The organism is Microbacterium sp. NPDC064584, assembly GCF_040687315.1.
Lineage (GTDB): Bacteria > Actinomycetota > Actinomycetes > Actinomycetales > Microbacteriaceae > Microbacterium > Microbacterium lacus.
The window spans coordinates 1-113,355 of sequence record NZ_JBFBMZ010000004.1; the positions used below are offsets into that span (position 1 = coordinate 1).

Genomic DNA, 113,355 nt, shown 5'->3' on the forward strand with positions numbered 1-113,355 from the left:
ACTTGGTCGTTCTCACTGACCATCGCACGGTGGCCCCTCACGTCAACGACACGACGCTCAGGGCCGGAAAGTCCACCACCCCACGGGACTCAGGCCCGCGCTGGTTTGCGCGAAGCCCGCGGGCAGCTTTACTGGCGGACTCGCCGCTTGGTATTCGTACTGCTACAAGACGACGAAGGTGCGGCTGTAGCGGGTACCAATATCGGCCGGCCGCTCCTCGGTCACGTTCGTTTCGAGCGTTCGGCTGGGGAGCGGCCGCCCAGATTACGCGAGCTCGGCCTGTCGGGCGGCGACGACGGCCTCGACGCGGGCGAACAGCGGGTGCGACTCATCCAGTCCGGTGACGGATGCCGTCACGGACGCGGCATCCTGCTCCCGCAGAAGCTGCTGCAGCTGCACCGACTGTTCGTCTTCGGCGTCCTCGAACGCGAGGGCCGCCCCCATCGCGGCCAGGAGCGAGTCCACCGACAGGCCGCGTTCGGCCGCTTCGGCCGCCGGTCCGACGAAGCGCTCGTTGCGGCTGAGCTTGCGCAGGGGCTGCCGGCCCACGCGCCAGACGGTGTCCGGCAGAGCGGGGTTCTGGAAGCGACGCAGGATCGTCGCGCGATACGCGGCGAGCTCGGTCGGGTCGAGCCCGTGCTTGGCGACGAGAAGTGCCGAGGTCTCCTCCAGTGTGGCCGCGACGCGGGCGGCGGTGGCTTCGTCGGCGAGCGCGTCGGCAATCGTCTCATCACCGGCGGCGGCCCCGAAGTACGCGGTGGCGGCGTGACCGGTGTTGACCGTGAAGAGTTTCCGCTCGATGTAGGGCGCCAGATCATCGACGAAGTGCGCGCCGGGGATCGTCGGCGGGTCGTCGCCGAACGGATGCCGCTCGATCGCCCATTCGAAGAACGGCTCGACCGTCACATCGATGCCGCCGCCGGCCGGCTGCGCCGGCACGATCCGGTCGACGGCGGTGTTGGCGAACACCGCGCGTCCCGCCAGGGCGTCCCAGGCGTCACCGGCGAGCGCGGCGACCTCGTCGCGCAGCAGGTCGGTCGCATTGATCGCGTTCTCGCAGGCCATGATCTGCAGCGGGGGAGAGGACGGATCGCGCAGAGCGAGCGCCGCGACGACGTGCGGGGCGACGAACTTCAGGATCGTCGGTCCGACCGCGGTGGTCAGCACGTTGGCGCCCGCGATCTCCTCGATCACCTCGTCGGGGTGGGTGGCGCTGTTGATCGCGCGGAAGCCGGTGACGACGGTGTCGCGCGAGTCCTCCCCGACCTCGTGCACGGTGTATTCGGACGCGGCGTTGATCGCGTCCACGAGTGGTGCCGCGACGTCCGAGAAGACGAGCTCGTAGCCGCCCTCGTGCAGCAGAAGTCCGACGAACCCTCGGCCGATGTTGCCCGCACCGAAATGAACGGCCTTCATCACACGCCCGCCGCGGAGACGAGCCGGTAGAGCTCCTCGGGCGTCTGCGCGCGCTTGAGGTTCTCGACCTCGTCCTCGTCGGAGAAGAGGATCGCGATCTGCGAGAGGATCTCGAGGTGCTCGTCGCCCTTGCCGGCGATTCCGATCACGAACGTGACGGGCTCGCCGCCCCAGTCCACGCCGCCGTCGTAGCGGACGACCGAGAGCGCGGAGTCCAGGATCGCGGCCTTCGTCTCGTTCGTCCCGTGCGGGATCGCGAGCTCGTTGCCCATGTAGGTCGAGACGGTCTCCTCGCGCTGCTGCATCGCGTCGAAGTAGGCGCTGGTGACGGCGCCGACCGCCTCGAGGATGTCGGCGGCCTCCTTCATCGCCTCCTCGCGCGTCGCGCTGCCGGAGTGGATGCGGACTTGGCCGAGGCTCAGGACGTCACGGGACATGGTGTTGCCTTTCGTTCGCTTCTGCTTGGTACCGAGTATGCGGGGAAAGCCGCGGGGCCGGGGGCATCACGCCGCCCCGACCCCGCAGCAGTCGATGGGACTAGTTGCCGTGCTGATCCCGCACGAGCTCCACGACCTCGTCGTACCGCGGCGAGTTCATGAAGTTGTCGACCGAGATGTGCACCGCATCCGGAGTCTGCGCCCGGGCACGGTCGGTGAGCTGGTTCTGCGTGATGACCAGGTCGGCCGATCCGTCCAGCGCCGCGATGGCCTTGTTGACCACGGTGACGTCTTCGATGCCGGCCTTCTTGATCTTGTTGCGCAGGACGCTCGCGCCCATGGCCGACGAACCCATGCCCGCGTCGCAGGCGAACACGATGTTCTTGACGGTCTTCGTGGTGAGCACACCGCCGTCGGCGCGGCCACCGGTCTCGGTCTCGGTCTCGAGCTTGTCCAGGGCTTCGTCTGCGTCGCGGATCGCCCGGCGGTCGCGACCGTCCGAGGCGCGCAGCGCGTCCATAGCCGCGGACGTCTTGCCCTTGTTGGCCTCGGTCTGCGCGATCGCCGCGCCGAAGGTGTCGGCTTCTGCGAGCAGGTCGCGCTTGCGCGATGCCCGCAGGATGATGCCCGCAACGATGAAGGTCACCGCCGCAGCGAGGATGACCGAGAGGTAGACGACCAGGAGGTTGCCGATACCACCCGCGGCGGGGCTCACGGCAGCCGCTGTGACCGCGATGATGCTTCCGGGAGCGGCCGGGAACGCGAGGCCGCCGCCGAGGAGCATGTTCGTGGTGACACCCGTCGCGCCACCCGCGATCAGGGCGAGGATCGTCATCGGCTTGGCGAGAGCGTACGGCAAGTAGATCTCGTGGATGCCGCCGAAGAACTGGATGATGATCGCACCGGGAGCCGAGGCCCGAGCCGCGCCGACGCCGAAGAACGTGAACGCCAGGAGCAGTCCCAGACCCGGTCCGGGGTTCGCCTCGATGAGGAACAGGATCGACTTGCCCGTCTCGGTCGCCTGCTCGATGCCGAGCGGGGTGAACACGCCGTGGTTGATGGCGTTGTTCAGGAACAGCACCTTCGCGGGCTCGACGATGATCGACACGAGCGGCAGGAGGCTCAGGCTCACCAGCCACGCGACCGCCCCGCCCAGGACGTCGCTGAACCAGATGATCGCCGGACCGAAGACGAAGAATCCGACGATCGCCAGGATCATGCCGAGGATGCCGGCGGAGAAGTTGTTGACGAGCATCTCGAAGCCGGGCTTGATCTTGCCGTCCCACAGCTTGTCCATCTGCTTGGTGACCCAGGCGGCGAACGGCCCCATGATCATGGCGCCGAGGAACATCGGGATGTTCGTGCCGACGATGACACCCATGGTGGCGATCGTGGCGACGACTCCACCGCGCTCGCCGTAGACCATCCGACCACCGGTGTTGGCGATGAGAAGGGGCAGCAGGTAGGTGATCATGGGGCCGACGAGGCCGACGAACTGGTTGAACGGGTCACCGTTTTCGTCGAGAGCGATCGCCGTCATGGCTCCCGGCCAGTTGATGACGTCGGCGTTGCCGAAGCCGCCGAGGAGCGGGGCGACGGGTTCCCAGCCGCCGAGCCAGCCCACGGCGATGAAGAGCATCGTGATGAAGCCCCAGGCGATGAACGCCGCGATGTTCGGCATGATCATGCCGGAGAGGAACGTGCCGAAGCGCTGGACTCCCACACGCGCCTTGTTGCTGCCCTTCGCGGGCGCAGACGCCGTTGTCATGGCTGTGTCTCCTTCTGTTTCTGTCAGGACTGCACGGCCGCGGGTGCGGCCTGGGTGGTGGCGACGGAGCGAGCCGCCTCCCTGGCGGTGGCCGCACCGTTCGCGGCCAGGGCTGCCTCGGCGATGACTCGGGCATCATCGAGGGAGTATTGGAGCAGGGTCGCCCGCACGTCGGCGAGCGCCGTGGGGGCCATCGAGAGCGAGGTCGCTCCGAGACCGACGAGCACGACCGCCAGGAGCGGGTCCGCGGCGGCCTCGCCGCAGATGCCGACGGGCTTGCCGTGCAGGCGCCCGGCGTCGCCGACCTCGCGGATGAGCCGGAGCACCGCGGGGTGCCACGGGTCCTGGAAGCCCGCGACCGAGCCGAGCAGCCGGTCGGCGGCCAGCGTGTACTGCGTAAGGTCGTTCGTGCCGATCGACGCGAAGTCCGACCCTGCGAGGATCCGGTCGGCCAGCAGCGCAGAGGAGGGCACCTCCACCATGACGCCGGCGGTCTTGATGCCGTAGTCCCGGGCGATCTCGACGAAGTACTCCGCTTCCTCGACCGTGGCCACCATCGGCGCCATGACCCACAGGTCCGCGTCGGTGGCGGCATCCGCCTCGGCCAGCGCGGTCAGCTGCTCGCGCAGGATGTCCTCGCTCGCCTGCAGCGCGCGGATTCCCCGAAGCCCCAGGGCGGGGTTCTCCTCGTGCGCATCGTTGAGGAAGGCGAGGGGCTTGTCGGCACCGGCATCCAGCACGCGCACGACGACCTTCTGACCGGGGAACGCCGCGAGGAGCTTCGTGTAGGCGGCACGCTGCTGCTCGACCGTGGGCGCCTGATTCGAGCTCAGGAACAGGAACTCCGTGCGGAAGAGACCCACGCCCTCCGCGCCGAGTGCGACGGCTTCCTCCGCCCCCTCGGGCTTGCCCAGGTTCGCCAGCAGCGGCACCGCGGTCCCGTCGGCGAGCGCCCCCGGAGTGAGGGGGGCGGATGCCGCCGATGCGCGATCCGCCGCGCGATTGGCCGCGCGCTCGAGTTCCTCGGCGCTCGGGTCGGTCGTGACGACCCCGGCGGCGGCATCCACGATCACCGTCTGCCCATCCACCAGGTCCTTCGCGCCGACCGCGCCGACGATCGCGACGATCGACTTCTCGCGAGCGAGGATCGCGGTGTGCGAGGTGGGACCGCCCTCGGTCGTGATGAGTCCGAGCACCTTGTCGAGGTCGAGCAGAGCGGTGTCCGCCGGAGCGAGGTCCTTCGCGACGAGCACGAACGGGTGCCCGGGGTCGGGGACGCCGGGCGCGGCGACGCCGCGCAGCCGTGCGATGACCCGCTGGGCCACGTCGTCGAGGTCGGCGGCGCGCTCGCCGAGGTACCCGCCCATCGCGGTGAGCATGTCGCGGAAGCTCGCGAACGCGTCGTGCACGGCGAACTCCGCCGTCTTGCCGGCCCCGATGCGGGTGTCGATCTCGCTCTCCAGGGACGGGTCCTCGGCCATCATCGCCTGTGCCTCGAGGACGTCCCGGGCGGCGCCGCCGGCCTGGATGCCACGCTGCTCGAGCTCGCGGGCAACCGCCGCGACAGCCTCACGCACGCGGGCGGTCTCCTCCTCGGTGCCGCGCTCGCTCGGGGTGTCAGCCGGCGCCGGCAGGGGCTCCGCCATGCGCGCGATCGGTCCCTGGGCGACGCCCAATCCGATCCCGACTCCTCTGATCTCCGTCATCTTCACTCCGCATCGTGGTCGGTCGAGAGCAGTTCGCTCAGTTGGTCCAGCGTGTTCTCCGCGTCGTCGCCGTCGGCCGTCAGGGTGATGTAGTCGCCCTGCTCGATCCCGAGGGCGATCACCCCCAGGATGCTGGCGGCGTTCACCGGCGCTCCGGCATCCTTCGCGATCGTGATCGGGATGCCGGCCTCCTTCGCCGCCTGCGCGAAGAGCTTCGCGGGCCGGGCGTGCAGACCATGGGCCGAGCCGATGCGTACCGTGCGGGTCGAGAGCGGCATGTCAGTCCTGTTCCTGTCGGGCGAGGTGGTCGAAGCGGGACGCGAGTGCTTCCTGCACGAGGGCGAGCGTTCGCGTGCCCTCACGATCAGTGAAGATGTCGGACGGCAGCAGCACCACGGCCGTCCCTCGCCGCGCCGCGTCCGCCTCGATCCGCGCGAGCGCGTGAGACAGATGGGGTCCGACGAGGATCACGTCTGCGGCGTCGATGTCCGTCGCGAGAGAGGACTCGGTGCCGGCGAAGGCGGTGTACGACAGCCCCTGGTGCTCAGCCGCTGAGCGCACGCGCTGAGCGACGAATGTGCTCGACGCACCCGCACCGCAGACCACCAGGATCCTCATCGACCCGCCTTTCCGATTGCCATTCTTGTGAAAGCGCTGAGAGCCGACAACCAGTTCTGTTTCCGGAGGGGCGGAAACACGGATGCCCCGGACCAGACGGCCCGGGGCATCCGTGAGCGGTTCTCAGCGGAAGAACGCGTTCGCCCGCGAGGAGAACAGGATCGCGAGTCCGATGATCGCGAGGATGCCGGTGATGATCGCGCTCCAGACGCTCACGCCGATCACGAGCGCCCACACCGCTACGACGAGATTCAGCACGAAGAGGATCGCGAGCAGGATGCGTGCGACGTTGTTGCCGCGGAAAAGCCCGAGGCTCACCGCGATCGTGAGGATGCCGACGATCAGGGCGACCCAGGCGTTGCCGCCGCCCCCGGCGAGCAGGCTGATCACCGCGCCGATGATCTGCACCGCTCCACTGATCCATGCGATGACCGCGACGAGGGTGACGCCTCCGGGTCGTTGTCCTGCCATGTCCTTCTCCTTCTGCGAGGTGTGCCGCATCCGCAGCGGCGCCCTCACGGTACCGCCGAGCCGCCGTTGCCGCCATGGGGGATGTCCGCGTGATTGACTGGCGTGACAGATCGCATCGACGCGCAGAGGACACCGTGACCAGAGCGAGACAGGACCGACTCCTGGGGCTGCTCGTCCGCGACGGTGACTGGCTGACCGCGGCGGCGCTGGCCGACGGTCTCGGGGTGACTCCGCGCAGCATCCGTTCGTACGTGACGGCGATCAACGCGCGCGTGCCCGGGGCGGTCGCAGTCGAGTCCGGGCCCCTCGGCTACCGCGCGGGCCCGGAGGCGCCGGTGGCGCTGCGTGCAGGCGGGGCGACGGATGCCGGCACGCCGCGCGACCGCCTGCACACGCTCGTACGCGCCCTGCTCGACGAGGACGACGGGATCGACGTCTTCGAGACCGCCGACGCGCTGCACGTGAGCCCGGCGACGCTGGACGCCGACCTCGCACGCGTGCGCGGCCTCCTGGGCGGCACGGAGCTGACGCTCGAGCGTTCGGCATCCCGCGCACGTCTCCGCGGCACCGAGATGGCGCAGCGACGCCTGCTCAGCAGGCTCGCCCACGACGAGATGGATGCCGGATCCTTCGACCTGGAGGCGCTCCGGCGCACTCTCGGTGAAGGATCCGTCGGGGCGCACGCGTTCGGCCCGTTCAAGACCGAACTGGTCACCGAGCTCAATGCCCTCGGATACTTCGTGAACGAGTTCGGCATCGCCGACGTCGTCATGCACATCGCGATCGCGGCCGACCGGGTCGCCAGCCACCGCGGCCTGGACGCGGTCGGCGGCGACGCGTCTCCCGCGCAGGCGGAGGTCGCCGCCATCCTGGGTCGGCTCGTCGAGCGTCACGTGGGCGTGCAGCTCGGTGCAGGCGACCTGCAGCACCTGTCCACGATCGTGCTGACCCGCATCGTCGCACCGGGCGCGGCCGCCCCGGCTGACCATGCGCGCGAGCGTCTCGAACCGGAGGTGGAGGCTGCGGTCCGCGAGGTCGTCGAGCAGGCGGCCGCGGAGTTCCTGGTGGACATCGCGCACGAGGACTTCATCCTGCGCCTGGCCCTGCACGTGCAGAACCTCCGCCATCGCGCCCGGGAGCAGGCGTGGTCGCGCAATCCGCTCACCCGGTCGCTCAAATCGACGTACCCGATGATCTTCGAAGTGGCGGTCTTCATCGCCAGCGGGCTGCAGCATCGGCTCGGCATCCCGCTCCTGGACGACGAGATCGCCTACATCGCGATGCATGTCGGTGGACGCCTGGAGCGGAGCCGTCGCGCCGATCAGCTGCTCACCGCGACGATCGTGTGCCCGGGGTACTACGAGCTGCACGAGCTGCTGCGCTCGAGCGTGGACCGCTCGCTCGGCCAGGCGATCGAGGTCGTCGGCGTCGAGACACGTGTGGACCCGGACTGGGCATCGATCGACACCGACCTCGTGCTGACCACGATCGACCCCGCGGTATCCGGGGACCGGTTCGTCCGGATCCAGCCGTTCCTGACGGATGCCGACGTCGACCGCGTGCAGACGGCGGCCGCGCGGATCCGCCGCAGCCGTCGCCTCGCCCGCCTGCGTACCGAGCTCGAGCGGTACTTCGTGCCGGGCGCGTTCGTGCGGGGACTGGATGCGGACGCGGGTGAGGAGGCGGTGATCCGGCGGCTCGGAGCGCCCCTGGTGGCCGAGGGTGTGATCGATGAGGACTACGTCGAGCGCACGATCGAGCGCGAGCGCCTCTCCTCGACAGCCTTCACCGATGCGCTCGCCGTGCCGCACGCGCTCGGGATGACCGCGACCCGCACGGCGATCGCCGTCGGGATCGCCGACCCGTCGATCCCGTGGGGGGAGGGGCGCGTGCAGGTCGTGGCCGTCGTCGCGTTCTCCGAGTCCGACCGCGGCGCGTTCCAGACCGTGTTCGAACAGTTCGTGGAGGTCTTCTCCGAGCGTGACAGCGTCCAGCGGATCGTCCGCCGCGCGACCGATTTCCCCGGCTTCCTCGACGAGCTCGTCGCCGTGATCGACGGCTGAGGCCTCAGCGCGCGAGCCGCGCCTGCAGGCCCAGCCGCACCGCCGGCCACTCGCCCGGCAGGATCGAGAAGACCACGGTGTCCCGAAGAGTGCCGTCCGGACCCAGGCGGTGGTTGCGGAGAACCCCGTCCTGCTTCGCGCCGAGGCGGGCGATCGCCGCACGCGACTGGAGGTTGTGCCAGTGCGTGCGGAACTCCACGGCGATCGCGTCGCAGCGCTCGAACGCATGCCCGAGAAGGAGCAGCTTCGCGGCGGTGTTCACCGCGGTGCGCTGCGCGTCCACGCCGAGCCAGGTGTGCCCGATCTCGACGTGACGGTTGTCCTGGTCGATGTTGCAGAACGTGGTCTCGCCGACGACGACGCCGGTGTCGAGCCGCCGCACCGCCCACGGATTCATGTGGTGCTCGTCGCGCCAGGTGAGTCGCCGGGCGATGTCGGCGGCGACGCCGTCCGCGGTCGGGACCGAGGTGTACCACGCATGCTCCAGGCCCGCGGTCGCGGCCGCGAGCTCCTCGGCGTGCTCCGTACCCAGCGGCTCGAGTCGCACGACCTCGTTCTCGAGGGTGATCGCATCGCGCAGCAGCATGGTCCGCGCCTCAGCCCCGTTCGCTCAGCAGCGCCCGGGCGCCGTCGCTGAGCGTGCTGATCCGCTCGCGGGCATCGTCGGCCGAGTCGCCGCGGACGTCGAGGTAGACCTTGAGCTTGGGCTCCGTGCCGCTCGGACGCACGATCACACGCGACCCGTCCTGCAGCCACAACCGCAGCACGTCGCCGGGCGGCAGGGCGTCGACGCCCTCGAGGAGATCCTCGACGGCATCCACTCGCGTCGTGCCGATCGATTCCGGATGCCGCTCCCGCAGCGACGCCATGATCCGGCCGATGACCGAGAGGTCGTCGACCCGGAGGGAGATCTGGTCGCTCGCGAAGAACCCGAAAGTCCGGTCGAACTCGGCGAGCACGTCGGCGAGGCTCTTCCCGTCGCCCCTCGCGTCGGCGACCAGTCCGAGCATCGCGATCGCGGCCGAGATGCCGTCCTTGTCGCGCACGGTGTCGGGGTTGACGAGGTAGCCGAGCGCCTCCTCGAACCCGAACACGATGCCGGGTGCGCGCGAGATCCACTTGAACCCGGTCAGGGTCGTGTGGAAGGCCAGGCCGTAGTGATCGGCGACGGCCTTCAGACCCGGGGACGACACCAGCGAGCAGGCGAGAGACGCCCCCTCGCCGGCGTCGGCTTCGCGGGCGAGCCGGGCGGCGCGCCAGCCGAGCAGCAGGCCGATCTGGTTGCCGGTGAGGCGACGCCATCCACCGGGCGCGTCCGGATCGGGCAGGGCGACGGCGAGGCGGTCCGCGTCGGGGTCGTTCGCGATCACGAGCTCGGCGCCGACCTCGCGGGCCCGCTCGAACGCGAGGTCCATCGCCCCCGGTTCTTCGGGGTTCGGGAAAGCAACGGTGGGGAATCCACCGTCCGGATGCAGCTGCGCGTCGACGGGGATCGGCGCGGGGTACCCGGCGGTCTCGAGGATCCGCGACAGGGTCTCCCACCCGACGCCGTGCATCGCCGTGTACACCCAGCTCAACCCGTCAGCGCCGGAAGGGGCGGGGGCGACGGCGGCGGTCGCGGCGATGTACGCGTCGAGCACCGACTCCGGCGCGGTCTCGTAACCGAGCGACCGGGGGAGGGCGCCGACATCGCGGGTGTCCGCGATCCGTTGGATGTGCGCGGCGATCTGCGCGTCGGCGGGCGAGACGATCTGCGCACCCTCGTCCGCGCCGCCCAGGTACACCTTGTATCCGTTGTCGTTCGGAGGGTTGTGGCTCGCGGTGACCATCACGCCGGCATCCGCCCCGAGGTGTCGCACCGCGAAGGCCAGCACCGGCGTCGGCAGCAGCCGGGGAAGCAGGATCGCCCGCAGGCCCGCGCCGGCGAACAGCTCGGCGGAGTCGCGCGCGAACACGTCGGAATTGCGGCGCCCGTCATAGCCGATCACGACGGTCGGCACGCGATCCGTCCCGGCGCGCTCGAGGACGAACGCGGCCAGGCCCGCGGCCGCCTGCGCGACCAGAACGCGGTTCATGCGGTTGCTGCCGGCGCCGAGCTCACCGCGGAGTCCTGCCGTGCCGAACGCCAGTCGCCCCGCGAAGCGATCGGCGAGGTCGGCGGATGCCGCCTCCTCGCCCGCGGCGGCACTCGAGATCAGCGCCTCGAGCTCTGCGCGGGTGACCGGGTCGGGGTCCTGCGCGAGCCAGGCGCGAGCGGCGGCGAGGACCCCGTCGTCCGGCCCGTTCACATCGCGCCGATCACTCGCGCCAGCAGTGACGAGATGACCGGGCCGGCGGCCTGCCCGGCCTCCATGACCTCCTGATGGCTGAGCGGGGTGGTCTGGATGCCGGCCGCCATGTTCGTGATGAGCGAGAAGCCCAGGATCTCCATGCCCGACTGCCGTGCGGCGATCGCCTCGAGCGCCGTGGACATCCCGACGATGTGGCCGCCGATCGTCTTCGCCCACTGCACCTCGGCGGGGGTCTCGTACTGCGGACCGGTGAACTGGCAGTAGACGCCCTCGTCCAGGCTCGGGTCGATCGAGCGCGCGAGGTCGCGCAGGCGCATCGAGTACAGATCGGTCAGGTCGATGAACGTGGCGCCCTCGAGCGGGGTCGCGGCGGTGAGATTGATGTGGTCGCTGATGAGCACCGGAGTGCCGGGCTTCCAGTGCGGCTTGATGCCGCCGGCGCCGTTCGTGAGCACCATGGTGCGCGCTCCCGTCGCGGCGGCGGTGCGCACGCTGTGCACGACCCGGCGGGGGCTGCGCGTCTCGTAGTAATGGGTGCGGGCGCCGATGATCAGGACGTTCTTGCCGCGCGGGGTGCGGACGCTGCGGAGTGTCCCGACGTGCCCTTCCAGGGCGGGCTTGCTGAATCCGGTGACCTCGGTCGCCGGGATCGTCGCGACGGTCTCGCCGATGAGCTCCGCCGCACCTCCCCAGCCGCTGCCGAGGGTGAGGGCGATGTCGTGGCGGTCGACTCCGGTGAGGCGCGCGATGTCCGCCGCCGCCTGTGCGGCGATCGCGAACGGGTCTGCGGCGGGGTCGTCGAGCGACGTGGCGAGTGTGTCTGGCATGCACCCACTCTAGGAACGCGCGCGCCCGGGAGCCACCCGCGACGCGGGACGCGGCATCCGATCTCCGCGATGTCGTGGGGGCGGGCCGCTCCTGAAAGGATGGAGGCATGTCTTTGAGCTTCGAGCGCACCCAGAGCGTCGCGATCATCGGCGGAGGGCCTGGCGGATACGAGGCCGCGATCGCCGCCGCCCAACTCGGCGCGGAGGTCACCGTCGTCGAGCGGGCAGGGATCGGCGGCTCGGCCGTCATCACGGACGTGGTGCCGTCGAAGACCCTGATCGCGACGGCCGACGCCGCCGTCGCGATCTCGCAGGCGAGTGATCTCGGCGTGCAGCTGTTCGCCCGCGGTCAGGAGGGGAAGCCGCTCAAGCCGGAGATCGCGATCAACCTGTCCGCCGTCAACAAGCGGCTCCTCTCGCTCGCGCGTCAGCAGTCCGACGACATGCGCGCGTCGCTCGTGGAGGCGGGCGTGCGCATCATCTCCGGTCACGGGCGCCTCGACAGCGACAACGCGGTCGTCGTCTCGACCGGCCCGAAGGGCACCGATTTCGATCGGATCGAGGCGGACACCCTCGTGATCTCGACCGGGTCGTCGCCTCGGATCCTGCCGACCGCCCGCCCCGACGGGGAGCGGATCATGACGTGGACCCAGCTGTACGACATGACCTCGGTACCCGAGCACCTCATCGTGGTCGGCTCGGGTGTGACGGGTGCCGAGTTCGCCTCCGCCTACATGAACCTCGGCGCGAAGGTGACGCTGATCTCGTCGCGCGACCAGGTGCTGCCGGGCGAGGACAAGGACGCGGCCGCGGTGATCGAGAAGGTCTTCAAGCGCGGGGGGATGACCGTGCTGTCGAAATCCCGCGCCGACAAGGTGGAGCGCACGGAGGACGGCGTGATCGCGACGCTGTCCGACGGGCGCACGGTCGAGGGCAGCCACTGTCTGCTCGCTGTCGGGTCGATCCCGAACACCGCGGGACTCGGTCTCGAGGAGGCGGGTGTCCAGATGACGGATTCCGGTCACATCCAGGTGAACCGCGTGGCGCGCACCTCGGTTCCCAACATCTACGCGGCGGGGGACTGCACGACGTTCGTGCCGCTGGCCTCGGTCGCCTCGATGCAGGGACGCACTGCTGTGTTCCATGCGCTCGGCGACGTCGTGATCCCGCTCGAGCGGCGGCGGATCACCTCGAACATCTTCACCGCGCCCGAGATCGCCACGATCGGCTGGTCCGAGCAGGACATCGTCGAGGGTCGGATCGACGGTGTCGTCCACAAGCTCCCCCTCGCGGCGAATCCGCGCGCGAAGATGACCGGCTCGAAGGACGGCTTCGTGAAACTGCTGGCCCGCAAGGGCAGCGGCACCGTGATCGGCGGGGTGATCGTGGCCCCGCGCGCGTCAGAACTGATCTACCCCGTGGCGATCGCGGTCGAGCGCCGCCTCACGGTGGATCAGCTGTCGCGCGTGTTCGCGGTGTACCCGTCGCTGACGGGCAGCATCACGGATGCCGCCCGTGCGATGCACATCGTGGACATCGCGAACGAGGACGGCTGACCCCGCCGCCTCCGCGCATCCCCCGAGACGGTGGGTTCCCTGCCGAGATGGTGGGTTCCCCGCCGAGATGGCGGGAGGGGCACCATCTCGCGAGGAAACCCACCGCCTCGGCGGGGGAGGGCGACCACCTCGCGACGAGCGGGGAGGGGAGCCGTCAGCTGATCGTGAGGAGCTGGTGACCGGCCGACACCGTCGTGCCGGGGGTGGCGTTGATTCCGCCGATCACGCCGTCCTTGTGGGCCTGGATCGGCTGCTCCATCTTCATCGCTTCGAGCACGACGACCAGATCGCCCTTGACGACCTGCTGCCCGTCCTCAACCGCGAGTTTGACGATCGTGGCCTGCATCGGCGAGGTCACCGCGTCTCCGGACGCACCGGCGACCACGCTGGTCGCGTGCGAGCGCCGCGATGGCGGGACGGCCGCCGGGCGGGCGGTCGCGCCGGGCGCTGCGACGATCCGGTCGGGAAGGCTGACCTCCAGGCGCTTGCCCGAGACCTCGACGACGACCGTATGCCGCGCCTCAGCCGGCTTCGGCGATTCCAGCTCGCCGTCCCACGGCGGGATGTCGTTCACGAACTCGGTCTCGATCCAGCGCGTGAACACGCCGAAGTTCCCGTCCTCGGCCGTGAACGCGGGATCGCGCACCACGACTCGGTGGAACGGCAGCACCGTCGGCAGCCCCGCGACCTCGAACTCGTCCAGGGCCCGTCGCGCCCGCTCCAGCGCCTCGGCGCGATCGCGCCCCGTGATGATGATCTTGCCGAGCAGCGAGTCGAACGCCCCGCCGACCGAATCGCCGGCGGTCACGCCTGAATCCAGACGGATGCCGGGCCCGCCGAAGGTCTTGAACACGTGGATCGGTCCCGGCTGGGGGAGGAATCCGCGACCCGGGTCCTCTCCGTTGATGCGGAACTCGATCGAGTGGCCCACGGGAGCGGGGTCGTCGTAGTCCAGGATGCCGCCCTCGGCGATCCGGAACTGCTCGCGGACCAGGTCGATGCCGGTGACCTCCTCCGAGACCGGGTGTTCGACCTGCAGACGCGTGTTGACCTCGAGGAAGGAGATCGTGCCGTCGGCGCCGATCAGGAACTCGCACGTTCCCGCACCGACGTACCCGACCTCGCGGAGGATCGCCTTCGACGCCTCGTACAGGGTCCGGTTCTGCTCGTCGGTCAGGAACGGCGCGGGCGCCTCCTCGACGAGCTTCTGGTGGCGCCGCTGCAGGGAGCAGTCGCGCGTGGAGACGACCACGACGTTGCCGGCGGCATCCGCGAGGCACTGCGTCTCGACGTGGCGCGGCTTGTCGAGGTACTTCTCGACGAAGCACTCGCCGCGACCGAACGCGGTGATCGCCTCGCGGGTCGCCGACTCGAACATCTCGGTGATCTCGTCGTACTCCCGGGCGACCTTGAGGCCACGCCCGCCGCCGCCGTACGCGGCCTTGATCGCGATCGGCAGCCCGAACTCCTGCGCGAAGGCGACGACCTCGTCGGCGCCCGACACGGGTCCCGGAGTGCCGGGAGCCAGCGGCGCGCCGACCTTCTCGGCGACGTGACGCGCCGTCACCTTGTCGCCGAGCGCTTCGATCGCCTCGGGGGTCGGCCCGATCCAGATGAGCCCGGCATCCGTCACGGCGCGCGCGAATGCGGCGTTCTCGGCGAGGAAGCCGTATCCGGGGTGCACGGCGTCGGCACCGGAGCGCCGCGCCACCGAGAGGATCTTCTCGACCGAGAGGTAGGTGTCGGCGCTCGTCGCGCCGTCGAGCGCGTACGACTCGTCGGCGAGCCGGGCGTGCAGGGCGTCGCGGTCTTGGTCGGCGTACACCGCGACCGAGGATTTGCCCGCGTCGCGGGCGGCGCGGATGATGCGGACGGCGATCTCGCCGCGGTTGGCAACAAGAACCTTGGCGATCTGAGGCATGGATGCCAGCCTACCGAGGCGCACAGGCGCTCTTTTGAGTGCCCTCCACAAGAAACACCCGCGATCGTGTGGGGGAGTCTACGAGCGGCACCGAGTAGTTCCTCGGATGTCCGAGGAGTTCAGCCGCGGTTCCACAGTTGCGGCCACGACACGTCGAGCGCATTGGTCAGGCGTCGCAGCGTCGACAGCGACATGCCGACGACGGTCGACGGGTCTCCGTCGATCCGCTCGATGAACGGCCCGCCCAGGCTGTCGACCGTGAACGCGCCGGCGACCTGCAGCGGTTCGCCGGAGGCGACGTAGGCGTCGATCTCGGCATCCGTGATGTCGTCCACGAACGTGACGGATGCCGCCGCCACGGCGTGCGCCTCGTCCCCGACCTCGCCTCCGCGCAGCCGGATCACGCTGTGACCCGAATGCAGGAGTCCGGTCGCTCCCCGCATGCGGTGCCAGCGCCGCGTGGCGACGTCGGGCGTGTAGGGCTTGCCGAGGATCTCGCCGCCGATCTCGAACATCGAGTCGCCGCCGACCACGATCCCGTCGAAGGCCGTATCGGCGGCCGCGAGGCGCGTGGCGACGTCGGCGGCTTTGCGGCGGGCGAGCACGAGGACGTGTTCATCGGCCGGGAGCGTCCGGCCCTCAGCAGCCTCGATCCCGCTGATCACCGCCTCCTCGTCGACGTCCGGCGCCAGCGTGAGCGGTTCGATCCCGGCCTGCCGCATGAGCATGAGTCGGGCAGGGGACGTGGAGGCGAGACAGACCTGCATGCGTTCACGGTAGCCGCGCCGACCCGGCGCTGTGGAATGCTCGACGGGTGGATGCCGGAGACGAACTCGACCTCGATGTGACCAGCGTGGCCCACGGCGGTGTGTTCGTCGGCCGGGTCGAGGGGCGCGTCGTCTTCGTTCCGGATGCGATCCCCGGCGAGCGGGTGCGCGTGCGACTCACCGACGTCGGCAAGAAGTCGTTCTGGCGCGGCGAGGTGCTCGGCGTCCTCGACGCGTCACCGCACCGGCGCCCGCACATCTGGGCGCAGGCCGATGTGACCGTCGCCCCCGACCGGCGCCCGGGCGGTGCGGACTTCGGTCACATCGAGCTCGCGCACCAGCGTTCGCTCAAGCTCGAGGTCCTTCAGGACGCTCTGCGCCGATTCGGCGGCGTCGATGCCGGGGACGTGCGGATCAGCGCGGCCGGCGCCGATGAGACCGCCGATGGCCGCGGGTGGCGCACCCGCATCGGTCTGCATGTGGACGACGCGGGCAACGTCGGCCCGTTCGCGGCGCGCAGTCACACCGTGGTGCCGGTGCGCGACCACCCGCTGGCGACCCCCGAGGTCGAGGCGGCGGCGCTCGCGCTGGGTCAGGGCGCGCCCGGTCGCATCGACCTGGTGCAGCCGGCGGACGGCCGCGTGCGGGTGATCCCGCGACCGGATGCCGGAGCACGGACGCCCCGCGAGGCGCGAGAGGTCGTCGTCGAGCGTGTCGGCACGCGCGAGTTCCGTGTGGACGCCGGCGGGTTCTGGCAGGTGCATCGCTCCGCGGCGGCGACGCTGGACGCCGCGGTCCGCGGAGCGATCAGGGGCGCCGTCGGTGCGCCGGATGCCGAGGGTCGGCACCTCGACCTCTACGGGGGTGTGGGCCTGTTCGCGGCCGTGCTGGGCGAGCTCGGGGCCGCGCACATCACCTCGGTGGAATCGGATGCCCGCGCCACGGAGCACGCGGGGGAGAACCTCGCGGAATGGGTCGGCGCCCGCGCGGAGACCGCGCGGGTCGACCGCTTCGTCACCCGCCTCCTCGCCGACGCCTCCACCCGGGAACGGGAGCGGCTCTCGCGCGGCGTGACGGTGCTGGACCCCCCGCGCTCGGGAGCAGGGCGGTCGGTCGTGCAGGCCGTGGCAGCGCTGCATCCGGCGGCCGTCGTCTACGTCGCGTGCGATCCGGTCGCCCTCGCGCGGGACGTCGCGATCTTCGGTGACGCCGGCTACGAGCTGCGCGCGGTGGAGGCCTTCGACCTGTTCCCCAATTCCCACCACGTCGAGGCTGTCGCGACCCTCGTGCCCGCGGGCTCCGCCGAACCGCGCGGCTAGGCTGAACCCATGACGCGCGTCGCCCTCATCGACGACCACGAATCCGTTCGGCTCGGACTCGAGGCGGCATGTGCGCGTGCCGACAAGGACGTCGTGTTCTCCGGCAGCAGCGTCACCGGCTATCTCGAGTGGCGCGCCTTCAGCGCGGCGCCGCCGGCCGATGTCGTGGTCCTCGACTTGACGCTCGGCGACGGCACCACCGTGACCGAGAACGTCCGCCGTCTGGTCGTCGACGGATCCAGTGTCATCATCCACAGTGTCGCCGACCGCCCGGCCGCCGTCCGAGAGGCGCTCGCGGCAGGCGCTGCGGGTGTCGTGAGCAAGGCGTCGCCGATCGGCGACGTGATCGCCGCGGTCCGCACGGTCGCCAGCGGTGAGCCGTTGAACAACGTCGAGTGGGCGAGCGCGGTCGAGGGCGACCGGGCGTTCGCCGACGCCCAGCTCTCGGCCCGTGAGCGCGACGTGCTCCGTCTGTACGCCGCAGGTCTGCCGCTCAAGGTCGTGGCCGACCGCCTCGGGGTCGCGTACTCGACGGCGAAGGAGAACATCACCCGCGTGCGGGTCAAGTACGTCGAGGTGGGAAGGCCCGCGCCGACGAAGGTCGATCTCCTCCGCCGGGCGATGGAGGACGGGATCCTCTCCGAGCCGAACGACAGCGAGGGCGTCGGTGGTGTCGGAGCCTGAGAGCACGCGCGCGATCCTCGACGACGCGTGGGGGCACATCCCGCACTCGCGCGAGACGACGGCCGGGCTCGGATCGTTCACACGTCTGCGCATCGAGCGCATCCTGTCGCTCGTTGTCGCCCTCGGCGGCCTCGCGCTCGGCGCCCAGGCCTTCCTGAACGCGCTGGGTCCGTACCAGGAGACGCCGCAGTGGCACGTGCCGCTCATGCTGATGACCTTCGTGCCGCTCGGGGCGATGCTGCTCGCGTGCGCGATCGGCCGGGGTGTGCGCCTGTTCGCAGGCATTTTCGCGGTGATCTACCCGATCACTCTCCTGCTCTGGCCGATGGCGACGGCGGGCGGGGATGCCGACCCCTCGGTCGAGCCGTGGATCTGGTACCTGGTCAACGTCGCGACCGTCGCAAGCGTGCTCGCCTTCCCGCTGATCCTGCAGGTCGTCTGGACGGTGATGGTGCCGCTGCTGTTCGGGGCGGTGCGGATGATCCAGGCAGGGTTCGCGCCGGAGTACTGGTACTCCGTGAGCCTGGACGTGTCGTTCGCCCTCATCCTCGGCGGGATGCTCACGACGCTCGGGTGGGTCTTCCGGTCGGTCGCGGCCAACGTCGACGAGACCCGGGCGCGCGCGGTCGAGTCGTATGCGGACGCCGCAGCGGCGGATGCCGCCGAACAGGAACGCGTCGCCGTGGCGGCGCTCATGCACGACAGCGTTCTGGCGGCACTCATCGCCGCGGAGCGCGCGCACACCCCGCGCGAGCGGACCCTGGCCGTCGCGATGGCCCGCGAAGCCCTCACCCGCCTCGCCAACACCGAGCAGGGGTCCGAGGAGGGCAGTGACGAGCCGCGCGACCCGGAGAGCCTCGCGGACGGCATCGAGCGCTCTGCTCTCGAGCTCGGCGTCCGGCTGACGATCGAGCGCGACATCGAGCCGCTCACGCCGGCGATGCCCGGTCGGGTGGCGCGGGCACTCGTGCTCGCGTCCGCTCAGGCGATCGCGAACGCCGCACAGCACGCCGGCGGCGCGGGCCTCGCGGTGAGCGTGCGAGGGCGTGCCCGCCCCGCTCAGACGCTCATCACCGTCCGCGACACCGGTGCCGGATTCGACCTGGAGCGCGTGCCGCAGGACCGGCTCGGCATCCGTGCATCGATCTTCGCCCGCGTCGCGGCGGTCGGCGGCACGAGCGAGATCCAGTCCGACGCGCAGGGCACGACCGTGTGGCTCGAGTGGCGGGAAGGAACATCGTGATCAGCGTTCGCAGGATCATCGTCGGCATCGCCCTCGCCTTCACGGGCTATCTGGCCCTGCGCGGACTCTGGTGGACCGAGCCGCCCGTGCAGCCACTCGTGATCGTGGCGGCGCTCAGCCTCTATCTGGTCACGATCTGGCTCTGCATCTTCTGGGAGCCTCGTCGCGCACAGATCCCCTCGCCCGTCGATGGTCCTCCGACCGGCCTCATCGGCGGTTCGCGGACCCGCCTTCCGCGCTGGGCCGGTGTCATGGCGCTCGCCTCCGCCTTCATCGTCCCGACGGCGATCGCGGTGGCTGTCCGTCCGGAGGATCGCACCGACCCCTTCGCCACGTGGTATCTGGGCGGCATCGGCGTCCTGATGGTCATCGTGATGGTGCGCCGCCGCCCGTGGGTCGCGTGGATCGGCATCGCCGCGCTCGCCGTCGGCTCGATCTACTGGATGGGCCTTGTCAACGCGATGAGTCTCGGGCTCGTCGGGTCGATCGTGTGGGTGGCGGCGACGCAGCTCATGCTGCTGTCGATCGATCGCGCGGCGCGAGACACCGCCCAGCTCGCGCAGCTGCAGCGCGCGGCATCGGCGTGGCAGGCCTCGCAGAGCGGACGTCAGCGGGAGCGCCGGATCCAGGTGCAGCGCGCCCTCGCGGTCGCCGGGCCGGTGCTGACCCGCACGGTGGCCACCGGCGGTGCACTCACCGACGAGGAGCGTACCCAGGCGCATCTGGCCGAGGGTCGCCTGCGCGATGAGATGCGCGGTCCCCGGCTGCTCGACGACGCCGTGCACGCTGAGCTCGAGCGGGCCCGCCGGCGCGGGGCGAGCGTGACCGTGCTCGACGAGGGCGGCTTGGACGGACTCGACGAGGCCGCGCTCGGAGTGATCCGGGCTGAGCTCGCGGAGACGCTGCGTTCGGCACGGTCGGACCGCCTTTACATCCGCACCTCGCCCGATGAGCGCGTCGCCGTGACGGTCGTCGGGCGATCGGCCTCGGGTGAGACGCTCTCGGACGAGGATGCCGTCGACCTCTGGCGCGAGATCGACCACCCGCCCACGCGCTGAGCCGGCGTCGCGGAAAGAGTTTTCGCTCCCCGTCCCGGCGGGGGAGGGGAGCCGGGGCGGGAAGCGAAAGTGGGAGATGGTGGGGGGCGGCGAAGCCGCCTACCCCCCACCGGGCGGACAGTTACCCGAAAACCGTCCGCGTGGCCGAACCTGGGCTGTCACGAATGAGCAGCAGGTCGACCGAACGCATGATGCGTTCCAGCCCTACAAGTATGCGCAGGCCCGCGAGAAGTCGTCTGTAGGTATTTCGGGGGACACGCATACGTGCGAATGGATGCCGGACTCAGCCGAATCTTCCCCAGCCCAGGTCGCGCCGCAGCGGCGCGCGGAGCCCGCGCTGCGACAGTGCCCAGCCCGAACGGGACGACGTGTCATCGGCGGTCGCGCCGGCGGCCTCCTCGGCATAGGCCTCGCTGACGACCGCGACCAGGGCGGCGAGCTCCTCCGGGGTCGGATCGCCCCGCAGGAGCTCGACCCGCATCTGATCGACGGCGTCCTCCTGCTCGCTCACAGCGGGATGTTCCCGTGCTTCTTGGGCGGCAGGCTCGCGCGCTTGCCCCGCAGCGCGCGGAGCGCCTTCGCGACGGCGACGCGGGTCTGCGCCGGCTCGATGATGCCGTCGAGCTCGCCGCGCTCGGCCGCGAGGAACGGGGACGCCACGTCGTACGTGTACTCGTTCGCCAGGCGCGTGCGGACGGCGGCGACGTCCTCTCCGGCGTCCTCGGCCCGCTTGATCTCGCCGCGGTACAGGATGTTCACCGCGCCCTGGCCGCCCATCACCGCGATCTCGGCGGTCGGCCACGCCAGGTTGATGTCGGCGCCGAGCTGCTTGGACCCCATCACGATGTACGCACCGCCGTAGGCCTTGCGGAGGATGACTGTCACGAGCGGCACGGTCGCCTCGGCGTACGCGTACAGCAGCTTGGCACCGCGGCGGATCACGCCTTCCCACTCCTGGTCGGTGCCGGGCAGGTAGCCGGGGACGTCGACGAGAGTCAGGATCGGCACGGAGAACGCATCGCAGAAGCGGACGAAGCGACTGGCCTTCTCGCCCGCCTGGATGTTCAGCGTGCCGGCCATCTGCGAGGGCTGATTCGCGATGATGCCGACCGTGCGTCCCTCCACGCGTCCGAACCCGATGACGATGTTGGGGGCGAAAAGGGGCTGCACCTCGAGGAACTCGCCCGCGTCGACGACGTGACCGATCACCTGATGGATGTCGTAGGGCTGATTCGCGGAATCCGGGACGATCGTGTTGAGCGTGCGGTCGGCATCCGTCGTCTCGAATTCGAACGTGTTCTCGTAGACCGGCAGCTCTGCCATGTTGTTGTCGGGCAGGAAGCCCAGCAGAGTGCGCGCGTAGTCGATCGCGTCCTCTTCGTCCTCCGCGAGGTAGTGCGCGACGCCCGAGCGGGTGTTGTGCGTGTACGCGCCGCCGAGCTCCTCCATGCCGACGTCCTCGCCGGTCACGGTCTTGATGACGTCCGGACCCGTGACGAACATCTGCGAAGTCTTGTCGACCATGATCACGAAGTCCGTGAGTGCCGGCGAGTAGACCGCGCCGCCCGCGGCCGGGCCCATGATGAGCGAGATCTGCGGGATCACTCCGGAGGCCTGGGTGTTCAGGCGGAAGATCTCGCCGTACTTGCCGAGCGCGACGACACCCTCCTGGATGCGCGCGCCGCCGGAATCGAGGATGCCGATGATCGGCATCCCACCGCGCAGGGCGAACTCCATGATCTTGATGATCTTCTCTCCCGCGACCTCGCCGAGGGAGCCGCCGAAGGTCGAGAAGTCCTGCGAGTACACCGCGACGGTGCGCCCGTGGATCGTGCCGACGCCGGTGACCACCGAGTCGCCGTAGGGGCGGGAGCGGTCCATCCCGAACGCCGTGGTGCGGTGGCGGACGTACTCGTCGAATTCGACGAAGCTGCCCGGGTCGACGAGCTGCTCGATCCGCTCGCGTGCGGTGCCCTTGCCTTTCGCGTGCTGCTTGGTCTGCGCGGTCTTCTCGGCGTCGAGAACGGCCTCCTGGAAGCGCGTGCGGAGGTCGGCGATCTTGCCGGCGGTGGTCGAGAGATCGGGCTGTTCGGTCACCCGTCCCACTTTATCGGCGGGGGGCGGATCCGAGTTGGAGACTTCGCACAAGCGGGCGCGCGGCGGGCTGTCGCTAGGGTGACACACATGTCGATTCCTGATGAGGGCTACCCGCTCGCCGCCGCCGTGTCCCCGCGCCTGCAGGTGACCGAGACCACCGACTCGACCAACGCCGATCTGGTGAAGGCCGTCGCGGCCGATCCGGAGCAGTGGCCGCACCTCTCGCTGATCCTGACCACCGATCAGCGCGCGGGTCGCGGACGCCTGGACCGGACGTGGACGGCCCCGCCCGGTACGGCTCTGGCGGTATCCGTGCTCGTGCGGGTCGACGGTCTGCCCGTCGCCGCACGCGGATGGGTTCCGCTCGTGGCCGGTGCGGCGATGACTCGGGCCGTCCGCGACCAGCTGCGCGGGACGCCCCATCGCGTGTCCGTCAAGTGGCCGAACGACGTGCTGCTCAACGGCGGCAAGCTCTCCGGGATCCTCGCCGAGGTCGTCCCGGGTCACCCGGATGCCGTCGTGATCGGCGTCGGCGTGAACACGCGCATGAGCCTCGCTGATCTCCCGGTCGAGACGGCGACCTCGTTCGCCGCCTCCGGTCTCGAGGTCGACGACGACCGCCTCCTTGCCGCGTTCCTGACCGAGCTCGACGCGCAGCTGACGGCGCTGCTCGCGGCGGGGGGAGACGCCGGGGCCGCCGGCGTCGCCGCCGACATCGTCGCGCTGTGCAGCACCGTGGGGTCGGACGTCGATGTCGCGCTTCCCGACGGCAGTCACCTCGTCGGACGCGCCGACGGCATCGATGCCGAGGGGCGCCTCGTGGTCGTCGCGGACGGCGTCCCGACTCCCGTCGCCGCGGGAGACGTCGTCCACGTGCGCTGACTGCGGGCGTGGCAGCCGCCGACGTCGGCGGCGACCCGCACAATGGGAGCATGACCCAGCCGACCACATACGGCGGCCGTCCGCCCATAGTGGTCCCGGGCGCGCCGACACCCGAGCTGCGCATCGCGCGCTTCCGGCGGCACGCCCGGCGCATGATCTGGCCGGCGCTCATCCTCATCGCCGTAGCCGGCGCCGTCGGGTACTACTACGGCAATCTGCCCGCGCCTTTGGAGGACTGGATGCTGCTGACCGCCGCGGCGGTCGTGGTCGTCTTCCTCGTTCTGCTGCCGTTCCTGTCGTGGTGGTCGCACGTCTACACGATCACCACGCGGCGCGTGCTGGAACGATGGGGTGTCTTCGGTGTTCGGCGGCGTGAGCTCAGTCACGTCCGCGGCTACACCGTGCAGGAACGCCGGGGCCTCATCCAGCGGATGTGGGGCGCCGGAACGCTCACGCTGTCCAACGGGGTCGATGAGTCGCTGCGGATGACGAACATCCCGAGCGTCGCGCTCGTGCACGAGGCGCTCGTCGACCAGGTCGAGGTCAACCAGATCCTCGCTCACCGCGACGCGCAGGCGATCCCGCCGATGCCGCCCGCGCCGTCCGCCGCCTGATCCACCGGGTCGAGCAGGGGAGAGAGCCTGCGCGATGATGGGAGGACACAGAGCGACGGAAGGGACGTTCATGGCGCTGCGAGTCGGAGTCGTCGGTGGAGGACAGCTGGCGCGGATGATGATCGCCCCTGCGGTGGAGTTGGGCGTGGAGCTGCGCGTGCTGGCCGAGGAGGAAGGCATGTCGGCCTCGCTCGCCGCGACGGCGGTCGGCGACTACCGCGATGCCGAGACCGTGCTCGCGTTCGCCCGCGACGTGGATGTGGTCACGTTCGACCACGAGCACGTGCCGCAGGACGTGCTCCAGACGCTTGTCGACGCCGGCATCCCCGTGCACCCCGGTCCGCACGCGCTGCGCTTCGCCCAGGACAAGCTGCAGATGCGCGCGCGACTTCAGGAGATCGGGATGCCGCAGCCGGAGTGGGCGGCGGTCACGGGCCGCGAGGAATTGCAGGCGTTCCTCGACGGCCACGGCGGCAGTGCGGTCGTGAAGACCCCCCGCGGCGGATACGACGGCAAGGGCGTGCGCGTCGTCCACACGGCGACGGAGGCCGATGACTGGTTCGCCGCGCTCGCCGAGGACGGCCGTGGTGGCGCGCTGCTGGCGGAGGAGCTGGTCGACTTCTCCCGGGAGCTTGCGCAGCAGATCGCCCGGCGACCGTCGGGCGAGGTGCGCGCGTATCCGGTGGTGGAGACCGTGCAGCGCGACGGAGTCTGCGCAGAGGTCATCGCGCCCGCGCCCCGCTCCAGCGGGCGGATGGCGGACGTCGCCGCCCGCATCGGTATCGGGATCGCGGAAGGACTGGATGTCACCGGAATGCTCGCGGTCGAGCTCTTCGAGACGACCGACGAGCGACTGCTCGTGAACGAGCTGGCGATGCGCCCGCACAACAGCGGGCACTGGAGTCAGGACGGCGGTGTCACGAGCCAGTTCGAACAGCATCTGCGCGCCGTCCTCGACCTGCCGCTCGGCGACCCGGAGCCGCGATCCGAGTGGTCGGTCATGGTGAACATCCTCGGCGGCCCCGCCGAAGGCGCACTGGAGGACCGGTTCGCGACGGCGATGGCGGCTCACCCGATGGCGAAGGTGCACACGTACGGCAAGGCGCCGCGTCCGGGACGCAAAGTGGGGCACGTGAACGTCGCCGGGGAGGACCTGGACGAAGCCGTCTATCAGGCCAGGGCGGCGGCATCCGTCTTCCTGGATTGACCGTCGTATCCGCGCTCCGGCCGCGCCGTTGCGGGGATCTTCCAGGCGGGCGCCCTAGCCTGGATCGGTGACTGACTCGACCGCGCGCGTGCCGCTGCATTCGTCCGACGCGCCGCTGGTCGGCGTCGTGATGGGTTCGGATTCGGACTGGCGCGTCATGAGCGACGCGTCGCAGCTGCTCACCGACTTCGGCGTCCCGCACGAGGTCGAGGTGGTCTCGGCCCACCGGACGCCCGACAAGCTCCTCCGCTACGGTCGCGAGGCGCGTGCGCGAGGCCTCCGCGCGATCATCGCGGGCGCGGGCGGCGCGGCTCATCTTCCGGGCATGCTCGCATCGGTCACGGCGCTGCCGGTCATCGGCGTCCCCGTGCAGCTGGCGACCCTCGACGGCCTGGACTCCCTCCTGAGCATCGTGCAGATGCCGGCCGGCATCCCGGTCGCGACCGTCTCGATCAACGGCGCGAAGAACGCAGGTCTGCTCGCCGTCCGCATTCTCGGGTCGGCGGATGCCGCGCTCGGCGACCGGGTCGAGCACTTTGCGCGAGACCTCGAGCAGCAGGTGGAGGAGAAGAACCGCCGCCTCAAGGAGTCGCTGTGAGCGTCGCGAGTCCGCCGCGGCCGGCATCCGTCCGCAACGTCTCGTCGAAGGTCGTCGAAGACCGGCCGATGCGGTACCCCGACACGTCGTCGCGCGAGGTGATGACGCGTCGAGGCTGGTGGCTCGTCCTGCTGAACTTCCTCGTTCCCGGTTCGGCGCAGGCCGTCGCCGGCAATCGGCGCCTCGGCAAGATCGGGCTCGGCGCGACGCTGGGGCTCTGGATCGCCGTGATCCTCGGCGGGCTCGGACTGCTGCTGTGGCGGCAGGGCACCGTGAGCATCATCACCGGCGCGTGGCTACCGGACTGGCTCGGGCTCCTGCGCGCCGGACCCCTCACGATCATCCAGATCGCGCTGCTCGCGTACGCGGTGCTCTGGATCGTGCTCACGGTCGACACCCTGCGTCTGGTCCGACTGGTCAAGACGGGCACGATCGCCCGGTTCGGCATCCTGCTCCTGGCCGTCGTCCTCCTGGTCACGGGCACCGGAAGCGCGGTGTACGCCTCGCAGATCGCCGGCACGACCCGTGACACGCTCGGCGCGATCTTCGGCGCGAGCGGACCCTCGGTGCCGCCGAGCGACGGCTACTACAACATCCTGTTGCTCGGCGCCGACAGCGGCGAAGGCCGCGACTCGATGCGGTTCGACAGCATCTCGGTCGTCTCGGTGAACGCCGAGACCGGTGCGACCACGATCACCGGCATCCCGCGCGACATGCCGAACGTGCCGTTCTCGGCGGGCCCGATGCAGGACAAGTATCCGAACGGCCACACCGGCTTCGCGAACGCGACGTGCGGGTGGGGGAGCGGCATCAATCAGCTCCGCACCGAGGTGGAGGTCTGCCAGGACGGCAACGCCCTCTATCCCGACGCGAAGGCCAACGGCTCCGAGCCGGGAATCGAAGCCACGAAGGACGCCGCGGAGGGCATCCTCGGGATCGAGATCCCCTACTACGTCTTCGTCGACATGCACGGCTTCGCCTCGCTCGTCGACGCGCTCGGCGGCGTCGACATCAACGTCGTCGAGCGACTGCCGAAGGGCGGCCCGCCCGAGGGCGTCGACCCGAACGACGTGGACAGCTGGGCGATCGGCTGGATCGAACCCGGACAGCAGCACATGGACGGCGACACCGCGCAGTGGTACGCCCGGTCCAGGTACACCACGAGCGACTTCGACCGCATGAAGCGCCAACGCGAACTGCAGGAGGCGATCCTCGCGCAGTTCACCCCCGACGTCGTGCTCACCCGCTTCAGCGATGTCGCGGCCGCCGGGCAGGATCTGATCCAGACCGACCTGCCGCAGTCGCTGCTGCCGTTCCTGGCAGAGCTCGCGCTCAAGGCCAAGGAGCAGCCGGTCACGACGATCGAGCTCACGCCCGAGGGCGGCATCGACGAATACGACCCCGACTTCGCCTACATCCAGCAGCTCGTGCAGCAGACGCTGCACCCGCCGACGCCCACGCCGACCCCTGAAGGCTGAACCCCATGACCGCCACACTCCGGGTCATGCTCGACCAGCTCGTCGCGCCCACCGATCCCGATCTCGAAACGGCGTCTCGCGAGCTGGCGACCGCCCTGATCGACCGCGCTCCCTCCGGCTGCGTGGTCGCGGGTATCGCACCCTCCGGCTCTCCCGCCGTGGAGATCCCCGGGCTGGCCGACGTGCGCAGGACACCGCTCGCTCGTCGGGAGCTCGCCGGTGCGCTGCAGCTCGGCGTCGCGAGCGGTATCGGCGGCGGCATGATCCACTCGCCGACGCTTTTCGCACCGCTGGTGAAGCACGATCGCGTGCACGACCACGACCAGACCGTCGTCTCGATCTGGGATCTCGGGCCGTGGGAGACCCCGGGCGAGTATCCGAAGGCGAGCGTGGCGTGGCAGAAGGCGATGCTGAAGCGCGCGGTCAAGCACGCGGATGCCGTCGTCGTGCCGACCCACGCGATGGCGGTGCGCCTGGGCGAGATCGCGAAGCTCGGTGAGCGCATCCGCGTGATCGCGGGAGCCGCCCCCGAAGGATTCGCCGTGCCGCGCGACGAAGTGGGGCGCCGGCGCGAGCTCGACCTGCCCGACGGCTTCGTGCTGCTCTCCGGGCATCACGGCGAGTCCCTCGGCGTCGGCCTCTCGGCTGTCGGCCGGTGCGGCGTCGACCTCCCGGTCGTCGTGATCGGCGCCGCCGAGGGCGAGGAACCGGCGATCGCGGATCAGGCTTCGGCCGCGGGCATCCCCGAACGGAGCCTGCACGTGCGCGGCGCGCTCGCCGAGCCCGATCGTGCCGCCGTCTTCGGCGGTGCCGTCGCCCTGGTCGTCGCCGATCAGCGGTTCGCGCTGCCCTGGCGTGTGCTCGAGGCCCTGGCGCTCGGGGTGCCCGTGGTGGCGGCATCCTCACCCGTGAACGACGAGGTCATCGTCGACGGGGGAGCCGTGGTGGATGCCGATCCGGAGGCGCTCGGCGCAGCCCTGGCGGACGCGCTCGGGTCGACAGCGGCGGCTTCACGACTCGGGGTCCTCGCCGCTGATCGCGGGCGCGCGTTCTCGTGGCTGGGAGCCGCCGATCGCGTGTGGCAGCTGCACGCGGAGCTGTAGGCACGCACTTCAGGACCTACCACGGCGAAGCCTTCGGGGTGATGCACCCGGTGGGTCGACGGCTCGGGTGTTCGCACGAATGCGTCAGTGGCCGCGTGTGCTTTCGGCGCCGATCTCGTCGCGAATGGTGTCGACGATCCGCTGGGCCGCTCCGGGCGGACCGAAGAGATGCTGAGCGTTCCTGCGTTGCGTGGGGGCCAGCCAGTCCGCCCCCGCCGCGAGCTCCTGCGCGACCTGACGGACGCCATCGACGTCGTTCACGCGGTGGACACCGCTGACGATCCTCTCGCCGATCGTGTTGAAGGCGATGTGATCGCGTCGTTCGAGAAAGATCGTCGGCACTTCCAGGATCTGGGATTCCGTGATCATGCTCGGTCCGTCGGTCACCAGCAGATCGGCCGCCGCAAGGAGCGGGGCGTAGGGTTCGCGAGTGTAGGCCGCATTCGGCAGCGACTCCCACGCGCTCAGCCACTCTCGGAACTCCGCGTCCGACAGGGAGCTCTCCGGTCGGCGTATCGTGCCGCGCAGATGCGGATGGTGCGTGAAGACGAACTCCACGTCCGTCTCCTCTGTCGCCCACGCCAGCATCTCGTCTCGAACCTGTGGAAAGACGCCGAAGTCGTTCCAGCCCTCAAGTATCGAATGGTGCGCCGACCACAACACGCGCCGTCGACGGGTCAGACCGTCGCCGATAGGCCACGCGGGCGTCGCCTGCCGCACCGCGTCCGCCTTCGGGTGACCCGAGGCGCGGAACTGGCGGGCGCCGGTGATCGAGTCGTGGCGTGCGACCTCGAGAACGTCCTCGTTCGCGCAGAAGACGAGCCAGGCGGCGCGGTGAAACGGCTGGTCCACTGCCGTGTCGACGGGCGGGTTTCCCAGTCGGACATTGTGCGTGGGGTTCACGGTCTCGTAGGGGATGAGAGCGAGCCGCGTCCACGACAGTCGCTCGGCCGAGAACGCCTCGTCGATGTCTGCATCCCACTGGCTCTGCCGAAAGACGACATCGGGGTCGAGGGAGAGGAGTAGCTCTTCGGCAGCGGCGGTGTCCTGATTGCGCACCCGCAAGTGCCCCAGGCCTCGCTCATCGAGGAATCGGTGTACACGACCTTCGCCGCGGGAGCCGGAACGGCCTGCGTAGTGATGCGGGATGCTCACGACGATGGGATCGAAATCAGGTGCATCCCTCATGATGGCGATGACCTCACCGATGGAATCCCACGCGTCCACGTTGTGAACCAGGAACGCAACGCGAACCTGCTCGCGTTGCAGTGTGCCGCGGCGTGCCGCGCGGCCGGCGACGCTGTGAACACGGCCTATTTCCGTGCGCAGTTCCGCGGCGAGCTCGGCCGCACGTACAGCCTCCTCGCGGAGAAAGGCTGTTTCGGCCCGCAGTTGCGCAGCCTCTTCGCGGATCGCGACGACGCCGTCACTCATTTCGCGTATTCGGGCGACGAAGTTTCGAGCCTTCGTTGCCGGATTCCAACGACTCATCCTTCGAGGCTATCTGCCCGGCGACGGCACAGATTTCTCAGAACTCGGCCTTTCTACGGTGGGTCTCGCGTAGATCTGCCGGTCCTGTGCCGTCACCCGGTCCGGTGAACGATGATTTCGTTCGTCGACGACGCGATGTCGTGCGATGCAGGCGCTGAGCGTGTCGGTGGCGGTTGAAGACGAGCCACGAGGTGCAGGCGGTCGTAACGACTCGGACTCATGTTTCATGCCCCGCTTTGGCATACCGGATGCTTGCGCCTATCCTTTCGTACGGGGAATTGATCGGGAATACACAGGGGAATCCCGGTCAGCGCGATTCGCGCACCCCATGGGGGCTGACGGTCGAGCACAGAGCCGAAAGCATGAACAGCTTTGGGGGCTGCCATGGCGCGATCAACCGTATTTCGACAGGCGTTCGCGCGAACTGCGGTCGCGATTGCGACGATCGCTGCGCTCACGGCGACCGTGAGTCCTGCCAGCGCGTACGTCGCCGACGGAACGGTCTCACTGGCGACGACGCCCAGTCCCACGCCTACGGACACTGCCGTGCCCGACGCGCCGGCGACGCCGACCGAGAGTCCGACACCCACGGACACGCCGACGCCCACGGCTACGCCGACGCCGACGGTCACTCCGACCCCGACCGACAGCCCGACGCCGACGCCCACGCCGACCCTCAGCCCGACCGCGACGCCGACGCCCACTCCGACGTGGCAGCCGCCGGCGCCCGTGTCGAACAACCTGCCCACGCTTGACATCACGCTGCCCGACCCGGCCCAGAGCCTCTCGTGGGTCAACACGAACAAGGAAAACCGGGCGGTGGCGACGCTCAGCCTGACGGATCCGACTGGCGCGTACTCGATCGCACCTCAAACGGGCGGGGAGCTGAAGGGGCGCGGAAACTACACCTGGACGCTCGCCAAGAAGCCGTATCAGATCAAATTCCCGGCTTCCACCGATGTGCTGGGAATGGGATCGGCGAAGACCTGGATTCTGCTTGCGAACCACGCCGACGCTTCGCTCATGCGCAACAAGCTCGCGTTCGACTTGGCCGATGCGATCGGACTCCCGTTCTCTCCCGCTTCTCGATGGGTGGACGTTCGCGTGAACGGCGTGTACCTGGGGAACTACCTGATGGCCGAGAAGGTCGAGGTCAAGAAGAACCGCGCCGACCTGTCCAGCCCTCAGGCCGTCCTGGCGGAGCTCGACAACAACTACGGCGTCGCCGAGGACTATTACTTCCGCACCGGCACCACGCGGACCATCTTCACGCTGAAGGACGCGAAGTCCGGCGTGGACGATCTCCCTGACGGCGTGGCTGCGAACACGCCCGGTTATCTGTCGGCGGACACCCAGGCGGGGTGGGACGACATGAAGGCCAGCCTGAATGCGCTCGATGCCGCGCTGCACTCGCCCAGTCCTGACTGGAATCGCATCTCCTCGCTGATCGACGTCGACTCCTTCGTGAAGTACTACTTCGTGTTCGAGGCGACCGAGAACCCCGAGATCGTGGCGTCCAGCGTGTACTTCTACAAGAACGGCCCGTCGGACAAGATCCATGCCGGCCCGGTATGGGACTTCGACAGCGGTCTGTTCAATTACGACAAGAGCGAGCATCTCGGCGCCGATCCGCTGTCGGACTATGTCAAGAACGGCGCGACGCTGCGCACTCCCACCCGCTCGACTCCGAGCAATCCCTGGTTCCAGGACATCTTCCGCAACCCCGCATTCATTCAGCGCGCGAACGAGCTGTGGGCGGGCGGCATCGGCGCGGCGGTCAACGCGCTGCCCAGCCGAATCGACGGCTACTCCGCGGCCGTCTCCACTTCGGCCGGCAACAACTTCGCGTTGTGGAAGATCCTCGGAAAGCCCACGCTGCTCATCGCCGGCGAGGGGAAGACCTACGCCTCGACGTATGCCGGAGAGGTGTCGTACCTGCGAACGAAGGTCGCCGCGCGGGCGGCCTTCCTGAACCGGGAGTACGGGGTCGTCCCGTCTCTGAGGTACCGGGCGTATATCCAGAACGTCGGATGGGACTGGTACTACGGATCGGGACAGATCGTCGGAACATATGGGAAGTCGCTTCGTCTCGAGGCCCTCTCGCTCGCCATATCGAACACGGCGGGGCAATCCGGCGGAATCGAGGCGATGAGCCACGTGCAGAACGTGGGGTGGAGCGGGTGGACCTCGACGAGCAGCATCGGGACGACGGGGAAGTCGTTGCGGTTGGAGGCCATACGGTTCCGGCTCACAGGAGCCTTGGCCAATCTCTATGACATCCAGTACAGGGCGCACGTACAGAACGTCGGATGGCAGGCGTGGGTCTCCAACAGTGCGACGGCGGGGACAATCGGTCAGAGCCTTCGAGTAGAGGCCCTTCAGGTTCGCCTCGTCCTCAAGAGCGGCGCGACGCCCACGCCGACCGCGACGCCGACGCCGACCGCGACGCCGACCGCGACGCCCACGCCGACGGCGACGCCCACGCCGACGGCGACGCCGACCCCGACGCCGACCCCGACGGGGACCCCCACCTCCTCGTACAGCGCCCACGTCGCGACGATCGGGTGGATGCCGACGGTGAAGGACGGAGCCACCGCGGGCACGATCGGCAAGGCGCTGCGGGTCGAGGCTCTCCGACTCCAGGTGGGCGACAGCGTACACACCGGCGGTATCTCGTGGCGCGGTCAGGTGCAGAACATCGGATGGCAGCCGTGGACCGCTTCGGGATCGATCGGCACCACCGGCAAAGGCCTGCGACTCGAGGCTTTCGAGATCAAGCTGACCGGTGAGCTGGCGGCTCTGTACACCGTGCGGTATCGAGCTCACGTACAGAACATCGGCTGGCAGGCTTGGAAGACCGACGGACAGACAGCGGGGACCGTCGGACAGTCCCTCCGTGTCGAAGCCGTACAGATCGTGCTGGTGCCGAAGACATGAGGTGGTCCCGCGCCGCAGCGGTCATCGGCGTCGCCGTCCTGGCGCTCACGGTGGTCGGCTGCACTGATGAGCCATCGACCTCCGTCGCCGGGCCGGCCTCTGCCGAGCCGCTGCCGACGGTGACCACGGATAGTGGCGGCGACGCGGAATTCGCGATCATCACCGACTTCGGAAATTGCGACGAGGGCGAGCGTGAGGTCGCCGACATGGTGGCCGCGTGGAATCCCGAGATCGTCGCCACTGCAGGTGACAACACGCAGGGGACGACCGACTGCGTCCCCTTCGTGCAGTCCGTGGGCGATTACTACTCGATGTTCCTCGCCGGACCGGACGGTCCAGCCTTCTTCCCCGTTCCGGGTAACCACGACTACGAGAATGAAGGGGCGGGGGAAGCCGCCTACCTGGATTACTTCGCGTACCTGGGATCGTTCGGAGACAATCCGCTCTGGTACGAGGTGTCGGTGGGCAACGTGAATCTCTTCATGCTCGACAGCGAGCTTGCCGCCGAGCAGCTCGCGGAACAACGCGAGTGGCTGCAGTCGGCACTCACAGCGTCGCGATCAGAATCGGAGAGCTCCTGGAACGTCGTCGTCTTCCACCGGCCCCCCTTCACCTCGGGGCCCCACGAGCCCAACCTCCAGATGCGACCTGATGCCGGATGGGACTACGAGGGCTGGGGTGCTGATCTTGTCGTGAGTGGTCATCAGCACGTCTACGAAGACCTGGAGATCGACGGCTTCCCGTACCTGGTCGCCGGAGTCGGAGCGAGTGACCTGGTGCGATCCTGTCCCGAAGCGTTGACCGACGGCAGCAATGGATGCACGGAGGGATACGGTGCCCTCCTCGTGACGGCCACGGATCAGACGCTCACGCTCGATTACCGCTCGCCGGATGGTGGCCAGGGCACATCGCTGCGTTCGCTCGAGCTGTCCCGGAACGGTTGAGACGCCCGGCGTCCTCTTCGGCGTAACCCGCCTCGCGCGACCTCGCTCGTCTCGACAGGCCTGACACGCTACCCGCGCATCATGGCGACGGCTTCCTTCGAGTCTCCGTCGAAGGCGACCTCTCCGCCCTTGAGGAGGATGCCTCGACTGCAGAGGTCGGAGACCATGTTGAGGTCGTGTGACACGACGACGAGGGTCTTCCCGGACGCATGCAGTTCACGGATCCTCGCCAGGCACTTGCGCTGAAACGGCTCATCGCCGACGGAGAGGATCTCGTCGATGAGGAGTACATCCACTTCCGTGTGGATCGCCACCGAGAACGCCAGGCGGAGGAACATTCCCGACGAGTAATGCTTGACCTCTGTGTCGATGAATTTCTCGATCTCGCTGAAGGCGACGATGTCGTCGAACCGCGCTTCGATCTCCTTCTTGCTCATCCCCAGGATCGCCGCGTTCAGGAAGATGTTCTCCCTTCCGGACAGGTCCGGATGGAATCCCGCGCCGACCTCGATGAGCCCGGCGACCCGTCCTCGCGTCAGGACCCGTCCTCTGTCCGGCGTCAGCACTCCGGAGATGAGCTTCAACATCGTCGACTTGCCCGACCCGTTGAAGCCCAGAAGCGCGACCGCCTCGCCCTCCTCGATCGTGAACGACGCTCCATCCAGCGCGTGGAAGTCGGTCGTCAGGGGCTTGCGGCGGATGGCCGCGACGAATGTCTCCTTGATCGAGTGCGTGTGGCGGAGCTTGAAGTCCTTGTGGACGTCGTCCACGACGATGCTCGGAACGGAACTGTCAGAGATCCTGGGCAAAACGACCCTCCAGACGGCGGAAGACGGACTGACCGATCACCAGCAGCACGAGCGAGAGCAGAAGTGCAATGACCGAGAAGAGAGCGAGGTCCGGGAGCAGCTGCGCGTCGCCGGGGTCGAGCGGGAACCATATCCCGTAGTGGAACAGCTCGACGGCGGGCGTGAGCGGGTTGAGGCGGTACAGCACGAAGAGCCAGTCCGGGACGGCGCCCGCGACCATCTCCCATTGGTACATGACCGGTGAGGCCCACACCGCCATCATGACGATGATCTCCACGAAGCTCTGAGCATCACGGAAGGTCACATTGATGGCACCGAAGAGCAGTCCGAGTCCTGTGGCCAGCACGGAGACGATCAGAAGCGCCAGGAGGATCGCGCCGACCTGCACAAGGGACGGTACCCAGCCGAAGAAGAGCGCGATGACGATCACAACGATGATCTGGGGGATCGTGTTGACCGCAGCGATCAGCATGCTGGCGACGGGGAACATCTCCCGAGGCAGATAGATCTTCTTGATCAGCGCGGCGTTGTCCACGAGCGAACGAGTGCCGTTGGAGAAGGCCTCGTTGAAGAACGTCACGACGGTGATGCCCGCGAGCAGGTAGATGGGAAAGAAGTCGACGCGGCTGTTCATCCCCAGGAAGACGCCGATCGCGACGTAGAACACCGCGAACTGCACGAGCGGCTTGACGTACGACCACATCCACCCGAGCACAGAGCCGCGATAGCGGATCTGCACTTCTTTCCGGACGATGAGCGAGAGCAGGTAGCGACGGTGGAAGACGTCCAGCAAGCCGAGGTTGCGCCCTGGCTGCTCGAGCGCGGACGACTCGGGCGACACGCGGGACATTGCCCTCCTTCAGGCGTGGAACGGGTGGCCCGGAGCGGGCGGAACTCATCTTAGCCGGGGGTTGTGTCGCGGACCTGAGAAGGTCGACCGGGGGGGGGGGACTCTCGGGATGCTCCAAGTCCGGGTTGGTAGGATCTGATCGCTCCGTCACTCGGCGGGCCGCTCCTCAGATCTCTCAGGGAACACCCGCATCGTGCTTCAGACTGTGCTCGGCCAGCCGGCCGTCTTCCGCCTCACGAGCGATCCCGAGCCGGCGGACCTGTCGTTGCGAGAGCGACGCCTTCTGGTCGGAGCCCTCAATTTCCACGCGCTGATGGCTCCGGGCCGCGAGCTCACGGTGCACGCGTACGACGGCGACTGGACGACGCTTCCGCGCACCACCGACGACTCGACGTTCGACGGGATGTCGCGACAATTCCGGTCACGCCTGTTCACCATCGGTATGGCGAGCGAGGTGGTCGTGGAGGCGGGGTCGGACACCGAGGCATCGGTGGGCGCGCGAGCGTTCGCATCCGGGGCGGTGCGACACGTGCACATCTCGCGTGATGAGGTCCTCGACTTCGATCCACCACGTGAGCACTCCACCAGCGCCATCAGGAGGGCGCTTCGAGCGGTTCGTGCTCGGACGCCGCTGCTGTATGACGAAGCGCGGGACATCGAGTTGCTGAGGCACCGACGGTCGATCACTCATCGGGCAGCGCGCCGCCGTTTCAGGGATGAGTTCGCCCCGGGGGGCATCCACGAGGACGGCGTGCTCCTGCCCGCGCCCCCGTGTCCGGACGGCGCCCCACGGGCCGCGTTGATCGGGATGCACTGGTTCGAACTCGGTGGTGCCGAACGCTGGGCGTTCGAGACCGTGAAGCTGGTCAAGGAAGCGGGCTTGATTCCCATCGTCTTGACCAACCGAGACTCCCACCATCCCTGGATCGGTCGCGCCGAGTTGGACGGCGCGCTTCTCATCCCCTTCTCGGAACCGACGGTGGGCTCGCAGACTCCGGGGACAGAAGAACTGCTTCGCGCCGTCCTGCGCACGTTCGACGTGAGGGGAGTGGTGGTCCACCACAATCAGTGGCTCTACGACAGGCTCCACTGGCTCGCGATGTCACGGCCGGGGATGCCGATCATCGACTCGACGCACATCGTGGAGTACCGCGGAGGCGGCTTCCCCCACAGCAGCGTGAGAGTCGAAGAGGTGATCACAACCCACCACGTGATCTCGCCCACCCTGCAGCGCTGGATGGTGCAGAGTCAGGGTGTCGCCGCCGAGAAGGTCGTCATGGCTCCTCTGGCCGGGCTGACCGTCGCCGACGCCGAATCGACCTTCCGGGCGAAAGACGATGCAGCGCCGTTCACGGTGGCGTTCATCGGACGCATGGCGCGTCAGAAAGCGCCCGAAGTCTTCCTCGCCATGGTCCATCGCCTCCGGACCGAGGACGTGCCGCTCCGGTTCATCATGCACGGCGACGGCGAATTGGCGTCCTGGGTGGACGATCTCATCGCCGCCTACGGACTGCGCGACGCCGTGGAGCGTCGGGGGTCTGCGGTTCCCGTCGACCAGACCCTGGCCGAAGCCCACGTACTGGTTGTCACTTCGCACAACGAGGGCCTCACACTGACCACGCTCGAGGCGATCAGTCACGGCCTGCCGGTCGTCTCGACCGACGTGGGCGCGCAGTCGGACATCATTCCGCCCCGCGCGCTCGTCAACCGCAACGTGCACCTGGCCGCCCGACAGGCTGCTCAGAAGGTGGCATGGCTCGCGAGCGATGAAGGAGCCCGTGAAGCGCTGTGGCGCGATGAGCGGGCGGCCGAGAAGAAGCTCCTCTCCGCGGCATCCGCCAGCGAATGGTTCACACAGGAGGTGGCGTCGTGGTGACGGTCGCTGCAGTTGTCGTCACGTTCAACCGGCTGGAGAAGCTCAAGAGCGTGATCGCCGCCCTCGAAGGGCAGACCCTCCGGCCGGCCACACTTCTGATCATCGACAACGCCTCGACCGATGGAACGGCGGACTATCTCGCCGGTCTGCAGAAGGATGCTGCTCTCGAAGTCGTCACGATGGCGACGAACACCGGAGGAGCGGGCGGGTTCGCCGAGGGGATGCTGCGCGGTTATGCGACAGGCGCCGACCATGTGTGGATCATGGACGACGACTGCTACCCGCATCCCACCGCGCTCGAGAGGCTGGTCGCGGGCTTCGACGACGCTGTGGCGGAACTCGGTCCCGATGTGCCCTTCGCGTGCTCGGTGGTGCAATTCACCGATGGTTCCATCTGCGAGATGAACAACCCCGTTCCGACCTGGGACTGGGGCCGGCTGATGGTGAAGGGGCAGCGCAACGTCATGGTGACGGCGTGCTCCTTCGTTTCCGTGCTCATTCCCCGGTGGGCGATCGCACGATACGGATTGCCCTACCGTGACTACTTCATCTGGTTCGACGACCGTGAGTACACCCTCCGTCTCACGAAAGTCTGCCCCGGCGTTCAGGTGCTCGACAGCACCGTCACGCATGACATGGGAGACAACCGTGGTGTGAACTTCGCCATGGTCGACACCAAGAGCCTGTGGAAGTTCGAGTACGGTGTGCGCAACGAAGCGTCGTATCAGTTGCACCACCGGGGTGTGCTGTACTTCCTCGAGTTCGGTGCGCGATTGTTCGTGAGTCTGCACCGTGGGGGTGTGGCGTACCGGCTTCGGCTGAAGCTGATGCGCAAGTGGTTCGCCGGTATCCGATTCAATCCGCGTGTGGAGTACCCGGAGCCGGTCCGTTGATGCGTGACCTGCACCTGCTCGTGTGCGCTGAGGGGCGGTGCGCACGATGAGCTGGTTCCAGGCCGTGCCGTCGCTCGCGGTCGCGCTCGCCGTGCTCATCATCCCGGGCGCGGCAGTGGCTTCGCTCCTCAGGCTTCGCGGACTCGCACTGCTGGGGGCGTCCGCCCCGATCTCGATATCACTCATCGCCGTCGCGGCACTCATCTCGCCGTGGATCGGGCTGACATGGTCGCCGTGGGTCGTAATCGGCCTCACACTGGCGGCTTGTCTCGCAGCTGTCGCATGGTCGCGGTGGGTCGGTCGCCCGAAGGGCACGCACTCCACGCCGGCCGGTCGGCGGTTCGCAACGGCGTGGCCGCTTGTGATCGCCGTCGTCACGCCCGCTGTCGTGATCGGCTTCACCTTGATCCGAAGCATGGGGCAACCGGACTACCTTTCGCAGCGATATGACAACTTCTTCCACCTGAACGCCGTCCAGTACGTCCTCGACACCGGTAATGCCTCGCCGCTGTGGTTGGGCACGATGACTTCGGGAGACACGGGCGGTCTGCCCTTCTACCCGTCCGCGTGGCACGCACTCGTCGCGCTGGTGGTCGACCTCAGCGGCGCGAGCGTCGTGGTGTCCACCAACGCCGTCGTGATCGTGGTCGCTGCTGTCGTGTGGCCGGTCGGTGCGGTACTGCTGACTCGAACCCTTCTCGGCCGGGGACGCGCTGTCGTGATCGCGGCCGGCGTGCTTGCGGCCGCGTTTCCCGCGTTCCCGTACTTGCCGCTGCACTACGGCGTGCTCTACCCCCTCTTCCTCGGACTCGCCGCCCTTCCGGCCGCCCTTGCGTTCGCCTCCCTCGCACTACGGCCCGGCACTGTTCGTCGCAGACAGGATCTTGTTCTGCTCGTCCTGCTGATGATCCCGGGTCTCGGCGTCGCTCACCCGGGCGCGTTGCTGGCGCTGCTCGCCCTCACACTGCCCGCCATGATCGCCCTGTTGGCCCACGCCATCGTGCACGCTCGCAGCGGAACCTTCCGCGTCGTGTGGATCGGCGTTCTTCTCGGCTATCTCGGCGCGGGGATTCTGGCGCTGTGGGTCGTCCGTCCACCGGCGAATCAGATCTACTGGGGCGTCATCGCCACCTTGCCGCACGCGGTCGGCGAAGTCGTGACGGCGTCGGTCTACCAGTATCCCGTGGCGCCGGCTGTCGCGGCTCTTCTGGCCATCGGAGCCTACTCTTGCCTCCGACGACCCACGTGGCGCCGCTGGGTGATCCTCGGGACCGCGGTCATCGGCTCGTTGCTCTACATCATCGTCGCGGGCTCGCCCTTCGAAATCCTGCGTACGTGGTTGACCGGACCGTGGTACAACAACGCTCCCCGCCTCGCATCGATCTGGGTGGTCGCCGTTCTCCCTCTTGCGGCGTTGGGCGCCTCGACATTCGTCCGCTTCGTGCTGGGTCGACTCCCCGCGCTGCGCAGACGGATCGACGCGCACAGGCTGCTCGGGGCCGTGATCGCGACGATCGTTCTGCTCCTTGCCACGCAGGGCGTCGCGATCCGACAGGCGGCTGCTGACCTCGAATTCACCTACGATCTGCGTCCAGGCGGGCCGATCCTGACCCCTGACGAGTTCGCCCTGATCATGCGGTTGCCTGAGTTGGTCCCCGCGGACGCTGTCATCGCCGCGGACCCCTGGACCGGCGCCTCCTTCGCTTATGGGATGTCAGACCGCCGTGTGCTCATGCCGCATCTGTTGATGGAGGAGTCGGATGCCGCGCATGTCGTCAACACGCGGCTGAGCACAGCGGGAGACTCCCCGGCGGTGTGCGCGGCGCTCGAGGAGACCGGTGTGCGCTACGTGCTCGATTTCAGCAGTGATGGAGACTTCATGGACAACGACGGCGACTTCTCGGGTCTGGACGGGTTGGCGGTGTCACCTTACGTCGAGCCGATCGCCGAGCAAGGCGACGCGGTCCTCTACCGGATCACCTCCTGTGGGCTCTCCTCATGAGCACGATCGATATCGTGGTGCCGTTCTGGGGCGACCCGGAGCTCTTGAAGCTGACGGTCGAGTCCGTGCGTGCTCAACGCGATCGCGACTGGCGCCTCGTGGTGATCGACGACTGCTACCCGGACGAATCGGTTCCCCGCTACTTCGAAGCGATCGACGATCCTCGTGTGACGTACGTCCGCAACGAGGTGAACCTCGGCATCACGGAGAACTATCGGGCCGCGATCCGTCTGGCGACCGCCACTCATCTGACGATCCTGGGCTGTGACGACCTCCTTCTGCCGAATTACATCGAGGTCGTCCGCCGGACGGTCGCCGCCGTCCCCGATGCCGACGTGATTCAACCCGGCGTGCAGGTGATAGACGAGCATGGCGCCGTCGTCATGCCACTTGTCGATCGTGTCAAGCAGGGGCTGCTCGCCCCTCGACGCAAGGACGGCATCGCGGTTCTGCGCGCGGAGCGGATGGCCACGAGCCTCATTCGCGGAGACTGGCTCTACTGGCCATCCCTGACTTTCCGCACAGACACGCTGCGCCGGGTCGACTTCCGAGAAGGCCTGCCGATCATCCAGGATCTCGCCCTCCTCATGGATGTCGCGTTCGAGGGCGGCACTCTCGCCTATAACCCTGAGTTGGCGTTCTCGTACCGTCGCCACGGGGGAAGCGCGTCGCAGAAGACGCTGTTGGACGGCAGCCGTTTCCGCGACGAACGCGCTTACTACCGACAGGCGCGTCGGCTTGCGAGCGGGAAAGGCTGGACGCGCACCGCTCGGACGGCTCGATTGCGAGCCATGTCCAGATTGCACGGCGTCGCCGAACTTCCCGGCGTCATCCGGCGCGGTACGGGTGCCGGGATACAATCGACAATCGCTCACATCTTCGCGCTCTGAGCCGCGAGCCTGCGCCACCGCCCGTCCACCAGGAGTTCTCATGTCCGACCACGTACTCATCACCGGTGGAGCCGGATTCATCGGATCCAGTCTGGCGAAGCGCTTCGTCGCCGCAGGCATGTCCGTCACGGTCCTGGACGCGCTCATCCCGCAAGTGCACGGCGAAGACCCCGCCTCCACCTCTCCGCTGCTTCGATCCCTGGACGGTGTGGCCGAAGTGATTGCAGGGACGGTCAACTCTACAGCGGATCTGCGGCGCGGCCTCGACCGTGCGAACATCGTCGTCCATCTCGCAGCCGAAACGGGTACCGGCCAGTCGATGTACGAGATCGATCGGTACACCGGGACGAATGTCGGCGGAACGGCGAAGCTGTTGGACCTGCTGGCCAACGAACCCCACGAGGTCCGGCGGCTCGTGATCGCATCGTCGCGGTCCATCTACGGAGAGGGCTCGTATCGGACGGCGGACGGCCGCGTCGTACATCCGCCGCACAGGGCCGATGCCGACATGGCCGCCGGTGATTTCTCGGTTCATATGCGCGGCGAGGGGGACCTGCAGGTGATCCCCACCGATGAGGACGCGAAATTGCATCCCTCGTCGGTGTACGGCATCACCAAGCAGATGCAGGAAGCGCTGATCATGACCGTTGCGCCGACGATCGGCGTGGAGCCGGTGTCACTGCGATACCAGAACGTCTACGGTCCCGGACAGTCGCTGAAGAACCCGTACACCGGCATCCTGTCCATCTTCTCCACGCTGATCCGGCAGGGCAAAGAGATCAACATCTTCGAGGACGGACTCGAGAGCCGCGACTTCGTGTACATCGACGATGTCGTCGAGGCGACGTTCCTGGCGGCGACCGAACCCGGTGCGTCGGGCGGTGTCTTCAACGTGGGGTCCGGGGTGGCCACCACGGTCCAGGATGTCGTCGCGGCCCTCTTCGACGCCTTCGGCACGGAGGTCCCGACGCGTGTGTCGGGCAACTACCGCCTCGGAGACATCCGACACAACATCGCAGACACCACCCGGCTGCGGGAAGTGCTGCGGTTCGAGCCGAGCGTCGACTTCGCAGAGGGGCTCCGCCGGTTCGTGGAGTGGGTGCTCACAGAACCCGTCGAGGGTGACAGCTACCAGAAGTCTCTCGACGAGATGTCATCGCGGAACCTGCTGAAGTGACCCTGCCGGGGATGCTGCGGGGGACTCCGTATCCCTACCGCCGCAACAGCCTGAACATGTTCCGGCTGATCCTGGCAGGCCTCGTCCTCTTCGCGCACAGCTGGTACATCGCGGGCCAGGGATCGGGTCCGTCGATACAGGGGGAGAATCTGGGCGGCTGGGCGGTCGCCGGCTTCTTCGTGCTCAGTGGGTTCCTGATCACCCGCAGTCGGATTCGGACCTCACCGGGTGAGTACCTGCTGCATCGCGTCGCCCGCATCTACCCGGCCTTCGTCGTCGTGCTGTTCGTGACGGCCTTCCTCTTCGCGCCGATCGCGCTCCTCATCGAACAGGGCTCCCTTTCGGGATTCCTCACCACGCCGATCACGCCGTTCCAGTACGTGTGGGGAAATCTGGCGCTGCACATCGACCACTACGCGATCGGGGTGACGCTTCAGACGGTGCCGTACCCCGGGGCATGGAACGGCTCGCTCTGGACCCTGTTCTACGAGTTCCTCTGCTACCTCGTCGTGTGGGTCCTCGGATTCGCAGCGGTCTTCCGGCGGTCGCCGATCGTCGTCGCAATCCTGTTCGTCCTCAGCGTCGTGACGTACGCCCTCATCGGAGTGGCCAGCCGGGCGGGTCTGGACGGGAGCTTCGAGCTCTTCGCACGGCTGCTTCCGTTCTTCCTCGGAGGCTCGCTCGTGTACTTCCTCATCGAGCGGTCGGGGGTCAATCGGCTGCTGGGCATCGGAGCGCTCATCGTGACCGTGCTGCTGATCGTCTTCATCCCGCGGTGGGGCGGCCAGGCGTCCGCCCCCTTCCTCGCGTACGGTCTGCTCTCCCTGTCCACCTGGATCCCTCAGCCCCGCTGGGTGGCACGAAACGATGTGTCCTACGGGTTCTACATCTACGCGTGGCCCGTTCAGCAGCTGACGGTTCTCGTCGGCGGGGCGACGATCGGGATGCCGCTCTACATCTTGGTCACGGTCTTGGTGACCTTCGCTCTGGCCTGGCTCAGCTGGGTTGTGGTCGAGCGGCCGGCGATGCTTCTGGTGCGTCCGAAGGACGAGGCTCGCACCCCCGTTCCGGCAGATGCGCCGGGAGACATCCAGACCTCCTGACCTCAGGCGGTCTGCACGCGGCGCTGCGCCTCCCGCCACGCGCGCATCAGCATCCATCGCGATCTCAGTGCGGCGCGCACCCCTCGCGGCTTCTCCGAGGATGCGTTCGTGCTGTGGATCCGTCGACGCACTGTCGGCTGCTCGACGTGCCGCAGAACACCGTGGGCGTTGGCGACGGTCGCGATCCAAAGGTCGTGCGACTCGGTCAGGAAGTCGGGGAACGGAGTCACGAGCGGCAGCAGGTCCCGGCGGATCGCCATCGCGCAGCCGAAGTATGGCGCGGAGCCGGCGAGGATCCGCAGCTCATTGCGTACGCGATGCCGTGACGTGGCCGCGCGCAGCAGCCATGGTCGTCCGGTCAGCGGCGATCGCAGGGGCTCATCCGTGCCGAGGAGGAGGAGGTTCGACGCGGCCACGCCCGCCTCCTGAGCCGCCTCGACGAGAGCAGCCCGGCGTCCGGGTACCCATTCGTCGTCCTGATCGGCGAGGAAGAGCACATCGTTCGTGGCCGCGAGCATCGCGGCTTCGAACGTATGGACATATCCGCGATTCGCGGCTTGGCGGATGACACGCACGCGGGGATCGGACAGCGCCTGCACGGCGGCGACTGTCCCATCGCTGCTCGCATCGTCCACGATGATTACCTCGTCGTGAGGCGTCAGCTCGTCGAGGATGGACGTCAGCTGGGCTTCCACGTAGGCCTGCCCGTTGTAGGTCGCCATGCAGACGCTCACGCTGACGGGCTCACTCACTGGACGGTGCCGCCTTCCAACGCGTCACAGGCGGGCACCGGCACGTACACTTGCTTCCGATGCGGTCGCTCATGCTCAGGCTCGCGGGGTTCACGGGAGCACCGATCCTCTCGGCGCTTGCCCCGTTCATCATACTTCCCGTCATCTCGCGACTTGTGGGAGCCGAGGGGTGGGCGAACTTCTCGGCGGGCCAGTCCATCGGCATTCTCGGCATGGTGGGTGTGCTGTTCGGCTGGGGGATCGTGGGACCCGTTCGGGTTGCACGCGCGACGTCGCAGCAGGATCGAGCGGTGATTCTGCACGAGAGCATCCGGTCGAGGCTGCTGACCTCCCTGATCGCAGTCCCCGCCGCTGCCATCGCCACCTACCTCGTCTGCGGCCCCGACTATCGCATCGAGTCGATCGCGATCGCCGTCGCGATGACCCTGGGTGGCTTCACGCCGGCATGGTTCTGCATCGGGGAGGGCAATCCCCGCGGACTGATGATCTTCGATGCTGCACCCAAGTTGGCGGCGTCTCTCGTCGGACTGCCCATCGTCGTCTCGACTGGTCAGGTGCTGTGGTACCCGGCACTGTTGTTGCTTTTCACGGTGCCCGTATTCGCGGTGCACGCACGCCGAACCGCGCACGGCGACGCCCTCGGTGACGCGCGGCCGCGTGCGCTGCGAAGCGTCATGCGCACGCTCGTGCCCACGGCGGCGATCGACGCGACCGGTAACGCGTATGGATCCACCGCGATACCGATTGCCACAGCGGGGTTGAGCGCTTCCGATGCGAGCGCATTCGCGTCTGCCGACCGGGCCTACCGAATCGGTACGCTCGCCGTGGTGGCCGTCGCCAATGCGTTTCAAGCGTGGGTCCTGGATCCTCACGCGCACGATGTGCGTCGTCGACACCTGGGCGCGATCTGCGCACACCTCGCCCTCGGGCTGCTCGGAGGCGCGGCGATCGCGGTGCTCGGGCCCTGGGCGACGGGGGTGCTGTTCGGAGCCGATGTCGCCGCGCAGGCGGTGCCCAGTGCGCTTTTCGGCATCGCGTTCCTGTGCATCTCGCTCGCCACCCCACTGATCCGGAATCTGCTGATCCCGGCCGGGCGGGTACGCACGGTCTTCGCGGCGACGATCGCCGCTGCGGCGGTGGGGTTGGTCATCATGGTGCTCGGTTCGGCAGCGGGCTCCGCGGCGATCGTCTCGCTGGGCGTGGCGTCGTCCGAGTTCGTGGCTCTCGCGGTGCTGATCGTGCCGGCGGCGATGGAGTTCCGTCGTCTGAACACGCCGGGCGCGCATACGCAGCCGATGTAGCCTACGGGCTTTCCGCTATGCGATCGGCGGCCCAACGAACGCTGTCGGCAACAGCAGCGACGCGCGGAGCCATCCTTCCCCCTCTGCCGGTGCGCCCGTCGTGCCACCCCGCCTTCAGCAGGCTCCACATCGCCTTTCGCGGCCGGGCCATCGCACAGACGACGGTGAAGTAGACGGCATCCGCGACGGTGTCCCGCAGGATTCGCCCTCGATGCCGCCGTGCGTGCAGACGATTGACCAGAACGCGGTTGCGCGCGCGGTAGTAGTAGCGGAAGGGCGTACTCAGCATCATCACCCGTGGAATGCCCGGTAGGGCGGGCCCACGCCGCCGGTAGCCGACTCCGAGGCGGTGCTCGAGCACCAGACCCGGCGCCGCCACCGCGACGAAACCGGCCGACGAGCATCGCAATTCGTACTCGGTGTCGACCAGGTCGATGAACAACGGCTCGAGCATAAGCCCCACATGCGAGAGCAGGTCACGTCCGAGAAGCATCCCCGACTGGATCACCCGCCGCGCTCGAAGCACTCCATCCTCGCTGTCGCCGTGGGCTTGGCGCACCTCGGCGAAGTACTCGGGTACGACCGGTCCGACGCGCAGCCCGCTCCGCTGTGCATGGTCGTGGGCGTCCACCAGTGCCTCGACGAAGCCGAGGCCGATGCGAGAGTCCTGGTCCAAGGTGACGACGCGATCCGCCCCTGTCTCCAGCGCAGCCCGGATCCCGGCGTTCAGTGCGACGGCGATGCCCGAGTTCTCGCGCAGCCGGATCACCGTCACGCCTCGTGACTCTGCAGCCTTCAGCGTGCTGTCGAACTCGGGTCCGCTGCCGTCATCGACGAGCATCACGCCGTCCACCTGACGAAGGATCGATGCGACCTCGCCTGCCAACGACGGGCCGGGTCTATAGGCGGTCACGACCGCCCAGACGCCGTGCGACGCCATCAGCGTGCGCCGGGCTCAGCCTGATCGCTGTCGGCCACGGCCTCCATCGCACTCACTCTCGACGTGAGCCGATCGATCTGCGCGCGTGCGATCGCGGTCTCTTCCGCCACGCGCCGGATCTCGTCTTCGGCTTGCGAGAGCTCCCACGACAGGTGAAGGGTGACCCCCAGCAACAGGACGATCGCCAGCGAGAAGAGAAGGTTGGCCGGAACCGCGACTCCGAGCGTGTCGGTCAGCCACAGCAGCAGCTGGGGGAACAGGCCCAGAAGAAGCACGGCGAGCCCGATCACGAGCCACATCACCGCGTACTTCTCTCTGAGCTTGCGCGCCAACAGCATCCACACCACGATCACGAGGATGACGACGGCCAGCGCGATTCCGAAGAGGACGATCATGCGACTGCTCCCGACGGGGCTGAGCGGGCCGGGCGTGCCCGCCGCAGAACAGCGAGGCTCAGCGCGAAGACCGCGCGAAGCAGGTACAGCGTCGCTCCGACGGTTCCCTGGGTGGACGTGCCGTGCAGTCGCGGCCGCATGGCGACCGGAACCTGAGTCACCGTGAGCCCGGCATGACACGCGGCCACCAGCGAATCGAGCGTGTCCCCGAAGTACTCTGCGGGGTAATAGCGCACGTACTGCTCGATCGCACGGGGCCCGGCGGCGCGGAAGCCGCTCGTGGCGTCGGTCAGCTTCGTCCTGGCCACGCGAGAGAGAACCTTCGCGAGAAACACCATCGCCCAGCGCCGCGGGCCGCGCACGCTGTAGTCGCCCACGTCGGCGAAACGCGCACCGATCGAGATGTCCGCATCGCTCAGACCAGCCAGGACGAGGTCGATGTCCGCCGGGTTGTGCTGACCGTCGGCGTCTACTTGGATCGCTCGGCGATAGCCCATCCGCTGTGCGTAGGTGAAGCCGGTGCGCATCGCGCCGCCGACACCGAGATTGAATGGCAGACTGAGCACGGTCGCGCCGGCTGCCCGCGCGATGGCCGCCGTGTCGTCTGTGGATCCGTCGTCGACGACCGCCACGTCGTAGAGCGCGCTCGCAGCGCGGATTTCCCGCAGGGTCGCGCCGACGTTCCGCGCCTCGTTCCATGCCGGGACGATGACCAGAACACGTTCAGGCGAGACCGTCATAGTCCTGCGATCCTACCAACGACGTTCCCCGGCCCTTGTGCGCGATCAGCTCAGGGGCGCGCCGATCGGGTAGCTGCTCAGATACTCGGCCGGGAGGGTTTCGATCGCGGGGCGGCGTCCGCCTCCGATGGAGAGGAGAGTCGCGTAGCTCTGGACGTGGTGGAGTTCGCCGCTCGAGTACTGGTACACCTCCGGTGTTCCCGTGAACTGCACGACGGCATTCTCCGCGAGCAGGGGAGCTCCGATTCCCACCCAGGCCGCGGTATCGACCGCCCACGGGAGGATCGTGAGAGGTCGGGCTCCGTTGAGGGCGGTGAGCTGGGCGTACGTGCGGACATGACGCAGCTTGCCGCCCTCGACGACGTAGACCTCGCTGCGACCCTTCGGCTGGATGAAGAGCGGGGCGCCCGCGGGCACGGTCGACAGGGTCCACGCCGAGCATTGAGCGGCGGTCAGCGCCGATGTCGCGAGTCCTCCGACATCCGTCCCCTGTACCGGCACGAGTCGACCGTTCGACGCGAGATACATCTGGTCCCCGCACGCCACTGCCGGAGTGAGCTGCGCAGATGCCACGGTGCTCAGTGCCAAAGCGGCATCCGGGACGACGGCGTATCGAGTGGCGCCGAACTCCGCAGCGAGGGCGAAACTGGGGATGTGGATCAGCGGACCCGTCGGCGTGGCGAGAAGGACGTCTCCGGAGGAGGCCGCCCGTACGAGCGTGTTGGCGGCGAAGAGGGTCGGGCCGAGCGGGATCGCTTCCGCAGCATCCGTCCGCATCGTCGCGACGTACCCGGCCGTACCCTGTGAGGCCGTCTTCCAGGCGCTCTGATCGAACACGGGCCGACGCGTGCCCGACTCAAGCAGGTACACCTGCGGCGATGCTCCCGTTTTGACGAAGGAGCCGACATCAGCGCCCGTCTGGAACGCATCTGCGAGCCGAGCCTCCAGATTGACGAAACTCATGAAGGCGTACCCGAACAGCGCCACTTGATCGGCGGTGGCGAACCGATGCTTGGTTCCGTCTGCCTCCAGCAGGAACAGCGTGCCCGTTCGCGGATCGTGTACGTATCGCCCGATGTCGCGGCCGGTGGGGAGTGTGCCGGCATATGCGGACGTGACGGTGGCGATGGCGCCCAGGCGGGAGCGCAGGACGACCAAGTCTTCGTAGGTCGCGACATGGTGCTTCGTTCCGTTGGAAACGAGGAAGACCTCAGGTGTGCCGCTGGCCTGAATGAGCGCGGACGCGGATGCCGGAGCGGTGCTCACCTGGGTGCTGCCGAACCAGTCCGTGAAGCGCTGGTAGAAATTGCGATTCCCGTACGTCGAGCAGCCGTCGCCCTGCCCGTAGCCCGCGCGCAGCGATGCGGCGTTGGGCTGGTAGGGCGTGTAGTAGTAGAGGTTGGCGGTCGCCTGGTTCTCGATGTAGACAGGCGACGAGCCGCATGACGCGTTGGGGCTGTATCGCAGATTCCACGTCTTGCCGGGCGCGTAGTAAGTGAAGTAGCGGTTCTCCGTGTAGATCTTGAACTGGCGTGCGGCGCCGTACATCTGGTTGAAGAAGCCGTAATAGCGCGTATCGCACGCCGCAGTGTCCGGGCAGCCCTGCCCCATCGCGATCGTGTATCGCCAGTCGGACGGCCACGTGTGCGTGACGAGCCCCTGCTCCTTTTCCAGCGTCACGATGAGGACCTGGGGATTGATTCCGCACGATTGTGCGACTTTGTAGATGATCCGCGCGGCCGGCTCTGCGCTCCCACCCTCATAGCCCGCGCAGTAGCTGTCAGCGGCACGTGTGGTCGTCGTCTGCCGGAAGTCTTTGAGGCATGTGTACCCGGCCTGGCAACTCGTCACCTTCTGGCGCAAGAAGCTGTCGATCTGCGACTCCGACATCGTCGAGGCCTTGAAGAAGACTTCGTTCGAGATGATGTTGCCGGGTCGGAACTGCGACAGGTCCGCTGTCTTGACCACGCCGCTTGCAGCAATCGCGGCTGATTCCGAGAGCGTCTTCGCCGCAGCAGGCGACGGCGAGGTGATGCCCGCCGTCAGCGCGACCGTCAAGGCGATCACGGCAGCGACAGCCGTGATTACACGGGGCAAGCCTCGATGGGCGGAGCGTGGGGTCATGGGGACATTGTGGCGGAAGTGAATGCGAGATACCACTGTTACAGAAGAGAAAGAGGGATGACGCGCCGCCGTCCTCGTCATTCCCAGCCGCGGCGGTCGAATACCCCGTGAGCCGGTGTGACACGATTGACGGGTGAAAGGCATCATCCTGGCCGGGGGTTCCGGTACGCGTCTGCATCCGGTCACCTTGGGTGTGTCGAAGCAGTTGATTCCGGTGTACGACAAGCCGATGGTGTACTACCCGTTGTCGACGTTGATGTTGGCGGGGATCCGGGAGATTCTGATCATCACGACGCCGCATGATGCGCCGTTCTTCGAGCGGTTGCTGGGGGACGGGTCGCAGTTCGGGGTGGAGTTGTCGTTCGCGGTGCAGCCGTCTCCGGATGGGTTGGCGCAGGCGTTCACGATCGGTGCGGATTTCATCGGGGACGACAAGGTCGCTCTGGTCCTGGGGGACAACCTGCTGTATGGGCCGGGGTTGGGGACGCAGTTGAAGCGGTACGCGGATGTCGATGGTGGGGCGATCTTCGCGTATTGGGTCTCGGAGCCGTCCGCGTACGGGGTGGTCGAGTTCGACGGGTCCGGGCGTGCGGTGTCGTTGGAGGAGAAGCCGGCGAACCCGAAGTCGAATTTCGCGGTCCCGGGTCTGTATTTCTATGACAACGATGTGGTGGGTATCGCGAAGGGTTTGAAGCCGTCGCCGCGGGGTGAGTTGGAGATCACGGATGTGAACCGGGCGTATCTGGAGGCGGGGCGCCTGCAGGTGGAGGTGTTGCCGCGGGGGACGGCGTGGCTGGATACGGGCACGTTCGATCAGATGACCGATGCCGCCGACTACGTCCGCACGATGGAGCGGCGCACGGGGATGCGGATCGGTGCTCCGGAGGAGATCGGGTGGCGGCAGGGGTTCCTCACGGATGAGCAGCTTCGGGAGCGTGCGGTGAAGCTGGTGAAGTCCGGGTACGGGTCGTACCTGTTGGAGATCCTGGAAAGAGGCCGCTGATGGGGACCCTTCTCGTGACCGGTGGGGCCGGGTTCATCGGCTCCAACTTCGTCCACCATGTCGTTGAGCACACCGATGACCGGGTGGTCGTGTTGGACAAGCTCACGTATGCCGGGAACCGGGCCTCTCTGGCGGGGCTTCCTTCGGATCGGGTGGAGCTGGTGGTGGGGGACATCACCGACGCAGCGCTGGTGGATGACCTGTTCGCGAAAGTCGACGCGGTGGTGCATTACGCGGCGGAGTCCCACAACGACAACAGCCTGCATGATCCGCGCCCGTTCCTGGACACCAACATCATCGGGACGTACACGCTGCTGGAAGCCGCCCGCAAGCACGACCGGCGGTTGCATCACATCTCCACCGACGAGGTCTACGGGGATCTGGAGTTGGATGACCCGGACCGGTTCACCGAGAACACCCCGTACAACCCCTCCTCCCCATACTCCTCCACCAAGGCCGGCAGCGACCTTCTGGTGCGGGCGTGGGTGCGGTCCTTCGGGGTGCAGGCCACGATCAGCAACTGTTCGAACAATTACGGCCCGTACCAGCACGTGGAGAAGTTCATCCCCCGCCAGATCACGAACGTGATCCGCGGGATCCGCCCCAAGCTCTACGGGGCCGGGGAGAACGTCCGCGACTGGATCCACGCCGATGACCACTCCTCCGCCGTCCTCACGATCCTCGATAAGGGCGTGATCGGGGAAACCTACCTGATCGGCGCGGACGGGGAGCGCAACAACAAGGACGTCGTCGAACTGATCCTGGAGCTGATGGGCCAGCCCAAGGACGCGTACGACCATGTCACCGACCGTGCCGGGCACGACCTGCGGTACGCGATCGATTCCACCAAACTCCGCACCGAGCTCGGCTGGGCCCCCCAGTACTCCGACTTCGACGCCGGGCTTGCCGCGACGATCGCCTGGTACCAGGACCACGAGGACTGGTGGGCACCCACCAAAGACGGTGTCGAAGCGTTCTACGCCACGAAAGGCCAGTAACCCCCGATGACGGAGTTCGGCAAAGACCTGACGCGCACGCAGACCCCGATCCCGGGTCTGGTGGTGTTCGACCTGCCCGTGCACGGCGATAACCGAGGTTGGTTCAAGGAGAACTGGCAGCGGGAGAAGATGCTCCCGTTGGGCCTGGAGGACTTCGGGCCGGTGCAGAACAACATCTCCTTCAACGACCAGGTCGGCACCACCCGCGGCATCCACGCCGAACCGTGGGACAAGTTCGTCTCCGTCGCCACCGGCCGGATCTTCGGCGCGTGGGTCGACCTCCGGCAAGGCCCCACGTTCGGCGCCGTGTTCACGACGGAACTGGACCCTTCCAGGGCGATCTTCGTGCCCCGCGGGGTCGGGAACTCGTACCAGACCCTGGAACCGGACACCGCGTACACGTACCTCGTCAACGACCACTGGTCCCCGAACGGGGAGGGGTATTCCTTCCTGAACCTCGCCGACGAGACCGCCGCGATCGACTGGCCCATCCCCCTGGCCGACGTGGAGATCTCCGCGAAAGACCACGCCCACCCCCGCCTGAAAGACGTCGCCCCCGTCCCGCCCCGCAAGACCCTCATCCTCGGCGCGAACGGCCAACTCGGCCGCGCCCTCCGTGACGAGTTCGGCGAGCACCCCCACATCGAATACACCACCCGCGCCACCCTGGACATCACCGCCCCGAACCTGGCAACCGCACGGCGCTGGCGGGACTACGACACCATCATCAACGCCACCGCATACACCGCCGTCGACAAAGCCGAAACCCCCGACGGCCGCACCGACGCGTGGGCCGTGAACGCCACCGCCGTCGCCTCCCTCGCCCGCATCACCACCGAGAACCGGATCACCCTGGTCCACGTCTCCTCCGACTACGTGTTCGACGGCACCAAGCACGGCGAATACACCGAAGAAGACCCCGTCACCCCGCTCGGCGTCTACGGGCAGACCAAAGCCGCCGGCGACGCGATCATCACCACCGTCCCCCGCCACTACCTCATCCGCACCAGCTGGGTCATCGGCGACGGCAACAACTTCGTCCGCACCATGGCCTCCCTCGCCGAACGCGGCATCAACCCCACGGTCGTCGACGACCAAACCGGACGCCTCACCTTCACCACCGACCTCGCCGCCGGCATCCACCACCTCCTCAACACCCGACCCGCGTACGGCACCTACAACCTCACCGGAACAGGCACCCCCACCACGTGGGCCGACATCGCCCGCACCGTGTTTGAACTCACCGGCCACGACCCCGACCGCATCACACCGGTCACCACCACCCAGTACTACGCCACAGCCACCACACCCACCGCACCACGCCCCCACAACAGCACCCTCGACCTCACCAAAATCACCACGACCGGCCACACCGCACCCGACACCGCAGACTCACTCGCGACCTACCTTCGTCGCTGACAGCGAAGAGTCCGGGTGTCTCAGCAGGGCTGAGGGAGGTCCACCGCTCATCGGTGAGGCGATCGATCAGGTGCGGGCTGGACTGCCCGGGTAGAATCGGCGGGGCCGCGAAGGATTCTGGCCGCCCCTGACCCCGAACCCCAAGCGAGTTCCCATGGATCTTCTCATCGTCGGCTCCGGCTTCTTCGGCCTCACGATCGCCGAGCGGGCCGCCTCTGCGGGCCGCAAAGTGACGGTCATCGATCGGCGCACGCACATCGGCGGGAACGCCTACAGCGAGGACGAGCCGGAGACGGGCATCGAGGTCCACCGTTACGGTGCGCACCTGTTCCACACCTCCAACCCGGCGGTCTGGGAGTATGTGAACCGGTTCACTACCTTCACTGACTATGTCCACCGGGTGTACACCAACCACAAGGGCGTCGTCTTCCCGCTGCCCATCAACCTCGGCACGATCAACCAGTTCTTCGCGGCTGCGTACTCTCCGGATCAGGCCCGTGCCCTCATTCAGGAGCAGGCGGGGGAGTTCGACGCCAAGGACGCCGCGAACCTGGAGGAGAAGGGTATCGCGCTCATCGGACGCCCTCTCTATGAGGCGTTCATCCGCGATTACACCGCAAAGCAGTGGCAGACCGACCCGAAGAACCTTCCCGCCGAGGTGATCAGCCGTCTGCCGGTGCGCTACACCTACGACAACCGCTACTTCAACGACACGTGGGAGGGGCTGCCCACCGACGGCTATACCGCCTGGATCGAGCGGATGGCAGACCACCCGAACATCGAGGTGAAGCTCGACACCGACTTCTTCGACGAGACCCAGCCGATCCACAAGGCGGCGACGGTCGGCCAGCTCCCGATCGTCTACACCGGTCCGATCGACCGCTACTTCGACGACGCTGAGGGTGCACTGTCGTGGCGCACGCTCGATTTCGAGCAGGAGGTCGTGCCCGTCGGCGATTATCAGGGGACCCCCGTGATGAACTACGCCGACGCCGACGTCCCGTACACCCGTATCCACGAGTTCAGGCACTTCCATCCTGAGCGCGCCGATCGGTACCCGTCCGACAAGAGCGTCATCATGCGCGAGTTCTCCCGATTCGCCACGCGCGAGGACGAGCCCTATTATCCGGTCAACACCGCCGAGGATCGCGCTGGTCTCCTGGCCTACCGCGAGCTGGCAAAGGGGGAGAGGGACGTGCATTTCGGCGGCCGCCTCGGCACGTACCAGTACCTTGATATGCACATGGCCATCGGCTCCGCGCTGTCGATGTGGAACAACCAGCTCGCCGACCAGACGGGCTCGTGAGCTCGGTCGCCACCCCCGTCGAGGACGCCCGATCCTCCTCCGCGGGTGAGCATGCGGGACTGCCGCGCACTCCGCTGTCCGCCGACGGCTCCGTAGCGTATCGAGCCGACATCGACGGGCTGAGGGCCCTCGCCATCCTGCTCGTCGTGGTCTACCACGTCTGGTTGGGCCGGGTGTCCGGCGGTGTGGACGTCTTCCTCATGATCTCCGCGTTCTTCCTCACCGCGTCCTTCGCCCGTCGCATGAAGCACGGTGCTCGCATGCGTGTCGGCACCTACTGGCTCCGCAAGTTCCGGCGACTCCTGCCGGCCGCGGTGGTGACGCTGCTCGGTGTCCTCGCGACGGCCTACTTCCTGTACCCGCAGACCGTGTGGTCCACCCTCTGGCGGCAGACGTGGGCGTCGCTGTTCTACGTCCAGAACTGGGAGCTGGCGTTCTCCGAGGTCGACTACTACGCACGTGACGCGCAGATCCCGAGCGCTCTCCAGCACTTCTGGTCGCTCTCCGTTCAGGGTCAGGTCTTCCTCCTCTGGCCGCTCATCTTCCTCGTCGTGGCGTTCGTCGTCCGGCGCACGCGGATCCGGGCAGATCTGCTGTTGGCCGTCGTCTTCGGCCTGATCTTCGCGGCCTCGCTCGCGTTCTCCATCCATGAGACCGCGACGAATCAGACGTTCGCCTACTTCGACACGCGCACCCGTCTCTGGGAATTCGCCGCCGGCTCGCTCGTCGCGCTGGCCATCCCCTTCTTCCGGGCGCCCGCCGCCGTCCGAGCCGTGCTCGGCTGGGTGGGCGTCATCGGGATCGTCGCGTGCGGCATCGTGATCGACGTGAGAGGCGGGTTCCCCGGCTACCTCGCCCTCTGGCCCGTGCTGTGCACCGCCGCCGTGATCCTCGGAGGAGTGGCTCCCGCTCGGGGGGCGCCGTCCTCCCTCCTGGCATCGCGACCGCTCCGCTTCCTCGGTCGCGACGCTTACGCGCTCTATCTCGTGCATTGGCCTGTCCTGATCACGTGGCTGATCGTGACGGACCGGACGAGCGTCGGTCCCTTCGCCGGCCTCGCGATCATCGTCATCTCGTTCGTGCTCGCCCGCCTCGTTGCAGGGGGCGTCGAGAACCCCATTCGCCGGCTGACCGCGCTGGATGCACGGCCGGTGCTCGGAGGTGTCGTCATCCTGGCGTGCATCGCGACGGTTGCAGTGCCGCTGACGCTGTGGCAGGTCGCCGAGCGGGTCCGCGTGGAGTCTGCCGCGGCAGAGTTCGCCAGCGATTACCCAGGGGCCGCGGCGCTTCCCTTCGGCGAGGGCGTCCCGGTGCGGGCGGGTGTGCCGCTGCTCCCTGATCCGACGTCGATCGGCGACGAGTGGGTGGCGTTGGAGTCCGACTGCGAGGGAGCGTTCCGTCCGACCTCGCCCCTGGTCGCCCGTACCTGCGCCCAGCTCACCTCCGTCGGTGAGCCATCGGGCACAGTGGTCGTCGTCGGCGACTCGCACGCCCAGCAGTGGATGGGGGCGGTGCTCCCGCTCGCGCGGGAGCAGGGGTGGAACGTCGTCGCGTTGCTGAAGGGCGGATGCTCCTTCGCCGCCGACGAGCCACCGGTCCCCGGATCCCAGGACTGCGTGCGGTGGCGGGCAGCTGCCGATAGGTACATCCAGCGACTTCAGCCGGACTTCGTCTTCGGCATGGCGACGAAGACCGAACCGGGAGGACCGGGTGAGCGCGCGCTGGGCGGGCTGGAGGAGACCGTCGAGTCGCTGGAGTCGACGGGCGCCGAGGTGGTCCTGTTCCGCGACAACCCGCGCTTCACGGAAGACATCTTCGAGTGCGTGGTCGAGAACGGCGCCGATTCGGTCCTCTGCCGCGCGGATCGGTCGGACGCGCTCGCGCGCTTCGATCCGGCCCGCGGCTCGGCCGGAGACGCTCACCTGGTGGATCTGTCCGATTACCTGTGCCCGGAAGACGTGTGCCTCCCGGTCATCGGCAACGTCGCGGTGTACCTCGACGACAACCACCTCACCCACATGTACGCGGCGACGCTGGCGCCTCTGCTCGCGCGGGAACTCGCCGCGGCGGGTGTCATCGAGGCCGGTTGACCGCCGCCGTCATCGCCCGTCGGAGCTCAGGGACGAGAGGGCCTCGACGAGCGCGGGGGTGAGGGTCGCCGCGAACGACCGCGTCATGTGGTTGTCGTCCGTGTAGACCACGAGCCCCCCGATCTGCCAATGGCAGCGTGCGTCGTCGCAGAACTGCGCCGTGAGGTCGAGCAGGTCGGCGTCCGTCTCGACAGCCGCCGCGCGCATCGGGTCCGCGAAGTCGGCATCGCTGCGCGGCATCGCGCACTCCTGCGCGTCGCGCACCGTGAGACAGTCGGGGGCCCCGGCCCCGCCCTGCACGGGGATACGGGCGGTCTCCGGATGGTCGACGAGCACGATGACGTGTTTGCCCGCACCCTGCAGCGTGCGGATCGTGGCGGCGACGGCATCCGGAGACAGGGGGTGATCGGCGGGGTCGTCGGAGACGTACAGCCGTGTGCGGTTCGTGAGCACGACGTCCGTGATGGCAGGGTCGGCCACGATCTCATCGATGACCGCCCTTGTCGGCTGCGGGCACAGCTGCGCACCGACCGGATCGTATCCCCACGCACTGCCGAGCGGCTCGAGCGAGACGAGCGGGCATCCCGAGACGAGGAAGGTGGACAGTCCCCACCCCTTCTCCCCCGTCGCGCGCTCGAAGGTCTCGACCCACCGAGTCGCGTGCGAGTCGCCGACGAGCGCGATCGTCCGGTCCTTATCGGCATCGGGTGTCCGCAGATCGCAGCGACGATACGTCACGAGCTCGACGGTGAGCTCGCACGCGGCGACCTCGGCGGTCGGGAGGTCCGAGGCGAACGAGGGAGCGGGGGCGCGCAGGGGCGCCACGGACGGGCCCCCGCACTGCGGATCCGACATCGTGGTCGCGCCCCAGCACGCCGGGAGGGTAGCCGGCACCTGCGGCGGCGGCGGCACCGTAGACAGCGCGAGCGGGAGACTCATCGCCATCACGACGAGCATTCCGCCGCCCGCCGCGACGAGGGACCGTCGCGGTCGTGCGGAGGCCAGCCATCGGTGTGAGCGCACCGGATCTTCGATGAAGACCTTGGACGCCCACCCCAGCGCGATCGAGACGGCGCCGACGGCGACGGACTGCCAGGTGTTCAGCGGCGCCAGGAGCGCGTACGGGAGAAGGACGATGAGGGGCCAGTGCCAGAGGTAGACGCCGTAGGAGACGTCGCCCACGAACTGCACCGGCCGCACCGAGAAAAGCCTCGTCGGAGCCCACCGGGTACGTGGGGCGCCCGCCACGACGACCAGGACGGTACCGAGCACGGGCAGCAGGGCCGTGTACGAAGGGAAGGGCGTCGCGCCGGTGAAGAGGAACATGGCGACGGCAAGCAACGCGAAGCCTGCCCAAGACGAGGCTGCAGCGACGCCTCCGGTGATCGGGGTGGGGGTCCGGCGCAAGACGAGCGCGAGGAGCGCGCCCGCCCCGAATTCCCACGCGCGCGTCGCGGTGGAGAAGTAGGCGACCGTGGGTACGAGAGCCGTGTATACGACGGAGAAGACGAAACTCGCAAGGGTCGTGACCAGGACGGCCCCCGCCATTCCCCGAAGCCCGGTGCGCCGCATCCGGCCGGCGAGGTAGGCGCCTCCGATCAGCAGCAGGGGCCAGACGAGGTAGAACTGCTCCTCCACACCCAGGGTCCAGAAGTGCTGCACCGGCGACTTGACGTTCGACAACGCCATGTAGTCCACGGACTGCGCCGCCAGCGCCCAGTTCTCGACATAGAAGGCGGAGGCGATGATCTCCAGGCCGAATTGCGGCCACCTCGTGAGCGGTACGAGGACGTACACAGCGATCGCCGTCGCAGCGAGGACGAGGAGGGATGCCGGCAGCAGCCGTCGTGCGCGTCGCGCCCAGAATCCCGGGAGCGAGATACGACCGCGACGGACGTGGTCGCGCACGAGGTGGTCGGTGATGAGGAATCCCGAGACGACGAAGAAGACGTCGACGCCGACGTAGCCGCCCGGCAGACGGAGGGGCCACAGGTGGAACAGCAGGACGCCGAGCACGGCTACCGCGCGCAGCGCCTGAATCTCCGGGCGGACGACCGGCGTGCGGTGTGGCGCGTCTGTCGCCGGCACCCGTGCCTCAGTAGCGGTCTTCGTCACAAATGCCCGCTCCTTCTGCATCGCGGCGGGATCCAGCGTAGCGTCCGTCGCTACAGGCTCCCCGCCACCGCGCGGGTGTGATCCGTCCCCATAGACTCGACTCCGTGACCACAGCCGCCGTCGGCGCTCCGGGCTCTCCTCGGCGCTATCTCCACTCGCTGTGGCTGCTCACCGCACGAGACCTCCGGGTCCGATACGCCACGAGCGCGCTCGGCTACCTCTGGTCGGTGCTGGACCCGCTCGTGATGAGCCTGATCTACTGGTTCGTCTTCACGCAGGTCTTCCAGCGCACGGTCGGACACGAGCCGTACATCGTGTTCCTCATCACCGCGCTCCTGCCGTGGGTCTGGTTCAACGCCGCGGTCTCGGACTTCACGCGCGCGTTCAACAAGGACGCCCGGCTCGTCCGCTCCACGGCGATCCCGCGCACGATCTGGGTGAACAGGATCGTGCTGAGCAAAGGCATCGAGTTCCTCTGCTCGCTCCCGGTGCTGGCCGGTTTCGTGATCGTCGCGGCCCTCACCAGTGCCACTCCGGTCGCGCTGAACTGGGGGCTTCTGCTCTTCCCCGTCGCGATCCTGCTCCAGACCGCGCTCCTGGTCGGCCTCGGCCTCCTCGTCGCGCCCCTCTGCGTCATGTACACCGATCTCGAGCGCACGACGAAGCTCATCCTGCGTGTGCTGTTCTACGCCTCGCCGATCATCTACTCCGTCTCCGACCTGCCGGGCGTCTTCCCCGAGATCGCGGCCCTCAACCCGCTGTCGGGCATCTTCACGCTGTACCGCGTGGGCTTCTTCCCCGAGGTATGGGACACGCTGAGCGTCGTCGTCGGGGCAGTGATGAGCCTCGGATTCCTCGCGCTCGGCATCCTGGTCTTCCGTCGGCTCGAGCGTCCCGTGCTGAAGGAGCTGTGATGGGCGATCTCGCGATCGAGGTGCACGACCTCGGAGTGCGGTTCCGGCGCAACCGGCGGGGGCGCCGCAGCTTCAAGGATCTCTTCGCGGACTCCTCGCGGCGGTCGAAGCCCGGGGAGTTCTGGGCGCTGCGCAACGTGTCGTTCGACGTGCGGCCCGGCGAGTCGATCGGTGTCGTGGGACGCAACGGTCAGGGCAAGTCCACCCTCCTCAAGCTCGTCGCGGGAGTGCTCCTGTCCGACGAGGGCAAGGTCCAGGTCAACGGCGGAGTCGCGCCGCTCATCGAGATCACCGGCGGCTTCGTCGGCGACCTGACCGTCCGCGAGAACGTGCGACTGACCGCCGGGCTGCACGGCATGTCGCGCGCCGAGGTCTCTCGGCGCTTCGACGGGATCATCGATTTCGCCGAGCTGCACGAGTCGGTCGACACGCCGTACAAGCACCTGTCGAACGGCATGAAGGTGCGTCTGGCTTTCGCGGTCGTCTCTCAGCTCGAAGAGCCGATCCTGCTCGTCGACGAAGTGCTCGCCGTCGGCGACAAGGCGTTCCGCGAGAAGTGCTACACGCGCATCGACGAACTGCTCTCCGAGGGGCGCACGCTCTTCTTCGTGAGCCACAACGAGAAGGACCTCCGCCGCTTCTGCGAGCGAGGGCTCTACCTCGACAAAGGCGGCCTCGTCATGGACGCGCCGATCGCCGAGGTGCTCGACCGTTACAACGCCGACTACAACGCCGGCTGAGGCACGTCAGCCCGCGGCGCCCACGAGCGGCGGCATCGGCTTCCATGACGCATCCCGCGCGATCTTGGCGCCGTCGCGGATGCCGCGGAAGAGGTTCGAGGTTCCGCGGACGGTCCGCTCGACGGCGACGAGCCGGATGAGCTCCTTGCCGAAGGTCAGAGCCGTGCCGATGCCGAACAGCACCGGGTTGTACACACCGAGCGAGCGGTAGTAGTTCTTCATGTGGCCGCGGTTGCGCATGATGTAGTACCGGTACGCGTTGCTCGAGGCGTTCATGTGGCGGATGCCCATGTCCCACTGCTTGATCTCGCGGGTCCGTCGCAGGACGAACTCGTCCACGATGACCGACGTGGTCTTGCGTGAGGCGAGCCAGCCGTACATCTGGTCGTCCCAGTAGATGAAGAAGCGCGGGTCGGGCAGACCGATCTGCTCGACGATGTCGCGGTGGATGAACATGCCCTCGAAGCAGCCCGAGTTCATCGGCTTGAAGCCGGACGCGTCGAAGCCTGCGGGCGCGAACGGAATCGGGATGCCGAGCGGTTCGGCGACCCGGTACTGCCAGTAGAACTCGCTGCCGTCGTAGTCGTAGCGCCGGCCCTGGATGCTCTTGAACCGGGGCGCCCACGCGCCCATGCGCGCGAGACCGTCGGGGAGCACCTCGACGTCGTCGTCCATGAGCCAGATCCACGTCGAGCCGAGTTCGTACGCGGTGCGCATACCCTCGCTGAAGCCGCCGGACCCGCCGGTGTTGGTCTCGAGCCGCCGGTAGACCAGTTCGGTGCCGAGCTTCTCGCGGTACGACTCGACGAGCTCGGTCGTGTCGTCGACCGAGGCATTGTCGATGATCACGACGTGACCCGGCTTCGGGTCCATCTTCGTGATGCTCTCCAGCAGCCGCGTGAGGAGACCCGAGCGGTTGTAGGTGACGATCGCGATCGTTGCGGAAGCAGGATCGAAGGGGGTCGTCGACGTCATCTCGGGCTTGTCAGCTGTACGGGGCATGGCCTGAGCATCCTACCGCGACCCACCCGGCGCTTCCTGGATGCGGGGGAGCAGGGGTCCGCCCGCATCGATCCGCTCGCGCCACGAGCGTGACTGTCCGGCGCGCACGGCGCACAGCACGAGCAGCAGCCACCCGAAGCCGGTGAGCGTGAAGCTCTCGAACATCGAGTCCACGAGGAGAGCGATCAGGACGAGCGGTGTCCACGCGTAGATGACCGAGCGGCGCTGACTCGCGTCGAGCCACGAGCGCACGAGAGCGACGCCGGCGAGACCGGCGAACAGCAGCAGGCCGATCCAGCCGAGCTGCAGCAGCACGTCGAAGTAGGCGTTCAGCCCGCTCGCGTGGCTCGTGCGCAGCGTGTAGTTGATCGCGCTGAACGGGAACTCCGCCCCGTCCCACGGCCCGAACCAGCCCCAGCCCTGCACCGGCTTGGAGCGCAGGTAGTCCACCATCGTGTTCCACAGCGTCACGCGGGTCGCGAAGTCCGACCCGGCGCCGAGCAGGGCGATGATCGGATGCCGCGCCGCATAGCCCACGGCGAGCCCGGCGACGACGACCCCGCCGAACGTCCACTGCAGTGCGGAGCGGTCGGCGGGACGGGCGTGCCGGACGAGCGCGAGCGCGCCGACGGCGAGTCCGACCGCGACGGCGAGGACGAGGACCGTGGGGGAGTCGCTGAGGGCGGCGAGACCGCCCGCCAGCACGACCGAGTACACCGAGACGCCGAGCCGCACGGTCTGGGTACGGTACTCGATCAGGAAGGTGATGAGAGCGATCACGGCGACGAATCCGAGCAGATTGCGCGTGCCGAAGATGCCCTGGACCGGTCCGAACTGGGCGATGTTGCCCTGGATGCCGAGGAACCGGATCGGGATGTCCAGGAGCACGCCCGACAGGATCTCCATGCCGAGCGACACGGAGAGGAGGACGCGGAGCACGTCGCCGAGCGCGCGCACGGTCTGCAGCGTGTCGCGGACGTGACCGATCACCACGGCCAGCAAGGCCAGGCCGAACAGCGACACCCAGCCCCAGAACGAGCCGGAGGTGTCTTGGCTCCAGAACACGCTCGCGAGCGCCCACGCGACGAACAGCAGCACGGTCGTGGGTACGAGCCGCACGAGCGAGATCTCCCGACGCCGGGAGATCAGCATCCCGAGCCCGAGGACGCACAGCGCGACGACGATAGACGCGTACGTGACCCGACCCGCGATCCGCTCGATCGCGAACGCCGAGAACACCGCGCCGAACACCGCGATCGTGAAGGCCCGCGCGAGGTCGGCCGAGGCGAGCAGCGCGATCCAGCGGGCGGGCGGCGCGCCCGCCGTCGTCATGAGGCCTGCGTGGTCAATTCGCCACGCTCGATCGCGATGCGCATCTCTGCGGCGCCTTCGCCGACGTGCGGGGACTGCTTGATCTTGAACGCGAGCAGGACCACCAGCATCCAGCCCCACAGCAGCAGCGGGCTGGACTCCGCCAGGCCCTGCACGAGCAGCACCGCGCCGAGCAGGGTCGGCAGCAGGGTCAGCGGCGAGTACGGGCGGTCGGCGCGCAGGTCCCAGCGCGGCCGGTCGACGGCGAAGAACCACGAGCGCCAGATGTAGGCGAGGTAGGTCATCACCATCAGGAAGACGCCGATGACGCCGAGCTGGAGGTAGACGTCGATCCACATGTTGTGGGCCTGCATCACGGTCTGCCCGTGGTCGGTGATCCAGCCGTCGAAGGCCGGGTCGGTCGTGATCCACGGCGTGGAGAAGCCCCAGCCGATCCACGGGTGCTCGTTCGCCCGCGCGAGCACGTCCTCCCAGATGCGCTCGCGACCGGTGAGGTCGGCGCTGCGGCCGAGCGCTTCGAACACGGGCCCGCGCAGGAACCAGAACGCGAGAAGCCCGCCGATGCCGACGACCGCGTACGCGATGTAGTACCGGGTGCGCTCGCCGGGGCGCTTCGCGCGGCGCATGAGCAGGACCGTGACGAGCACGACGACGACCGCGACCGCCGCGACGTAGGCCGTGGCGGAGGAGGCGCGGAAGAACAGGAAGCCCGAGACGACGATCCAGCCGATCAGGAGCGAGCGGCGCGGGGCGCGCGCGGCGAAACGGATCGCGAAGACGATGATCGCGAGGAGCGCGACCGGCCCCAGGAGGTTCGCGTTGCCCATGATGCCCTGGAGGCGCCCGCCGTCGAAGAGGTTGTCGCGCGACCAGTAGACGATCGGGTCGTCCGCGGGCTCGCTCGGGATGATGAATCCGGGCAGGATCGGGCCGCCGATGAACACCGAGACCCACAGCTCGAACGCGAGCGACAGCGCGATGACCCACTTCAGCGCCGACGCGAGCGCGCGGACGATCTCGCGCCACGTCAGGACGCTCCCGATGAAGAGTCCCTGCAGGGTCGTGATCACGAGCAGGAGGAGCGTGAGCGCGGAGGCCTCACGCCATGCCGACCAGATGATCGACGCGGTCGCCCACACGACATAGCTGATCGCGAACCACGGCAGGCGCCGCCACTGCACGGGCGGGCGGACCGCGAGCCACAGGCCGATCGAGAGCAGGCCGCCGGCGATCGTGATCACGGCGGTCGGGATCTCGCCGAACGCGTTGATCCACGCGGTCCCGGACAGCGCCATGAAGAGAACGAAGATGCACCAGCCGCGAAGCAGAAGATGGCCCGTCTTCTCACGGGCGGGTGCGGCGGGGGGCGCCGACGCGGGGTGCTTCGAGTGGACGGCCATCGTGAGATCAGGCTACCGGCTGGCGCCCTCTAGCCTGGAGGCATGCTCGCGCCGATCACGAACACGCCTCGGGACTACGACTGGGGCTCCACGAACCTCCTGGCCGACCTCGAGGGCCGACCGGCATCCGGGCAGCCGGAGGCCGAGATCTGGTTCGGCGATCATCCCGGCTGCCCGGCCCGGGTGGCGGACGGCCGCCCGCTCGGCGACTGGCTCCGCGACGAGGGCGCCGGCACCGGGGCGCCGGAGCGCCTGCCCTATCTGCTGAAGCTCCTGGCGGCGGCATCCCCCCTCTCGATCCAGGCGCACCCCTCGCGCGCGCAGGCGATCGAAGGATTCGCGCGCGAGGAGGCGGCGGGCATCCCACGCGACGCCGGGACGCGCACGTATCGCGACGACAACCACAAGCCCGAACTCATCGTCGCGATCAGCGATGAGTTCACCGCGCTCGCAGGGCTCCGCGACCTCGACGCCACGCAGCGCCTGCTGGCGGAGCTCGGGCCCGCGGGCGACGATCTCGCGGCGCGACTGAGCGGGCCGGACGCCGCCCCCGCGCTCCGCGACACGATCCAGTGGCTGCTCTCGGGCGACTCGTCCGCGACCGTCGACGACGTGGTGGCCGCCGCGGCGCGCACCCGGTCCGATGCGTTCGCGGCCGAGTTCGCGCTCGTGGGCCGCCTGGCCGCCACGAACCCGGGCGACCCGGGCATCGTCGTGGCGCTGCTCATGAACCTCGTGACCCTGCGCCGCGGTGAGGGCGTGTATGTCCCGGCGGGCGTCCTGCACGCCTACCTCAAGGGGCTGGGTGTCGAGCTCATGGCCGCGAGCGACAACGTGCTGCGCGGCGGGCTCACTCCCAAGCACATCGACGTGGACGAGCTCGTCGCCGTGCTCGACGCGACACCGGGCCCTGCTCCGGTCGTCCGCGCGGAATCCCGCGGCGGGGGAGTGTTCGTCTACCCGACGCCCGCGCCCGACTTCGCCCTGACGCGTGTGGAGGTGGCGGATGCCGACGACGCGCTCGCGCTCACCGGTGTCGCGATCGCCGTCGCCACCGCCGGTGAGGTGACGCTGCGCGGTGCGGCGGGCGAGCCCGTGTCCCTGCGCCCCGGTCAGGCGGTGCTGATCACGCCCGACGAGCGTCCCGTCGCCTCGGGACGCGGTGAGCTGTTCGTCGCTCAGCCGGGCGTGTCCGGATCGTGATCCGAGCGCGACACGCCGCTGGCGCGTCGTAAACGTTCAAGTCCGGGATGAGGCTTTACGATCTGCGACTTGACCCTGGCGAACTACACGGGTGTAATTACTCGTACACGCGAACAGCGTGGGGGGATGACAGCAAGGAGAACGAGATGACGGGTTACCGTTCCGGCGTTCCCGACAATTGGTTCGTCGACCCGGTCCAGCTCGGGGTTCCCGGAGTCCGTCGGCCGCTGGCCGACGAAGAGGGCAACCCGCTCGGCTGGCAGACCGATGCGCTGTGCGCGCAGACCGACCCAGAGGCGTTCTTCCCCGAGAAGGGCGGATCGACCCGCGACGCGAAGAAGATCTGCACGACGTGCGACGTCCGGGGCGAGTGCCTCGAGTACGCGCTGCAGAACGACGAGCGCTTCGGCATCTGGGGCGGCCTGAGCGAGCGCGAGCGCCGCAAGCTCAAGCGCCGCGCCAGCTGACCGGCTGAGCCGCAGAGCGATCCGGTCGCGTTCGCGCCCTCGCGGCGCGTGCGCGCGGCTCGCCGCCGCCGCCGACCTAGGCTGACCACGTCATGCCCGCCAGAGTCCACGCCATCCTCGTCGTGCGCCCCGACGGTCGCACGCCGGCGGCGCACCACCTGCGCCGCACGCTCGCGGCCCTGGGCGAGCAGACGCGGCGCGTCGATGCGCTCACGATCGTCGCGTGCGGTGACGACCCGGGTGTCGCCGCCGTGGCTGCCGCGTCCGGGGCCGAATCGGTGATCACGGCGCCCGCGTCCACGACGTTCGCTGCGGCGACCGCGATGGCGACCCTGCGCGTGAGGGGCGACGCGGTGTGGTTGCTCGCGCAGGACACCGCTCCCGAGCCGGAGGCGCTGGCCCGCCTCGTCGGCGCCCTCGAGCTCGGCCCGTCGGTGGCCTTCGTCGCGCCCAAGCTCGTCCGCTGGGACGACCGCACGTCGATCGTGTCGCTCGGGGTCAGCATGACCGGCTTCGGCCGCACGATCGAACTGGCCGATGACGAACTCGACCAGGGTCAGCACGACGCCCGCGAAGACGTCCTCGGGTCCGACGTCCGCGGAGTGCTCGCCCGCACCGACGCATGGCGGTCGCTCGGCGGCCTCGACCGATCGCTCTCGGGAGCGGACGAAGGTCTGGACCTCGGCGTGCGCGCACGATTGAGCGGGGCCCGCGTGCTGCTGGTCCCCACCGCCCTCGTCGCGGTCGCCGGTGACGGCGTGGCGGGGCTCCCTGCCCCGCTCACCGCTCCGCGGCGCCGCAGGCGCGCCTTCGCCTCCCGCACCGCCCAGCTGCACCGCCGACTCGTGTACGCCTCACCGGTCGCGGTGTTCTTCCTCTGGCTCGCCATCCTGCCGATCGCGGTGTGGCGAACGATCCTCCAGCTCGTGCGGAAGCAGCCCGGATTCGTGATGCCCGAGTGGCAGGCGGCGCTGGCGGCCCTGGTCCGACTGCCGTCCGTCGCACGCGCTCGCACACGGATCCGCACGTCCCGCGCCGCGTCGTGGGCGCAGATCACTCCGTTGCGCGTCTCGCAGCGCGACCTGCGCGAGCAGCTCGACGACGATGCGGACTCGATCGATCCCGCACGACGCGGTGACCTGCGCTTCTTCACCGGCGGTGGCGCCTGGCTCGTGCTCGGGGCGATCGTCGTGTCGATCGCGGCCTTCCCGGCGCTCGCCGCGTGGACGGTGCTCGGCGGGGGCGGACTGCAGCCGCTCGTGGCCGGCGTCGCGCAGCTGTGGGCCGAGGCGGCCTACGGCCTGCGCGCATCGGGCTTCGACACGATCGGCCCGGCCGACCCGTTCGCCGCCGTCCTCGCTGTCGTGGGCACGCTCTGGCCCTTCGACCCGTCCCGCGCCCTCGTGATCGTGTGGCTCGCCGCCCTGCCCCTCGCGGCGCTCGGCGGCTGGTTCGCCGCCACGCGCGTGACCGACCGCTCCGTGCTGCGGTTCGCGGGCGGCGCGCTCTGGGCGCTCGCGCCGACCTTCCTGGCCGCCCTCACGCAGGGACGGCCGAGCGCCGTGCTCGCGCACCTCCTGCTGCCCTGGCTGTTCTACGCCGGCTCGGTCGCGCAGCGCTCCTGGGTCGCGTCCGGAGCGGCATCCCTCCTCTTCGCCGCCGTGATCGCGTGCGCACCCTCGCTCGCCCCTGCTCTGGTCGTCGCGCTCGTCGGGGCGATCGTGCTCACCGTGGTGCTCCGCCGCGGGCGCGGCGTCGCGCGACTCATCTGGATCGCCGTGCCGGGGGCCCTGCTGGCGGCGCCCCTCGTGTGGCGCCAGCTGCGCACCGGCAATGCGTGGGGGCTGCTCGCCGACCCGGGTCTGGTGTGGGCGGGGCCGCAAGTGGCGGCGGATGCCGCGGGGCGGGCGCTGCTGGCCGCCGGCATCCCGACCCCCGACCTGGTCGGCTGGGCGGGGTTCCTGCCGGGCGTGCCGACGTGGTGGGTGCCGCTGCTCGCGGCGCCCGTCGCGCTGCTCGCGGTCATCGCCCCGCTCACGCAGCGCTGGGCGGCCGGCATCACCCTGCTGGTGATCACGGCGCTCGGCCTCGCGACCGCGTTCGGAGCGGTCGGCATCTCGGTCGCGTTCGCGCAGTCGTTCCCCGTCGCGCTCTGGCCCGGGACCGGACTCAGCCTCGCCTGGCTCGGCGCGGTCGGCGGCGCGCTCGCAGCCCTCGATGCCGGGCTCGCACCGCGGCTCGCCGCGGTGCGCACGGTTGCGGCGACCGTCGCGATGGTCGGTGTGCTCGTGCTCGCCGTTCCGGCGCTCACGTCGATGGCGCGGGGCACGTCCCTTCTCACGAACGGCCCGGCGAGCACCCTGCCGGCGTACGTCGCCGCGGCGGGCCGGGAGGATCCGGAAGTGGGGACGATCATCCTCACCCCGCAGAACGAGGGCGGCGTGTCGGCGCGGGTCGTTTGGGGCGGGAGTCAGACCCTGAACGGACAGGCGACGATCCTGTCGACGCGCACGGCCGGCATCCCCTCAGACGACGAAGTGGCGGATCTCACCGCGAACCTGGTGACCTCATCCGCGGAGGACGTCGTCGGAGACCTCGCCGCGGACGGGGTGAGCTTCGTCCTGCTGGCCCCGGTCGCCGCGCCCGAGTCCGACCTCTCGCGCGCCTTCCGGCTCTCCGCCGAGACCGCGCTCAACCAGCGCGACGGCCTCGACGCCGTGGGCGATACCGCGAAGGGCGCGCTCTGGCGCGTGACCCAGGACGTTCAGCCGCGCGCCTCGGCGTCGGCATCCGTCCACGACCTGTCCCGCACGATCGGACTCGTGCAGCTCGGCGCGGTGCTCGTGGCGCTGCTGCTCGCGATCCCGACGGCGGCGTCGCGTCGCGAAGCCCGCCGCGCGCCCCGCGTCGTGGGACCGCACTGGAGGGAAGGCCGATGACCGACCGCCCCGCCTTCCGATGGGCGACCACGAGCGCGCGGCTGCTGGCCGGCACGCTCGTGGCGATCGCGTTCGTGATCGCGGTCGTCACCTCGGTCTCGATCGCGTGGCCGACGCTGGGGCGAGAGCCCGTACAGGTCGCGGCCACCCCGGCGCCGGCCGACAGCGTCCTTGTGTGCACGGGCGGTGTCCTCGCGATCGGGCGGGACGCGGTGGATGCCTCGCGCATCGAGACCGCTGCGCCGCAGAGTGTGATCAGCGGAGTCGCGCAGGGCGACCCGACACCCTCGTCGGCGTCGCTGTCCGGACCGACGATCGACGGCGTCTCCGCGCCGACAGTCGTCGTCGCGGCCCCCGCGGCCGGCGCGCGCACCGACGTCGCGGCATCCGGATCCGCCACGGTCTCGGCCGACGATCTCCGCGGATTCGCCGCGTCCGCGTGCCGGCCCGCGCTCATGGAGTCGTGGCTCGTGGGCGGATCGGCCGCGACCGGCGCCTCCGACGTCGTGCTGCTGGCGAACCCCGGCACCGTCCCCGCGACCGTGCAGCTCACCGTCTACGGTGCTGCCGGCGTGCAGAACCCGCCCGGCGGCACCGACCTCGTCGTCGCGCCCGGCGCGCAGATCGTCGTTCCCCTGGCCGGTCTCGTCCTCGGGGAGGAGAGCCCGGTGGTGCGGGTCACGGCGACCGGCGCACCCGTGCAGGCGGCGCTGCAGACGAGCATCACCCGCACCCTCGTTCCGGGCGGCGTCGACCAGGTCGGCGCGATCGCCGCGTCGGCGAAGACGCAGGTGGTCCCCGGAGTCAGTGTGACGCAGAACCCCGGTGCGGACGGCGCCACCGGAACCGCGACGCTCGTGCGCATCCTCTCCGCCGACGCGGACACGACCGTCACGATCACCGCGACCGCGATCGGGGCCGCGGCGGGGCCGCCCACGACCGAGACCGTGCCGGTCACCGCCGGCATCCCCACCGAGGTGGAGCTGCCGACCCTCGTCGCCGGCGACTACACCGTCGTCGTGACCGCCGAGTCACCCGTCGTGGCGGCCGTGTGGGAGACCACCGGATTCGGCGAGGGATCGGACTTCGCGTGGTACGCCGCCGCACCCGAAGTGGAGGCGCCGAGCCTGTTCGCCGCGCCGCCCGGCCCCGCGCCGGTCCTCGCGCTCGCGAATCCGACCGACACGGCGGTCACCGTGAGCGTGGACGCCGTGGACGGCGCGTTCGCCCAGCAGGTCACGGTCGCCCCCGGGGCGTCGGCCTCGGTGCCGCTCACCGCCCGGACCGTCTACCGGCTCAGCACCGAGGGGGGCGGCATCCGCGCGGGTCTCACGCAGAGCGGCGACGGCGCGCTCGCCGGATTCCCGGTGTGGCCGTCGGATGCCGCCGCGGGCGAGATCACGGTCTACCCGTAGGGCCGCACTCAGAAGAAGCGGAACCGTTCCGGCCCGAGGTCCCACGGGTCGCGGCCGAGGTACTCCGCCGCGGCCCGGAAGACGCTGCTCTCGACCATCATGCGGCGGTGCAGGTCGTCGTCGCGGTGCAGGTGGCTCAGTCGCTCGATCGGGAGGCGGTACATGATGATGCGCTTCTCGTCGGTCAGCGCCCGCCAGCGGGGGATGCCGTCGTCGTCCGTCGAGGGGGGCATGTCGCCGACCTCGAAGCTCACGTCGCGCAGTTCGGGCCAGGCCGAACGGAGAAACTCCGCCGCCGTGCCGACAGCGAGGTCGAAGCGATCGACGCGGGTCTCCAGCGGCGGCAGCGGCGGGCGCACGATCGGACTCCGGCCCTCGCGGCCGTGGCGGCCGTGGCGGGACGGTCGGCGCGCGGGAGTGGGTGCATGCTCCTTGCTGCGCCGCCATGCCATGCTCCGATCCTATGTCGCGGGGTCGCTCGCTGCGTCGGCGCCGGAAACCTGCGATGGCCCCACGAAATCTGAAGCGCCATCGCAGGTTGGTGTCGCCAACGTGGGGGAGGGGTGGGGTGCGCGGCGCGGCGGCGACGCGGGTGCGGCGGGCGCGGATAGCGTGGAGGCGATGCGCGAACGACTCTGCTCGAAGGTGGGATGCGCCCGCGAGGCCGTCTCCACCCTCACCTACGACTACGGCGACCAGATGGCGGTCCTCGGACCCCTCGGGTTCGGTGGCGACCCGCACGCCCACGACCTGTGCGCGATCCACACCGACCGGCTGTCGATGCCGAAGGGCTGGGTCGTCGTCCGTCACGAGACGCTCGCGCAGCGCTGACGCGCCGGCCCGTCTGGGAGAATGGGCGGATGAGCACTGATGTCGCCGCCGCCCTCGAGTTCCACGTCGCCGATCTGAGCCTCGCCGAAGCCGGGCGTCACCAGATCCGTCTCGCCGAGAACGAGATGCCGGGTCTCATGGCCCTGCGCGAGGAGTTCGGCCCCGCCCAGCCCCTGGCCGGTGCCCGCATCGCGGGGTCGCTGCACATGACCGTGCAGACCGCTGTGCTGATCGAGACCCTGACGGCTCTGGGTGCGCAGGTGCGCTGGGCGAGCTGCAACATCTTCTCCACGCAGGACGAAGCCGCCGCCGCGGTCGCCGTCGGTCCGACCGGCGCGGTCGACGCACCCGCGGGTGTGCCCGTCTTCGCGTGGAAGGGCGAGACGCTCGCCGAATACTGGGCGTGCACCGACCGCATCTTCGACTGGTCGGCCGAAGGCTTCGCCGGACCCAACCTGATCCTCGACGACGGCGGCGACGCGACCCTGCTCGTCCACAAGGGCGTCGAGTTCGAGCGCGCGGGCGCGGTGCCGGATGCCGCCCCCTCGGACTCCGCGGAATACCGGATCGTGCTCGACACGCTTCGGTCGAGCCTCGAGCGCGACCCCGAGCGCTTCACGCGTCTCGCGGAGGGACTGATCGGAGTGACGGAGGAGACCACGACAGGCGTCCACCGCCTGTACGAGCTCGCCGCAGCAGGGCAGCTCCTGTTCCCGGGGATCAACGTCAACGACTCGGTCACCAAGTCGAAGTTCGACAACAAGTACGGCATCCGTCACTCGCTCCCCGACGGACTGAACCGGGCCACCGACGTGCTCATCGGCGGCAAGACCGCCTTCGTCGTGGGGTACGGCGACGTTGGCAAGGGTGCGGCGGAAGCGCTTCGCGGCCAGGGGGCACGCGTGATCGTCGGCGAGGTCGACCCGATCTGCGCTCTGCAGGCCGCGATGGACGGCTTCCAGGTGGCGCGCCTGGAGTCGGTGCTGGGCGAGATCGATCTCGTCGTGACCGGGACCGGCAACAAGAACGTCGTGACCGTCGAGCACCTGCTGGGACTCAAGCACCTCGCGATCGTCGCGAACGTCGGCCACTTCGACAACGAGATCGACATGGCCGGGCTCGAGTCGCTCCCGGGCGCCGAGGCGATCGAGATCAAGCCGCAGGTGCACGAGTGGCGGCTGCCGAACGGGCGCAGTGTGCTCGTCCTCAGCGAAGGTCGCCTGATGAACCTCGGGAACGCCACCGGGCACCCCTCGTTCGTCATGAGTGCGTCCTTCACGAACCAGGTGCTCGCCCAGCTCGAGCTCTTCACCAACATCCAGGCGTACCCGGTCGGCGTCTACACGCTGCCCAAGGCGCTCGATGAGAAGGTGGCGCGGCTGCACCTCGCGGCGCTCGGTGTCGAGCTGACCGAACTGAGCCCGGAGCAGGCCGCGTACATCGGCGTCCCGGTGGAGGGGCCCTACAAGCTGGAGCACTACCGGTACTGAACCCGCGGGTCAGCGCTCCGGGAACCCCCGTGGGGTGCCGGATGCCGATGCCGTGAGCGCGGCGACACGCTGGTCCTCGAGCTGAAGCGCGCGCAGCTCGCGGTCGCGGCGGACGGCGACCACCGCGCGGATGAACGTCTCCGCATCCACGGGAGGGACCGGGGACACGTGCTCCGACGCTTCCGCCGCGAGGGCCTGCGCGAGCCGGGCCCGCTGCGGCGGCTGCATCGCGTCGGCGTTCTGCACGAACTGCGCGATGCGGCGCGACAGGCGGTCGGGGAGGCGGGCCACATCGGCGGTGGGCGCCCATCCGGCGAGGGCGGGCGGCACCGGCGGAGCAGGCGGCGGCAGCTTCGGCGTGCGTGTGCGTTCCGAGTAGGTGCCGGCCATCAGGTCGCCGAGCCGCTGCGCGCGGGGTGTGAAGGCGCCGACGAGCGCGGCGACCGCCCCGACCGTGAGCCAGATCTCGAACACGCCCACCAGTGCCCGGATGAATGCCTGCCGGAACCCGGACGCGCCGCCGTCCGTGCGGACGATCCGTCCGCCCACGACAAGCTTGCCGAGACTGCGTCCACGGGTGATCGTCTCGACGACGGTGGGGATCGCGACGGTCACGGTGACCAGGACCACGATCGTGAGGATCGGCAGGGTGGCGGCATCCAGCGCCCCCTGCCCGACGAGCCACATCGCGACCAGCGCGAGGAGCACGAAGACGACGACGCCCAGGAGAACGTCGATGAGCGCGCCCAACGCACGGAGGAAGTACCCGACCGGCTGCACGTCGAGCGCCACAGCCTCGCCCGTGAGGATCTCGTCCTGGGCGAGATCCACCACCCGTGCGGCAGGGGGTGTCGGTGCGGGCATGCGTACAGTTAACCGCATGGACCTCGACGCTCTGGCGGCCGCGCGCGGCGCCGAGTGGGCGCGGCTAGACGAGCTCAGTCGCTCGCGCCGGCTGTCCGGGAGCGAGGTTGACGAGCTCGTCACGCGCTACCGTGCGGCATCCGCGGATCTCGCCGACATCAAGACGTCCGCCGGCCGCACCGCGCACGGCGACCATGTCTCGACGATGCTGGCCCGGGCGCGGCTGCGCCTGACCGGGGCTCCGGAGAACGTGGTGCGGCAGATTCCGCGGTTCTTCGCGCTGCAACTGCCCGCGGCGCTGTACCGGGTGCGGTGGACGACGCTCGTGATCGCCGTGCTGTTCATCGCGGCGACCGCGCTCGTCGCATTCTGGATCTCTGGTGATGAGGCGCTCGTCGCGTCGCTCGGCAGCCGGGCGCAGTTGGAGTACTACGCCGAGAACGAGTTCACCGGGTACTACAGCGAGAACCCGGCCGCCGTGTTCGCCGGGACGGTGTGGACGAACAACGCGTGGATCGCCGCGCAGTGCGTTCTTTTCGGCATCACCGGCATCTGGCCGATCATGGTGCTCGTGCAGAACGCCGTGGGCGTGGGCACCGCCGCCGCGGTCATGCTCGCGTTCGACCGCGGGGAGGTGTTCCTGCTGTTCATCCTCCCGCACGGCCTGCTCGAGCTGACGTGCATCTTCGTCGCCGGCGCGGCGGGGCTCCATATCTTCTGGGCCTGGGTCGCCCCCGGACGGCGCTCCCGCGGGGAGGCGCTGGCCGCTGCCGGTCGTTCCCTCGCGACGATCGCGCTCGGGCTCGTGATCGCCCTCGGACTGTCGGGCCTGATCGAGGGGTTCGTGACCGCCCAGCCCTGGCCGTGGCCCGTGAAGATCGGCATCGGCGCCCTCGCGCTCGGGGTGTTCGTGTTCTACATGGTCTTCGTCGGCGGCCGCGCCCATCGGCGCGGCGAGACGGGCGACGTGACCGAGTACGAGGCCGGCACCCCCACGCTCACCGCTGGCTGACCCCGGCAGAGCGAAAGGGCCGGCCGCGAAGCGGACCGGCCCTTTCGGCAGAGCAGACTCAGGCCTTCTTGCGGGTCCCGTCGAACAGCGCCCGGTAGGCGAAGCCGGCGATGAGACCGCCGATGATCGGGAACACGATGAACACCCACACCTGGCTGAACGCCAGGCCGCCGCCGTACACCGCGGTCGCGATCGAACGGGCCGGGTTCACCGACGCGTTGTCGATGGGGATGATCGCGAGGTGGATGAGCACGAGGGTCAGACCGATCGCGAGGCCCGCGAAGTTCGAGCCGCGCGTGGAGTGCGTGACACCGAGGATCACCGTGACGAACAGCGCCGTGAACAGCACCTCGACGATGATCGCCGCACCCAGGCCGAAGCCGCCGGGGGAGAGCTCACCGAAGCCGTTGCTCGCGAATCCGCCGTCCTGCGCCGCGGACAGCCAGCCGTCCGGGCCGAAGATGCCGATCAGCACGATGAGGGTCGTCGCGACGAGACCGCCGACGATCTGGGCGATCACGTAGGGGATGACGCTCTTCCAGGGGAAGCGACCCGCGGCCGCGAGGCCCAGGGTCACGGCCGGATTGAAGTGGCCACCCGAGATCGGACCGAACGCGTACGCGCCCGCGATCACGGTGATGCCGACGGCGAGGGCGACGCCGGTGAAGCCGACGCCGAGCGAAGTGCCGTTGTCGCTCGCGCCGAAGTTCGCAGCGAACAGGGCCGTGCTGATGACGCCGAGGACCAGCAGCAGGGTGCCGAACGCCTCAGCGATGAGGGTGGCCGCGGTCGAGGGTCCGGCCGGGACCTCCGCGGGGGTGTGATCGAGCTCGGTCGGCTCGACGGGCTTGTCAGGACGCGGGTCGCTCATGACTCGAAGCTCCTTCTGATCGGAACGGGCGGCGGATCCGCCGACCCAGAGCCTAGGGCATGCTCAGCAACTTCCCAGGGAGCGTGGTCGGCAGGGCGCGGATGCCGGTCATCCGGCGTCATGTTCGTCCCGTCGCGGCGGCGTCAGAGTCGCCCCGCCGCCTTCAGCGCCAGATAGCGGTCGGCGATCCGGGGCGGCAGGGCCTCGGCATCCGCGCTGATCGCTTCGCCGCCCGCGCGGGCGACCGCGGCGGCGACCGCGGCGGCGTCGCGGGAGGCGCGCTCCGCGGCGGCCTCGCGGTACGCCGCCGCGGCGTCCGCTGCCGGCACCCGCTCGGCGTCGGTCACCGTGCCGACGAGCACGTGCGCGCGGCGGGCGAGGGCGGGAAGGGATCCGAGGAACCCGCGAGCGGCATCCGGAGCATCCTGCGCCGTCAGCAGCACGACGAGCGACGGGCGAGAGGTGAGGCTCCGCACCGCGGCGAACGCCGCGTCCCAGTCCGTGTCGATCAGCTGCGGCTCGACGGGCGCCATCGCGTCCACGAGCGCGGGCAGCAGCGCAGGGCCATCCACCCGAGTCACGCGCGCCCGGGTCGTCCGGTCGAACATGAGCAGATGCGTGTGGTCGCCTGCGCGGGATGCGAGGGCGGCGAGCAGCAGAGCCGCCTCCATCGCGGCATCCAGGCGCACACCGTCGCCGACGCGCGCCGCCGCAGTGCGCCCCGTGTCGATCACGATCACGACGTGCCGGTCGCGCTCGGGCTGCCACGTGCGCAGCATCGTCGTGCCCGCCCGGGCCGTGGCGCGCCAGTCGATCGAGCGCACGTCGTCTCCGCGCACGTATTCGCGAAGGCTGTCGAACTCGGTGCCCTGCCCGCGCACCTGCACGCTCGTGTTGCCGTCCAGCTCGCGCAGCCGCGCGAGCCGCGACGGCAGGTGACGTCGTGCCGTGAACGGGGGAAGGACCCGGATGCTGCCCCGCGACGTCACCGTGGCCTGCCTGCCCGCGAGTCCCAGAGGACCGTCCGCGCGCACGGCGACGAACTCCGACCTCAGCTCGCCCCGGCGCCGCGGCGCCAGCGGCACGGTGACGCGGCGACGCTCTCCGGCAGGCACATCGATCGGGATGCGCGCCTCCGGCGCTCCCGCGGTCGGCTGCCAGGCGTCGCGCATCCGCCCGCGCACCCGGCGCTCCCCGGGGTTGGTCAGCCACATGCCGGTCTCCACACGCTGGCCGAGCAGCGCTCGGGCGGGTTCATCGCGGTTCACCCGCAGGACGCGGGGATTGGGAGCGAGGGCCGCGTCGCCGAGAGCCGCCGCCGCGCACAGGAGCAGCCAGCCCGCCGCGCCGATCCATGCGTTCACACCCGCGAGCGAGAGCAGCACGACGGGCACGGCGCCGAGGGCGACGAGGAGGGGGAGGCGGCCGGTGACGAACACGTCAGATCGGAACGCGGGTCTGCTGCAGCACGGAACCGAGCACCGCGTCGACCGAGACGCCCTCGAGTTCGGCATCCGGTCGCAGCCTCAGCCGGTGCCGCCATGTCGGCACGAGCATCGTCTGCACGTGGTCGGGGGTGATCGCCGGGTATCCGCCGAGCCACGCCCACGCCTTCGCCGCCGCCAGCAGCGCGGTCGTCGCGCGCGGACTCACGCCGAGCTGCACGGAGGGGCTCCGACGGGTCGCCTGGGCGAGGTCGACGACGTAGCCGAGGACGTCGTCCGAGACCGTGACGGATGCCGCCGCCCGCTGTGCCGCGTGGATCTCGGCGGCGCTCACGACCGGTCCGATCCCGGCCGCGGCGAGGTCGCGCGGGTCGAAGCCCTCGGCGTGGCGGCGGAGGACGGCGAGCTCGGCGTCCCGCGCGGGGATCTCGACGATCAGCTTGAGGAGGAACCGGTCCAGCTGCGCCTCGGGGAGCGTGTAGGTGCCCTCCTGCTCGATCGGGTTCTGCGTCGCGGCGACCAGGAACGGGTCCGGCAGCCGCCGGGTCACGCCGTCGGTGGAGACCTGCCGCTCCTCCATCGCCTCGAGCAGTGCCGACTGGGTCTTGGGCGGCGTGCGGTTGATCTCGTCGGCGAGGACGACGTTCGTGAAGACCGGTCCTTCGCGGAACTCGAACTCGCCGGCCTTCGCGTCGTACACGAGGGATCCGGACACATCTCCGGGCATGAGATCGGGCGTGAACTGGATGCGCTTCGTGTCGAGCCCGAGGGCGGTGCTGAAGGCTCGCACGAGCAGGGTCTTGGCCACACCCGGGACGCCCTCCAGGAGCACGTGTCCGCGCGAGAGGAGAGCGATCAGCAGCCCGGTGACGGTGCCGTCCTGGCCGATCACGGCTTTGCCGACTTCGAGGCGCACCCGGTTCATCGCTTCGCGCAGGGCGGCGTCGTCTGCGGTCGGGGGCGGGGTCGGATCGCTCATCGGGTGGTCCTTTCGTCACGTGCGGTCTCGGGTCGCACACGCACGTGCACGGCCCGTTCGAGGTCTTTCAGCCGTCGGTGCAGCTCCGCCAGATCGGCGTCGGTGCGGGGTGTCTCGTCGATCAGGATGCCGCGCACGGCGCCGCGGTCCCATCCGGTGCGCGCGGCGGCGGCATCCGCGATCTCTCCGGCCGCCGCCTGCGGGCCCAGGCCCAGCAGCGCGGCGAGCCGGGACAGCGCGCCGATCCGCAGCTGGTCGGCGGCGTGCAGCGCGTCCCGGGCGTGCGCGTACAGCCGCGCCCTGCCCTCGGTGGTCTCTCCCGCGCGGACGGTCACCGGGAGGCGCTCGGCGACGAGCGCGCCGAAGCGCCGCCCGCGCCAGATCGCCGCCGCGACCCCTGAGGCCAGCAGCAGCACGATCACCGGGCTCACCCACGGCGGGGTGAGCTCGCCCAGCGACGGATCGCCGTCGTTCAGATCGGTGTCGGTCAGGGTGGGCATCCACCAGATGACCGTCGGATGCCGTCCCATCAGGTTGACGGCGAGGGCGGCGTTGCCGTTCTCGGCGAGATGCTCGTTCGTGAAGAGCGCCCGCCCGTCCACCGCCGTGAGCGGACGACCGTCTCGTGTGCCGGAGAGCAGTCCGTAGCCGCCTCCGGTCGGGTAGCACGCGTCGATACCGGCGCCGGACTGGTAGATCGCGCCGGGTGCGACGCCGCCCGCGCGCTCGGCCGCGGCGAGGGCGCAGGCGCCGTCGACGACGGTGCCCGGCCCCACGCCCGACGTCGACGATCCCGGCAGCAGCAGTCGCAGTGTGCGGGCGCGCGGGTCGATCAGGACGACGTCGGCGGCGGCATCCGTCACCGCGGTGAAGCCGTCGTCGGACAGGGACGGTGCGTCGGGCACCACGAGCGTGGCCGCGCCGCGCTGCAGCGCCTCGCGCGCTGCGGCGCGGTCGCGGACGACGGTGACGTCGACTCCTCGGTCGCGGAGGATCTCGACGAGGGCTCGCGCGCCGGTGGGACCGGCGGACTCGGGATCGAGCACGTTCCGCTCGCTCCAGCGGCCGAGGCCGGCCAGGGCCGTGCCTGCGATCCCGACGCCGATCAGCACGGCGGCGATCGCGATCCACGCGGTGACGCGTCGTCGCCGGGAAGGCGCTGTCGTGCCCGATGCCGGATCGGCGGCCACGGTCGCCGCCGTCATCGGGCCGCCTCCGTGAGACCTGCGGACTCGGGCAGCACGGGGCGGGTGCGGGTCACCTGCTCGTCGACCGCGACGATGCGCGCGTAGAGCTCGGAGGTGCCGGGACGACGCAGGTAGCGAACGTCGTCGAAGCCCGCCGCGGCCCCTTCCAGGGCATCGGCCTCGGCGGGGAACGCTCGTGCGGCCGACCGCGCGAAGGCGTGCACGGTTGCTCCGGGCGGGGTGTCGACGGCGCCGCGCTCGAGCAGCCCGCGCGCGAGTGCGCGGAAGCGCAGCACGATCGCGGCGTCCCACTCGCCGGCCGCGGCGCGGGCGGCGGCGTCGTCACGCAATCGGGAGGCGGACAGGCCGTCGTCGGTCCGGAACGGGTCCTCCGCCCTTCGGCGCCGCCCGGTGGCGCGGGGGACTCCCCAGATGAGGAACGCCGCCACGATCACGAGGACCACGACGATCGCGGCGATCAGCGCGACCCACGGACCCCATTCACCCTCGAGCTGGGTGCCGAAAAGCGAGGCGAAGAAATCGCCGACCGCGCGAGCGATGAGGTCCAGCGGCGTGGGCTGAGCCGCGGCGTACGCCGGATCGGAGAGCTCCTGCTCGGCCCACCGGCGCGCCTCGTCGCCGTCCGGAGTGAGGGGCGGGACGGAGGCGGACAGGCGCGAAAGGGCGGTCAGGACCACGGCGAGTCGGGGTCGGCCCTGTCGGGACGCGCTCCCGGCGCCGTCCAGCGGGTCGGCGGGGCGTCGTCCGTCGCATCCGGAGGCGCGGCGGATGCCGGGGGCGGTGAATACGGCGGGGGAGGCGCGTAGCCCGGCGCGGGCGCGTAGCCCGGGGTGGGAGGGTGACCCGGCGCGGGCGCGTAGCCCGGGGCGGGAGGGTGACCAGGGGCTGGCGCGTAGCCGGGGGCGGGAGCGTAGCCGGGGGCCGTCGCGTAGCCCGGAGCGGCCGACGGGCCCGGGTACGGAGGCGGCGGGTAGGCGCCGTAGCCCGGGGCGTACGCCGTCGGGCGCGGAGCGATCTCGCGCCCGACGTTCTCGCGATACGGATCGGGGAGGGCCGTCGCACCGCCGTCGCGCCGCTCGATGTAGGTGAGCAGGTCGAGGTCGAGGCCTTCGCGCCGCATCCGGCAGTCGATGTAGATGATCGAGGTGGCGGTGGCCTGGACGACGACGGCGACGGACTGGATGAGCAGCGTGACGACCTGGGTGAGGACGGCGCCGGCGATGATCGCGATGATCGCGCTCGGCTCCGGGGCTCCGGTCGGCGCGATGATCGTGGTCAGGCCGCTGGAGAGGAACGAGAACGGCAGGCTGATCACCTGCGCGATCGCGCCGAACGTGAGCGAGATGATGACGACGATGCCGAGCGCCGGCCAGAAGCGCCCGCGGATGAGCGTCCACGAACGGACGACGGCGCCGCGGATCGTCGCGTGCTCGAGGATGATCGCCGCGGGCGCGAGCAGGAGCTTCGTGCTGAGCCAAAGCGTGAGCGGAACCGCCGCGAGGATCAGGAGCACGGTGAGTCCGATCGCGACGGGGAGGGCGGCCGCCCCCACCGCGATCACACCGGCGGCCACGACGGCGATCACGACGAGGACAGCCAGGGTCAGCAGGAACGAGTAGCCGATCAGACGCCAGACCACGGGCTTGAGCTGCTGCCAGAGGGCGCGCAGAGTGAGCTTCTCGGCGACGGCGGCGTGCGCGACCTCCGTGACGACGATGCCCTGCACGATCACGCCGAGCGCCGCCGAGGCCAGGCCCAGGACGAACGCCGCGATCGCGGTGACCGCGACCGACCCGGCCAGCACGGCGTTGAACTCGTCCGTGCCGTCGCGCAGCGTGTCCAGGCGGGTGAAGGAGGCGAGGGCGACCGCGCCCACACCCAGCAGGACGAGGATGTACGCCGCGGTCTGCACGCACAGCGCGAAGCCGAGGAGCACGCGCGGGTTCTGGCGGAGCGCAGCGAACGAGCGTCCGAGGATCGTGCCGAACGTCAGGGGCCGGAGCGGGATGATGCCGGGGCGGGACGCCGGGGTCCAGGCCGGATAGGCGGTCACGGATGCGCCTCCTCGTGATCGTGGATCCCCATCGTTTCACACCCTTCCGACGGTTCTGCGGCGCTTCAGCGTCCGCCGAGCGCCCCCTCGGCCTGTCTTCAGGCGTCTTCGACTACTCTGTGGGGAGCGCACGGGGACGCGCGAGCAGTGCCGTGCCCCCGGCCGGACGCAAAGGACTGAAACGCGCGAGATGACATCACGCATCCTGGTGGTCGACGACGACACCGCCCTGGCCGAGATGATCGGCATCGTCCTGCGCACCGAGGGATTCGACACGGTCTTCTGCGCGGACGGGCTCAAGGCCGTCGACATCTGGCGGGAAGAGCGTCCCGACCTCATGTTGCTGGACCTCATGCTGCCCGGCATGGACGGCATCGAGATCTGCACGCGCGTGCGCGCCGAGTCCGGCATCCCGATCATCATGCTGACCGCCCGCACCGACACGGCCGACGTCGTGAAGGGTCTCGAGTCCGGCGCCGACGACTACATCGTCAAGCCGTTCAACCCGAAGGAGCTCGTCGCCCGCATCCGCACGCGCCTCCGGCCGGCCGCGCAGCCGCTGAACGAGACGCTGCGCATCGGCGATCTGACGGTCGACGTCGCCGCGCACGAGGTGCGGCGCCACGACGAGCCGATCGCGCTCACGCCGCTGGAGTTCGAACTACTCGTCGCGCTCGCCTCCAAGCCGCAGCAGGTGTTCTCGCGCGAGATGCTGCTCGAGCAGGTGTGGGGCTACCACTACAAGGCCGACACCCGCCTGGTGAATGTGCACGTGCAGCGCCTGCGGGCCAAGGTCGAGCTCGACCCCGACAACCCGAAGATCGTCACGACGGTGCGCGGCGTCGGCTACCGCGCCGGCGCCGTGGTCTGAGGTCGTCGTGCCTCCCGTCGGCGTCCCCGGGACGACCGCCGGCGTGCCGACCGGGACGTTCGCGCAGCCGGTCGTGCAGACTCGTCGCCCGTTGATCGCATGGCGCAACTGGCGTGCCTGGCCCGATGACCTCGCCGGCCTCTGGCGCCGGTCGCTGCGGTTCCGCACGATCCTGGTGACCCTCGCCCTGACGGCGCTCGCGATCCTCGTGGCGTGCATCTGGATGGCGCTCGCGATCCAGAACGATCTGTTCCAGGCCAGGAAAGACCAGGTGCTCGCCGACTCGCAGCGCGCGACCGAAGCGGCGCAGGCGACGCTGGACGCCGCGGCGGTGCAGGGCGACAGCATCCAGATCCAGAACCTCATGACCAGCGTCCGCGACACGCTCGCCGAGCGGTCCTCCACCGACCTGATCGCCGCGTTCCGCATCGACCGGACCCCCTCTCAGCTCGCGCCCCAGGACTTCACCGTGCGGGGGCTCACCGAGGACGTCATCTCCGAAGGACTCCGCGAAGCAGTGCAGTCCTCCGCGAACCAGCAGTGGTGGCAGTCGGTGTCGCTTCCCCTGACGGACGGGCCCGTGCCCGGGATCGTCGTGGGGCAGCAGCTGTCCGTACCGGACGTGGGCGGTTACGAGCTTTATCTGGCATACGACCTCGGCAGCGCATCGCAGACCCTCGGTTTCGTGCAGGCGACCCTGTGGATCGTCGGCATCTCGCTCATCGTCCTGATCGGGGCGATCTCGTGGTTCGTCCTGCGCTCGGTGACGATCCCGATCGGCGAGGCGGCCGACACGAGTGCGAAGCTCGCGTCCGGAGAGCTCGGCGTGCGACTGCCGGTGCGCGGCGAGGACGAGCTGGCGACCCTCGGTCGATCGTTCAACGCGATGGCCGACAGCATCGAGTCGCAGATCAAGGAGCTCGCCGACCTCTCGCTCGTGCAGCAGCGCTTCGTGTCGGACGTCTCCCACGAGCTGCGCACGCCGCTCACGACGATCCGCCTCGCCGCCGACATGATCAACGATCAGCGCGACGAGTTCGACCCGGCCACGGCGCGCGCGGCCGAACTGCTCAACGCGCAGGTGCAGCGCTTCGAGACGCTCCTGACCGATCTGCTCGAGATCAGCCGTTACGACGCCGGGTCGGTGCAGCTCGAACTCGAGCCCACGAGTCTCGCCCACCTGGCCGAAGACGTCATCGGCTCCATGCAGCAGCTCGCCGACCAGCACGGCAGCGACATCCGGCTCGTCGCCCCCGGCGGGTACTCGCCGGTGGAGATGGATCCGCGACGTGTGCGGCGGGTCGTGCGCAACCTGATCGGCAACGCGATCGAGCACGGCGAGGGCAGGCCGATCGTGATCACGGTCGACAGCGACCAGCAGGCCGTCGCGATCGGCGTGCGCGACTTCGGGCTCGGTATGAAGCCCGAGGACGTCGACCGTGTCTTCGACCGCTTCTGGCGCGCCGACCCGTCTCGCACGCGGACGATCGGCGGGACCGGCCTCGGTCTCTCGATCGCCCTCGGCGACGCACGACTGCACGGCGGTGAGCTGTCGGTCTGGTCCGAACTCGGCCGCGGGTCCAACTTCGTGCTCACGCTGCCGCGTCAGTCCGGCCACCTGACGGCCGCCTCCCCGGTGCCGGTCGACCCGGGTGACGACGCGATCGCCGCGATCGATGCGCTCGGGCTCACCCAGCCGATCGAGATCGTCTCGATGGATGCCGCCGCCGAGGCCTCGGGCCGCGGGGGTGCGTCGTGAGCCGGCGGCGCGGCATCCTGTCGGCGATGCTCGTGATCGGCGCGCTCGTGCTCTCCGCGTGTGCCGGGCTGCCGATGAGCGGCCCGGTGAACCCCGGGCTCTCAGCGGGCGAGGACGCCGGATCGCCGGAGTTCCTGTTCCGCCCCGATGAGCCGCAACCGGGCGCATCGCCGGAGCAGATCGTGGAGGGCTTCATCCGCGCGGGTTCGGGGCCGGGACCGGCCGCGAACTGGGAGGTCGCCCGGATGTTCCTCGCGCCGTCGATCCGCGAGACGTGGAATCCCGAGGCGAGCGTCACGATCGACCTCCCCGATGATCGCGAGTCGATCCCGACGAGTGAGGGGGCGGTCGAGGTCGCGATCGCGTCCGTCGGGAGCGTCGACGGAACAGGCGCGTATCAGCCCGACGCGGGCATCACCCAGCTGTCGTTCCGACTCGCCCAGCAGGACGACGGCGAATGGCGCATCACCGAGGCTCCGGACGGCGTTGTGATCGACCGCGATGTCTTCACGAACGTCTTCCACCGCTACTCGCTCAGCTACTTCGATCCGACCTACCGGTTCCTGGTCCCCGATGTGCGCTGGTTCCCGACGACGAACGCCGCGACGCGCATCACGCGCGCGCTTGTGAACGGATCGCCGAGCGCATGGCTCGCCGATGCGGTGGAGGACGCATTCCCGGAGAGCGTCACGCTCGCGCGTCCTTCCGTGCCGCTGGAGTCCGGCGTGGCCCAGGTGAGTCTCACCCCGGAGGCGCTCGCGGTGGAAGCGACGACGCTCGACCGCATGCAGGCCCAGCTCGAGGCGAGCCTCGCCTCGGCGGGGGTCTCGGCCGTGCAGATGTCGGTGGCGTCGACACCCCTGAGCGCCGAGGCCACGACGACCCAGTCCACGCGCGTGACCGGACCACCGCTCGTGCAGACCGACGCGGGTTTCGGCTTCCTCGCCGGCGACGAGCTCACGCCGATCCCCGGGCTCTCGGACGCGATGGAGCTCGTGGATCCCCTGGCGATCCAGGTCTCCGCCGACCGCGACGTCGCCGCCGTGCGCCTGGTCGGGGGAGAGGTCGCCCGGGTGCCCGCCGAGTCGCCCGTCGCGGTGGTCGACTCGCGTTCCGGCCTGATCAATCCCGGTGTCGACCCGTTCGGCTTCATCTGGAGCGTGCCGCGCGATCAGCCGTCCGCGCTCACGGCGTTCTCGGTGTCCGGCCAGCAGAGCATCGTCGCGGACGCGTGGCCGGCGGCATCCGAAGTCGTCGCGATGGCGATCTCGCGCGACGGCACCCGGATCGCCGCCGTCCTGATCACCGGAGGCCGCTCCGAGGTGTGGGTCGCGGGAATCGTCCGCGGGACGGAAGCCGTTCCCGTGCGTCTGGGCGAAGCTGTTCCGCTCGGTCCGCTCACCGGTTCCGGGACCGCCCTCGCCTGGCTGGACGACACGAGCGTCGGCGTCCTCAGCAGCGAATCCGGCGGTCCGCTGTTCACCGAGCAGCTCGTCGGCGGACCAGCCACGACGATCGGGGCGCCGCAGGGCGCGGCATCCGTCGCGGGGGCGACGTCGATCTCGACGGTGCGACTGCGCACGGACGACGGCGCGCTCTACGTCAAGCGCGGCGCGAACTGGCAGCGCACCGAAAGCGGGATCACGATCCTCGCGACGCAGCAGGGCTCTCCGCAGTAGCGCCTCCTCCCCAGCCGGGGCAGGCGCGGACGTTGTGCACATGCAGAGCGGATGCCGCTCCGCGATGCGTCCGTGCGCGGGACAGTTCCGGGATGGGTGATGCGGGTTGGGCGATCAGGACGATGCGCGAAGCACTCGCCGATGCGCTCGCCCTCCTCCTGCCGACCTCGTGCGCCGGCTGCGACGACCCCGACATCGCCCTGTGCGAGCGCTGTGCCGCGGCGCTCGCGCCGCGAGTGGTGCGGCGTCCGGGCGAGGTGCCGGTATGGAGCGGCGTGGCCTTCGCGGGAGTCCCCGCGCGGGTGATCCGCGCCCTCAAGGAGGACGGGCGGACGGGTCTCGCCCGCGACCTGGCGTGCGCCTTGTCCGCGGCCGTGGCCGAAGCGTCGGCATCCGTCCTCGCGTCTGCGCGCGGGGATGTCGTGCTCGTGCCGGTGCCCACGTCGCGCGCCGCCTACCGCCGCCGCGGGTACCGCGTCGTCGACCTCGTCGCCCGTCGCGCGGGGCTGCGCACCGAGCGACTGCTGCGCACCGTCCGTGCGTCCGCCGACCAACGGGCGCTCGGCGCCGAGGAGCGCCGTCGCAACGTCGCGGGCGTCATGAGATCGCGGGCCGCGCCCGGCGTCCGGGTGATCGTGCTCGACGACGTCGTCACGACCGGAGCGACCCTCGCGGAGGCGGTACGCGCCCTGCGCGCGGCCGGAGCCGAGGTGGTCGGCGCGGCGACGATCGCGGCCACGGCGCGACGCTCCGGCGCTCACAGCGGATCCTGACGGGATACCGAGCGCGGACATGGGCGCATCGCGTGACACCGGGTCCCGGCCGGACTAGCGTGGGGGGCACAAGGCGACTCAGGGTCCGCCCTTGACCGGGTGGACCGGAACAAGGAGGTCAGGGATGGAAACCAGCATCGTCGGCGTGGGAGTGGGTATCACCGATCGCTTCCGCTCGGTCGTCGAAGACAAGGCCGCCCGCATAGAGCACCTCGCTCCGCGCGCGCAGCGTGTCGACGTCAAAGTGACCCATCGCGCCTACCACAACGGCCGAATGGAGGACGACACGGTCGAGCTCACGCTCGCGGGCAAGGGTCCGGTCGTCCGGGCCGAGGCCACCGACGGCGACAAGTTCGCGGCGCTGGACATGGCGGTCGACAAGCTGTGCGAACAGCTGCGTCGCGCGAAGGACAAGCGCGTCGATGCGCGCAACCACCCGCGGGGCGCGAAGTTCGAGAAGGGGAGCGGAGAGCTCTCCGGAATCGACGTGCAGCCGGCCTCGCTGGATGTCATCCGTGCCGTCGCGACAGGGGAGATCCCCATCGTGACCGGCAACGAGGACGAACCCGACTACACCCCGGTCGTGATCCGCACGAAGGAGTTCGAACCGGAGTGGATGTCGGTCGAGGAGGCCGTGGACCGGATGGAGCTCGTCGGCCACGACTTCTTCCTGTTCATCGACGCCCGCACCGACCACCCGAGCGTCGTGTACCGCCGCAAGGGCTGGGACTACGGAGTGATTTCGCTCACGACGCAGAACGCGCCGGTGGCCGTTTCCTGACAGAGCAACGAAACGGGGCGTCCGCGGGGCGCCCCGTTTCGCATGTGCGGGCGAGCGGCTCAGCCGTCGAAGAAATCGCCGAGCAGGCTGCCGATCACCATTCCCCCGAGGATGCCGCCCATCGCGTCACCCATCCCGCCACGGCGGCCGCCGCCCTGGCCGCCCCATCCGGAATCCTGCGGACGGGACGAATCGATGTCGCGCTGGGCGAGGTGCAGCGCCTCGTTCGCGAGGGCGCCCGCCCGCCGTGCGAGGATCATCGCCTCCTCGCGCGTGTCCTCGTCGGTCGTGAGCGGTTCCGCGTCGATGCGCGACCGCTCCGCCTCCGCGAGCCTCGTGCGGGCATCCGCGCCGATCCAGCCGCGATGGCCGGCGATCACATTGCGGGCGACCGCGATCTGACGGTCGGCGTCATCCAGCGCGTGGCGCACGTGCGCGACCGAAGGGATCGGCCGCGCTGCTCGCTCGCGGGCCACCGCGATCGCGGCATCCAGCCCGCTGTTGGCTTCGCGCAGCTGCGACAGCTGCGTGAACGGGTCTGCCTTCTCGCGCGACGGCGGCAGCGCCGCGAGCGCCGCCTCGAGCGCGGCCGCCGCAGCGGTGACCGCGGGAACCTGGGGGGCGTCGCGCGCCGCCACCAGGTCGCCGCGGGAGTCCGCGATCACATCGGCGAGCGTGGACTCGGCGCGCAGCGCCTCGATCTCGAAGTCCTCGATGCCGTCGATGATCGCGGCCGCGCGGCGCACCGCCTCCGTCGCGGTCTCCAGCGCGAGGTTCGCCTCTTCGCGTCGCTCGGCCTCACGGCGGCGGAACGAGACGTCTGCGCTGTGCGCGGCGAAGGTGAGGAGCTGCTCGGCCTCATCGGGTCCGTCGGCCACCTGCCGCAGCGCCGCCGCGCTGTAGCGCTGTGCGAGCCGATCGAGGGTGACACGCGCGTGCGGCAGACGCTCGGTGAGCGTCTCGATGTCGACGCGGACCTGCGCGAGGATCTCCGGCGCACGACGCACCCGTTCGATGTCGGCCGCGAGCGCCTCGGTCCGGTCATCGAGCAGCTCGTCCGCCCACTCGCACAGCTGCACGATGCGCGCGTTGCGCGTGCGCAACTCTTCCGGTGTGTCCGGGATCTCGTCGTGGTTCAGCTGGTGCAGGTGGAAGGCCTCGCCCAGGTGCGTGCGCACGGCCTGCAGCGCGTCGCGCACGTCCTTCGTCGGACCCTCGCCGAGCTCCGCGACGGCGAAGTCGAGCTCATCGGCGGTCGTGCGGATGCGCTCGTCGACCGCGACGAGCGAGCTGCGGGCGCGGCGGGCGAGGTCGGCATCCTGCGCATCCAGCGCCGCTTGCTCTTCACGTCTGCGCTTGCCCCACAAACCAGCCATGAATCGATCCTAGGTTCGCGGGGCTGATCGTCCGCTCGGTTTCGCGGTGGGCGGATGCCGGTCCTCAGGCGTCCGGAGACCCCTTGTGCCGCGGCTTCCGCGGCGGACGGTCGTCGCGCGACGGCCGGGTAGGGCGATCGTCCGCGTAGCGACGCCCCGGGGCGCCGGTGTCGGGGCGCAGTTCGATGAGCTTGCCCGAGATGCGGGTGTCCGCGAGCCGGTCCAGGGTCGACGCGGGGAGGTCGGCCGGGAGCTCCACGAGCGAGAAGTCGGGGCGGATCTGGATCGCCCCGAAATCGCCGCGACTCAGGCCGCCCTCGTTCGCGAGCGCGCCCACGATCTGCCTCGGCTCGACGCGCTGGCGCTTGCCCACGGCGATGCGATACGTGCGCATGCGCCCCCCGTCCGGTCGGGGACGCCGCTCGGGGCGGTCATCGCGGTCGAAGCGGCCGGGGCGCTCGCCGCGTTCCGAGCGCTCGCCGACGCTGCCGCGGGGCTCCGGATCGGGCTCGAGCAGCAGAGGGGACTCGCCCTGCGCGACGACGGCGAGCGCCGCCGCGACGTCGACCTCGGGGACGTCGTGGTGCCGCACGTAGTGCGCCACGATGTCGCGGAACCGGTCGATCCGCTCGCTTTCGGACAGCGCCGCGGTGATGCGGTCGTCGAACCGCGACAAGCGCGTCTCGTTGACCTCGTCGACGCTCGGCAGCTGCATCTCGGTGAGCTCCTGCCGCGTCGCGCGCTCGATCGCGCGGACGAGGCCGCGCTCGCGCGGGGTCACGAAGCTGATCGCGTCGCCGGTGCGCCCCGCGCGGCCCGTGCGGCCGATGCGGTGGACATACGATTCGGTGTCGGTGGGGATGTCGAAGTTCACGACGTGGGAGATGCGCTCGACATCGAGCCCGCGGGCTGCGACGTCGGTGGCGACGAGGATGTCGAGCTTGCCCGACTTGAGCTGGTTCACGGTGCGCTCGCGCTGGACCTGCGCGATGTCGCCGTTGATCGCGGCGGCGGAGTACCCGCGCGCCCGCAGCTTCTCGGCGACCTCCTCGGTCGCGCTCTTCGTGCGCGCGAACACGATCATGCCCTCGAAGTTCTCCACCTCGAGGATGCGGGTGAGCGCGTCGATCTTCTGCGGGTAGGAGACCACGAGATAGCGCTGCGTGATCGTGGCCGACGTCGTCGTCTTCGTCTTGACCGTGATCTCTTCGGGGTCGTGCAGGTACTGCTGCGACATCCGGCGGATCGTCGCGGGCATCGTGGCCGAGAAGAGGGCGACCTGTTTGGTCGCGGGGGTGTCGGCGAGGATCGTCTCGACGTCTTCCGCGAAGCCCATCTTCAGCATCTCGTCGGCTTCGTCCAGAACCAGGTACTTCAGCTCCGACAGATCGAGCGTGCCCTTGTCGAGGTGGTCCATGATCCGGCCCGGGGTGCCGACGATGACGTGCACGCCGCGCCGGAGTGCGGAGAGCTGGACGCCGTAGCCCTGACCGCCGTACACCGGCAGGACGTGTACGCCCTTCGTGTGCGCGGCGTACTTCTCGAACGCCTCGCACACCTGCAGGGCGAGCTCGCGCGTCGGAGCGAGCACGAGAGCCTGCGGCGTCTTCTGCGACACATCCAGACGGTCGAGGATCGGCAGGGCGAACGCCGCGGTCTTGCCCGTCCCGGTCTGCGCGAGGCCCACCACGTCGCGACCCGACAGCAGAGTCGGGATCGTCGCCGCCTGGATCGCGGACGGCGTTTCGTAGCCGACATCGCCGAGGGCCTTCAGAACCGCCTCGCCCAATCCGAGATCGGCGAAGGTCAGCGCGGGCGTCTGGGCGGATTCATCGACGGAAGTCACGCTTCAGGTTAGTCCGCGCGGCCGCGCGGCCGCAGGCGATCAGGCGGCGGGCGCCTTCGCCGGCCGCCCGCGCTTCGGACGCTCGGAGGACAACCGCAGGGCCATCGTGTGCGCGGGACGCTCGGCGATGCGCTCCGCGGCGCGATCGAGGAACCGCAGCTCCGCCTCGGCGCGGGCGATCTTCGCGTCGGTCACGATCTCGCGCGCGAGAGCCTCGGCCTCGGTCTCGGCGATCGGCCGGGGGAGGCGTCGCAACGCGTCGAGCCGGCTCTGCGACTGCCGCCGCTCCGCCGCGAGCACGTCCGTGACGTCGACGCCGGGCAGGGTCGCGGCCACCGCGATCTTGATCGCCAGGTCGTCGCGCGCGGGTGCGCCACCGGCGGGATCGGCGAGCCAGGCGTCCACTTCGCGGGATCCGGCATCCGTGATCTCGTAGAACACGTGCCCTTCGGCATCCGCATCGCCCTTTGCCACCAGGCCGTCGCGCTCGAGCCGATCGAGGGTGTTGTAGATCTGTCCGACGTTCAGCGGCCACGCCGACCCGGTGCGACGTTCGAATTCGGCACGCAGCTGATAGCCGTAACAGGGTCCCTGGTCGAGGATCGCGAGCAGGCTCTGCCTCACCGTCATGCCGTGCTCCCGTTCGTTGTGTGCATACCGGGTATGCAGTTCTCGAGTCTAAGCAGGGTCTCGGACACGGCTCGGGATGCCGCGGCCGAGCGTGTCGGCGGGTCCGGGCGGCGCGGCATCCCAGCCCACTCCAAGGTCACAGCCCGATAACATGGCCGTGTATGCCTGCGCGCCTCGCGCGGGGCAGCGGCGGCGCCGAACGGCGACGTACCCGACAGATGGAGATGCTTCGTGGCCAACCCGCTCGAGAAACTGCTTCGCGCCGGCGAGGGACGCATCCTCCGCCGCCTGCAGCAGGTGGTCAAGGCGGTCGGCGCCCTCGAAGAGGATTACGCGCAGCTCACGGACGAGGAGCTGCGCGGCGAGACCGCCGAGCTCCGCGCCCGCCACGCCGCCGGCGAGACCCTCGACCAGCTCATGCCGGAGGCGTTCGCGGCCGTCCGCGAAGCCGCGCGTCGCACGCTCGGCCAGCGTCCGTATGACGTGCAGATCATGGGCGGCGCCGCCCTTCACCTCGGCAACATCGCCGAGATGAAGACCGGTGAGGGCAAGACCCTGACCGCGGTGTTCGCCGCCTACCTGAACGCGATCGCCGGCAAGGGCGTGCACGTCATCACGGTGAACGACTTCCTCGCGTCCTACCAATCCGAGCTCATGGGCCGCGTCTACCGCGCGCTCGGCATGACGACCGGCACGATCGTGTCGGGGCAGACGCCCGACGTCCGCCGCGAGCAGTACGAAGCCGACATCACGTACGGCACGAACAACGAGTTCGGCTTCGATTACCTGCGCGACAACATGGCCTGGCGCAAGGAGGACCTCGTCCAGCGGGGTCACTTCTTCGCGATCGTCGACGAGGTCGACTCGATCCTGATCGACGAGGCCCGGACGCCGCTCATCATCTCGGGTCCCTCCTCCGGCGAGGCGAACCGCTGGTTCGTCGAGTTCGCGAAGATCGCCAAGACCCTCGAGGCGGGCGTGGACTACGAGGTCGACGAGAAGAAGCGCACGATCGGTGTGCTCGAGCCCGGCATCGAGAAGGTCGAGGACTACCTCGGCATCGACAACCTCTACGAGTCGGTCAACACGCCGCTCATCTCGTTCCTGAACAACTCGATCAAGGCGCTCGCGCTGTTCAAGCGGGACTCGGACTATGTCGTCATGAACGACGAGGTCATGATCGTCGATGAGCACACCGGCCGCATCCTGGTCGGCCGCCGTTACAACGAGGGCATCCACCAGGCGATCGAGGCGAAGGAAGCGGTGCCGGTCAAGGCCGAGAACCAGACCCTCGCCACCGTGACGCTGCAGAACTACTTCCGCCTGTACGACAAGCTCTCCGGAATGACCGGTACCGCCGAGACCGAGGCGGCGGAGTTCATGTCGACGTATCAGCTCGGCGTGGTCCCGATCCCGACGAACAAGCCGATGATCCGCAAGGACCAGTCCGACCTGGTCTACAAGAACGAGCAGGCCAAGTTCGATCAGGTCGTCGAGGACATCGTCCAGCGCCACGCGAAGGGTCAGCCCGTGCTGGTGGGCACCGTGAGCGTGGAGAAGAGCGAGTACCTCTCGCGGCTCCTGGCGAAGAAGGGCATCAAGCACGAGGTCCTCAACGCGAAGAACCACGCGCGCGAAGCCGAGATCGTCGCCCGCGCGGGGCGCCTGGGCGCCGTGACGGTCGCCACGAACATGGCCGGTCGAGGCACCGACATCATGCTCGGCGGCAACGCCGAGTTCCTCGCGGTGCAGGAGATGAAGGCCAAGGGCCTCGACCCGGTCGAGACCCCCGACGAGTACGAAGCCGAATGGGATGCCGTCTACCAGGGCACCCGCGACACGGTCGCCGTCGAGGCGAAGAAGGTCGTCGAAGCCGGCGGGCTCTACGTGCTCGGAACCGAGCGGCACGAGTCGCGGCGCATCGACAACCAGCTCCGCGGACGCTCGGGCCGTCAGGGTGACCCCGGGGAGAGCCGCTTCTACCTCTCGCTCACGGACGACCTCATGCGGCTGTTCCAGTCCGGCGCCGCAGAGGCGATCCTCGCCCGCACGAACTTCCCCGACGACGTCGCGATCGAATCCGGCATGGTGAGCCGTGCGATCAAGAGCGCGCAGTCCCAGGTGGAGGGGCGCAACGCCGAGATCCGCAAGAACGTCCTGAAGTACGACGACGTCCTGAACCGCCAGCGTGAGGCGATCTACTCGGACCGCCGCCACATGCTCCAGGGCGATGACATCGCCGACCGCGTGCAGCACTTCATCGAAGACGCGATCAACGCCGTGATCGACGACCACACCGGCTCGGGGCACACCGAGAGCTGGGACTTCGACGCCCTCTGGACCGAGCTGAAGACCCTCTACCCGGTCGGCGTCACGATCGACGAGGTCGTCTCGGAGGCCGGGACGAAGGGGCGGATCACTCCGGAAGGCCTCAAGCGCGAGATCCTCTCCGACGCGCTCATCGCGTACCGCAAGCGCGAGGAGAGCCTCGGCGAGGCGGCGACGCGCGAACTGGAACGTCGCGTGGTGCTGCAGGTGCTCGACCGCCGGTGGCGCGACCACCTCTACGAGATGGACTACCTGAAGGACGGCATCGGCCTGCGGGCGATGGCCCAGCGCGACCCTCTCATCGAGTACCAGCGCGAGGGATACCAGATGTTCCAGGCGATGATGGGGCAGATCAAGGAGGAGTCGGTCGGCTACCTCTACAACCTCGAGGTCGAGGTGCGCCGCGCGGAAGGGCAGACGGAGGCCGCCGAAGTCGAGGCGAAGGGCCTCGCGGTCACTCCCGTCGAGGGGCAGCGCCTGCAGTATTCCGCCGCGAACGACGCCGGCGAGGTCGAGGTGCGCAACGACCGGGGCCAGGTGCAGCAGGCGGCGACGAACAGGCTCCGTCAGGCGACGGCATCCGCCCCCGCCGCGTCGGCACCCGTCGCTGAGGCGCCGCGCGGCGCGTTCGGTCAGCGCACGGAGGGCGCCCCCGCCGCCGCGCCGCAGAACCGCGCGCAGCGCCGGGCCGCCGACAAGAGGAAGTGATCGACGAGGGGACGCGCTTTCGTCAGCGCGTTCCCCAGTCGTACGACTGCTTGCGCAACCCGAGGTAGACGAAGGTCTCGGAGGAGATCACTCCCGGCAGGGAGCGGATCCGGCTGTTCAGAAGCTCCACGAGGTCGTCGTCGGACTCGCAGACGACCTCGGCGAGGATGTCGAAGCTGCCGGCGGTCAGCACGAGGTAATCGACCGCGGAGATCTTCTCCAGCGCCGCCGCGACCTCGCGCGTATCCCCGCTCACGCGCAGACCGATCATCGCCTGGCGGTGGAAGCCGAGCTGCATGGGGTCCGTGACCGCGACGACCTGCATCGCGCCGCTGTCGGTGAGCCGTTGCACCCGCTGGCGCACGGCGGCCTCGCTCAGGCCCACGGCTCGACCGATCTCCGCGTACGAGCGCCGCCCGTCCTCCTGCAGCTGCTCGATGATCAGCTTCGACAGCGCGTCGATCCCGCCGGCGTGTGACATGCAGCGATCCTGACACCGCGGGCGCCTATGGGCAACGCTCCGCGACGGAAACCGTCGCATGGTGTCATTCGGGCCACTGATTCATGTGAAAGTTATGTTTCGATGTGCGGATTCCGTTCCGGAATCCGGGGGTGAAGTGGCAGTATCGGTTCACCCGCCGTCGTGTGAGCGACGTACCCGCATCCCCTGAGGAGTGCTCCATGCCCCGTGGACCCCTGCCCGAAGACCCCGCCGTCCGCGCGCTCATCGCGCACGCGCGACAGGCACAGATCAGTCGTCGTGGGCTGATCGGCGGAGCCGGCGCGCTGTCGCTCGCCGCTTTCCTCGCCGCATGCTCCGGACGCGTCGGCGGGTCCGCGCCCGCCGCGTCGGCGAGCGCCGGCGAGGACCTCTCGGCGTCGCAGAAGACCCTGACCTGGGCCAACTGGTCGTTCTACCTGGACGAGGACGACGACGGCAACCACCCGACGCTCGATGCGTTCATGGAGCAGACCGGCCTCACCGTCAACTACGACGTCGCGATCGACGACAACAACACGTACTTCGCCAAGGTGCGCGACCAGCTCGCCCTCGGGCAGGACATCGGCGCGGATGCCGTCTGCCTCACCGACTGGATGGCGTCGATCTGGATCGCCTCCGGCTACACGCAGGCCTTCGACAAGGCGAACATGCCGAACGCGGCCAACCTCAACCCGAGCCTGCAGAACCCCGACTTCGACCCGGGCCGGGCGAACTCGCTTCCGTGGCAGTCGGGCTTCGCCGGGATCGCCTGGAACAAGGACAAGCTTCCGCAGGGCCTTCAGAGCATCGACGACCTGTGGGCGCCGGAGCTGCAGGGTCGAGTCGGCGTGCTCAGCGAGATGCGCGACACGATCGGGCTCATCATGCTGAGCCAGGGCGTCGACATCTCGGGCTCCGGCTGGGGCGACACCGAATTCCAGAACGCGCTCGACGTCTTCGCCGAGCAGGTCTCGAACGGGCAGATCCGCAACATCAAGGGCAACTCCTACGCGGACGACCTCAAGAACGAGGACACCCTCGCGGCGATCGTGTGGTCGGGGGACATCACCGCGATCAACTACGAGGTCGGCGACAAGTTCGCCTTCGCGCTGCCCGACTCGGGCGGCACGCTCTGGAGCGACAACTTCATGATCCCGATCGGCTCTCAGCAGAAGACCAACGTCGAGAAGCTCATCGACTACTACTACGACCCGGCGGTGGCGGCCGAGGTCGCCGCGTGGGTGAACTACATCACCCCGGTCGCCGGTGCGCAGGAGGCGATGGCCGAGATCGATCCGGAGCTCGTGGAGAACCAGCTCATCTTCCCGAACGAGGAGACGCTCGCCCAGGCGCACATCTTCCGCACGCTCACGAACGAGGAGCAGCAGAAGTACAACTCCGAGTTCGAGGCCGTGGGTCTCGGCGCCTGAGATGGCACAGGGAGCATTCGCCGAAGCGGGCGCCGATCTGCAGCTGCAGGGGATCCGCAAGGTCTTCCCGGGCTTCACAGCCATCGAGGAGCTCGACCTCCTCATCCCCGCCGGGTCCTTCTTCGCCCTGCTCGGTCCCTCCGGCTGCGGCAAGACCACCACGCTCCGCCTCGTCGCGGGACTCGAGGATCCGTCCGAGGGGCGCATCCTGATCGGCGGGCAGGACGTGACCGCCGTCAAGCCCCACAAGCGCCCCGTCAACACCGTGTTCCAGAGCTACGCGCTCTTCCCGCACATGACCGTCCTGGAGAACGTCGCGTTCGGGCTGCGCCGGCGGAAGGTCTCGGATGCCGTGCCCAAGGCGCACGAGGCCCTGCGGCTCGTCGAGCTCGATCATGTCGCGGAGCGCCGTCCGAGCCAGCTCTCCGGCGGACAGCAGCAGCGCGTCGCCCTCGCGCGCGCGATCGTGAACCGTCCGGCCCTGCTGCTGCTGGACGAGCCGCTCGGCGCCCTGGACCTGAAGCTCCGCCGTCAGATGCAGCTGGAGCTCAAGTCGATCCAGGCCGAGGTCGGTCTCACGTTCCTGCACGTCACGCACGACCAGGAGGAGGCCATGACGATGGCCGACACCGTCGCCGTGATGAACCACGGGCGCATCGAGCAACTCGGATCGCCGCAGGAGCTGTACGAACTGCCGCGCACCGGCTTCGTGGCGAACTTCCTCGGTCAGTCGAACCTGTTCCCCGCCGAGGTGGAGTCCACCGCCGGCGGCCTGCTCACGGCACGCACTGCAGGGGGTGTCGTCGCCCTCCCGGAGGAGCGGGCCGTCGCCCGCACCGGCCGCATCACCGTCGGCATCCGGCCGGAGAAGCTGCGGCTCCTCGGCACGGAGCCGCCTCGCGACGGGCTCGAGAACGTCCTCGGTCCCGGGCGCATCGTCGACGTGTCCTTCGCGGGGGCCAGTACGCAGTACATCCTGGAGATCTCGGGCCTCGGCGAAGTGACGGTGTTCGAGCAGAACCTGGTCTTCGGCTCGGTCTTCTCCCCGGGCTCGGAGGTCTGGGTCGCATGGCGACGCGAGCACACGTTCGGTTTGGATGCCGCCGCCCGCGACGAGGCCGCGGAAGCGGATCTCGCAGCCGAGGCCGGCTGACATGGCGATCTCGGCGCTCGTCCCCGCCGGAGCGCAGGCGGCGCGCGAACCCGAACGGCGACGCGGCGGACTGGTCGCCCTCGCACTTCTCGTTCCGGGGCTTGCTTACCTCGCGCTGTTCTTCCTCGTCCCGTTCGTCTCGCTGCTGATCACGTCGTTCGGCATCAACGACACCGCGACGTACGGCGGCTACTACTACGCCTTCTACTGGCAGAACTACGTCGACGTCATCGCGCAGTACTGGCCGCAGTTCCTGCGCTCGTTCTGGTACGCGCTGCTGGCGACCGTCTTCGCGCTGCTGATCAGCTACCCGATCGCGTACTTCATCGGTGTGACGATCCGCGAACGCAAGCTGCTGCGCAACCTGCTGCTGGTCCTCGTGATCGCGCCGTTCTTCATCTCGTTCCTCCTGCGCACCCTCGCGTGGAAGCAGATCCTGTCCGACGAGGGACCCGTCGTCGGAGTGCTGCAGGTCGTCGGTCTTATGGGCCCGCAGGATCACATCACGGGGACGCCGTTCGCCGTCGTCTTCGGCCTCACCTACAACTTCATCCCGTTCATGACGCTGCCTCTGTTCGCATCGCTGGATCGGCTGGACAAGAGATTGATCGAAGCGGGGAGCGATCTGTACTCCGGCAACGCCAGCACGTTCTGGAAGGTGACGTTCCCCCTTTCGCTGCCGGGCGTCATCTCCGGAACGCTCCTGACCTTCATCCCCGCGGCGGGCGACTACGTCAACGCGAGTCAGTCCTTCCTCGGAGGTCCGGGAACGGCCATGATCGGCAACGTCATCCAGTCGAAGTTCCTGATCACGGTGAATTACCCGCAGGCGGCCGCGCTGTCGATCCTGCTGATGGCCGTCATCGTGGTGATCGTCGGGCTCTACGTGCGCCGCGCCGGAACGGACGATCTGCTGTGAGCGCCACGCAGACCAGCACCGTCCAGATGCGCCGAGCCGAGGCGCGCCGCCGACGGCCGATCGGCTCGTGGCTGCTGCCGCTCTACGTGACCGTCGCCTTCGTGATCCTCCTGATCCCGATCGTGTACACGTTCGTCTTCTCGTTCAACGACGCGAACCGTTCGAACATCTCGTGGAACGGATTCACCCTGCAGAACTGGATGACCGTGTGCGCGCAGCCCGAAGTGTGCGTCGCGTTCGGCAACAGCATCCTGGTCGGCCTCGTCGCGACCGTGATCGCCACGACGCTCGGCACGATGATCGCCCTCGCGCTCGTGCGCTATCGATTCCGCGCCCGCAGCTCGATCAGCCTCCTGCTGTTCCTGCCGATGGCCACGCCGGAAGTCGTGATCGGTGCGGGGCTCGCCGCGCAGTTCCTCACGATCGGCGTCGCGAAAGGCCTCGTCACGATCATCATCGCCCACACGATGTTCTGTCTGAGCTTCGTCGTGGTGACGGTGCGCGCGCGCGTCCTCTCGCTCGATCCGGCTCTGGAGGAGGCGGGGCGCGATCTGTACGGCTCGCCGCGAGAGGTCTTCTGGCGGATCACATTCCCGCTGCTGCTCCCGGGCATCGTCGCGGCCGCGCTGCTGTCGTTCAGCTTGAGCTTCGACGACTTCATCATCACGTACTTCACCTCGGGCACGGTCCAGACCTTCCCCGTGTACATCTACGTCGCCGCCCAGCGCGGCATCCCTCCGCAGGCCAACGTGATCGCCTCGGCGGTCTTCCTGATCGCGATCGCGGCGACGCTCGTCTTCCAGATCGTCTCCGCGCGCAGAGCGAGCCGCCTGCGCCGGTGAGCGCGGACCGGGGTGCGGCCAGGCCACGACCCGGCGATTGGCCGCACCCGGTTCGCATTATCCTGAACCGATGAGCCCTCTCCGCCCTCTCGACCAGTCGAGCAAGCTCAAGGACGTCCTCTACGAGATCCGCGGACAGGCCCTCGTCGAGGCCGATCGCCTGGAGAACGAGGGTCACACGATCCTCAAGCTCAACACCGGGAATCCTGCCGTCTTCGGGTTCGAGGCGCCGTTCCAGATCGTGCGGGACATGATCGAGGCCGTCCCCCACGCGCACGGGTACAGCGACAGCCGCGGCATCATGTCCGCGCGGCGCGCCGTGGTGTACCGCTACGAGCAGGACCCGACCTTCCCTTCCTTCGGTCCCGACGACGTCTACCTCGGAAACGGCGTGTCCGAGCTGATCACGATGGTCATGCAGGCGCTCCTGGACGAGGGCGACGAAGTGCTGATCCCCGCGCCGGACTATCCCCTGTGGACCGCCATGACCAGCCTCGGCGGCGGGACGCCGGTGCACTATCTGGCCGACGAGCAGAACGGGTGGCAGCCCGACCTCGAGGACATCCGCGCGAAGGTGACGCCGCGGACGAAGGCGATCGTCGTCATCAATCCGAACAACCCCACCGGTGCGGTCTACTCGCGCGAGGTGCTCGAAGGCATCGCCGAGATCGCGCGGGAGAACTCCCTGCTCGTCCTCGCGGACGAGATCTACGACCGCATCCTGTTCGACGACGCCGTGCACATCCCGATGGCCTCGGTCGCCCCCGATCTGCTCGTCCTCACCTTCAACGGGCTCTCCAAGACCTACCGCGTGGCGGGCTATCGCTCGGGCTGGCTCGTCATCACCGGCCCGAAGGACCACGCGCGAGGATTCATCGAAGGCATCACCCTCCTCGCCTCGACCCGGCTGTGCCCCAACGTCCCGGCTCAGCATGCCGTGCAGGCGGCGCTGTCGGGGGTGCAGTCGATCGATGCGCTCATCGGGCCCTCCGGCCGACTCCACGAGCAGCGGGATGCCGCCTGGCAGAGTCTCGAGGCGATCCCGGGTGTGACCTGCGTCAAGCCGCAGGGAGCGCTGTACGCCTTCCCCCGGTTCGACCCCGACATGTACGAGATCCGTGACGATGCGAAATTCGTGTACGACTTCCTGGTCGCCGAGCACGTGCTGCTCGTCCAGGGAACCGGTTTCAACTGGCCGACGCCGGATCACGTCCGCATCGTGACGCTGCCCGAGGCCCGCGTGCTGACCGAGGCGGTCGAGAGGCTCGGCAACTTCCTGTCGTCATATCGGCCGTAGCCCCGAGGGCGCCGGCCGGCGAGGTCAGAGGATCGCGAGGGACGTCGCGCGCCAGCGACCGTCCAGGCCCTCCAGCCGGATCGCGACGCTGCGGGCGCGCGCTGCGCCCTGCACCACGACGACCGCCTCGATCACCCCGTCGGCGGGGGAGGACCGGTGCACCGACAGCAGGGAGTACACCGGCCGGATCGCCGCGACGCCGCGTGCGCTGCGGGCCCGCGCGGCGAGGTTCGCCCGGGTCACGAGCGCTCGGTAAGCATCTTCGGTGAGCCATCGCACGAGCTGGTCGACTTCGCGCACGCCGGCGAAGACCTCGAGGACGCCGATCGTGATGTTCCGCAGGAACGGCTCCGGATCGGGAAGCTGGACGGAGGAGGTGCGCTGGGGCGCGAAGAACTCGGAGAGTTCGTAAGCGCCGGGGGGCACGGCTTGTGCGCGGGGGATGCGCGACGGCGACGCTGCCATGGGAGCCAATCTGACCGGGGGATGTCTTGAGGGGAATTAGAACATACGGCTCCTTCACAGGAACAGACTCGGACCGAGCCTGTGGACAACTTCTCATCCGGTCGTGACCAACTGCCCTACGCTCTCGGGGTGCACTGGGAGAACTTCTTCGACGACCTGGAGGGTCAGCTCGCCGCGGAGTGGGAGGCCGAGCGTGCGGCGCTCGACACCGAGGCGGAGCGTCTGCGGCTGTCGCGCGTGGCGCTCCGGGAGCGGCTGTCGGTGCTGATCGATCGGGAGCGAACCGGCGGTGTCCCCGCGTTCGAGATCGTTGACGGCACCGTGCTGTCGGCGGAGGTCACCGGTGTCGGATCGGACTGGGTCGCACTGGACGGCGGGACCGCGGGAGCCGTGGTCGTGCCCGTCACGGCGATCGCCTCGATCGCTCTTCCGCACGAGGACGTGCTGCGCAGCGCCCGCCCCGCCGCCGGCCGGACCGGGCTGTCGGAGCGCATGGGTTTCGGCTTCGTCATGCGCGACATCGTCCGCCGGCGCATCACCGTCACCGTTCATCTCACCCACGGTCGCGTGCTGTCGGGGACGATCGACCGGGCCGGAGCCGAACATCTCGACATCGCCCTGCACGAGCCGGGCACCGTGCGCAGGGTGGCCGAGGTGACCGGCCACCGGCTCGTGCCGTTCTCGTCGATCGGATGGGTGCGCCTGGACGGCGCGGCGGCGCTGCGCTGAGGTCGTGCGTGGGGATGCCGGTCAGTCGGCGTTGCGGACGATCCCGGTTCCCCACAGCTCGGGGAAGCTCGCCTCGTTCGACTGACGCCAGAGCGCCATCCGGCGGGCCTCCTCGGCCTGCTCGTCGAGGTACGCCGCGACGCTCGCCTCGTCGATCCGCCAGCGGGCGGGAGAGCCCACGCGCATTCCGCGCAAGCGCGCCTTCTCGACGAGCTCCATGACCTCGTCCACCGAGACGCCCAGCACTTCGGCCACCTGCGCGGGCGCCAGCAGGCGCACGTCGGAGGTCGGGATCTCGGGCATGAGCCCATTATGGAGGCTCCGTCCTGCGGCGGCTCCGGCGCCACACCCGCTGTGGATAACCGAGACGGCGATCTTGCGGTCTGGGTCACGATGGTGTCATGACCATCGCCGACGCCCCACGTCCTCGTCCTCGCGCGTTCTGGGGCGACATCAGGTTCTTCCTCGGGATCGTCCTGGTGATCGCGTCGGTCGCCGGTGTCTGGTTCGTGATCTCGGCCGCCCGCCAGACCGCTCCCGTGTTCGCTGCCGGCCGCACGATCGTTCCCGGCGAAGTCGTGTCGGCGTCCGACCTCCGCGTCGTCGATGTCGCCCTCGGCCAGGTCGGGGATGCCTACCTGCAGCCCGAGGCGCTGACCGACGGTCTGGTCGCGACGCGGACGATCCCTTCGGGAGAGCTCGTGCCGCAGAGCGCGGTCGGCGCGGCCGCCGAGTCCCGGACGACCAGCGTGGTGCTCAGGAGCGCCGTCGACGTCCCGGCATCCGTCGAGGCGGGATCGGTCGTCGAGGTGTGGGCGGCCCCCCTCGTGGAGCCCGGGACGTACGATGTCCCGCGGATCCTGGTCGCGGACGCCACCGTGGTGTCGGTCACGCGGGACGACTCGATGATCGGCGGCGGTTCGGCCGCGCTCGAACTCGTGATCCCGAGAGCAGATGTCGCGGCGGCGCTCGAGGCGATGGCCGATCAGTCCGCGCTGTCGGTCATCCCCTCGGACGGGTCCTCGCGATGAGGGTGGTCGTCGCCGTCGATGAGCCGCACGGCGGCGACCTCGCGACGGCGCTCGAACTCGAAGGCCTCGACGTCGTCGCCGTGCTTCCGGCTGCGGCCCTCGCCGCCGACACGGCGGAGACGGCGGAGCAGGACCGCGCCGCCCTGCGCGGCGCGGGCCGTTCCGGAGCCGGGGAGGCCGCGGCGATGCTGTTCGCAGCGGATGCGGTCGTCCTCGAGATCGGGCGGCGCACGATCACCGCCGCGCTCGTGGCCGCGTGCGACCGCGCCGCGGTGCGGATCCTCCCGCTGTCCTCCGGGAGTGACGGCGAGCGGATCGCGCGGGAGTTCGGGCTGGAGTCGCCGGTCGCCGTGGACGTCCCGGCGTGGCAGCTCGCCGAGCGTCTTTCGGCATCGCCGCGGGCGGCGGCTGTGCGCGCTGATTCGTCAGAACGCGCGTCGACCGCCCCCCGCGTCATCGCCGTCTGGGGACCGGCCGGGTCCCCAGGGCGCTCGACCCTCGCCGTCGAGCTCGCTGTCGAACTCGCCCGCGGCGGACGCCACATCGGCCTCATCGACGCGGACTCCCATGCTCCGTCGCTCGCTCTCGCACTCGGACTCGCCGACGAGGCGCCCGGGTTCGCCGCCGCCTGCCGACACGCCGAGCTCGGACGCCTGGACCCGCGCGAACTCACCCGGATCAGCGCACCGATCGCAACGCCCGGCGTCGACGTCCTCACGGGGTTGAACCGCCCGTCCCGCTGGCCCGAGCTGAGCGGACCGCGCGTCGACGCTGCGCTCATGGTCTGCCGCGAATGGGCCGACCACACCGTGGTGGATGTCGCCGCGCCGCTCGAGCGCGACGAGGAGATCATGAGCGATCTGGACGGACCCCGGCGGAACGCCGCCACCCTCGCGGCGCTGCGGGCCGCTGATCTCGTCGTGGCCGTCACGTCCGCTGATCCGCTGGGCATCTCCCGCTTCCTCCGCGCGCACGCCGACCTGCGTGCCACGATCGGCGCGACGCCGGTGGCCGTCGTCGCCAATCGACTCCGCCCCGGTGCGCTCGGCATCGACGCGCGCGGGCAGGTGCGTCGCACGCTCGAGCGGTTCGGTGGGATCGAGGACGTCTGGTTCGTCCCCACGGACGCCCGCGGAGCGGATGCCGCGCTGCTCGCGGCCCGACCGATCGGAGAGATCGCGCCGCGATCGGCGATCGCCGTCGCGGTGCGGCGCTTCGTCGGCGAGGCCGTGGTCCCCGTCCCGACCGTGCAGCGCGGCATCCGTCGCTCTCGTGGCCCGCGGGCGGCGAGCGGCTCCGATGCGGGGGACGCACCGCCGCGCGGGCTCCGCCGTCGGGACGCCGTGGCCACGGCGGGGCGCGCCCGCCGGTAGCCTGAAGGGGTGTCGACCCTCAGCGATCTCGTCTACGCCCAGGGGCGGTCCAGCGAAGCCGACGTGGAGTGGCTGCACCGGCTCGCCGGAGACGGTCAGCTCCTCGCTGACCTCGCCTTCGCCGACATCGTGATCTGGGTGCCCACGGCGGACGACTCGTTCGTCGCCGTCGCGCACACGCGGCCCGGAGGTGCGGCGACGCTCTTCTACCGCGACATCGTCGGCGACCGGGTGCGGCCGCAGTGGCGCACGCAGGTGCGCGACGCGTACGACTCCGGACGCATCGTCGACTCCGCGTCGCCGGACTGGTTCGAGGAGACGCCCACGCGCGTGCGCGCGGTGCCGATCGTGAGAGCCCGAGGATCGGAGCAGGCGCTCACGATCGGGGTGCTGACCCGCCACACGAACCTCGGTGAAACCCGCACGCCGTCGCGGCAGCAGATCACCTTCAACGACTGCGCGGATGACCTGTTCGGGATGATCTCGTCGGGGGAGTTCCCCGATCTGTCCGCCCCGACTGCTCCCCGGCGCGGCGCTCCGCGCGCGTCGGACGGACTCGTCAGGCTCGACGTCGACGGGGTGACGACGTTCGCGAGCCCCAACGCGCTGTCGGCGTTCAACCGGATGGGCTTCGACGACGAGCTGGAGGGCGAGTCGCTCAGCGAGGTCACCACGCGCATCCTCTCGGACAAGCGCGAGTTCGACGAGTCGCTCCCGCTCGTGGTCACCGGACGCGCCCCTTGGCGCACCGACATCGAGGCGCGCGGGGTCACGGTGTCGCTGCGGACGATCCCGCTCCGCGACCACGGCTCCCGTATCGGCGCGATCGTCCTCTGCCGCGATGTGACGGAGCTGCGCCATCAGGAGCAGGAGCTCATCACGAAGGACGCGACGATCCGCGAGATCCACCACCGCGTGAAGAACAACCTGCAGACCGTCGCCTCGCTCCTGCGCATCCAGGCCCGTCGCTCCCACTCCGAGGAGGCGCGCGAGGCGCTCACACAGGCGATGCGCCGCGTCGCCGCGATCGCGGTGGTCCACGACACCCTGTCGGAGGGGCTGTCGCAGACCGTCGACTTCGACAACGTGTTCGACCGGGTGCTCAAGCTCGTCGCCGAGGTCGCCGCGGCGCCCAACACGCGTGCCCGCACGCGCTCATCGGGGAAGTTCGGCACGCTCCCCAGCGAGTACGCGACCCCGCTCGCCCTCGCGCTGACCGAGCTCGTGACGAACGCCGTCGAGCACGGCCTCGCGGGCAAGGAGGGCGACGTGGAGATCATCGCCGAACGCGGCGCCGAGAACCTCGCCGTCCGCGTACGCGACACCGGTTCAGGGCTTCCCGAGGGTCAGGTCGGACGCGGGCTCGGCACGCAGATCGTCCGGACGCTCATCCAGGGCGAACTGGGCGGCACCATCGACTGGCACACCCTGATGGGCAGCGGCACCGAAGTGACGATCGACATCCCGATGCGGTACATCGAGCGCGACCGCGGCTGAGCGGCTCGTGGCCGGTATCAGGAAGCGCGTCGTGCGCGCGCGGCGCGGCGCTTGAGCGCGCGTCGCTCGTCCTCGGACAATCCGCCCCACACGCCCGAGTCCTGACCGGTCTCAAGGGCGTACTGCAGGCAGATCTCGGTCACGGTGCAGCGGGCGCACACCGACTTCGCCTTCTCGATCTGGTCGACGGCGGGTCCGGTGTTGCCGACCGGGAAGAATAGCTCCGGGTCGACGGTCAGGCAGGCGGCCTTATCGCGCCAGTCCATGGTGGTGCTCCTTGATGATGATCGGGTGGTCAGAGCCCGGATTCGGGTCCGATACCCTGTGGGAGATGCGAGTTATGCTCGCCCCACCTCGCTGTGGGAGCACACGGCTTTCTCCATCGTCCCACAGCGCCCGACGTGAATCAAGGGTTCCCGTGATCGGGCCGGGTGCGCAGATGCTGAGTGCCGCCCATCGGAACAGGAGCACGAACCCATGCCCACCCATCCGTCGGCACGCATCGCCGCCGTGCTGCTCGCCCTGGAAGCAGCCGCGATCATCGCGCTCGTCCTCTGGCAGGTGGCGGCGCTCGCGGCGGGCGACACCGAGTCGCTCGAGAGCGCGATCGCCCTGGTGGTGCTCACCGCCGTCGGGGCGGTGGCCGTGCTGGCGTTCGCCGTCGCGACGTGGCGCGGGCAGTCCTGGGGACGCTCCGGCGGCATCGTCGTGCAGCTGCTCATCCTCGCCGTGGCGCTCGGGGCGGTGACGGGGGCGTACGCGGATGCCGCCGCCGGGCTCGGCCTCGCGGTGCCGGCGATCGTGACTCTCGTCGTGCTCGTGATCGCCGTGCGCGCGGCGGGACGCGGCGGCGCGGCATCCGAATGAGGGCTACACCCCGATGAGGGACCGCACTCGCGCGACGTGCCCCGTCGCCTTCACGTTGTAGAGCGCCTGCTGGATCACGCCGTCGGCGTCGATGACGAACGTCGAGCGGATCACGCCCTGGTACGTCTTGCCGTAGTTCTTCTTCTCACCCCACGCGCCGTACGCCTCGAGCGCGGTGCGGTCGGGGTCGCTCAGGAGGTCGTACGTGAGTCCGTCGCGCTCACGGAAGCGACGGAGCTTCTCGGGCTGATCGGGTGAGATGCCGAGCACCGTGTACCCGGCGGCCTGCAGAGGCGCGAGGCTGTCGCGGAAGTCGCACGCCTCGGTCGTGCATCCGGGCGTCATCGCTTCGGGATAGAAGAACAGGACGACACCGTGACCGCGCAGCCCGCTCAGGCTGACGGGCTTCTCATCCTGATCGAGGAGGGTGAAATCGGGGGCGGGGGTACCGGGTTCCAGGACGTGGGCGCTCATTCCCCCAGGATACGAAATCCGGATGCCGCTCAGGACGATCCGGCGAAGGTGAGCAGCAGTCGCTGAAGCGAGTCCAGGCGCGCCGCACCGTTCGGGCCGAGACGCCCGTCGGCGGCGGCCTCCATGATCGCGCAGTCGGGCGCGTCCGGCAGATGCGTGCACCCGCGGGGGCAGTCCTCGGCGATCAGCGCCAGTTCGGTGAAGGCGCCGAGGATGTGGGCCGGATCCACGTGGCCGAGTCCGAACGAGCGCACGCCGGGGGTGTCGATCACCCAGCCGCTGCCGGCGGCGCCGCGGTAGCGCAGCGAGACCGTCGAGGAAGAGGTGTGGCGCCCGCGACCGGTCACCTCGTTGACGTGCCCGGTGGCCCGCATGGCGCTCGGGACGAGTGCATTCACGAGCGTCGACTTGCCCACGCCCGAGTGGCCGACGAAGACCGTGGCGTGCCCGCTGAGTCGAGCGCCGATGCGCTCGAGCGGCATCTCGTCCTGCCTGCTCGTGAACACCTCGAGATCCAGCCCGTCGAAGTGCTCGAGGAACACCGCCGGATCCGCGAGGTCGGTCTTGGTCACCACGAGCAGGGGTCGGATGCCCGCGTCGAGCGCGGCCACGAGATAGCGATCGACGAGACGTGCACGCGGTTCAGGGTCGGCCGCGGCGACCACGATGAGCATCTGATCCGCGTTCGCGACGATCACCCGCTCCACCTGATCGGTGTCATCCGCCGATCGCCGGAGCAGCGACGTACGTTCCTCGATACCGACGATGCGGGCGAGCGTCCCCTCGTCGCCGCTGCGGTCGCCGACGATGCGGGCCCGGTCGCCCGTCACGATCGGCATCCGCCGCAGCTCGCGTGCCCGCGTCGCCAGCACGCGCCGCTCGTGCGGGCCGTCCTCGTCCGCGAGCACGGTGTACCGGCCGCGGTCCACCCCCAGCACCCGTGCGACCTCGGCGTCCGCGTGAGCAGGACGACGCTTCGTGCGCGGGCGGTTCGCCTTCGGGTTGGGCCGGGACCGCAGGGTGGTCTCGTCGAACCCCTCGTCGTCTTCGTCGTCGTCGCCGAGCCAGCTCACCGTGCGCCGATCGCCTCAGGACGCAAGGTCGTGCTCGGGTTCGGCGTGGGCTGCGTCGTCGGATCCGGCGAGCATCTCCGCCCACAGCTCAGGGAATTCGGGCATCGTCTTCGCGGTGGTGCCGATGTCGTCGACCTCGACGCCGTCCACGACGAGACCGATCAGCGCGCCGGTCGTCGCCAGACGGTGATCGTGGTGCGCCGGCCAGATCCCGCCGTGCAGGGGACGAGGGACGATCCGGATGCCGTCCTCCAGCTCGTGCGCCTCGCCGCCGAGCGCGCGGAGGTTGCCCACGAGCGCCGCGATGCGGTCGGTCTCATGCCCGCGGATGTGTCCGATGCCGTAGAACGTGCTCTCGGAGTCAGCGAACGCGGCGAGGGCGACGAGGGTGGGGGTGAGCTCGCCGACGGCGGAGAGGTCGAGATCGACTCCGGCGATCGCCGGTCCGCCGGTCACCGTGAGGGCACCGCCGCGACGCACCGCTCGCGCGCCCATCAGGGTGAGGATCTCGCTGAGCTGGTGACCCGGCTGCGTCGAATGCGCGGGCCAGCCCGTGACGCCGACGCTTCCCCCGACGATCATGGCCGCGGCCAGGAACGGGGCCGCGTTGGAGAGGTCGGGCTCGATCGCGACGTCCTTCGCGCGCACCGGCCCGGCGGGCACGACCCACTCGCCGGCAGCGGGGCGCTCGACGTGGACACCCCGGTGGGCGAGCGACTCGATCGTCATGTCGATGTGCGGAACGCTCGGCAGGCGCTCCCCGCGATGGATGAGGTGCAGCCCGACGTCGAACCGAGGTGCGGCGAGGAGCAGTCCCGACACGAACTGGCTGGACGCGCTCGCATCCACCACCACTTCGCCGCCGCGCACGTGCCCGTGACCTCGGACGACGAACGGCAGCGACCAGTGCCCGCCGTCGTCGATGTCGACGCCGACGTCGCGGAGAGCCTTGATCATCGTGCCCATCGGACGGTGCAGCGCGCTCTCGTGGGCGGTGAGGGTGACCTCGCCCTGCGCGAAGCCGGCCAGACCGGCGATGAAGCGCATCACGGTGCCGGCCTGCCCGCAGTCGACGACGCTCGACCCCCGCAGCGGCCAGATCGGCGAGACGACCAGGTCGTCGCCGAAGCGGCCGATGCCGGGTTCGGGGTCGACGCCCACGCCCAGGGCGCGCAGCGCCTCGATCATGCGGACGGAGTCGTCGGAGTGCAGGGGCGCGGTCAGGCGACTGGGTCCGTCGGCCAGGGCGGCCAGGATCAGCTCGCGATTGGTCAGCGATTTCGAGCCGGGCACCGTGATGCTCGCCCGCAGGGGACCGGTCGCCCTCGGCGCGCGCCAGTGATCGGGCGCGGCCGGTGCACGGTCGTGGGAATACCGGTCGCCTGTCATCGGGTTCTACCCTACTGAACCGCTGCTGACCGCCGTCAGAAGCGCCGCCGGAGAAACGGGAGTGTGATGATCGCGACCCTCGATCGACCCGACCTCAGCAGCGTCGATCTGCTCGATGTCGGGTGGGATGCCGCCGCCGTAGACTGGCACGCGATGAACGACGAGGCAGAAGCCAAGGGCGCGGCCCGCACCGAGTTCGAGGTGCAGGCGCTTCCTTTCATGGATCAGCTGTACGCGGCGGCGATGCGCATGACGCGAAATCCCGCGGACGCCGCCGATCTGGTGCAGGAGACGTTCGTGAAGGCGTTCGCGTCCTGGGCGACGTTCACACAGGGGACGAACCTCAAGGCGTGGCTGTACCGAATCCTGACCAACACCTACATCAACATCTATCGCAAGAAGCAGCGCGAGCCCTATCAGGGCACGATCGACGAGCTCGAGGACTGGCAGCTCGGCGGGGCCGAGTCGACGACGGCCTCCAGCAGCCGGTCCGCGGAGGCGGAGGCGATCGACCACATGCCGGCGTCCGTGGTCAAGGACGCCCTCCAGGCGATCCCGGAGGATTTCCGGCTGGCGGTGTACCTCGCGGACGTCGAGGGGTTCGCCTACCAGGAGATCGCCGACATCATGAAGACACCGATCGGCACGGTCATGAGCCGCCTGCATCGTGGCAGGCGCATGCTTCGTGAGCTGCTGGCGGATTATGCGGCCGAGCGCGGGATCAGCGCGGCCGCCACAGGGAGTGGGAAATGACCGATTGCGGATGTGAGAAGGCGCAGCGCGAGCTCGAGGAGTACCTGCGGCACGAGGTCTGCAAGACCTCGGCGAAGGACATCGCCGAGCACTTGGAGAACTGCCCCGGCTGTCAGGACGAGGCGCTGGTCGCGCGCACGCTGACCGAGGTCGTGGCGCGTGCGTGCAAGGAGTCCGCGCCGGAAGAGCTGCGCGATCAGGTCCTCGCGCGGCTGCGGGCCGTTCAGGCCACGCACTGATCCGGCATCACTCGCCCGGCACGAAGACCCTCAGCGCACGCGGGACGGCCGCCACGGTCACCGGCAGTGCTCCGATCGGGTCGCCGTCCGCGTACGCGGTGATTCCGGGGGCGTCCAGCCGGATGCGACGCCCTCGGTAGGTCTCGACCTCGGGACGCTGCACATGGGTTCCGCGGTAGACGGTCGGGAGCAGTCGGAGGAGCCGCAGGCGTCCCGCCGGGCGGACGACCGTCACATCGAGCAGTCCGTCGCCGGCGTCCGCGTCGGGACAGATCGGGATGCGGCCCCCGTACGAGCGGGTGTTCCCGACGCTCGCCATCACGAACGGGCCCTCGATCCTCCGGCCGTCCACCTCGATCGCATAGGGCGTGGGGGCGAGGAAGAGGAACTCGATCAGGATGGCGATGTTGTAGCGCATGTCGCCGCGCGGCCAGCGCATGCGGTTGGCGCGGTCGTTCACGCGCGAATCGAATCCGCTCGCGAGGACGGTCGCGTAGAACCGATCCTCGCCGCCGGCCCGTTCGACGCGCGCGACGTCCATCCGCGTCGTCCGCCCGGCGGAGATCACGTCGGCGGCCGTCACGGGGTCGAGCTCGGGCATGCCGAGGTGCGCCGCGAAGTCGTTCCCGGTCCCCGCCGGAATGATCCCGAGGGGGATGTCCGTCCCGATCAGATGGGGCAGGGCGAGAGCGACGGTCCCGTCCCCGCCCGCGACGACGAGCGCATCCGTGCCGAGCCGGACGGCGGTCTGGATCAGAGCGGATGATTCCGCGGCGCTTCCGCCGCTGATCTCCGTGACGGTGTGGCCGAGCTCGCGCAATCGCGAGATCGCCCGCGCCGCCGCGTGCGTGTGCGCTCCGGAGCGGGCGGCCGGGTTCACGACGAGGGCGATCCTCACGGGACGAGCGCCCCCGGATTCATGATGCCGCGCGGATCCAGCGTCGCCTTGACCGATCGGAGGACCGCGACGCCGAGATCGCCGATCTCCGCCGGCAGATGGGCGCGGTGATCGCGTCCCACGGCGTGATGGTGGGTGATCGTGCCGCCCGCAGTCCCGATCGCCCGGGACGCGGCATCCTTCGCCCGTATCCACTGCCCGACCGGGTCGGCGGTGAGCGCCGCGACCACGGTGAAGTACAGCGACGCACCCGCGGGATACACGTGCGAGATGTGGCACATCACGATCGGCTTGGTGCCGTCGCCGGCGAGGGTCTCCGTGAGCGCCGCCGTGACGGCCGCCTTGAGAACGGGGAGATTGGCCCATGTCGTCGCCGTCTCGAGCGTCTCGGCCAGGACACCGACGTCCAGCAGGGTGTCGCGCAGTGCGGGTGAGGCGAAGCGGCCGCGCTCCCACGACCGGGCGGGATCCTCCCCCCGGGCGATCCCACCGTGGCGACGGAACAGCTCATCGGTGCTTCGGCGGGTCTGCTCGGCTTCGTCGGCATCGCGGCCCTCGAACGTCGCGACGGCCAGCGCTCCGCGGGGGCGCAGCAGATGACCGCCCATGAGCGCGTTCACGCGCGTCTCGGACTCGTCGCTCAGCCGGAGGACGGTGGGTCGGATGCCGGATTGGGTGAGTTCGCGCAGCGCCGAGGCTCCGGTCGCGAAGTCGGGAAAGGTCCACGCTCCGTAGGTCGTGGCGGCCGGCACCGGGCGGATGCGCACGGTGACTTCGGTCAGGACGCCGAAAGCACCTTCGGAGCCGAGGAAGAGCTCGCGCAGATCAGGACCCGCGGCGCTGGAGGGCGCGCGGCCCAGTGCGAGCTCGCCGACCGGTGTCGCGACGCGCAGTGCGTGGACGAGCTCGTCGAACCGACCGTATCCACGGGAGGCCTGCCCGCTCGAGCGGGTCGCGGCGTACCCGCCGATCGAGGCGTACTCGAAGCTCTGCGGGAAGTGCCCGAGGGTGAAGCCGCGGGCGTTCAGCAGCTCTTCCGCCTGCGGTCCGGTCGTTCCCGCTCCGAGTGTCGCCAGGAGCGAGGTCCGATCGAGCGAGAGCAGCCCGGCGGTGCGGATGAGGTCGAGCGCGATGACGACGTCGTGCGCGCCGGATTCGGGTTGGACGCCGCCCACGACGCTCGTTCCGCCGCCGAACGGCACCACGGCGATGCCGTGCGCGTCGCATGCGGCGAGCACGGAGAGCACCTCGCCGTGGGAAGCGGGCGAGAGCACGGCGTCCGGGGCGTTCTGGGGGTCGTCGAGGCGACGGGCGAGGAGATCCGGTGTGCTCTTGCCGCCGAGGTGGAGGGCGCGGGCGGCATCGTCGCGCGTCGCGTTCTCCTCGCCGACGATCGCGATCAGCGCGCGCAGGCGATCCTCGTCGATGCGGGAGGGGGTCAGCCGGGGTGCCGGGCGCCGGGGGATCGGGTGCGGCTTGCCGCGGAGGACCGTCGCGAGCAATGTCTTCGCGCCCGGCGGCAGAGCCGCCGTCGTGGCGCCCCACGCGTCCCACGCGGAGCGCGGACGCGGAGTGGGAACGGCGATCGGTTCGGCCGCGGGTGAGGTCGGAGCGCGGGGCGTCTTCGCATCCATCGCGACAGTATGACACATTATGTATGGTTGTAACATGGCGCAATCGGCGACGGACACCCGAACGGTGCTGCTGGATGCCGCCCTTGCGGAACTCCTCGCGCACGGGGTCCGGCGCACGACGGCATCCGACATCGCGCGTCGCGCCGCGGTGTCGCGGCAGACCCTGTACCGGTACTGGCCGGACGTGCAGAGTCTCCTGGCCGAGCTCGTCACCCGCGAGCTGTTCGCGGTGGTACCGCGCGAGGAAACCGCCGCGTCGCTGCCCGACCTGGTGGACGACATGGTGCGCACCGCGGAGCGGATCCGCGATCTTCCGCTCGTGCAGCGCCTGCGCGCGACCGATCCCGAGCTGTTCGCCCGGTACGTGTTCGAGCGTCTCGGCACGAGTCAGCGCGGGATCCAGCGCGAGCTCGCGCGGCGCATCGGCACGGGCCAGGCGGACGGGTTCGTGCGTGCGGGCGACCCCGATCGGCTCGCGGCGTTCGTGCTCCTGATCGCCCAGTCCGCCGTCCAGTCGGCTTCGCTGATCGCGGAATGGGTCTCCCCGGCGCAGTGGCGCGAAGAGCTGGCCGCTGCGCTCACGGGTTACCTGGTTCCGCGTGGGGACGAGCCGTGACGCGTATCGTGGGTCGCTTCGCCCACCCGACCGCCCTGAACGCCGCCCGCCGTGCCCGTGACCTCGCGTGGCTCGCGGACGATCCGGAGATCGACGTGCTGGTCGTCGGCGGGGGGATCACCGGCGCCGGCATCGCGCTGGACGCGGCCAGCCGGGGACTGCGGACGGTGCTCGTCGAGCGCGCCGACCTCGCGCACGGCACGAGCCGGTGGAGCTCGAAGCTCGTCCACGGCGGGCTGCGCTACCTCGCTTCGGGGCAGCTCGCGATCGCGCACGAGAGCGCCGCGGAACGTCACTTGCTCATGACGCGCATCGCCCCGCATCTCACCCGGCCCCTCGCCCAGGTGCTGCCGCTGTATGCTCCGGGGCACGTCGCGCGCGGGGCCTACATCGGTGTCGGATATGCGCTCGGAGACGGGCTGCGCCGCGTGGTCGGAACGCCCGACGCCGTGCTCTCGCACCCGGCCGCGATCGACCGCGACACGGTGCTGCGCCTGACGCCGGCGGTACGGTCCGAACTCCTGCGCGGCGGGGTTCGCGGCTGGGACGGGCAGCTGTTCGACGACGCGCGGCTCGTGATCGCCGTCGCCCGCACGGCCGCGGGGTTCGGCGCGCGCGTTCTGACGCGCGTCGAGGCTGTCCGCGTGCACGGTGGCGGCGCGGTGCTGCGCGACGCCCTGACCGGCACGGAGGTGACGGTCAGGGCGCGTGCGGTGCTGAACGCCGGCGGCGTGTGGGCGGGGGAGCTCCAGTCGGACGTGCACCTGCGACCGAGCCGCGGCACGCACCTCGTCGTCGAGACGTCGCGGCTGGGGGGTGCGGATGCCGCGCTGACCGTACCGGTCGCCGGTTCGCGGAGCCGTTTCGTGTTCACCGTGCCCGCCCCGCACGGGCGCACGTACATCGGGCTGACCGATGTCCCCGCCGATGGGCCTCTTCCGGATGTCCCGCAGGCGACGGATTCCGAGATCGACATGCTCCTGGACACCGTCAACACGGT

Annotated in this window: 101 protein-coding genes (1 of these 101 only partly in view); 55 read left to right on the forward strand and 46 right to left on the reverse strand. The window is 69.5% G+C overall.

Annotated elements, in window-relative coordinates; translation table 11 throughout:
* Positions 1-264 precede the first annotated feature (264 nt).
* The 7 genes from AB0P18_RS07535 to AB0P18_RS07565 form a co-directional block, all read right to left on the reverse strand.
* Positions 265-1,416: a mannitol-1-phosphate 5-dehydrogenase gene (locus AB0P18_RS07535; RefSeq protein WP_363359540.1), complete on the reverse strand. Its 1,152-nt coding sequence runs from the start codon at positions 1,414-1,416 to the stop codon at positions 265-267.
* On the reverse strand, positions 1,416-1,853 hold the full coding sequence (locus AB0P18_RS07540) for a PTS sugar transporter subunit IIA (protein WP_344052302.1): 438 nt from the start codon (positions 1,851-1,853) through the stop codon (positions 1,416-1,418). The genes AB0P18_RS07535 and AB0P18_RS07540 overlap by 1 nt, the downstream gene beginning before the upstream one ends.
* Before the next feature lie 100 nt (positions 1,854-1,953).
* On the reverse strand, positions 1,954-3,621 hold the full coding sequence (locus AB0P18_RS07545) for a PTS mannitol transporter subunit IICB (protein WP_363359541.1): 1,668 nt from the start codon (positions 3,619-3,621) through the stop codon (positions 1,954-1,956).
* A gap of 23 nt (positions 3,622-3,644) precedes the next feature.
* Positions 3,645-5,327, reverse strand: a complete 1,683-nt coding sequence (gene ptsP / locus AB0P18_RS07550) for a phosphoenolpyruvate--protein phosphotransferase (RefSeq protein WP_363359542.1) — start codon at positions 5,325-5,327, stop codon at positions 3,645-3,647.
* A 2-nt stretch (positions 5,328-5,329) separates the two neighbouring features.
* A complete protein-coding gene (locus AB0P18_RS07555) occupies positions 5,330-5,605 on the reverse strand; it encodes an HPr family phosphocarrier protein (protein WP_363359543.1) in 276 nt (91 codons plus the stop codon).
* Position 5,606: 1 nt separating this feature from the next.
* Positions 5,607-5,945 carry a PTS sugar transporter gene (locus tag AB0P18_RS07560; RefSeq protein WP_363359544.1) on the reverse strand — a complete coding sequence of 113 codons (339 nt, stop codon included), beginning with the start codon at positions 5,943-5,945 and terminating at the stop codon, positions 5,607-5,609.
* A 123-nt stretch (positions 5,946-6,068) separates the two neighbouring features.
* The gene (locus AB0P18_RS07565; RefSeq protein WP_344052312.1) at positions 6,069-6,416 is read right to left on the reverse strand and encodes a hypothetical protein; all 348 of its coding nucleotides are present in this window, start codon (positions 6,414-6,416) and stop codon (positions 6,069-6,071) included.
* A gap of 134 nt (positions 6,417-6,550) precedes the next feature.
* On the opposite strand from AB0P18_RS07565, the gene AB0P18_RS07570 reads away from it, so the two are divergent.
* Positions 6,551-8,479, forward strand: a complete 1,929-nt coding sequence (locus tag AB0P18_RS07570; protein WP_363359545.1) for a PTS sugar transporter subunit IIA — start codon at positions 6,551-6,553, stop codon at positions 8,477-8,479.
* A 4-nt stretch (positions 8,480-8,483) separates the two neighbouring features.
* On the opposite strand, the gene AB0P18_RS07575 is transcribed toward AB0P18_RS07570, so the two are convergent.
* From AB0P18_RS07575 to AB0P18_RS07585, 3 genes are read right to left on the reverse strand one after another with little or no spacing between them, the layout of a single operon-like run.
* Complete coding sequence (locus tag AB0P18_RS07575) at positions 8,484-9,065, reverse strand: GNAT family protein (protein WP_363359547.1); 582 nt, start codon at positions 9,063-9,065, stop codon at positions 8,484-8,486.
* Positions 9,066-9,075: 10 nt separating this feature from the next.
* Positions 9,076-10,767: a phospho-sugar mutase gene (locus AB0P18_RS07580; protein WP_363359549.1), complete on the reverse strand. Its 1,692-nt coding sequence runs from the start codon at positions 10,765-10,767 to the stop codon at positions 9,076-9,078.
* Entirely contained in the window at positions 10,764-11,597 is an 834-nt protein-coding gene (locus tag AB0P18_RS07585) for a purine-nucleoside phosphorylase (RefSeq protein ID WP_344052320.1), read from the reverse strand. The genes AB0P18_RS07580 and AB0P18_RS07585 overlap by 4 nt, the downstream gene beginning before the upstream one ends.
* Positions 11,598-11,704: 107 nt before the next feature.
* On the opposite strand from AB0P18_RS07585, the gene AB0P18_RS07590 reads away from it, so the two are divergent.
* Entirely contained in the window at positions 11,705-13,153 is a 1,449-nt protein-coding gene (locus AB0P18_RS07590; RefSeq protein WP_344052322.1) for an NAD(P)H-quinone dehydrogenase, read from the forward strand.
* Positions 13,154-13,307: 154 nt separating this feature from the next.
* On the opposite strand, the gene AB0P18_RS07595 is transcribed toward AB0P18_RS07590, so the two are convergent.
* Both AB0P18_RS07595 and AB0P18_RS07600 read right to left on the reverse strand, forming a co-directional pair.
* Positions 13,308-15,074, reverse strand: coding sequence for a biotin carboxylase N-terminal domain-containing protein (locus tag AB0P18_RS07595; protein ID WP_344052325.1), 1,767 nt, complete (start codon positions 15,072-15,074; stop codon positions 13,308-13,310).
* A 119-nt stretch (positions 15,075-15,193) separates the two neighbouring features.
* On the reverse strand, positions 15,194-15,841 hold the full coding sequence (locus AB0P18_RS07600; RefSeq protein WP_363359551.1) for a Maf family protein: 648 nt from the start codon (positions 15,839-15,841) through the stop codon (positions 15,194-15,196).
* Between the two features lie 47 nt (positions 15,842-15,888).
* Between AB0P18_RS07600 and AB0P18_RS07605 the strand changes: the two genes are divergently transcribed.
* The 4 genes from AB0P18_RS07605 to AB0P18_RS07620 are packed head-to-tail and all read left to right on the forward strand — an operon-like array spanning position 15,889 to position 20,145.
* Positions 15,889-17,160 (forward strand): TRAM domain-containing protein, encoded by a 1,272-nt coding sequence (locus AB0P18_RS07605; protein ID WP_363359553.1) that lies wholly within the window; start codon positions 15,889-15,891, stop codon positions 17,158-17,160.
* Positions 17,161-17,169: 9 nt separating this feature from the next.
* Positions 17,170-17,844 (forward strand): response regulator, encoded by a 675-nt coding sequence (locus AB0P18_RS07610; protein WP_344052347.1) that lies wholly within the window; start codon positions 17,170-17,172, stop codon positions 17,842-17,844.
* Positions 17,831-19,087 carry an ATP-binding protein gene (locus tag AB0P18_RS07615; protein ID WP_344052349.1) on the forward strand — a complete coding sequence of 419 codons (1,257 nt, stop codon included), beginning with the start codon at positions 17,831-17,833 and terminating at the stop codon, positions 19,085-19,087. Before AB0P18_RS07610 ends, AB0P18_RS07615 begins: the two co-directional genes overlap by 14 nt.
* Complete coding sequence (locus AB0P18_RS07620) at positions 19,084-20,145, forward strand: hypothetical protein (protein WP_344052351.1); 1,062 nt, start codon at positions 19,084-19,086, stop codon at positions 20,143-20,145. Before AB0P18_RS07615 ends, AB0P18_RS07620 begins: the two co-directional genes overlap by 4 nt.
* 283 nt (positions 20,146-20,428) lie before the next feature.
* On the opposite strand, the gene AB0P18_RS07625 is transcribed toward AB0P18_RS07620, so the two are convergent.
* Together AB0P18_RS07625 and AB0P18_RS07630 are read right to left on the reverse strand one after the other, a co-directional pair.
* Positions 20,429-20,656 (reverse strand): acyl-CoA carboxylase subunit epsilon, encoded by a 228-nt coding sequence (locus tag AB0P18_RS07625; RefSeq protein ID WP_344052353.1) that lies wholly within the window; start codon positions 20,654-20,656, stop codon positions 20,429-20,431.
* Positions 20,653-22,242: an acyl-CoA carboxylase subunit beta gene (locus AB0P18_RS07630; protein ID WP_363359555.1), complete on the reverse strand. Its 1,590-nt coding sequence runs from the start codon at positions 22,240-22,242 to the stop codon at positions 20,653-20,655. Before AB0P18_RS07630 ends, AB0P18_RS07625 begins: the two co-directional genes overlap by 4 nt.
* Before the next feature lie 87 nt (positions 22,243-22,329).
* On the opposite strand from AB0P18_RS07630, the gene AB0P18_RS07635 reads away from it, so the two are divergent.
* The 6 genes from AB0P18_RS07635 to AB0P18_RS07660 all read left to right on the forward strand — a co-directional run bounded on the left by AB0P18_RS07635 (position 22,330) and on the right by AB0P18_RS07660 (position 28,124).
* A complete protein-coding gene (locus AB0P18_RS07635) occupies positions 22,330-23,124 on the forward strand; it encodes a biotin--[acetyl-CoA-carboxylase] ligase (protein WP_363359557.1) in 795 nt (264 codons plus the stop codon).
* Positions 23,125-23,174: 50 nt separating this feature from the next.
* Complete coding sequence (locus tag AB0P18_RS07640) at positions 23,175-23,738, forward strand: PH domain-containing protein (protein ID WP_363359559.1); 564 nt, start codon at positions 23,175-23,177, stop codon at positions 23,736-23,738.
* 70 nt (positions 23,739-23,808) lie between these two features.
* Complete coding sequence (locus AB0P18_RS07645; protein WP_363359561.1) at positions 23,809-24,945, forward strand: 5-(carboxyamino)imidazole ribonucleotide synthase; 1,137 nt, start codon at positions 23,809-23,811, stop codon at positions 24,943-24,945.
* Positions 24,946-25,075: 130 nt separating this feature from the next.
* A complete protein-coding gene (gene purE, locus AB0P18_RS07650; protein WP_344055796.1) occupies positions 25,076-25,543 on the forward strand; it encodes a 5-(carboxyamino)imidazole ribonucleotide mutase in 468 nt (155 codons plus the stop codon).
* Positions 25,540-27,021, forward strand: a complete 1,482-nt coding sequence (locus AB0P18_RS07655; RefSeq protein WP_344052363.1) for an LCP family protein — start codon at positions 25,540-25,542, stop codon at positions 27,019-27,021. The genes purE and AB0P18_RS07655 overlap by 4 nt, the downstream gene beginning before the upstream one ends.
* A 5-nt stretch (positions 27,022-27,026) precedes the next feature.
* Positions 27,027-28,124, forward strand: coding sequence for a glycosyltransferase (locus tag AB0P18_RS07660; protein ID WP_363359562.1), 1,098 nt, complete (start codon positions 27,027-27,029; stop codon positions 28,122-28,124).
* Positions 28,125-28,208: 84 nt separating this feature from the next.
* Here the strand turns inward: AB0P18_RS07660 and AB0P18_RS07665 are convergent, their stop codons facing one another.
* Positions 28,209-29,558: a hypothetical protein gene (locus AB0P18_RS07665; protein WP_363359563.1), complete on the reverse strand. Its 1,350-nt coding sequence runs from the start codon at positions 29,556-29,558 to the stop codon at positions 28,209-28,211.
* 603 nt (positions 29,559-30,161) lie between these two features.
* On the opposite strand from AB0P18_RS07665, the gene AB0P18_RS07670 reads away from it, so the two are divergent.
* Both AB0P18_RS07670 and AB0P18_RS07675 read left to right on the forward strand, forming a co-directional pair.
* On the forward strand, positions 30,162-32,552 hold the full coding sequence (locus AB0P18_RS07670) for a CotH kinase family protein (RefSeq protein WP_363359564.1): 2,391 nt from the start codon (positions 30,162-30,164) through the stop codon (positions 32,550-32,552).
* Positions 32,549-33,496 carry a metallophosphoesterase gene (locus AB0P18_RS07675; RefSeq protein WP_363359565.1) on the forward strand — a complete coding sequence of 316 codons (948 nt, stop codon included), beginning with the start codon at positions 32,549-32,551 and terminating at the stop codon, positions 33,494-33,496. Before AB0P18_RS07670 ends, AB0P18_RS07675 begins: the two co-directional genes overlap by 4 nt.
* A 68-nt stretch (positions 33,497-33,564) precedes the next feature.
* On the opposite strand, the gene AB0P18_RS07680 is transcribed toward AB0P18_RS07675, so the two are convergent.
* Together AB0P18_RS07680 and AB0P18_RS07685 are read right to left on the reverse strand one after the other, a co-directional pair.
* Complete coding sequence (locus AB0P18_RS07680) at positions 33,565-34,305, reverse strand: ABC transporter ATP-binding protein (protein ID WP_363359566.1); 741 nt, start codon at positions 34,303-34,305, stop codon at positions 33,565-33,567.
* Entirely contained in the window at positions 34,289-35,155 is an 867-nt protein-coding gene (locus AB0P18_RS07685) for an ABC transporter permease (RefSeq protein ID WP_363359567.1), read from the reverse strand. Before AB0P18_RS07685 ends, AB0P18_RS07680 begins: the two co-directional genes overlap by 17 nt.
* Before the next feature lie 193 nt (positions 35,156-35,348).
* Here AB0P18_RS07685 and AB0P18_RS07690 point away from each other — a divergent pair, with 193 nt between their 5' ends.
* From AB0P18_RS07690 to AB0P18_RS07715, 6 genes are read left to right on the forward strand one after another with little or no spacing between them, the layout of a single operon-like run.
* Entirely contained in the window at positions 35,349-37,031 is a 1,683-nt protein-coding gene (locus tag AB0P18_RS07690) for a glycosyltransferase (protein ID WP_363359568.1), read from the forward strand.
* Entirely contained in the window at positions 37,028-37,924 is an 897-nt protein-coding gene (locus AB0P18_RS07695) for a glycosyltransferase family 2 protein (protein ID WP_363359569.1), read from the forward strand. Before AB0P18_RS07690 ends, AB0P18_RS07695 begins: the two co-directional genes overlap by 4 nt.
* Before the next feature lie 46 nt (positions 37,925-37,970).
* The gene (locus AB0P18_RS07700; protein WP_363359570.1) at positions 37,971-39,926 is read left to right on the forward strand and encodes a DUF6541 family protein; all 1,956 of its coding nucleotides are present in this window, start codon (positions 37,971-37,973) and stop codon (positions 39,924-39,926) included.
* Complete coding sequence (locus AB0P18_RS07705) at positions 39,923-40,816, forward strand: glycosyltransferase (protein ID WP_363359571.1); 894 nt, start codon at positions 39,923-39,925, stop codon at positions 40,814-40,816. Before AB0P18_RS07700 ends, AB0P18_RS07705 begins: the two co-directional genes overlap by 4 nt.
* A gap of 40 nt (positions 40,817-40,856) precedes the next feature.
* On the forward strand, positions 40,857-41,993 hold the full coding sequence (locus tag AB0P18_RS07710; RefSeq protein ID WP_363359572.1) for an NAD-dependent epimerase/dehydratase family protein: 1,137 nt from the start codon (positions 40,857-40,859) through the stop codon (positions 41,991-41,993).
* Positions 41,990-43,096, forward strand: a complete 1,107-nt coding sequence (locus tag AB0P18_RS07715; protein WP_363359573.1) for an acyltransferase — start codon at positions 41,990-41,992, stop codon at positions 43,094-43,096. The genes AB0P18_RS07710 and AB0P18_RS07715 overlap by 4 nt, the downstream gene beginning before the upstream one ends.
* 2 nt (positions 43,097-43,098) lie before the next feature.
* Here the strand turns inward: AB0P18_RS07715 and AB0P18_RS07720 are convergent, their stop codons facing one another.
* Positions 43,099-43,848, reverse strand: coding sequence for a glycosyltransferase (locus AB0P18_RS07720; protein WP_363359574.1), 750 nt, complete (start codon positions 43,846-43,848; stop codon positions 43,099-43,101).
* 59 nt (positions 43,849-43,907) lie between these two features.
* On the opposite strand from AB0P18_RS07720, the gene AB0P18_RS07725 reads away from it, so the two are divergent.
* On the forward strand, positions 43,908-45,149 hold the full coding sequence (locus AB0P18_RS07725; RefSeq protein WP_363359576.1) for a polysaccharide biosynthesis protein: 1,242 nt from the start codon (positions 43,908-43,910) through the stop codon (positions 45,147-45,149).
* A 1-nt stretch (position 45,150) separates the two neighbouring features.
* Here the strand turns inward: AB0P18_RS07725 and AB0P18_RS07730 are convergent, their stop codons facing one another.
* Genes AB0P18_RS07730 through AB0P18_RS07745 form a run of 4 tightly spaced genes read right to left on the reverse strand, consistent with a single transcriptional unit; the run spans position 45,151 to position 49,348 of the window.
* Positions 45,151-46,089, reverse strand: coding sequence for a glycosyltransferase (locus tag AB0P18_RS07730; RefSeq protein WP_363359578.1), 939 nt, complete (start codon positions 46,087-46,089; stop codon positions 45,151-45,153).
* Entirely contained in the window at positions 46,089-46,484 is a 396-nt protein-coding gene (locus AB0P18_RS07735; RefSeq protein WP_363359579.1) for a DUF2304 domain-containing protein, read from the reverse strand. Before AB0P18_RS07735 ends, AB0P18_RS07730 begins: the two co-directional genes overlap by 1 nt.
* The gene (locus AB0P18_RS07740) at positions 46,481-47,224 is read right to left on the reverse strand and encodes a glycosyltransferase family 2 protein (RefSeq protein WP_363359580.1); all 744 of its coding nucleotides are present in this window, start codon (positions 47,222-47,224) and stop codon (positions 46,481-46,483) included. The genes AB0P18_RS07735 and AB0P18_RS07740 overlap by 4 nt, the downstream gene beginning before the upstream one ends.
* Before the next feature lie 45 nt (positions 47,225-47,269).
* Complete coding sequence (locus AB0P18_RS07745; RefSeq protein WP_363359582.1) at positions 47,270-49,348, reverse strand: hypothetical protein; 2,079 nt, start codon at positions 49,346-49,348, stop codon at positions 47,270-47,272.
* A 133-nt stretch (positions 49,349-49,481) separates the two neighbouring features.
* Here AB0P18_RS07745 and rfbA point away from each other — a divergent pair, with 133 nt between their 5' ends.
* The 5 genes from rfbA (at position 49,482) to AB0P18_RS07770 (ending at position 56,164) form a co-directional block, all read left to right on the forward strand.
* Positions 49,482-50,351, forward strand: coding sequence for a glucose-1-phosphate thymidylyltransferase RfbA (gene rfbA, locus AB0P18_RS07750; protein ID WP_363359583.1), 870 nt, complete (start codon positions 49,482-49,484; stop codon positions 50,349-50,351).
* Positions 50,351-51,349 (forward strand): dTDP-glucose 4,6-dehydratase, encoded by a 999-nt coding sequence (gene rfbB / locus AB0P18_RS07755; RefSeq protein ID WP_363359584.1) that lies wholly within the window; start codon positions 50,351-50,353, stop codon positions 51,347-51,349. Before rfbA ends, rfbB begins: the two co-directional genes overlap by 1 nt.
* Before the next feature lie 6 nt (positions 51,350-51,355).
* The gene (locus AB0P18_RS07760) at positions 51,356-52,768 is read left to right on the forward strand and encodes a bifunctional dTDP-4-dehydrorhamnose 3,5-epimerase family protein/NAD(P)-dependent oxidoreductase (RefSeq protein WP_363359585.1); all 1,413 of its coding nucleotides are present in this window, start codon (positions 51,356-51,358) and stop codon (positions 52,766-52,768) included.
* Positions 52,769-52,922: 154 nt separating this feature from the next.
* Positions 52,923-54,074: a UDP-galactopyranose mutase gene (glf, locus tag AB0P18_RS07765; RefSeq protein ID WP_363359586.1), complete on the forward strand. Its 1,152-nt coding sequence runs from the start codon at positions 52,923-52,925 to the stop codon at positions 54,072-54,074.
* Complete coding sequence (locus AB0P18_RS07770; protein ID WP_363359587.1) at positions 54,071-56,164, forward strand: acyltransferase family protein; 2,094 nt, start codon at positions 54,071-54,073, stop codon at positions 56,162-56,164. The genes glf and AB0P18_RS07770 overlap by 4 nt, the downstream gene beginning before the upstream one ends.
* 9 nt (positions 56,165-56,173) lie before the next feature.
* Here the strand turns inward: AB0P18_RS07770 and AB0P18_RS07775 are convergent, their stop codons facing one another.
* Positions 56,174-58,279, reverse strand: coding sequence for an acyltransferase family protein (locus AB0P18_RS07775; RefSeq protein WP_363359588.1), 2,106 nt, complete (start codon positions 58,277-58,279; stop codon positions 56,174-56,176).
* 104 nt (positions 58,280-58,383) lie between these two features.
* Between AB0P18_RS07775 and AB0P18_RS07780 the strand changes: the two genes are divergently transcribed.
* Both AB0P18_RS07780 and AB0P18_RS07785 read left to right on the forward strand, forming a co-directional pair.
* Positions 58,384-59,193 (forward strand): ABC transporter permease, encoded by an 810-nt coding sequence (locus AB0P18_RS07780; RefSeq protein ID WP_363359589.1) that lies wholly within the window; start codon positions 58,384-58,386, stop codon positions 59,191-59,193.
* On the forward strand, positions 59,193-59,933 hold the full coding sequence (locus tag AB0P18_RS07785) for an ABC transporter ATP-binding protein (RefSeq protein WP_363359590.1): 741 nt from the start codon (positions 59,193-59,195) through the stop codon (positions 59,931-59,933). The genes AB0P18_RS07780 and AB0P18_RS07785 overlap by 1 nt, the downstream gene beginning before the upstream one ends.
* A 6-nt stretch (positions 59,934-59,939) precedes the next feature.
* On the opposite strand, the gene AB0P18_RS07790 is transcribed toward AB0P18_RS07785, so the two are convergent.
* The 3 genes from AB0P18_RS07790 to AB0P18_RS07800 are packed head-to-tail and all read right to left on the reverse strand — an operon-like array spanning position 59,940 to position 63,667.
* Entirely contained in the window at positions 59,940-60,935 is a 996-nt protein-coding gene (locus tag AB0P18_RS07790; protein ID WP_363359591.1) for a glycosyltransferase, read from the reverse strand.
* A 12-nt stretch (positions 60,936-60,947) separates the two neighbouring features.
* Positions 60,948-62,267, reverse strand: coding sequence for an O-antigen ligase family protein (locus tag AB0P18_RS07795; RefSeq protein ID WP_363359592.1), 1,320 nt, complete (start codon positions 62,265-62,267; stop codon positions 60,948-60,950).
* Entirely contained in the window at positions 62,264-63,667 is a 1,404-nt protein-coding gene (locus AB0P18_RS07800; RefSeq protein ID WP_363359594.1) for an O-antigen ligase family protein, read from the reverse strand. The genes AB0P18_RS07795 and AB0P18_RS07800 overlap by 4 nt, the downstream gene beginning before the upstream one ends.
* Positions 63,668-63,709: 42 nt before the next feature.
* Here AB0P18_RS07800 and manA point away from each other — a divergent pair, with 42 nt between their 5' ends.
* The 4 genes from manA to AB0P18_RS07820 all read left to right on the forward strand — a co-directional run bounded on the left by manA (position 63,710) and on the right by AB0P18_RS07820 (position 69,691).
* A complete protein-coding gene (gene manA, locus AB0P18_RS07805; RefSeq protein WP_363359595.1) occupies positions 63,710-64,870 on the forward strand; it encodes a mannose-6-phosphate isomerase, class I in 1,161 nt (386 codons plus the stop codon).
* A 146-nt stretch (positions 64,871-65,016) separates the two neighbouring features.
* Positions 65,017-65,337 (forward strand): WhiB family transcriptional regulator, encoded by a 321-nt coding sequence (locus tag AB0P18_RS07810; RefSeq protein WP_344052421.1) that lies wholly within the window; start codon positions 65,017-65,019, stop codon positions 65,335-65,337.
* A gap of 92 nt (positions 65,338-65,429) precedes the next feature.
* The gene (locus AB0P18_RS07815) at positions 65,430-68,276 is read left to right on the forward strand and encodes a glycosyltransferase (RefSeq protein WP_363359596.1); all 2,847 of its coding nucleotides are present in this window, start codon (positions 65,430-65,432) and stop codon (positions 68,274-68,276) included.
* Entirely contained in the window at positions 68,273-69,691 is a 1,419-nt protein-coding gene (locus AB0P18_RS07820; RefSeq protein WP_363359597.1) for a DUF5719 family protein, read from the forward strand. The genes AB0P18_RS07815 and AB0P18_RS07820 overlap by 4 nt, the downstream gene beginning before the upstream one ends.
* 8 nt (positions 69,692-69,699) lie before the next feature.
* On the opposite strand, the gene AB0P18_RS07825 is transcribed toward AB0P18_RS07820, so the two are convergent.
* Positions 69,700-70,053 carry a metallopeptidase family protein gene (locus tag AB0P18_RS07825; RefSeq protein ID WP_363359716.1) on the reverse strand — a complete coding sequence of 118 codons (354 nt, stop codon included), beginning with the start codon at positions 70,051-70,053 and terminating at the stop codon, positions 69,700-69,702.
* Between the two features lie 259 nt (positions 70,054-70,312).
* Here AB0P18_RS07825 and AB0P18_RS07830 point away from each other — a divergent pair, with 259 nt between their 5' ends.
* Both AB0P18_RS07830 and ahcY read left to right on the forward strand, forming a co-directional pair.
* Positions 70,313-70,522, forward strand: coding sequence for a DUF3499 family protein (locus tag AB0P18_RS07830; protein ID WP_344052427.1), 210 nt, complete (start codon positions 70,313-70,315; stop codon positions 70,520-70,522).
* Between the two features lie 29 nt (positions 70,523-70,551).
* Positions 70,552-72,012, forward strand: a complete 1,461-nt coding sequence (gene ahcY / locus AB0P18_RS07835; protein WP_363359598.1) for an adenosylhomocysteinase — start codon at positions 70,552-70,554, stop codon at positions 72,010-72,012.
* Between the two features lie 9 nt (positions 72,013-72,021).
* Here the strand turns inward: ahcY and AB0P18_RS07840 are convergent, their stop codons facing one another.
* Positions 72,022-72,876: an RDD family protein gene (locus AB0P18_RS07840; protein WP_363359599.1), complete on the reverse strand. Its 855-nt coding sequence runs from the start codon at positions 72,874-72,876 to the stop codon at positions 72,022-72,024.
* Between the two features lie 16 nt (positions 72,877-72,892).
* Here AB0P18_RS07840 and AB0P18_RS07845 point away from each other — a divergent pair, with 16 nt between their 5' ends.
* A complete protein-coding gene (locus AB0P18_RS07845; protein ID WP_363359600.1) occupies positions 72,893-73,888 on the forward strand; it encodes a stage II sporulation protein M in 996 nt (331 codons plus the stop codon).
* Between the two features lie 58 nt (positions 73,889-73,946).
* Here the strand turns inward: AB0P18_RS07845 and AB0P18_RS07850 are convergent, their stop codons facing one another.
* From AB0P18_RS07850 to AB0P18_RS07875, 6 genes are all read right to left on the reverse strand, one after another.
* Positions 73,947-74,759, reverse strand: a complete 813-nt coding sequence (locus AB0P18_RS07850; protein WP_344052435.1) for an aquaporin — start codon at positions 74,757-74,759, stop codon at positions 73,947-73,949.
* 143 nt (positions 74,760-74,902) lie between these two features.
* Positions 74,903-76,198, reverse strand: a complete 1,296-nt coding sequence (locus AB0P18_RS07855) for a DUF58 domain-containing protein (protein ID WP_363359601.1) — start codon at positions 76,196-76,198, stop codon at positions 74,903-74,905.
* A gap of 1 nt (position 76,199) precedes the next feature.
* On the reverse strand, positions 76,200-77,183 hold the full coding sequence (locus AB0P18_RS07860) for a MoxR family ATPase (protein WP_363359602.1): 984 nt from the start codon (positions 77,181-77,183) through the stop codon (positions 76,200-76,202).
* Positions 77,180-78,388 carry a DUF4350 domain-containing protein gene (locus tag AB0P18_RS07865; RefSeq protein ID WP_363359603.1) on the reverse strand — a complete coding sequence of 403 codons (1,209 nt, stop codon included), beginning with the start codon at positions 78,386-78,388 and terminating at the stop codon, positions 77,180-77,182. Before AB0P18_RS07865 ends, AB0P18_RS07860 begins: the two co-directional genes overlap by 4 nt.
* The gene (locus tag AB0P18_RS07870; protein ID WP_363359604.1) at positions 78,385-79,068 is read right to left on the reverse strand and encodes a DUF4129 domain-containing protein; all 684 of its coding nucleotides are present in this window, start codon (positions 79,066-79,068) and stop codon (positions 78,385-78,387) included. The genes AB0P18_RS07865 and AB0P18_RS07870 overlap by 4 nt, the downstream gene beginning before the upstream one ends.
* Positions 79,059-80,444, reverse strand: a complete 1,386-nt coding sequence (locus tag AB0P18_RS07875) for a glycerophosphoryl diester phosphodiesterase membrane domain-containing protein (protein ID WP_363359605.1) — start codon at positions 80,442-80,444, stop codon at positions 79,059-79,061. Before AB0P18_RS07875 ends, AB0P18_RS07870 begins: the two co-directional genes overlap by 10 nt.
* A gap of 190 nt (positions 80,445-80,634) precedes the next feature.
* Between AB0P18_RS07875 and mtrA the strand changes: the two genes are divergently transcribed.
* From mtrA to raiA, 5 genes are all read left to right on the forward strand, one after another.
* A complete protein-coding gene (mtrA, locus tag AB0P18_RS07880) occupies positions 80,635-81,315 on the forward strand; it encodes an MtrAB system response regulator MtrA (RefSeq protein ID WP_344052447.1) in 681 nt (226 codons plus the stop codon).
* A gap of 73 nt (positions 81,316-81,388) precedes the next feature.
* The gene (gene mtrB, locus AB0P18_RS07885; protein ID WP_344055798.1) at positions 81,389-83,074 is read left to right on the forward strand and encodes an MtrAB system histidine kinase MtrB; all 1,686 of its coding nucleotides are present in this window, start codon (positions 81,389-81,391) and stop codon (positions 83,072-83,074) included.
* Positions 83,071-84,753: an LpqB family beta-propeller domain-containing protein gene (locus AB0P18_RS07890; protein WP_363359606.1), complete on the forward strand. Its 1,683-nt coding sequence runs from the start codon at positions 83,071-83,073 to the stop codon at positions 84,751-84,753. Before mtrB ends, AB0P18_RS07890 begins: the two co-directional genes overlap by 4 nt.
* Before the next feature lie 92 nt (positions 84,754-84,845).
* The gene (locus AB0P18_RS07895; protein ID WP_363359607.1) at positions 84,846-85,526 is read left to right on the forward strand and encodes a phosphoribosyltransferase family protein; all 681 of its coding nucleotides are present in this window, start codon (positions 84,846-84,848) and stop codon (positions 85,524-85,526) included.
* Between the two features lie 124 nt (positions 85,527-85,650).
* A complete protein-coding gene (raiA, locus tag AB0P18_RS07900; RefSeq protein ID WP_344052454.1) occupies positions 85,651-86,307 on the forward strand; it encodes a ribosome-associated translation inhibitor RaiA in 657 nt (218 codons plus the stop codon).
* Between the two features lie 59 nt (positions 86,308-86,366).
* On the opposite strand, the gene AB0P18_RS07905 is transcribed toward raiA, so the two are convergent.
* The 3 genes from AB0P18_RS07905 to AB0P18_RS07915 all read right to left on the reverse strand — a co-directional run bounded on the left by AB0P18_RS07905 (position 86,367) and on the right by AB0P18_RS07915 (position 90,159).
* On the reverse strand, positions 86,367-87,683 hold the full coding sequence (locus tag AB0P18_RS07905) for a hypothetical protein (protein WP_363359608.1): 1,317 nt from the start codon (positions 87,681-87,683) through the stop codon (positions 86,367-86,369).
* A 64-nt stretch (positions 87,684-87,747) separates the two neighbouring features.
* Positions 87,748-89,529, reverse strand: coding sequence for a DEAD/DEAH box helicase (locus AB0P18_RS07910; protein WP_363359609.1), 1,782 nt, complete (start codon positions 89,527-89,529; stop codon positions 87,748-87,750).
* 39 nt (positions 89,530-89,568) lie between these two features.
* Positions 89,569-90,159, reverse strand: a complete 591-nt coding sequence (locus AB0P18_RS07915; RefSeq protein ID WP_344052459.1) for a PadR family transcriptional regulator — start codon at positions 90,157-90,159, stop codon at positions 89,569-89,571.
* Between the two features lie 231 nt (positions 90,160-90,390).
* On the opposite strand from AB0P18_RS07915, the gene secA reads away from it, so the two are divergent.
* Positions 90,391-93,195: a preprotein translocase subunit SecA gene (gene secA / locus AB0P18_RS07920; protein ID WP_363359610.1), complete on the forward strand. Its 2,805-nt coding sequence runs from the start codon at positions 90,391-90,393 to the stop codon at positions 93,193-93,195.
* A 22-nt stretch (positions 93,196-93,217) separates the two neighbouring features.
* Here the strand turns inward: secA and AB0P18_RS07925 are convergent, their stop codons facing one another.
* Entirely contained in the window at positions 93,218-93,676 is a 459-nt protein-coding gene (locus tag AB0P18_RS07925) for an Lrp/AsnC family transcriptional regulator (RefSeq protein ID WP_344052461.1), read from the reverse strand.
* A gap of 200 nt (positions 93,677-93,876) precedes the next feature.
* Here AB0P18_RS07925 and AB0P18_RS07930 point away from each other — a divergent pair, with 200 nt between their 5' ends.
* The 5 genes from AB0P18_RS07930 (at position 93,877) to AB0P18_RS07950 (ending at position 99,317) form a co-directional block, all read left to right on the forward strand.
* Positions 93,877-95,106 (forward strand): spermidine/putrescine ABC transporter substrate-binding protein, encoded by a 1,230-nt coding sequence (locus AB0P18_RS07930; RefSeq protein WP_344052464.1) that lies wholly within the window; start codon positions 93,877-93,879, stop codon positions 95,104-95,106.
* Position 95,107: 1 nt separating this feature from the next.
* On the forward strand, positions 95,108-96,259 hold the full coding sequence (locus AB0P18_RS07935) for an ABC transporter ATP-binding protein (protein WP_363359611.1): 1,152 nt from the start codon (positions 95,108-95,110) through the stop codon (positions 96,257-96,259).
* Position 96,260: 1 nt separating this feature from the next.
* The gene (locus AB0P18_RS07940) at positions 96,261-97,178 is read left to right on the forward strand and encodes an ABC transporter permease (RefSeq protein WP_344052468.1); all 918 of its coding nucleotides are present in this window, start codon (positions 96,261-96,263) and stop codon (positions 97,176-97,178) included.
* A gap of 26 nt (positions 97,179-97,204) precedes the next feature.
* The gene (locus AB0P18_RS07945; protein ID WP_363359717.1) at positions 97,205-98,020 is read left to right on the forward strand and encodes an ABC transporter permease; all 816 of its coding nucleotides are present in this window, start codon (positions 97,205-97,207) and stop codon (positions 98,018-98,020) included.
* Positions 98,021-98,090: 70 nt separating this feature from the next.
* A complete protein-coding gene (locus AB0P18_RS07950) occupies positions 98,091-99,317 on the forward strand; it encodes a pyridoxal phosphate-dependent aminotransferase (RefSeq protein WP_363359612.1) in 1,227 nt (408 codons plus the stop codon).
* A 24-nt stretch (positions 99,318-99,341) separates the two neighbouring features.
* Here the strand turns inward: AB0P18_RS07950 and AB0P18_RS07955 are convergent, their stop codons facing one another.
* Positions 99,342-99,782: an Rv3235 family protein gene (locus AB0P18_RS07955; protein ID WP_363359613.1), complete on the reverse strand. Its 441-nt coding sequence runs from the start codon at positions 99,780-99,782 to the stop codon at positions 99,342-99,344.
* Positions 99,783-99,911: 129 nt separating this feature from the next.
* On the opposite strand from AB0P18_RS07955, the gene AB0P18_RS07960 reads away from it, so the two are divergent.
* On the forward strand, positions 99,912-100,511 hold the full coding sequence (locus AB0P18_RS07960; RefSeq protein WP_363359614.1) for a hypothetical protein: 600 nt from the start codon (positions 99,912-99,914) through the stop codon (positions 100,509-100,511).
* Positions 100,512-100,532: 21 nt separating this feature from the next.
* On the opposite strand, the gene AB0P18_RS07965 is transcribed toward AB0P18_RS07960, so the two are convergent.
* A complete protein-coding gene (locus tag AB0P18_RS07965) occupies positions 100,533-100,814 on the reverse strand; it encodes a helix-turn-helix domain-containing protein (RefSeq protein WP_344052477.1) in 282 nt (93 codons plus the stop codon).
* A gap of 98 nt (positions 100,815-100,912) precedes the next feature.
* Between AB0P18_RS07965 and AB0P18_RS07970 the strand changes: the two genes are divergently transcribed.
* The 3 genes from AB0P18_RS07970 to AB0P18_RS07980 are packed head-to-tail and all read left to right on the forward strand — an operon-like array spanning position 100,913 to position 104,412.
* Entirely contained in the window at positions 100,913-101,542 is a 630-nt protein-coding gene (locus AB0P18_RS07970) for an SAF domain-containing protein (RefSeq protein ID WP_344052480.1), read from the forward strand.
* Positions 101,539-102,915, forward strand: a complete 1,377-nt coding sequence (locus tag AB0P18_RS07975) for a P-loop NTPase (protein WP_344052483.1) — start codon at positions 101,539-101,541, stop codon at positions 102,913-102,915. The genes AB0P18_RS07970 and AB0P18_RS07975 overlap by 4 nt, the downstream gene beginning before the upstream one ends.
* A 9-nt stretch (positions 102,916-102,924) precedes the next feature.
* Positions 102,925-104,412, forward strand: a complete 1,488-nt coding sequence (locus tag AB0P18_RS07980; RefSeq protein ID WP_344052485.1) for a histidine kinase N-terminal domain-containing protein — start codon at positions 102,925-102,927, stop codon at positions 104,410-104,412.
* A gap of 17 nt (positions 104,413-104,429) precedes the next feature.
* Here AB0P18_RS07980 and AB0P18_RS07985 read toward each other — a convergent pair whose 3' ends face one another.
* Complete coding sequence (locus tag AB0P18_RS07985; protein WP_018171995.1) at positions 104,430-104,678, reverse strand: WhiB family transcriptional regulator; 249 nt, start codon at positions 104,676-104,678, stop codon at positions 104,430-104,432.
* A 211-nt stretch (positions 104,679-104,889) separates the two neighbouring features.
* Between AB0P18_RS07985 and AB0P18_RS07990 the strand changes: the two genes are divergently transcribed.
* Positions 104,890-105,279, forward strand: a complete 390-nt coding sequence (locus tag AB0P18_RS07990) for a histidine kinase (RefSeq protein WP_344052487.1) — start codon at positions 104,890-104,892, stop codon at positions 105,277-105,279.
* Between the two features lie 3 nt (positions 105,280-105,282).
* Here AB0P18_RS07990 and bcp read toward each other — a convergent pair whose 3' ends face one another.
* Genes bcp through aroA form a run of 3 tightly spaced genes read right to left on the reverse strand, consistent with a single transcriptional unit; the run spans position 105,283 to position 108,215 of the window.
* Complete coding sequence (bcp, locus tag AB0P18_RS07995; RefSeq protein ID WP_344052489.1) at positions 105,283-105,753, reverse strand: thioredoxin-dependent thiol peroxidase; 471 nt, start codon at positions 105,751-105,753, stop codon at positions 105,283-105,285.
* Positions 105,754-105,782: 29 nt separating this feature from the next.
* Positions 105,783-106,826, reverse strand: a complete 1,044-nt coding sequence (gene rsgA / locus AB0P18_RS08000) for a ribosome small subunit-dependent GTPase A (RefSeq protein WP_363359615.1) — start codon at positions 106,824-106,826, stop codon at positions 105,783-105,785.
* Between the two features lie 15 nt (positions 106,827-106,841).
* On the reverse strand, positions 106,842-108,215 hold the full coding sequence (aroA, locus tag AB0P18_RS08005; RefSeq protein ID WP_363359616.1) for a 3-phosphoshikimate 1-carboxyvinyltransferase: 1,374 nt from the start codon (positions 108,213-108,215) through the stop codon (positions 106,842-106,844).
* 66 nt (positions 108,216-108,281) lie between these two features.
* Between aroA and AB0P18_RS08010 the strand changes: the two genes are divergently transcribed.
* Complete coding sequence (locus AB0P18_RS08010) at positions 108,282-108,968, forward strand: sigma-70 family RNA polymerase sigma factor (RefSeq protein WP_344052495.1); 687 nt, start codon at positions 108,282-108,284, stop codon at positions 108,966-108,968.
* Positions 108,965-109,207 (forward strand): zf-HC2 domain-containing protein, encoded by a 243-nt coding sequence (locus tag AB0P18_RS08015; protein WP_344052497.1) that lies wholly within the window; start codon positions 108,965-108,967, stop codon positions 109,205-109,207. Before AB0P18_RS08010 ends, AB0P18_RS08015 begins: the two co-directional genes overlap by 4 nt.
* A gap of 7 nt (positions 109,208-109,214) precedes the next feature.
* On the opposite strand, the gene AB0P18_RS08020 is transcribed toward AB0P18_RS08015, so the two are convergent.
* Positions 109,215-110,105: a diacylglycerol kinase gene (locus AB0P18_RS08020; protein WP_363359617.1), complete on the reverse strand. Its 891-nt coding sequence runs from the start codon at positions 110,103-110,105 to the stop codon at positions 109,215-109,217.
* Positions 110,102-111,739: an FAD-binding oxidoreductase gene (locus tag AB0P18_RS08025; RefSeq protein WP_363359618.1), complete on the reverse strand. Its 1,638-nt coding sequence runs from the start codon at positions 111,737-111,739 to the stop codon at positions 110,102-110,104. The genes AB0P18_RS08020 and AB0P18_RS08025 overlap by 4 nt, the downstream gene beginning before the upstream one ends.
* A gap of 34 nt (positions 111,740-111,773) precedes the next feature.
* Between AB0P18_RS08025 and AB0P18_RS08030 the strand changes: the two genes are divergently transcribed.
* Both AB0P18_RS08030 and AB0P18_RS08035 read left to right on the forward strand, forming a co-directional pair.
* Positions 111,774-112,355 carry a TetR/AcrR family transcriptional regulator gene (locus AB0P18_RS08030; protein WP_344052504.1) on the forward strand — a complete coding sequence of 194 codons (582 nt, stop codon included), beginning with the start codon at positions 111,774-111,776 and terminating at the stop codon, positions 112,353-112,355.
* Positions 112,352-113,355: the 5' portion of a glycerol-3-phosphate dehydrogenase/oxidase gene (locus AB0P18_RS08035; RefSeq protein ID WP_363359619.1), read on the forward strand. Its footprint extends 538 nt past the window's final position; the window shows 1,004 of its 1,542 coding nt (coding positions 1-1,004); its start codon is at positions 112,352-112,354; its stop codon lies off the right edge, out of view. The genes AB0P18_RS08030 and AB0P18_RS08035 overlap by 4 nt, the downstream gene beginning before the upstream one ends.

What these genes read in the sequence shown, in the direction of transcription:
- AB0P18_RS07645 (WP_363359561.1), top strand. Translation starts at nt 23,809, where the DNA reads ATGGCGCTGCGAGTCGGAGTCGTCGGTGGAGGACAGCTGGCGCGGATG.
- AB0P18_RS07820 (WP_363359597.1), top strand. Translation starts at nt 68,273, where the DNA reads ATGACCGACCGCCCCGCCTTCCGATGGGCGACCACGAGCGCGCGGCTG.
- AB0P18_RS07740 (WP_363359580.1), bottom strand. Translation starts at nt 47,224, where the DNA reads ATGACGGTCTCGCCTGAACGTGTTCTGGTCATCGTCCCGGCATGGAAC.
- manA (WP_363359595.1), top strand. Translation starts at nt 63,710, where the DNA reads ATGCTCGCGCCGATCACGAACACGCCTCGGGACTACGACTGGGGCTCC.
- AB0P18_RS07930 (WP_344052464.1), top strand. Translation starts at nt 93,877, where the DNA reads ATGCCCCGTGGACCCCTGCCCGAAGACCCCGCCGTCCGCGCGCTCATC.
- AB0P18_RS07535 (WP_363359540.1), bottom strand. Translation starts at nt 1,416, where the DNA reads ATGAAGGCCGTTCATTTCGGTGCGGGCAACATCGGCCGAGGGTTCGTC.
- AB0P18_RS07595 (WP_344052325.1), bottom strand. Translation starts at nt 15,074, where the DNA reads ATGCCTCAGATCGCCAAGGTTCTTGTTGCCAACCGCGGCGAGATCGCC.
- AB0P18_RS07790 (WP_363359591.1), bottom strand. Translation starts at nt 60,935, where the DNA reads ATGCCCCGTACAGCTGACAAGCCCGAGATGACGTCGACGACCCCCTTC.
- AB0P18_RS07845 (WP_363359600.1), top strand. Translation starts at nt 72,893, where the DNA reads ATGGACCTCGACGCTCTGGCGGCCGCGCGCGGCGCCGAGTGGGCGCGG.
- AB0P18_RS07850 (WP_344052435.1), bottom strand. Translation starts at nt 74,759, where the DNA reads ATGAGCGACCCGCGTCCTGACAAGCCCGTCGAGCCGACCGAGCTCGAT.
- AB0P18_RS07575 (WP_363359547.1), bottom strand. Translation starts at nt 9,065, where the DNA reads ATGCTGCTGCGCGATGCGATCACCCTCGAGAACGAGGTCGTGCGACTC.
- AB0P18_RS07610 (WP_344052347.1), top strand. Translation starts at nt 17,170, where the DNA reads ATGACGCGCGTCGCCCTCATCGACGACCACGAATCCGTTCGGCTCGGA.
- AB0P18_RS07965 (WP_344052477.1), bottom strand. Translation starts at nt 100,814, where the DNA reads ATGCCCGAGATCCCGACCTCCGACGTGCGCCTGCTGGCGCCCGCGCAG.
- AB0P18_RS07925 (WP_344052461.1), bottom strand. Translation starts at nt 93,676, where the DNA reads ATGTCACACGCCGGCGGGATCGACGCGCTGTCGAAGCTGATCATCGAG.
- AB0P18_RS07675 (WP_363359565.1), top strand. Translation starts at nt 32,549, where the DNA reads ATGAGGTGGTCCCGCGCCGCAGCGGTCATCGGCGTCGCCGTCCTGGCG.
- AB0P18_RS07840 (WP_363359599.1), bottom strand. Translation starts at nt 72,876, where the DNA reads ATGCCCGCACCGACACCCCCTGCCGCACGGGTGGTGGATCTCGCCCAG.
- mtrA (WP_344052447.1), top strand. Translation starts at nt 80,635, where the DNA reads ATGACATCACGCATCCTGGTGGTCGACGACGACACCGCCCTGGCCGAG.
- AB0P18_RS07935 (WP_363359611.1), top strand. Translation starts at nt 95,108, where the DNA reads ATGGCACAGGGAGCATTCGCCGAAGCGGGCGCCGATCTGCAGCTGCAG.
- AB0P18_RS07565 (WP_344052312.1), bottom strand. Translation starts at nt 6,416, where the DNA reads ATGGCAGGACAACGACCCGGAGGCGTCACCCTCGTCGCGGTCATCGCA.
- bcp (WP_344052489.1), bottom strand. Translation starts at nt 105,753, where the DNA reads ATGAGCGCCCACGTCCTGGAACCCGGTACCCCCGCCCCCGATTTCACC.
- AB0P18_RS07545 (WP_363359541.1), bottom strand. Translation starts at nt 3,621, where the DNA reads ATGACAACGGCGTCTGCGCCCGCGAAGGGCAGCAACAAGGCGCGTGTG.
- AB0P18_RS07590 (WP_344052322.1), top strand. Translation starts at nt 11,705, where the DNA reads ATGTCTTTGAGCTTCGAGCGCACCCAGAGCGTCGCGATCATCGGCGGA.
- AB0P18_RS07700 (WP_363359570.1), top strand. Translation starts at nt 37,971, where the DNA reads ATGAGCTGGTTCCAGGCCGTGCCGTCGCTCGCGGTCGCGCTCGCCGTG.
- AB0P18_RS07975 (WP_344052483.1), top strand. Translation starts at nt 101,539, where the DNA reads ATGAGGGTGGTCGTCGCCGTCGATGAGCCGCACGGCGGCGACCTCGCG.
- AB0P18_RS07745 (WP_363359582.1), bottom strand. Translation starts at nt 49,348, where the DNA reads ATGACCCCACGCTCCGCCCATCGAGGCTTGCCCCGTGTAATCACGGCT.
- AB0P18_RS07665 (WP_363359563.1), bottom strand. Translation starts at nt 29,558, where the DNA reads ATGAGTGACGGCGTCGTCGCGATCCGCGAAGAGGCTGCGCAACTGCGG.
- ptsP (WP_363359542.1), bottom strand. Translation starts at nt 5,327, where the DNA reads ATGACGGAGATCAGAGGAGTCGGGATCGGATTGGGCGTCGCCCAGGGA.
- AB0P18_RS07970 (WP_344052480.1), top strand. Translation starts at nt 100,913, where the DNA reads ATGACCATCGCCGACGCCCCACGTCCTCGTCCTCGCGCGTTCTGGGGC.
- AB0P18_RS07705 (WP_363359571.1), top strand. Translation starts at nt 39,923, where the DNA reads ATGAGCACGATCGATATCGTGGTGCCGTTCTGGGGCGACCCGGAGCTC.
- AB0P18_RS07895 (WP_363359607.1), top strand. Translation starts at nt 84,846, where the DNA reads ATGGGTGATGCGGGTTGGGCGATCAGGACGATGCGCGAAGCACTCGCC.
- AB0P18_RS07685 (WP_363359567.1), bottom strand. Translation starts at nt 35,155, where the DNA reads ATGTCCCGCGTGTCGCCCGAGTCGTCCGCGCTCGAGCAGCCAGGGCGC.
- AB0P18_RS07585 (WP_344052320.1), bottom strand. Translation starts at nt 11,597, where the DNA reads ATGCCAGACACACTCGCCACGTCGCTCGACGACCCCGCCGCAGACCCG.
- raiA (WP_344052454.1), top strand. Translation starts at nt 85,651, where the DNA reads ATGGAAACCAGCATCGTCGGCGTGGGAGTGGGTATCACCGATCGCTTC.
- AB0P18_RS07905 (WP_363359608.1), bottom strand. Translation starts at nt 87,683, where the DNA reads ATGGCTGGTTTGTGGGGCAAGCGCAGACGTGAAGAGCAAGCGGCGCTG.
- AB0P18_RS08025 (WP_363359618.1), bottom strand. Translation starts at nt 111,739, where the DNA reads ATGGATGCGAAGACGCCCCGCGCTCCGACCTCACCCGCGGCCGAACCG.
- AB0P18_RS07785 (WP_363359590.1), top strand. Translation starts at nt 59,193, where the DNA reads ATGGGCGATCTCGCGATCGAGGTGCACGACCTCGGAGTGCGGTTCCGG.
- AB0P18_RS07815 (WP_363359596.1), top strand. Translation starts at nt 65,430, where the DNA reads ATGCCCGCCAGAGTCCACGCCATCCTCGTCGTGCGCCCCGACGGTCGC.
- AB0P18_RS07710 (WP_363359572.1), top strand. Translation starts at nt 40,857, where the DNA reads ATGTCCGACCACGTACTCATCACCGGTGGAGCCGGATTCATCGGATCC.
- AB0P18_RS07810 (WP_344052421.1), top strand. Translation starts at nt 65,017, where the DNA reads ATGACGGGTTACCGTTCCGGCGTTCCCGACAATTGGTTCGTCGACCCG.
- AB0P18_RS07830 (WP_344052427.1), top strand. Translation starts at nt 70,313, where the DNA reads ATGCGCGAACGACTCTGCTCGAAGGTGGGATGCGCCCGCGAGGCCGTC.
- AB0P18_RS07555 (WP_363359543.1), bottom strand. Translation starts at nt 5,605, where the DNA reads ATGCCGCTCTCGACCCGCACGGTACGCATCGGCTCGGCCCATGGTCTG.
- AB0P18_RS07660 (WP_363359562.1), top strand. Translation starts at nt 27,027, where the DNA reads ATGACCGCCACACTCCGGGTCATGCTCGACCAGCTCGTCGCGCCCACC.
- AB0P18_RS07955 (WP_363359613.1), bottom strand. Translation starts at nt 99,782, where the DNA reads ATGGCAGCGTCGCCGTCGCGCATCCCCCGCGCACAAGCCGTGCCCCCC.
- AB0P18_RS07640 (WP_363359559.1), top strand. Translation starts at nt 23,175, where the DNA reads ATGACCCAGCCGACCACATACGGCGGCCGTCCGCCCATAGTGGTCCCG.
- ahcY (WP_363359598.1), top strand. Translation starts at nt 70,552, where the DNA reads ATGAGCACTGATGTCGCCGCCGCCCTCGAGTTCCACGTCGCCGATCTG.
- glf (WP_363359586.1), top strand. Translation starts at nt 52,923, where the DNA reads ATGGATCTTCTCATCGTCGGCTCCGGCTTCTTCGGCCTCACGATCGCC.
- AB0P18_RS07795 (WP_363359592.1), bottom strand. Translation starts at nt 62,267, where the DNA reads ATGACGACGGCGGGCGCGCCGCCCGCCCGCTGGATCGCGCTGCTCGCC.
- AB0P18_RS07560 (WP_363359544.1), bottom strand. Translation starts at nt 5,945, where the DNA reads ATGAGGATCCTGGTGGTCTGCGGTGCGGGTGCGTCGAGCACATTCGTC.
- AB0P18_RS07735 (WP_363359579.1), bottom strand. Translation starts at nt 46,484, where the DNA reads ATGATCGTCCTCTTCGGAATCGCGCTGGCCGTCGTCATCCTCGTGATC.
- AB0P18_RS07865 (WP_363359603.1), bottom strand. Translation starts at nt 78,388, where the DNA reads ATGACGGCGGCGACCGTGGCCGCCGATCCGGCATCGGGCACGACAGCG.
- AB0P18_RS07940 (WP_344052468.1), top strand. Translation starts at nt 96,261, where the DNA reads ATGGCGATCTCGGCGCTCGTCCCCGCCGGAGCGCAGGCGGCGCGCGAA.
- AB0P18_RS07725 (WP_363359576.1), top strand. Translation starts at nt 43,908, where the DNA reads ATGCGGTCGCTCATGCTCAGGCTCGCGGGGTTCACGGGAGCACCGATC.
- AB0P18_RS07915 (WP_344052459.1), bottom strand. Translation starts at nt 90,159, where the DNA reads ATGACGGTGAGGCAGAGCCTGCTCGCGATCCTCGACCAGGGACCCTGT.
- AB0P18_RS07990 (WP_344052487.1), top strand. Translation starts at nt 104,890, where the DNA reads ATGCCCACCCATCCGTCGGCACGCATCGCCGCCGTGCTGCTCGCCCTG.
- AB0P18_RS08030 (WP_344052504.1), top strand. Translation starts at nt 111,774, where the DNA reads ATGGCGCAATCGGCGACGGACACCCGAACGGTGCTGCTGGATGCCGCC.
- purE (WP_344055796.1), top strand. Translation starts at nt 25,076, where the DNA reads ATGGGTTCGGATTCGGACTGGCGCGTCATGAGCGACGCGTCGCAGCTG.
- AB0P18_RS07730 (WP_363359578.1), bottom strand. Translation starts at nt 46,089, where the DNA reads ATGGCGTCGCACGGCGTCTGGGCGGTCGTGACCGCCTATAGACCCGGC.
- AB0P18_RS07950 (WP_363359612.1), top strand. Translation starts at nt 98,091, where the DNA reads ATGAGCCCTCTCCGCCCTCTCGACCAGTCGAGCAAGCTCAAGGACGTC.
- AB0P18_RS07985 (WP_018171995.1), bottom strand. Translation starts at nt 104,678, where the DNA reads ATGGACTGGCGCGATAAGGCCGCCTGCCTGACCGTCGACCCGGAGCTA.
- AB0P18_RS07635 (WP_363359557.1), top strand. Translation starts at nt 22,330, where the DNA reads ATGTCGATTCCTGATGAGGGCTACCCGCTCGCCGCCGCCGTGTCCCCG.
- AB0P18_RS07800 (WP_363359594.1), bottom strand. Translation starts at nt 63,667, where the DNA reads ATGGCCGTCCACTCGAAGCACCCCGCGTCGGCGCCCCCCGCCGCACCC.
- rfbB (WP_363359584.1), top strand. Translation starts at nt 50,351, where the DNA reads ATGGGGACCCTTCTCGTGACCGGTGGGGCCGGGTTCATCGGCTCCAAC.
- AB0P18_RS07600 (WP_363359551.1), bottom strand. Translation starts at nt 15,841, where the DNA reads ATGCAGGTCTGTCTCGCCTCCACGTCCCCTGCCCGACTCATGCTCATG.
- AB0P18_RS07945 (WP_363359717.1), top strand. Translation starts at nt 97,205, where the DNA reads ATGCGCCGAGCCGAGGCGCGCCGCCGACGGCCGATCGGCTCGTGGCTG.
- aroA (WP_363359616.1), bottom strand. Translation starts at nt 108,215, where the DNA reads ATGACAGGCGACCGGTATTCCCACGACCGTGCACCGGCCGCGCCCGAT.
- AB0P18_RS08010 (WP_344052495.1), top strand. Translation starts at nt 108,282, where the DNA reads ATGATCGCGACCCTCGATCGACCCGACCTCAGCAGCGTCGATCTGCTC.
- AB0P18_RS07540 (WP_344052302.1), bottom strand. Translation starts at nt 1,853, where the DNA reads ATGTCCCGTGACGTCCTGAGCCTCGGCCAAGTCCGCATCCACTCCGGC.
- AB0P18_RS07860 (WP_363359602.1), bottom strand. Translation starts at nt 77,183, where the DNA reads ATGAGCGATCCGACCCCGCCCCCGACCGCAGACGACGCCGCCCTGCGC.
- AB0P18_RS08015 (WP_344052497.1), top strand. Translation starts at nt 108,965, where the DNA reads ATGACCGATTGCGGATGTGAGAAGGCGCAGCGCGAGCTCGAGGAGTAC.
- AB0P18_RS07760 (WP_363359585.1), top strand. Translation starts at nt 51,356, where the DNA reads ATGACGGAGTTCGGCAAAGACCTGACGCGCACGCAGACCCCGATCCCG.